This is a genomic window from Leifsonia sp. NPDC058194 (assembly GCF_042883605.1).
Taxonomy (GTDB): domain Bacteria; phylum Actinomycetota; class Actinomycetes; order Actinomycetales; family Microbacteriaceae; genus Leifsonia.
This window is the reverse complement of the sequence record NZ_JBHVVL010000007.1, coordinates 109,831-199,788: the sequence shown is the minus strand read 5'-3', so window position 1 is coordinate 199,788 and position 89,958 is coordinate 109,831. Positions and strand designations below refer to the sequence as shown.

Genomic DNA, 89,958 nt, shown 5'->3' with positions numbered 1-89,958 from the left:
AACCACCCCCACACAAAATAAACCCCCCCCCCGCCCCCCTCTTCCGCTGGGGTGGCGCCCTCCTCCCCCCACACCCCCCCCCCCACTTCGTGAACTTCGACGGGTGATCGCGCTTCGGAGCGCGGCCGCTCAGGAGGGCTGGACGGGGACGGGCTCGGTGTCGGGGATGGGGGAGGCGTCGCGGCCGCGCAGGTCGGGGTGGACGCGGTGGGCCAGCGCGGCGACGATGAACCCGACGAGGGCGAAGAGCGCGGCGGCCCAGAAGGCGCCGTTCGCTCCGAAGCCGTCGATGAGGAAGCCGGCGAGGGCGGAGCCCAGCGCTGCGCCGATGAGCTGGCCGGTGCCGACCCAGCCGTATGCCTCGGCGGTGTCGGAGAACTTCACGCTCGCCGACACGATCGCGAACAGCACCGCGAGGGCGGGCGCGATGCCGACGCCGGCGATGAGCAGGGTGGCGGACAGCGCCCAGGGCGACCACAGCATGAAGCTCGAGAGGGCGACGCCGACGAACACGAGGAGCATGCGGCGCGCGGTCGCCCACGGACCGATCGGGACGTGCCCGAAGGCGAGGCCGCCGACGAGCGAGCCGACCGACCAGATCGCGAGCACGATGCCGGAGAGCGGGGACCCCTCGTCGAACGTGGCCACCACGCCGGCCTCGACCGCGGCGCACGAACCGATGAGCAGGAAGCCGACGACGGTCGCCAGGAGCACCGGCGGCCGGGTGAGCACGACGCCGAACCGGCGCTTGCTGCGCGGGATGCGCACCCGCCCGACCTCGGGCGACGAGATGAACCAGAAGCCGCCGAGCAGCATGATCGCGACGGACATCAGGATGCCCTCGACGGTGCCGATCTGCGTGGAGACGAAGGTGATGGCGACGGGACCGGCGATCCAGATGATCTCCTGGGCGGAGGCGTCGAGGGAGAACAGCGGGGTGAGCTGACGCGAGTTCACCATCTTGGGGTAGATGGTGCGCACCGCAGGCTGGATGGGCGGCATGCTGAGCCCGGCGAAGAACGCGACGGCCATCGTCACGGGGATCGGCATGACGATCAGCCCGATCACGGCGACAGCGGCGGCGCAGAACGCGAGCGTGGTCCACAGCACGACCCGCATGCCGAGGACGCCCATCAGGCGGCTCGTCATCGGTCCGGCGATGGCCTGGCCGATGCTCATGGCGGCGAGGACGAGGCCGGCCGCTCCGTAGGAGTGATGGACGCGCTCGATGTGCAGCAGGAACGCGAGCGAGAGCATGCCGAAGGGGAACCGGGCGGTCAGCTGTGCGGCGATGATGCGCGCGACGCCAGGGGTCTTCAGAAGGCTCGAGTAACTGCTCACAATCCGATCACTCTATCGGGCCGATCGCCCGTTCCACGAGGGTCTGACGGAGGTGTGAGACCCGCATGGGGGGCTGTGGAAATGTGTATAACTCATGCACATCTGTGGACGACACGCCCACTAGATGTGGGGGGATGGAAATGTCGGCACCCCGCTATATAGTGGTCCCACACGGATCGCCGCAGCATACGGAAATCGCCTCGCTGCGGCTCGATCCACGGGGAAACAGCTCCGGACCAGCCCTTCGTGGCGGCCGGTGCACGACCATGCCGTCACTCGGGTTGACGGCAGTGCGAAGAGGGAGAGAACGTGGCAATCACCGTCGTGAAGCGGAACGGCGAGCGCGAGCCGTACGACGCCAACAAGATCAACCTGGCCATCGAGACGGCGGCCCAGGGTCTGGACGACAACATCACGTGGGTCACCCAGATCGCGAGCGAGCTCGAGCTCACTCTCTTCGACGGCATCACCACGCAGCAGCTCGACGAAGCCGTGATCCAGGTCGCCCTGCAGAACGTCAAGGACGACCCGGCGTTCGACACCGTCGCCGCGCGCCTCCTCCTCAAGACCATCTACAAGCGGGTGCTCGGCGACTACGCCGACGACGCGGAGCTCGCCTCCCTGCACACCTCCCACTTCCGTGCCTACGTCGAGCGCGGCGTCTCCGAGACGCTGCTCGACTCCCGCTTCACCCAGCTCTTCGACCTCGACCGCCTCGCCGCAGCGCTCGAGCCGTCGCGCGACGAGCTGCTCAAGTACATCGGCGTCGTCACCCTCAACAACCGCTACGGCATCAAGGCCCGCAACGGCGACTCGCTCGAGGTCCCCCAGTACTTCTGGATGCGCATCGCGATGGGCCTCTCCCTCAACGAGGCCGACCCGACGAGCCACGCCCTCGCCTTCTACGAGAAGATGTCGAAGCTCGAGTACCTCGCGGCCGGCTCGACCCTCGTCAACGCCGGAACGGCCTACCCGCAGCTCTCCAACTGCTTCGTGATGGAGATGCAGGACGACATCGAGCACATCGCGAAGTCGGTGCGCGACGTCATGTGGCTGACCAAGGGCACCGGCGGCATCGGCCTCTCGGTCACGAAGCTGCGCGCCCAGGGCTCGCCCATCCGCTCCAACAACACGACGTCGACCGGCCCGATCCCGTTCATGCACACGATCGACTCGGTGCTGCGGGCGGTCAGCCGCGGCGGCAAGAAGTTCGGCGCCCTGTGCTTCTACATGGAGAACTGGCACATGGACTTCCCGGAGTTCCTGGACCTGCGCCAGAACTCGGGCGACCCCTACCGCCGCACCCGCACCGCCAACACCGCGGTGTGGATCAGCGACGAGTTCATGAAGCGCGTCCAGAACGACCAGGACTGGTACCTCTTCGACCCGCTGGAGGTCAGCGACCTCAACGAGCTCTACGGCAAGGAGTTCTCGGAGCGCTACCAGCACTACATCGACGAGGCCGAGGCCGGCCGCATCACGATGTTCAAGAAGATGAGCGCGCGCGCCCAGTTCAAGGACATCCTCATGAGCCTCCAGACCACCAGCCACCCGTGGCTGACTTGGAAGGACACGATCAACAACCGTGCCCTCAACAACAACACCGGCACGATCCACCTCTCCAACCTCTGCACCGAGATCACGCTGCCGCAGGACCGCGACAACGTCTCCGTCTGCAACCTCGCATCGATCAACCTCTCGCGTCACATCGTCGACGGCAAGATGGACTTCGCCCGCATCGAGGAGAGCGCCCGTCAGGCCGTCCGCCAGCTGGACAACCTCATCGACATCACGGTGTCGAGCGTCGACGAGGCCGACTTCTCGAACCAGCAGAACCGCGCCATCGGACTGGGTGTCATGGGCTTCACCGACATCGTCGAGCGTCTCGGGATCAGCTACGAGAGCGAGGAGGCGTACGCCCTGATCGACGAGATCATGGAGCACGTCTCGTACGCGGCGATCGACGAGAGCGCCGACCTCGCCCAGGAGCGCGGCGCCTACCCGAACTTCGAGGGTTCGCGCTGGTCGAAGGGCCTGGTGCCCTACGACTCGATCGCGCTCACCGAGGCCGACCGCGGCATCCCGATCACGGTGGACCGTACGATCCGTCTCGACTGGGACCGCCTGCGCGAGAAGGTCAAGGGCGGCATGCGCAACGCCACCCTGATGGCGATCGCCCCGACCGCGTCGATCGGCCTCGTCGCCGGCACGACCCCGGGCTTCGACCCGCAGTTCTCGCAGATCTTCAGCCGTTCCACCTCGTCGGGCAAGTTCCTCGAGGTCAACCGCAACCTCGTCGCCGCCCTGCAGGAGCGCGGGCTGTGGGAGGACGTGCGCGAGTCGATCCTGCGTTCGCAGGGCGACATCCAGGGCATCGCGGCCATCCCGGACGAGATCAAGGCGACCTTCAAGACGAGCTTCCAGCTCTCGCCGCACTCGTTCATCGAGGTCGCCGCCCGCGCCCAGAAGTGGATCGACCAGGCCATCAGCCGCAACATGTACCTGGAGACCCGGGACATCGGCGACATGATGGACATCTACTACGCGGCGTGGGAGAAGGGCGTCAAGACGACGTACTACCTGCACATGAAGCCGCGTCACCAGGCCGAGCAGTCGACGGTCAAGGTGAACAAGTCCGAGGAGATCTCGGGCGGCCGCAAGGGCTTCGCGACCGTCGGCGCCGGGGCTCCCGCCGCCACGGCCGAGCCTGCCGCTGCACCGGCTCCCGCCGCACCCGCTCGACGCGGGTTCGGTTTCGGAGGACTCTCGGGGGGTGACAAGTAATGAACACCGCCACCAAGATCGAGGAATACTACGTGCCGGTCGACCCGATGGACGACCTGCAGTGCGAGTCCTGCCAGTAGTCCCGCACTGCGCGACCCGTCGAGTCTGAAGAGGAGAAAGAGAACTATGGGCATCCTGGGTACCGGGATCGAAGAGGGCCTGCTGCTCAAGCCGGTGAAGTACCAGTGGGCGATGGACCTGTACGACCAGGCCGTCGCGAACACCTGGTTCCCGAACGAGATCCAGCTCGGCGAGGACATCGCCGACTTCAAGAAGATGACCGACGAGGAGCGTCACGCGGTCACCTTCCTGATGAGCTACTTCAACCCGAACGAGCTCCTCGTCAACAAGGCGCTCGCGTTCGGCGTCTACCCCTACATCAACGCGGCCGAGGCGCACCTCTACCTCGCCAAGCAGATGTGGGAGGAGGCGAACCACTGCATGTCGTTCGAGTACGTGCTCGAGACGTTCCCGATCGACCGCGAGCAGGCCTACAACTCCCACGTCGACGTGCCGTCGATGGCCCGCAAGGAGGAGTTCGAAGTCCAGTTCATCAAGCGGATGACCGAGCAGACGCTCGACATCACGACGACCGAGGGCAAGCAGGACTTCATCCGCAACCTCGTGGCGTACAACGTGATCCTCGAGGGCATCTGGTTCTACTCGGGCTTCATGGTCGCGCTCTCGTTCCGCCAGCGGAACCTGCTGCGCAATTTCGGCTCGCTGATCGACTGGGTGGTGCGCGACGAGTCGCTGCACCTCAAGTTCGGCATCAACCTCATCCTCACGGTGCTCGAGGAGAACCCGGACCTGCAGACTCCGGAGTTCGCCGACGAGATCCGCCAGATGATCCTCGACGCCGTCGCGATGGAGGAGGAGTACAACCGCGACCTCCTCCCGGGCGGCATCCTGGGCCTGAACGCCAACTACATCAACCAGTACGTCCGCTACCTCGCGGACCGCCGCCTGGAGGAGCTGGGCTTCGAGGCCGAGTACAAGGTCTCCAACCCGGCCAAGTGGATGGCGACGGCCAACGACACCCTCGAGCTGGTCAACTTCTTCGAGTCGACCAACACCTCGTACGAGTCGAACGCGAAGGCGTCCACGGGACACTGACGCGCGCACACGCGACGCAGACGCCGCAGGGGCGGTCCGGACTTCCGGACCGCCCCTGCTGTCGTCGGCGGATGCGAGAATCGAAAGCATGCGTCCCCTCGTCTCCGCCTCTGAGCTCGCCGCAGAACTCGCGGGCTCCACGCCGCCGCGCCTGCTCGACGTCCGCTGGAAGCTGGGAGGTCCTCCCGGCTCCGAGGAGTTCGAGCGGGGGCACATTCCGGGAGCGGTATATGTCGACCTCGACACGGAGCTCGCCGGGCACGGCGCGCCGACCGACGGTCGCCATCCGCTTCCGCGGATCGCCGACTTCCAGGAGGCGGCGCGCCGCTGGGGCCTGGACGACGGCGACGCGGTGGTCGTCTACGACGACGTCTCAGGCACCTCGGCCGCGCGCGCGTGGTGGCTGCTCCGTCACGCCAGTATGCGGAACGTGCGCGTCCTGGATGGCGGACTCGCCGCCTGGCTGGCGGACGGCGGCGCGGTGGAGGCCGGTCCGGTCACCGCCGTGCGCGGCGATGTGACGCTCGCCTTCGGCGCCCTCCCCACCATCGACGCAGAACGCGCCGCCGCCCTCCCGGCTGACGGCGTCCTCCTCGACGCCCGGGCCGGAGAGCGGTTCCGCGGCGAGGTCGAGCCGGTCGATCCCCGCGCCGGTCACATCCCCGGAGCCGTGAGCGCCCCCACCGCCGAGTCGCTCGGGGCCGACGGGCTCCTCCTCCCCGCGGAACGCCTCGCCGAGCGCTTCGCGGCGCTCGGCGCGACGAAAGGCGCGGAGGTGGCGGTGTACTGCGGTTCGGGGGTCACCGCGGCGCACGCCGTCCTCGCGATGGAGGTGGCAGGGCTGCCGACGCCTGCGCTGTACCCGGGATCGTTCTCCGCGTGGTCGAACGATCCGGCCCGGCCGGTGGCGACCGGAGCCTGAACCCGGCGGCCGTTTGACCCGGCGGCCGTTTGACCCGGCAGCCGCTGCAGTGCGCCCCACGCTGTAATACGCGGCAACAGGCGTGCGCCTCTCAGCCCGAACGCCTAGTCTCCCTCCATGACCACGCTCGACATCCGCCCCTCCGACCTCCCCGGCGCGCTGCCGGAGGTCGAGGTGTGCGACTCGGTCGCGGCACTGATCGGCAACACGCCCGTGGTCGAGCTGCACACCCTCACGCGCGGGCTCGGATCGCGCGTGCTGGTCAAGCTCGAGGGCCGGAATCCGGGCGGCTCGTCCAAGGACAGGATCGCGCTCAACATGATCCGCTCGGCGGAGGCCTCCGGAGCGCTCGCGCCCGGGGCGACGATCGTCGAGGCGACGAGCGGCAACACGGGCATCGGACTGGCCCTCATCGGCCGGCTGACCGGCCATCCCGTCGTCATCGTCCACGCCGCCGACATCTCCGATGAGAAGCGCAAGGTGCTCGCCGCGTACGGCGCGCGGCTGGTCGAGGCCGACTGGGAGGCCGAGCCGGACGATCCCGCCAACCCCCGAGCGGTCGCCGATCGGATCGCGGCGGAGACGCCCGGAGCGTGGCGTCCCGCGCAGTTCGCGAACACCGCGAATCCCGACGCCCACTACCGCGGCACCGGTCCGGAGATCTGGCGGCAGACGGGCGGCCAGGTCACCCACTTCGTCGCCGCGATCGGGACGGGCGGCACCGTCAGCGGAACGGGGCGCTTCCTCAAAGACGCGACGGACGGCGCGGTGCGCGTCTACGGCGCGAATCCCGCGGGGTCGACCTACGGAGGCGGGCCGGCAGGCCGCATCCTCGTCGACGGGGTCGGCAGTGCGTGGCCGCGGGGGTTCTGGCCCGAGACGTTCGACCACGCGGTGGTGGACGAGGTCCATACGATCGAAGACGCAGAGGTGTACCGTACGGTGCGCCGGCTGGCGGCCGAGGAGGCGCTCCTGCTCGGACCCTCGTCGGGACTGGCCGTGGCGACGGCCCTGCGTGTCGCCGAGCAGGCCCCGGCCGGTTCGGTGATCGTGGCGATCGCCCCCGACGGCGGCATCAACTATCTGACGAAGGCGTTCGACCCGCTGTGGCTGCAGGCCTCCGGCGTCGACGCCGACTGACGACGCGGACGAAAGAGACACATGGCACTCCTCCACTTCGGCTGGTTCCTCGGCGCAGGCTTCGGCGTGCAGGGCTGGGGCGACCCGACGTACGGCATCGGCTACGACTGGCGGCAGCCGCCGGTCTACCAGGACGCCGCACGCACGTTCGAGGCGAGTGGGCTCGATCTGTTCATCATCGAGGACGGCGTGGCCGTCCCCGACACCTACGGCGGCAGTGCTGAGGTCAACCTCGCCGCTGCCCGCTTCGTGCCCAAGCACGACCCGCTCCCGCTGGTCCCGTACCTGCTCGGTGCGACGAGCAGGCTCGGCATCGTCCCGACGCTGAGCGCGAGCTTCTACGAGCCGTTCACGGCGGCGCGGCTGCTCAGCACCCTCCAGCACTTCGCGGGAGGCCGGCTGGGCTTCAACGTGGTCACCAGCGGCTCCGACCTGGCCGCGCAGAACTACGGGCTCGACAAGCAGGTGGAGCACGATCTGCGCTACGACCGGGCCGACGAGTGGGTGGACGTGGTCCGCAAGCTCTGGCGCAGCTGGGAGCCGGACGCGATCGTCGAGGACGCCGCGAACGGCGTCTACGCCGACTTCCGCAAGGTGCACACGATCGATCACGAGGGGCGGTTCTTCCGCGTGCGCGGCCCGCTGAACACGGCGCCGGCTGCCGAGGAGCCCGTGATGGTGCAGGCCGGTGCATCCGGCCGCGGGCGTGACTTCGCGGGCAAGAACTCGGACGTGGTGCTCGCGCTCGCCTCGACGGCGGAGCGGATGCGGGAGTACCGGGACAGCATCCGGGCGGTCGCGGTCGAGAACGGCCGCGACGCCGACGCGATCAAGGTCCTGTTCGTGGTGCAGCCGATCGTCACGGCGAACGCGGAGGAGACGGCCGCCGTGCGTGCGTCCCGCGCCGAGCTGACCCAGGCCGCCATCGACGAGCAGCTGCAGTCGATCTCGTATCTCACCGGGGTCGACTTCAAGACCTTCGACCTCGACGCGCCGCTGCCGGAGGTCACCACGAACAGCAACCGGGGGACGCTGGACAACTTCGTCCGCTCCGCTCCGGAGGGCTCGACTCTGCGCGAGATCCTGCAGACCCGGGCCAAGAAGGACGGCCTGGCGATCGTGGGCACTGCCGAGGAGATCGCGGACCATCTGGGCGAGCTGGGCGAGGCCGTCGGCGGCGACGGCTTCCTCTTCACCGGCCAGGTGCACCCCGCGAACGTCCATCGCACGCTCGATCCGCTCGTACCGGCCCTGCGCCGCCGCGGTCTGCTGCGCACCGAGCTGGGCGACGGCGGGCTGCGCAGCAACCTCCGGGACTTCTGATGACGAGCGGCGCCCCCGTCCGGTTCGGCACCGACGCTCCCCGGCCGGAGCAGATCGCGGCCGTCGCGGACGGGGCGCCGGTCGAACTGACCACCGGTGCCCGTGAGACGCTCGCCGCCTCCCGGGCCGTGGTCGAGCGGGCGATCGAGTCGGGCGAGGCGGTCTACGGCCTGAACCGCCGACTGGGTGCCGGCCGTGACGACGTCGTGGACCCGGCGGAATTCGCCGCGTTCCAGCGCCGGACGATCGCGAACCACCGCGGCGGCGTGGGCGATCCGCTATCCGAGCGGGAGGCGCGGGCCGTCGTCGCCGCGCGGCTCGCGGGCTTCACGCGTGGGGGAGCGGGTGTGCGCCCGGTGCTCGCCCAGGCGTATGCGGACATCCTGAACGCCGGAGTGGTCCCGTTCATCCCGTCACGCGGATCGGTGGGGGCTGCGGATCTGACGGCGCTGGCGGAGGTCATCGCCGTGGTGACCGGCGACGGCACGGTCCTCGACGGCACGGTCCTCGACGGCACGGTCCTCGACGGCACAGTCCCCGACAGCACAGTCGGCGGTACCGCGGCCCGAGACGCCTTGCAGGCGGCCGGCCTCGAACCGCTGGATCCGGCCCCGCACGAGGCCCTCGCCGCTCTCAGCTCCAACGCGTACAGCATCGGCGTCGGTTCGCTCGCGCTTCGGGAAGCGGAGTCCCTGACCGTCATGGCCGATCACGCCGTCGCGCTGTCGCTGGAGGCGGCGGCGGCCGCCGGGCCTGCGGGAAACCCCAGCCCGTACACGGCCGTGGTGGCCGAGGCGAGAGGCGGCCGCGGTCAGATCGGTTCGGCGACCGCGATCCGGGACGCCCTCGCCGGCAGCGTCCTGTACGACGCCGACCGCGCCGTGACGGTGCAGGATCCGCTCGCGTTCCGCAGCGCTCCTCAGCTGCACGGGGCGCTCCGGGAGGCCGTCGAGCGCGTCCGCGCGGAGGTGGAGCTCGAGCTCGCCGCACGCAGCGAGAACCCCGTCGTCGACATCGCCTCCGGCAGGCTCGTCTCGGGCGGCAACTTCCAGGCGCTCCCGCTCGCCCTCGCGTTCGAAGGTCTGCGGCTCGCGATCGCGCACGTGGCGGCGGCAGCCGAGCGGCGCACCGCCGCCCATTCGCTCGCCCTCGGCCCGGCCAGAGCGGACGGCCGCACCCGCGTGGCCGGTCTGCTGCTGTACTCGGCCGCGTCGGCCGCCGCGGAGCTCAAACAGCTGGCCGTGCCGGCCACGCTGGGCAGCACGACGCTCTCGGGCGTCGAGGACCACGCCTCCCTCGCCCCCCTCGCCCTGCGGCTGGCTCAGCGTTCGCTCGCGCTGGCCGCCGAGGTCTTCGCTGCGGAGGCGCTCCACGCCGTCGAGCTGCTCCACGTCGTCGGGGCGTTCCCCGCGGGGGCGGTCACCGGTCCGCTCGCGCTGCGCCTGGACGAGCTGATCGCCTCCGGTTCGCCGGCCCGCATCCTCGTCAGAGCGGCGGCCGAGGCGATCGGGTCTCAGAGCGCGGCGACATCCTTGCGGAACGCGAGGTAGGAGACCGCCTCCCAGTCGTCGTCGAGATCGAACTGCGGGGCGTAACCGAGGGAGAGGTAGAGGGCGACGGCCTCCGGCTGGCGCGCTCCGGTGGTGAGCACGATGGACCGGACCCCGCGGCGTGCCGCCTCGGCCTCCAGCTCGGCCATCACCCGGCGGGCCAGGCCCTTCCTCCGGTGGGCGGAGTGCGTCCACACGCGCTTCACCTCGACGGTCTCCGGGTCCTCCCGCATGAAGGCGCCGCCGGCGACCGCTCGACCGTCGCCGTCGAGCAGGAGCAGGAAGGTCCCGCCCTGTTCCGCGGTGAAGCGCTCCGCCGGGTACCGGCTGAGCTCCACCGACGAGGGGATGCCGTCGTTCAGGCCGTAGCGCTCGTCGTACTCGCGGGACAGTTCGTCGACGAGTGGGGCGGCGAGCGGGTCGTCCGGGCGGGTGACGAAGACCCGGGCGGTCTGAGCCAGGGACGGCGCCAGCGCGTCGTCGGATCTCGGTTCGGTCACGCCTCGACCCTACGACAGCGTCGCCGCGCGCGCGGTCCGGGGGTCACAGATCGTCATTCGCAACGGATTCCACGCAATGAAACGCGAAATCTGTTCGAAACCTGCACGAAAAGCGCCGTTTCACGCGCGAATTAGTGTGGGGACTGCACGCGAGCCCTGGGGTAAGCTCCCCATACCTCCTGCAACCCCTTGCACACAGGAAGAAGGACCAACACCATCATGCGTATCCGATCCGTGGCCCCGGTGGCCGCATTCGCCGCTGTCGCAGCGCTGGCCCTCACCGGCTGCGTCGACAACTCGACACCCTCCAGCAGTGGCACCTCGACGTCGAGCGCCGCCGCCGTCGATGTCAAGAAGGACGACACCCTCGCCGCCTCGCTGCCCGAGAAGGTCAAGTCGGCCGGCAAGCTCGTCGTCGGCATGGACAACACGTACCCGCCGAACGAGTACAAGGACGACAACGGCCAGCCCGTCGGCTGGGAGGTCGACCTGACCAACGCCATCGCCGCGAAGCTCGGAGTGAAGGTCGAGTTCGCCATCGCGAAGTTCGACAACATCATCCCGTCGGTCACCGGCGGCAAGGACGACTTCGGCATGTCGTCGTTCACCGACACGACCGAGCGCGAGCAGCAGGTCGACTTCGTGAACTACTACTCCGCGGGCATCCTGTGGGCCTCGGCCAAGGGCAAGACCGTCGACCCCGACAACGCCTGCGGTCTCAAGGTCGCCGTGCAGTCCACCACCTACGAGGACACCGACGAGGTCCCCGCCAAGTCCAAGGCGTGCACCGACGCGGGCAAGGCGGCCATCCAGGTCCTCCGCTACGACACCCAGGACGACGCGACCAACGCGGTCATCCTCGGCAAGGCCGACGCCCTCAGCGCCGACTCGCCCGTCACCCTGTACGCGATCTCGAAGACCGACGGCAAGCTCCAGGAGGCCGGTAAGACCTTCGACGTCGCCCCCTACGGCCTCCCGGTCGCCAAGGGCTCGGCTCTGACGCCGGTGCTGCAGAAGACGGTGCAGGCGCTGATCGACGACGGCTCCTACGGCAAGATCCTGGACAAGTGGGGCGTCTCCGACGGCGCCGTCACGACCGCCGAGGTCAACGCCGCTTCGAAGGGCTGACACGCATGTCCCAGGGCAACCCTGGCCGACCGGCGGTGGGGGAGACCCCGCCGCCGGCCGGCGCCCCGGTATCCGAACCGATCAAAGCCGTCAAACTCAGGCACCCGTGGCGGATCGTCTTCGCCGTCGTGCTCATCCTCGTCCTCGTCTGGTTCCTGGTCGATGCCGCGCAGCGCAGCGCGTACGGCTGGGAGTACGTCGGCAAGTACGTCTTCGACAGACGGATCAGCGCGGCCGCGCTGGTCACCCTCCAGCTGACCGTCTACTCGATGGTCATCGGCGTCGTCCTCGGCCTCGTGCTGGCCGTGATGCGGCTCTCCCCGAACCCGGTCGTCAAGTCGATCGCGTGGCTGTACCTGTGGATCTTCCGCGGGACGCCGGTCTACGTCCAGCTCGTGTTCTGGGGACTCTTCTCGCTGATCTACCCGCAGCTCGTGCTCGGGGTGCCGTGGACCGAGTTCCACGTCTCCTTCGACCTCGGGTTCATGCAGAACGCGTTCATCATCGCCATCATCGGTCTGGCCTTGAACGAGGCCGCTTACATGGCGGAGATCGTGCGCGCCGGGCTGCTGTCGGTCGACGGCGGCCAGGAGGAGGCGGCGACCGCGCTCGGCATGTCGTGGTGGCAGACGATGACCCGCATCGTGATCCCCCAGGCCATGCGCGTCATCATCCCGCCGACGGGCAACGAAGTCATCTCGATGCTGAAGACCACGTCGCTGGTGGCGGCCATCCCGCTCACCACCGACCTGTACGGCGTCGCACGCGACATCTCGGCGGTCACGTACACCCCGGTTCCGCTGCTCATTGTGGCGTCGCTGTGGTACCTGCTCTTCACGTCGATCCTGATGGTCGGGCAGTACTTCCTCGAGAAGCGCTTCTCGCGCGGCGTGAACATGCGACGGCCCGAGAACCGGGAGCCCGCTCTCGCCACCGGCGCGCTGCCCGCGGCCGGGGCACCGGACGGCAATGACCTCGGAGGCAAGGGATGACCGACATGAACGTATCCGCATCCACGACGCCGATGGTCCTCGCCGAGGGCGTCTCGAAGAGCTTCGGCTCCAATGAGGTGCTGAAGAGCATCTCGCTGTCCGTCAAGCCCGGCGAGGTGCTCTGCATCATCGGTCCGTCGGGATCCGGCAAGTCCACCTTCCTGCGCTGCATCAACCACCTCGAGCGGGTGGACGCCGGCCGGCTGTCGGTCGACGGCCAGGTCGTCGGGTACCGCCAGCACGGCGACAAGCTCTACGAGCTCAAGCCGAAGGAGGCGTCGAAGCAGCGCCGTGAGATCGGGATGGTGTTCCAGCGATTCAACCTGTTCCCGCACATGACGGCGCTCGAGAACATCATCGAGGCGCCCATCCGGGTGAAGGGGCTGTCGAAGGCGCGAGCCGTCGAGCGGGCCAACGAGCTGCTGCTGCGCGTCGGCCTCGGCGACAAGGGCGACCACTACCCGTCGCAGCTCTCCGGCGGCCAGCAGCAGCGGGTCGCCATCGCGCGTGCGCTCGCGATGGACCCGAAGCTGATGCTGTTCGACGAGCCCACCTCGGCGCTCGACCCCGAGCTCGTCGGCGAGGTGCTCGACGTGATGAAGGGCCTGGCCCAGTCGGGCATGACGATGGTCGTCGTCACGCACGAGATGGGCTTCGCCCGGGAGGTCGCGGACGAGCTGGTCTTCATGGACGGCGGCGTCGTCGTCGAGTCCGGCGACCCGCGCGAGGTGCTCGCGAACCCGCAGCACCAGCGCACGCAGGCGTTCCTCTCGAAGGTGCTCTGACCCTCCGCCATCCGTTCCGGACTTCTGTACGCTCACGCACGGCGTGTCGCGTGCAGAAGTCCGGAGCGGATAGCATCGCGGGATGAGCGATGTGGTGCTGGTCACGGGGGTCGGGCGGGCACGCAGCATCGGCGCCGGGATCGCCGCCGACCTCGCCACCGCCTCCGACGTGGCGTTCTCGTACTGGGACGGCTACGACGCGACGATGCCGTTCGGCAGCGAGCCCGCGTTCCACGACGAGCTGGCGGACCGGCTGCGCGCCTCGGGTGCCCGTGTGCTCCCGGTGGAGGCCGATCTCGCCGACCCGGAGACGCCCGCCGCCCTGATCGCGCGCGTGCGCGATGAGCTGGGCCCGGTGCGGGCGCTGGTGCTGAGCCACGCGCACTCGGTCGACAGCGGCATCCTGGACACCTCGGTGGAGGCGTTCGACGCGCACTTCGCGGTGAACACGCGTGCGAGCTGGCTGCTCATCAAGGCGTTCGCGGAGGCGTACGACGGCCCGCACGGGGCGGGGCGCATCATCGCGCTCACGAGCGACCACACGGCCCACAACCTCCCGTACGGTGCCAGCAAGGGCGCCCTCGACCGCATCGTCCAGGCCGCCGCCGTCGAGCTGGCACCGCGGGGGATCACGGCCAACCTCATCAACCCGGGGCCGATCGACACCGGGTGGATGACGCCCGACCTCGCCGCAGCGCTCGCGGCCGAGACGGCGCTCGGCCGTCTCGGCACCCCGCAGGACACCGCCGCCCTCGTGCGGTTCCTGCTGTCGGACGCCGGTGGCTGGATCAACGGCCAGCTCCTCCACTCCAACGGCGGCTTCCACCTCGGCGTCTGAGCCGCCTGCGCGCCTCCCGCCGCCGGAGGGTCAGCCGGCGAGGACCTTGCGGATGCGCTGCACGGAGACGCTCTCGGCGGTACCGAGCGACTGGGCGAAGAGGGAGACCCGGAACTCCTCCAGCATCCACCGGGCGTGCACGAGGTTCGGCGGGCTGTTCGGCGCGAGCGGGATGCGGCCGCCGGCGTCGGTGTAGAGCGCCACGGCGGTCTCCACCTGGGTCTGCCACGCGCGGTCGCGCCCCGGATTGACCGGGAGCGCCTGGACGCGCTGGCCGATGCCCGCGAGATAGCGCGGCAGGTGACGCAACTGCTCCAGCCCGGTCGCCGAGACGAAGCCCGGGTAGACGAGGCCCGCGAGCTGCGCCTTCGCATCGTTGAGCGAGGCGAGGAACACCAGGGAGGTCGCGCCGCCGATCGCCTTCTCCGCCGCGCGCGCGGCCGTGAGGATGCGGGTCACGAGCGCGACGGTCTCGAACATCGAGTCCATCACGATGCCGGACACGCGATCGCGCACGGCCTCGAACTCCGCCCGCATGAAGACCTGGCCGTCTGGCTTCATCCGGTAGAGCACGGAGTCGATCACCGCGAGCAGGCAGTCGTCGAAGGTCGCCTTGGTGTTCGGGTAGGGGCTCGCCGCGAGCGTGAGCTTCTCGTTCGACGTGAGGTGCTGCTGCACATAGGCGACGGGCGACGGGATGCTCAGCAGCAGCAGGCGGCGCACCCCGCCGGGCATCGCCTTCGCCTGGTCGGCCGGGGTGCTCATCAGCCGGATGGAGACGCTCGACCCGTCGTCGACCAGCGCGGGATAGGCGCGGATCGTGTTCGTCGATCCGCCCGGGCCGGTGTGGGTGCTGTCGAGGTACCGGGGGAGCTCCTCCAGGTCCCAGGTGGTGAGTCCGGTGCGCTCGATCGCGTCCGGCGTGCGGGCCTCGGCGACGCGGGCCACGGAGTCGCGGGCGCGCGAGCGCAGGCGGTCCTGGAGGACGCCGAGGTCCTTGCCGCTCGCCAGGGGTCGGCCGCGCTCGCCGATCACCTGGAAGGTGGGGCGCAGGTGCGCGGGCAGCCGCTCGGTGTCGAAGTCCGTGCCGCTCACGCGGGAGCCGGTCAGCCGGGAGATGGTCGCGGCAAGCGTGTCGGCGAGGGAGGCGGCCGGTCGTTCGCCCTCGTGCGCGCGCATGCCCGCGGTCGCGGAGAGCTCGCCCAGCAGGCGCTTCGCCCAGTCCGCCGCGGGGACGACCTGGCGGCGGATCGTCTTGGGCAGGGACTTGATGAGCGCCGTGACGAGCTCGTGCCGGAGCCCGGGAACCTGCCAGTCGAATCCGTCGGGCACCAGGCCGGCCAGCAGCGGCAGCGGCACCTGCACCGTGACGCCGTCGTCCTCCGCGCCCGGCTCGAACCGGTAGCGCAGCGTCAGACTCTGGTCGCCCTGGCGCCACACCGGTGGGAAGGCCTCCTCGTCGATCTCGGCGGCCTCGTCGTCGAGCAGCGACTCCGGCGTCATCGTGAGCAGGTCGGGCGTCTCGCTCCTGGCCTTCTTCCACCACCCCTCGAAGGTGCGGGTGGAGACGACCTCGGCGGGGATGCGCCGGTCGTAGAACTCGAACACGCTCTCGTCGTCGTTCAGGATGTCGCGGCGTCTGGTGCGCTCCTCGAGCTCGCGCAGCTCGACGCGCAGCTTCCGGTTGGCGCGGTCGAACGCCTGATGGGAGTCCCATTCGCCGTCGACGAGCGCGTGGCGGATGAACAGTTCGCGCGACAGCGGCGCGTCGATGCGGGAGTACTGGATGCGCCGCCGCGGGATGATCGGCACGCCGAACAGCGTCACCTTCTCGTACGCGACGACCGAGCCCTGGCTCTTCTCCCAGTGCGGCTCGCTGTACTGCCGCTTGCACAGGTCGCCCGCGATCGGCTCGGCCCAGGCCGGATCGATGGAGGCGTTCATCCGGGCGAACAGCCGGCTGGTCTCGACCAGTTCGGCGCTCATCAGGGCGTTGGGCTGCTTCTTGGCCAGGGTCGAGCCGGGGAAGATCACGAAGCGGGCCTGGCGGGCGCCGAGGTACTCGGACTGACGGGTGCGCGGGCCGCCCTTGGCTGGGTTCTTGGCGGGGCCGCCCGACTCGCGCTGGTCCTTGAGCCCGATGTGCGAGAGCAGTCCGGCGAGCAGCGAGCGGTGGATGCCGTCCGGGTTCACCGACGCCTCGCCGATCGTCAGTCCGAGGGGTTTGGCCAGCTGGCGCAGCTGCCGGTAGACGTCCTGCCATTCGCGCACGCGCAGGAAGTTGAGGTACTCGGCCTTGCACAGGCGGCGGAACGCGCTCGACGAGAGCTCCTTCTGCTGCTCCTCGAGGTAGTTCCAGAGGTTGAGCAGGGTGAGGAAGTCGCTGGTCGGGTCGGCGAAGCGGGCGTGCTTCTCGTCGGCGCTGCCGCGCTTCTCGACCGGGCGTTCGCGCGGGTCCTGGATGGTGAGGCCGGCGACGATCGCCATCACCTCGCGGGAGGTGCCGTGCCGCTTCGACTCGACGACCATGCGTGCGAAGCGCGGGTCGATCGGCAGGAGGGAGAGCGAGCGTCCCACCTTCGTGAGCGCCGGGTCGCCGCCGCGCGCGGTGGTGATCGCTCCGAGTTCGGCCAGCAGGTCCAGGCCGTCCTTGATGCCGCGCGAGTCGGGCGGGGTGAGGAAGGGGAAGGCGGCGATGTCGCCGAGGCCGAGGGAGATCATCTGCAGGATGACGGCCGCGAGGTTCGTGCGCAGGATCTCCGGCTCGGTGAACTCCGGACGCTTCTCGAAGTCCTCCTGCGAGTAGAGGCGGATGGCGATCCCGTCGCTGGTGCGGCCCGAGCGGCCGGAGCGTTGGTTGGCGCTCGCCTGCGAGACCGCCTCGATCGGGAGGCGCTGCACCTTCGCGCGCGTGCTGTAGCGGCTGATGCGAGCGGTTCCCGCATCCACCACGTACTTGATCCCCGGGACCGTGAGGCTGGTCTCCGCGACGTTGGTGGCGAGCACGACGCGGCGCCGGATGCCGGGCGTCGACGACGGCTGGAAGACGCGGTGCTGCTCGGCGGACGACAGGCGGCCGTAGAGCGGCAGCACCTCGGTGCCGGGCAGGTTGCGGCCGCGGATGGCGTCGGCGGCATCCCGGATCTCGTTCTCTCCCGAGAGGAAGACGAGCACGTCGCCGGAGGACTCTCGGGCGAGCTCGTCGAGCGCATCGTTGATGCCTTGGAGGTAGTCGCGGTCGGCTGCGGGCACCGGGTCCGGATCGTCCTCGTCGTCGAGGGCCTCGGCCACGAGCGGGCGGTAGCGGACCTCGACCGGGAAGGTGCGTCCGGAGACCTCGACGATCGGCGCGGGGGAGCCGTCGGCCGCGGCGAAATGGGCGGCGAAGCTCTCGGGGTCGATGGTGGCCGAGGTGATGATCAGCTTGAGGTCGGGGCGCTTGGGCAGCAGCTCCCGCAGATACCCGAGCAGGAAGTCGATGTTGAGGCTGCGCTCGTGCGCCTCGTCGATGATGATCGTGTCGTACTTGCGCAGCAGCCGGTCGCGGTGGATCTCGTTGAGCAGGATGCCGTCGGTCATCAGCTTGATGCGCGTGTCGGCGGAGACCCGGTCGGTGAACCGCACCTGATAGCCGACGACCTCGCCGACCGACTGGCCCAGCTCCTCCGCGATGCGCTCGGCGATCGTGCGCGCTGCGATCCGTCGGGGCTGGGTGTGGCCGATGGAGGTGCGGCCGAGCTCCAGGCAGATCTTCGGCAGCTGCGTGGTCTTGCCGGAGCCGGTCTCGCCGGCCACGATCACGACCTGGTTGTCCCGGATGGCGCGCGCGATGTCGTCCCGCTTCTGACTGACCGGCAGCTCGGGCGGGAACGTGATGCGGGGGAGGGCGGAGGTCGCAGACATGAGCCCTCCAGTCTATCCGTTCCGGCGATCGCAAACCCGTTGTGCACACAGAGTGCTTTGTGCTACAAAGTTAACCATGAACGAGAACAGCACCGGCGACGCCCGGGAGATGCTCGACCTCATCGATGGTCAGCAGCAGCGCGTCGACCGCGGATTGCGCCTCCCCGTCGTGTGGCTCTACTCCATCTGGGCGTTCGCCTGGCTGGTGGGGTTCCTCGCCCTCTACCTCGCCGTGCTCGGCGTCTTCGACCCCGTCGCCGCCGGCATCGTTTTCGGTGTGCTGATCGTGGCCTCCATCGTCGCCTCCGGAGTGATCGGATCGCGGATCGGCCGCGGCCTGCGCGGGCAGTCCCAGTTCGCGGGAACGGTCTACGGCATCTCGTGGTCGGTGTGCTCGGTGGCGTTCGCGCTGCTCGGCGGCGGCCTCCTGCAGCAAGGGATGCCGGACGACCTCGCGGGCATCTACTACCCGAGCGCCTACGCCCTGATGTGCGGCACGCTGTACCTCGCCGGCGCCGCGCTCTGGCACGACCGCGTGCAGCTCGTCCTCGGGCTCGCGCTGCTGGTCGTCGGCTCCATCGCGCCGTTCCTCGGTCTCGGCCCGAACCTCCTGCTCATGGCCATCGCGGGCGCCGTCGTTTTCGGCTCCGGAGCGGTCATCACGGCCCGCTCGCTGCGACGGTGACGGGCGTGGACGAACTCGATCCGGTCATCCACGCTGCAGCGCGGCTGAAGATCACGGCCACCCTCGCCACGGTCCCCGACGACGGCAGCATGTCCTTCCCGCGGCTCCAGGAGCTGCTCGACCTGACCGCGGGCAACCTCGCCACGCACCTGCGCAAACTGGAGGACGCCGGGTACATCGCGGTCGAGAAGACGCACCGCGGACGCGTGCCCGTGACGTACCTCGCGCTGACCACCACGGGGCGCCGGGCGTTCGAAGACTACACAGCGGCACTTCGCAGCATCCTGGGCGGTTGAATGGGGTAGGTTTCCCTCACCCGGTCCTTGTCAAAGACGATGAAGGAGACCACCCCATGTCCCACGGCTTCGCCACCATGTCCGTCGCGAGCATCCTCGCCGAGACGGCGCACCGCAGCCCCGAGAGCGTCGCGCTCATCTTCAACGGGGCGGAGATCAGCTACGGCGACCTGTGGGAGCAGACCCGGCGCTACGCCGGTGCGCTGCGCGACCGGGGCATCGGCCCGGACGACCGGGTCGCGCTGATGATCCCGAACGTCCCCGACTTCCCGCGCGTCTACTACGGCGCCCTGGCGCTCGGAGCCACGGTCGTGCCGATCCACGCCCTGCTGAAGGCGGAGGAGATCGCCTACGTGCTGCGCGACTCGGGCGCGGCGCTGCTGGTCTGCGCGGCCCCGCTTCTCGGCGAGGGGGCGAAGGGAGCGGCGCTCGCCGGCATCCCGGTGCTGTCGGTGCTGGTGCCGGACGACATGGCCGAGCAGCTGCCCTTCCCGCGGCTCGAGGTGGAGGCCGCAGCGGCCGACCCCGTGACCACCTACGTCCCGCGCGACCCGCTGGACACGGCGACGATCCTGTACACCAGCGGCACTACGGGCAAGCCCAAGGGTGCGGAAGGCTGCCACTTCTCGCTGATCGAGCAGGTGAACGTGCTCCTGGCGGGGACGCTCGACATCGAGCCGAGCGACCGGATCCTCGGCTGCCTGCCGCTCTTCCACACGTTCGGCCAGACCTGCGTGATGAACATGGGCTTCCGCGCGGGCGCGACGGTCGTGCTCGTGCCCAAGTTCGACCCCGCCACGGCGCTGCGGCTGCTCAACGAGCACGGCTGTACGATCATGACCGGCGTGCCGACCATGTACATCGCGCTGCTGGAGGCCGCCAAGACGAACCCCGAGCGGCCGCCGCTGCGCTACGGCATGAGCGGCGGCGCGGCCATCCCCGTCGCCGTCATCGAGCGGATGAAGGAGGTCTACGGCATCGACGTCCACGAAGGCTACGGCCTCACCGAGACCTCGCCCGTCGCCTCCTTCAACCACCGCGGCCGCCCGACCCGGGTCGGGACCGTCGGCACGCCCATCTGGGGCGTGGACGTCGAGATCGCGGACGCCGAGGTCGACGACAGCATCCACCTGCTGCCGCGCGGCGAACTGGGCGAGATCGTCGTCCGCGGGCACAACCTGATGAAGGGGTACCTCAACCTGCCCGAAGCGAACGCGGAGGCCGTGGTCGACGGCTGGTTCCGCACCGGCGACCTCGGCACCAAGAGCGACGACGACTACATCACGATCGTCGACCGCAAGAAGGACATGATCGTCCGCAACGGCTACAACGTGTACCCGCGCGAGGTGGAGGAGGTGCTGTCCACCCATCCCGCGGTCGCGATGGTCGCCGTGTTCGGGGTCGCGCACGACACCCACGGCCAAGAGGTCATGGCGGCGGTCACCCTGATGCCCGGCACCGAGACCACCGGCGACGAACTCGTCGCCTTCGCCCAGGAGCACGTCGCCGCGTACAAGTTCCCGCGCCGCGTGGAGATCCTGGAGGCGCTCCCGCTCGGACCGAGCGGCAAGGTGCTCAAGCGCGAGCTGGTCGCGCGCTACGAGGCCGCCGCGACAGTGTGAGGTATCTGGGCGCCGTGAGGCATCAGGACGCCGTGTCCATCGTCCGCAGCCGCACCGAGGAGTGCAGGTAGAACGCGGCGAGGAGCGCGTAGCAGACGCACGCCACCGTCGGGATGAACGAGTTCTCCGGGCGGCTGGCGAGCGCTCCGACGCACGAGACGAACGCCGCAGCCGCCAGGCCGCCGCCGATCCAGAAACCGGCGGCGGGCCGTGCGGTCGCACGCCACCACGAGCGGGGGTCCTCACGGTTCTCCCCGGCACCGCGGAAGACGCGAACACCGAACCCGACGTAGAGCAGGTTGAGGACGGCCACGATCAGCACGTCGAGCGTCGCATCGACGAGCCGCTGGAACAGGAACACGTTCAACGCGAGCAGCAGGCCGTAGCCGCCGATGATGTAGGCGACCTTGCCGGTGACCGTGGTGATCCTCAACCTCACGGGGAGAGCCTATCCGCCGAGCGTCAGTTGACCTCGTCGGGGTGGGCGCTGACCCGTCCCTCGCGCTCGAGGCCGGTGATCGCGGCGACCTCGGCGGCGGTGAGCTCGAAGTCGAAGACGTCGAAGTTCTCGGCCATCCGCTCGCGGCGGTTCGACTTCGGGAACACGATGTTGCCGGTCTGCAGGTGCCAGCGGATGACGACCTGGGCCGGGGTCTTGCCGTGGGCCTCGGCGGCGCCGGCGACCTCGGGAAGCTCGAACAGCGGGTACTTGCCCTGGCCGAGCGGGCCCCAGGCCTCGATCTCGATGCCGTGCTCGCGCGCGAAGGCCGTCACAGACGGCTGCTGGTGCGCCGGGTGCAGCTCGATCTGGTTCACGGCCGGCACGATGTCCGTGTTCGCGAGCAGCTTCTCCAGGTGCGGCACGAGGAAGTTCGAGACCCCGATCGCCTTCGCGCGACCCGACGCGTAGATGGTCTCGAGGGACTTCCACGCCTCGACGAAGGTGTCCTTCTGCGGGGTCGGCCAGTGGATGAGGTACAGGTCGACGTAGTCGAGGCCGAGCTTGTCGAGCGACTCGTCGAATGCGGCCTGCGCGTCCGTCTGGCGGTCGTTCCAGAGCTTCGTGGTGACGAACAGCTCGTCGCGGGCGATGCCGGAGGCGGCGAGGGCGTCGCCCACACCCTTCTCGTTGCCGTAGATCGCGGCGGTGTCGATGTGGCGGTAGCCGACCTCGAGCGCATCCGTGACGATCCGCGTCGTCTCGGCCGGGTCGACCTTGAAGACGCCGAAGCCCAGCTGCGGGATGGTGGTTCCGTTGTTGAGGGTCAGGGTCGGAGTATTTGCGTTTGCAACCATATCGTCAACGCTACCAGGCACCCCGGGCACGGCACCCGGTCGTAAGGTGTGCCCATGGCGAATCGGCTGCAGGACGCGATCAGCCCCTACCTGCGTGCGCACGCGGACAATCCCGTCGACTGGTGGCCGTGGGGCGCGGACGCGTTCGCCGAGGCCCGGCGGCGCGACGTCCCCGTGCTCCTCTCGATCGGATACGCGACCTGCCACTGGTGTCATGTGATGGCCCGTGAGAGCTTCTCGGACCCCGCGCTCGCCGCCGAGCTCAACGCACGGTTCGTGCCGGTCAAGGTCGACAGGGAGGAGCATCCCGAGGTGGATGCGGCCTATCTCTCGGCCGCGAGCGCCTTCACCGACAACCTCGGCTGGCCGCTCACCGTCTTCGCCACCTCGACCGGCCGCGCGTTCTTCGCGGGCACCTACTTCCCGCCGGAGCCGACCGGCGGCCGCGCCTCCTTCCGGCAGGTGCTCGACGCCGTCGCCGGGGCTTGGGAGCAGCGCCGCGACCAGGTCGAGACCGATGCCGGCCGGGTCGCGGCGGCGCTCGCCGCGGCCTCCGCGGCCGCGACCACGGTGCACGACCTGCCTCAGGACGGCGAACTCGACGCCGCCGTGGGACTGCTGGCCCACGCGGAGGACGAGCTGTTCGGCGGCTTCGGGACGGCGCCGAAGTTCCCGGTGGCGCCGGTGCTCGGCTTCCTGCTCGCCCGGCCGGCGGGGCGGCCGCTCGCCCACCGGACGCTGAGGCGGATGGCGGAGTCGCCGTTGCGCGATCCCGTCGACGGCGGGTTCTTCCGCTACGCGACCCGGCGCGACTGGAGCGAACCGCACTACGAACGCATGCTGTACGACAACGCGCTGCTGCTCGACGCGTACGCGACGGCCTGGCAGCAGACGTCCGAGGGCTGGGCGGAGCGCACCGCCGACGGGATCGCGGCGTTCCTCCTCGGCGTGCTGCGGCGCACCGGGGGCGGTTTCGCGTCGGCGCAGGACTCCGAGAGCGTCATCGACGGCGCGCGCGTCGAGGGCGAGTACTACCGGCGACCGGCAGCGGAGCGCGCGCAGCTGGATGCGCCCGCGGTCGACGCGAAGGTGCTGACCGGATGGAACGGCCTGGCGATCGGTGCGCTCGCCCGTGCGGCCCGCATCCTGAACCGGCCCGCCTGGATCGTCGCGGCGCACGAGGCGGCCGCGCTGCTGCTCGAGCGGCACCGGCGGCCCGACGGCACCCTCCTGCGCGTGTCGCTGGGCGAACGGCTCTCCGAGGCCGAGGCGACACTGGAGGACTACGGCGCCCTGTCGGCCGGACTGCTGGAGCTGTCGCTCGCATCGGGGGATGTCGGGCCGGCGGTCGCCGCCCGCGACCTCGTCGACCTGTGCCTCGCCTCGCCGGGGGCATCGGCCGGCCCCGCGTGCCCGTTCGAGGTTCCGGGTGGCGGCGACCCCGTGCTCGCCGCCACCGGCCTGGCCGTGCGGGTCGACCCGTCCGAGGGCGCCTACCCCTCCGGGCTCTCCGCGATGGCGGGTGCGGCGCACACGCTCTTCCTGCTCACGGGGGAGCGACGGTACGAGCGCGCGGCGCGCGAAGGGATGCGGCTGGTCGCCGGGCAGGCGGTGCACACCCCGACCGGTTTCGGCGCCGCACTGGCGCTGATGTCCCGCCTCGACGCCGACGCCGTGCAGCTGGTGGCGGTGCTCCCGGCGGGGGAGGATGCGGGTGCGCATCCGTCCGGGCCGGCCGATCCGGAGGGACTGCTGCGGGCGGTCCGCAGCCATCCCGCCGCCGTCGTCGCACTCGTCGACGACCCCGGGGCCGCGGCGTTCACCGCCGAGGGGTTCGAGCTCTTCGCGGGCCGCACCTCGCGCGACGGCCTGCCCACCGCGTATCTGTGCCGCGACTTCGTCTGCCGCCTGCCCGCCACGACGCCCGGGGCCCTGGTCGTCTGAGCGCCCCGGACCTGGGCAGCGTTCTCGCGGCGGCGCCCGCTATGCGCGCTCGAGCTTGTCGAGCATGCCCCACACGGCCTCGCTCAGCTCGGGATGCTCCAGCGCGATGCGGCGCAGCACTCCGTACTCGAACCGGGTGAAGATCTCGCGGCCCGCGGCGGGATGGTGCGCGCGCGCCTGCTGCTCGCCCAGGTCGAAGGCCTCGATGGCGCCGGCGCGCAGCGCGATGACCACCTGCTCGTCGACGCTCGGGAGGTCCGGGATGAAGTGCCAGGGATCCTCGCCCGCGCGGCAGCGGTGCTCGATGATCGCGGAGAGCTCATCGCGCGCCTGCTGGCGCAGCACTTCGATGCTCCGGGGTACGTGTTCTGTCACGGGCGACCTCCCTCCGCTGACGGTGGATCCGGCCTCGTCGCCGGAACGGTGGGTTCAGCCTAGACGGCGCTGCCGACGCTCGCGAATCGGGGCGTAACGACGTGTCTACCGCGCGGGTGGGGGCCGGGCCGCTCAGTCCGTGCGGGCGAGGAGGTACGCGTTCAGGTCGGCCGTGAGCTCGGCGTCGACCGGGTAGTCGCGGTCGTCGAGTGCGGTGATCGGGGCGGCCTGCCGCACGCTCGACACCAGCCACAGGGCGTCGGCGTCGCGCAGCTCGTCGGAGGTGATGCGGCGGTACTCGGTCGGATAGCCGCGCTCCTCGAAGAAGGCGAACACGGCCGCCTGAGTGGTGCCGGCGAGGATGCCCTGGTCGGTCTGCGGGGTGCGCACGACGCCGTCGGAGAGCAGGATCACGTTCGAGGTCGGCCCCTCCAGCGCGTAGCCGTCGGAGCTGAGGAAGATGACGTCGTCGGCGCCGCGGCGGGCAGCCTCGCGTCCGGCCGCCCGGTTCGTCGCATACGATAGGGTCTTGGCACCGGCGAGGAGCCAGGGCGAGGTCTCGGCGACATCGTGCCGGTAGCCACGGTCGAGCGTGACGACGCGGATACCCAGGCGCTGGCGGGAGAAGTCCTCGCCCTCGTCCACGAAGATCCAGCCGCTGGGCCGGCCCTCGCCCTCGATGCCGCGCGTGAGGATGAGCTTGGCGAACAGCTCTCCGTCGCCGCCGTTGCGAGAACGGTAGTCGTCGACGCCGGCGAGCACCGCGGCACGCCACACGTCCGCATCCGGCGCGGGGAGGTCCAGGAGCGCCGCCGAGTGCGCGAGCCGCTCCAAGTGCGGTTCGAGCGCCTGCGGGTGGCCGCCGATGACCGCGACCGTCTCGAAGACGCCGTCTCCGCGCGTGATGCCGAGGTCGGTGATGTGCACCTGCGGGGCGCCGAAGTCGGCCAGCGCGAAGCCCGGGTCGCCCGCGGCGCGGGTCGCGGCCGTGTCGGAGACGGTCGGTGCGGTCAGGGTCAGCAGGGTGGCGCGAGTCATGCATCCATTGTCCACCGCCCGGCCCCGCTGCACAGTGCCGCGCTCCCGCGCGTGCGGCGGCGCGGTCCGAACCACACGCCGTGTGCCGCGTCGCGGGACGTTTGCGCCGCGTCGCCGCACCGCGGACGTCCCGGGGCGGCGCAGTCGCTACCGCAGACGTCCCGGGAGGCCGCAGTCCGGGCGCGCCCCGCGCGCCCGGTGCGCGTGAGGCAGTCAGGTCGTCTGGCGGATGCGGAAGCCGTCGTCTCCGTCGGGGGCCGCGTCGCTCACGTCGAGCGCGTGCACCTCGGAGCCGGGAGGGCCCTGCCGCAGCCACGCGAGCATCCGGTCGATCGCGTCGGCATCGCCCTCGACCTCCACCTCGACACTGCCGTCGGCGCGGTTGCGCGCCCAGCCGGCGACGCCCAGGGCCTGCGCCTGCTCGCGTGTCGCCCAGCGGAAGCCCACGCCCTGCACCATCCCGGTCACGATCGCTCGTCTGCGGATCACACGCCCATTCTGCTCCCTGCTTGAATGGTCCGGTGAGCTCACCCGCCGACCGCGCCGCATCCATCGCCGCACTCCGATCCGACCTGACCGGGGCGGGATTCGCCGTCGCGGCTCTGACCGACCTCTGGGGCGAGGAGGCTGCGGAGGCGTTGCATCGCGGTCAGCGCGTGCCCGCCGAACGCGCACTCGGCCGGCTGCAGGAGTCGGCGCTCTCGACGCTCGCGCGCCTGTTCGTGCTCGGTCGCGCCGTGCCCGCCGACGCGGCGCGATCGGCTCTGCCCGCCCTCGGGACCGACGGCGCGGCGGCTCTCGGCCTGCTGCGCCGCGAAGGCGGCGTCGTCGCTCCGGCGGTCGACCTGCGCCCGTACGCGTTCGTCGACGCCCTCGGGCCGGCCGAATGGTGGATCGTGTCGGACCTCGGCGAGCTGGCGCTCGGCCACGCGCTGCCGGAGGACCACGTGCTCGGGGTGGGAGGCGCCTCCATGACGCTCAGCGGGCTCATGCTGCAGCGGCCCGCGCGCTGGGCGCTCGACCTCGGGACGGGGTGCGGCATCCAAGCGCTCCACGCGCGCCGCCACGCCGACCGGGTCGTCGCGACCGACATCTCGCCGCGTGCCCTCAAGCTCGCCGCGCTGAACGCCGAGCTCAACGGGGTGGACGGCATCGAGTTCCGGCTGGGCAGCATGTTCGAGCCCGTCGCCGGGGAGCGGTTCGACCACATCGTGTCCAATCCGCCGTTCGTGATCACCCCGCGCGTCGACGGGGTGCCGGCCTACGAGTACCGCGACGGCGGGATGGTCGGCGACGCGCTCGTCGAGGCGTTCGTCGCCGGATGCGGCGAGCACCTGGAGCCCGGAGGCGTCGCCCAGCTGCTGGGCAACTGGGAGTACCACGGCTACGCCGACGCCCTCGACCGGGTGCGCGGCTGGATCGACGGTTCGGCGACGCCGCTCGACGCCTGGGTGATCGAGCGCGACACCGAGGACGCCCCCGGCTACGCGGAGACCTGGATCCGCGACGGCGGGACCCGTCCGGGCACCCCGGCGTTCGACGAGCTGCTCGGCGCGTGGCTCGACGACTTCGAGGCGCGCGGCGTGCGGCAGGTCGGCTTCGGCTACCTGCTGCTGCGCCGGGCCGAGGGCGTTCCGACGCTGCGGCGGTTCGAGCGCATCCACGGCTCGCTCGGGGCGATCGAGGCCGGGCTGGGCGTCGCTCTCGATGCGGCGCTCGCTGCTCACGACCTGCAGACCGCGCTCGACGACGACACCCTCGGGACCCTCCGCCTCTCCGTCGCCGGCGACGTCACGGAGGAGCGCCACCTCTGGCCGGGGTCGGATGCTCCGACCGCGATCCTACTGCGCCAGGGCGGCGGGTTCGGCCGCACCGTCTCCGCCGACACCGGCCTCGCCGCCCTCGTCGGCGCGAGCGACGGGGAACTCAGCGTCGCCGCGATCGTCGGTGCGCTCGCCCAGCTGCTGGAGGTCGACGAGGACGCCCTGCGCGCCGACCTGCTCCCGGCGGTGCGCGGGATGCTGGTCGACGGGCTCCTCAGCGTGCCGCCGCAGGACTGAGGCTCAGCCCGCCGCTTTCTCCAACAGGGCGGCGATGATCTTCTCGTCGGCCGGTGTCAGCTCGACGACGGCGAACGCCGTCGCCCACATGGTGCCCTCGTCCAGCTGCGCCGGATCGTTGAAGCCGATGGTCGAGTAGCGTGCCTTGAACTTCGTGGCGGGCTGGAAGAAGACGATGTTCCTGCCGCCCTTGGCGTAGGCCGGCATCCCGTACCAGGTCTTCGGTACGAGCGAGGGCGCGTACTCGGCGACGAGATCGTGGAAGCGGCGGGCGATGACCTGCTCTTCCGGCGTCATCTCGGCGATCTTCGCCTGGACCTCGGCCGCATCGGCGGCGGCCTGCTCCTCTTTCGAGAGCTTCTTCGACGCGCGCTTGGCCTTGATCTCCTGGGCGCGCTCCTTCATGGCGGCGCGCTCCTCGGCGGTGAAGCCGTCGTCGTCGGACTGTGCGGGGCTCATGGCGTTCCTCCTGTGGTCTCTGGTGAGCCCAGCCTCCCGCATCCGAGCGCGCGCCGCTTCTCGGATCCTGCTCACCACCTCCACATCGTGACGGGTCAGGCGCCGAAGGCGGCGCGACGGAAGCCGCGGGCGCGGTGCTCGTCGGGCAGGTACGGCCCGTTGCCGAAGATCTTCTCGCGCAGAGTGCCCTCGCGATACTCGGACTGCATGATCCCGCGGCGCTGGAGTTCGGGCGTCACGTGGTCGACGAAGTCCTCGAACGAGCCCGGGGAGACGACGTACTGCACGTTCATCCCGTCGACTCCGGCGTCCTGCCAGGCCTCGACGTGGTCCGCGATCTGCTCGGGAGTGCCGACGACGCGCAGGTTGCCGAACCAGCGGACGAGCTCGCCGATCGTGTAGTCCGGTCGCGGGGACATCCCGATGAGCTTGCCGACGATGCCCTCCTGGCCCTCAGGCCGTTTCGCGATCTCGCTGATCGGCTCCTTCGGGTCGAGCTGTCCGAAGTCGTAGCCGAGGAACACGCTCTGCTTGGCGAGGTTGGCGTCGATGCTCTGGAAGTCGGTGATCTCTTCGTGGAGCCGCTTCGCCTCCTCCTCGGTGCTGCCGACGACGAAGCCCAGGATGCCGAACAGCTTGACATCCTGCGCCCGCCGCCCATGGCGCACGGCGGCGGCGCGCACGTCGGCGACGACGGGTGCGGCCTCCGCCGGGCTGAGCGCGTTGATGAACAGCCCTTCGGCGTTGCGGCCCGCGAAGTCGCGGCCGCGCGGCGAGACCCCGGCCTGGATCAGGAACGGGGTGCGCTGGGGGGACGGCTCGGTGAGGTGCGGGCCGACCACGTCGTAGAACGGGCCGACGTGGTTGATCTCGTGCACCTTCGCCGGGTCGGAGTACTGCTTGCGCACGAGGTCGCGCACGACGGCGTCATCCTCCCAGCTGGCCTCCCACAGCTTGTAGACCACGTCGACGAAGTCGTCGGCGCGGGCATAGCGGTCCTCGTGCTCGGGCAGGCCGGCGAGGCCGAGGTTGCGGCCGGCGCCGGGCAGGAACGTCGTGACGATGTTCCACGCGATGCGGCCGCGCGTCAGGTGGTCGAGCGTCGACATCTTGCGGGCGAACGCGTACGGCGGCTCCTGCAGGATGTTCTGGGTGAGCACGAAGCCGAGGTTCTCGGTCGCGTAGGCCAGCGCCGGGATGAGCTCGCCGGGGTCGTTGATCGGGAACTGCATGCCGCTGTAGACGGCGCGCTCCCGCGAGTTCTCGAAGGCCTCGTACGGCGCGAGCACGTCGGCGAAGAACAGGGTGTCGAAGCGGCCCCGCTCCAGCAGACGGGCGATGTCGGCCCAGTAGTCGACCGAGTTGTAGTCGAGCTGCTTGCTGCCCGGCCACGCCCACATCCCCTGGTCGTGGTGCGAGACGGAGAAGATGTTGAAGGCGTTGAAGATCATCCGCTGACGGTCGGTCATGGTCAGGCCACCTGCTCGTTCTCCGCGGGGGTCTCGACGACGCCCAGCACCTCTTTGCCGATCTCGCCGGCGAGCACCTCGGTCGAGTACGCCATGAGCTGGCCGGCCTGGGCGTTGCGCAGGTGGCGCTGGATGGGCGACTGCTTCAGGTAGCCGGAGGCGCCGCCGACGCGCACGCCGAGTTGTGCGACCTCCACCGCGATCTTGTTCGCCAGGTACTTCGAGCGCGACAGGTTCGGGAAGAACTCGGGCCGCCCCGCGTCCGCCTCGGCGAGCGTGCGCTGGAAGAAGGCGTGCACCGCCTCGAGCCGCGACTGCGCGTCGGCCACCTCGTGCTGGATCCACTGCTGGTGCGAGAGCGGCTTGCCGAGGATGGACCGGTTCTTGGCGTGATCGACGAGCGCGGCGAGGGCCGCGTCGGCGATGCCGAGCGAGATCGCGGGGAGGCCGGCCGGCACCGCGGCGAAGTCGCCCGGCCCGGGCGCGCGGCCGCGGTGCTCCTCGCTCAGGAGGGTGTCGCTGAACGACAGGAGCTGGCTCCGGGTCGCGCGCAGCCCGAGCGTGTCCCAGATCGGGATGATCGAGACGGTCTCGTCGGGGATCACGGCGAAGAAGGTGGGGGCGTCGTCGACGAGCGCGTTGACGAGCAGGTAGTCGGCGATCTCGCTGCCGGAGACGAACCGCTTGGCGCCGTCGAGCAGCCAGCCGCCCTCGGTCGGCCGAGCCGCCTGCTGGGGGTTGAGGAAGCGGTTGCCGCTGGTCGGCTCCGAGAGCGCGTTGGCGAAGCGCTTGCCGGCGAGGAACTCGTCGGCGAAGAAGGAGCCCTTCTTCTCGCGGGTGAGCTCGGCGAGTCCGACCCCCGCGCCGGTGTGCATCGTCACGATGGTGGCGATCGACGGGTCGGCGGCGGCGAGCACGCGCACGACTTCGCCGAAGGCCTGATAGCTGAGACCGTCGCCGCCGAGATGCTCCGGGAGCGTCGCGCGGCTGAGGCCCGCCGCGTGCAGCGCGGTGAGGCTGCCGACCGCGATCTCCGCGCGCTCGTCGTGCCCGGCGGCCTCGGTCTCGAAGCCGGCGGCGAGCGCGCCGACCCTCTCGAGCAGGGCGCGCTCGGCGTCGGGGATGTCGTGCAGGCTGGTCGGGGCGGTCATCGGGCTCCTTCGGGCTCGGGGGCGGTTTCGGGGGTCGGCGGTGCGGGGACAGCGGGGGCCGCGGGGGCGGAGTCCCGGTGGACGACGCGGCTCCGCCGCCAGACGCGGCGGGAGACCACGCAGAGCACGACGAGGGTCGCCAGGTACGGGAGCGCCTGGAACAGCTCGACCGGCAGACCCAGACTCTGGGTCTGCGCGAGCAGCGCGAGCGAGTTGAAGAACGAGAAGAGCAGCGCGCCGGCGATCAGGCCGAACGGGGTGCGACGGCCGATGATCACGACGGCGAGGGCGACGAAGCCGGCGCCTCCGGTCATGCCGGGGGAGAACGTCCCGATGCTCGCCAGGGGGACGGTGGCTCCGGCGAGTCCGGCGAAGCCTCCCGCGATCACGGCGGCGCCGAGGCGGAACCGCACCGGCGAGATGCCGCGGGTGCGGGCCACCCCTTCGTCGTCGCCGACCGCGCGCAGCCGCAGCCCGAAGCGGGTGTGGTCGAGCACGAGCCAGGCGAGGACGACGAGCACGATGGAGAGGTAGAAGAAGACGCCGGCCTGCGCGAGGCCGGGGCCGATCACCGGGACGGCCTCGAGCAGGGGGAGGTGCAGCGGAGGCTGCGTCTGCACGGTCTGGTTCGTCGCGCCCGCCGGGTTGACCGCCTGGTAGAGGAAGACGCTGAGCCCGGCGCCGAGCAGCCCGATCGCGATGCCGACGATGACGATGTCGGCTTTGGCGATCGCGGAGGCGACGCCCATCAGTGCACCGAGGAGGAGCCCGGAGAGGATGCCGGCGAGCACACCGGTCCAGACGCCGCCGAGGTGCGATCCGAGCACACCGAAGACCGCGCCGACGAGCATCATGCCCTCGATGCCGACGTTGAACCCGCCGGTGCGCTCGAGGAAGATCTCGCCGAGTCCGGCGATGACGATGGGCGCGCAGAGGGCCAGGGCGCCGGCGAGGACGACGGTCCAGAAGTCGATCGGGCTCATGCCGCGACCTCCGTCTTCGCCGCGATCGTGTCGGCCTTCTCCCGGCGGCTGAGCTGGAGGGCCGCCAGGGCGAGGGCGGCGGTCAGCAGCAGGATGCCCTGGGTGACGGTGCCGATGGCGGTGGGGGTCGTGCCGGTGGCGATCTGGACGCCTGCGGCTCCGGTGCCCAGGGCGGCGTAGACGATGGCGGCGATCGCGATGCCGATCGGGTTGCCCCGCCCGAGCACGGCGACGGCGAGGCCCGCGAAGCCGATCCCTCCCGAGACGGACGGCTCGAGGCGCTGGGTCACTCCGGCGACCTGCATCCAGCCGGCGAGGCCCGCGGCGGCGCCCGACACGAGGAGCGCGGTGAGCACGGCGGACCGCGGTGTCAGACCGAGCCGCGCGGCCAGCACGGGCCGCGACCCGTAGACCTCGAGCACGAACGCGTTCCGCGTGCGCGACCACCACCACGCGCCGACCAGGATCAGCGCGACGATGACGATGCCGACGTGGATGCGGCCGGAGACCGGGAGCTGCGGCAGCTGCGAGGGCAGCGGGAGGGGCGGCGACTGCGGGCTCGCATTGGTCTCCGGATCGCGCAGCGCGGTCCGCAGCAGATACGTCAGCAGCGAGACGGCGAGGTAGTTGGCGAGCAGGGTGAACAGGATCTCGTTGACGTTCCAGCGGATCTTGGCGACGGCGGCCGGGAGCGCCCAGAGCATGCCGCCCACGACGCCCGCCACGGCGCCGAGCGGCAGGGCGACGGCGGGGCTGGCGTCCGGGCCGAGCAGCAGGGCGACCACCGTGGAGAGGATCGCGCCGACGATCAGCTGCCCCTCCGCGCCGACCGTGACGACGCCCGCGCGCAGCGCCACGGAGACACCGATCGCGACCAGCGCGAGCGGGGTGGCGTTGGAGAGGGTCTGGGTGAGGTTGTAGCCGTCGCCGAATGCGCCGGTGAACCACCCGCCGAGGGCGGCTCCGAGGTCGCCGCCGGTGGCGACGACGAGCACGAGTACGACGGCGAAGCCGGCCACGACGTAGAGCGCGGCGATCAGCTGCCCGCGGCGGCGGAGCAGCCAGGCGGCGAGGCCGGTCATGCGCCGGCCTCCGCGCCGAGACCGGCCATGCCGCGCCCGATGCGGGCGCTGTCGAAGTCGGCGGCGTCGAGGCTGTCCACGATGCGTCCCTTCGAGAGGATGAGGATGCGGTCCGCGAGGTCGCGGATCTCGTCGGTGTCGGCACTGACCAGCAGCACCGCGGTGCCGGCTGCTGCTGCAGCCCGCACTTCGCCGCGGATCACGGCGCTGGCGTGCAGGTCGAGTCCCTGGGTGGGCCCGTGCAGGACGGCGACGGCGGGTGCGCCGTCCAGCTCCCGGCCGACCAGGAGCTTCTGCTGGTTGCCGCCCGAGAGGGCGCGTGCCGGGAGGTCGGGGTCGCGCGGTCGCACGTCGTGCCGTTCGAGCAGGGCGGAGGTGAACGCGCGCACGGCACGTGCGTCGATGCGGCCGCGGCGCAGGAAGCGCCCGTGGAGGCCGAGCGTGCGCAGCACGGCGGAGCGCGTCAGCGGCGCATCGGGGAGGAGGGCGTCGATGCGGACCTCTGGCACGTACGCGAGACCGGCCTGCGCGGCCCGGTCGGGGCGGCCGGCGACCGGCGCCCCGTCGACCTCCACCGTGCCCGAGCGCAGCCGGAGGATGCCGGCGGCCGCCTCCGCGAGGGCGGTCTGCCCGTTGCCGGCCACCCCCAGCACGCCGACGACTTCGCCGCCGCGCACGCTCAGGCTGATGCGGTCGATCCCCGTCCCCGGCGTGCCGGTCGACGCATCCCGCAGCTGAAGGCGGGCCTCGCCGGCGATGCTGTGCTCGCGGCGGGGCACGGGAGGGACGCTCCCGACCATCGCCCGCACGAGGTCTTCGTCCGAGACGTCGTCGACGGGGGAGGAGAGGGTGACGTGGCCGTGCGACAGCACGGTCACGGTGTCGGCGACGAGACGCACCTCGTCGAGCCGGTGGGTGATCAGCAGCACAGCGTAGCCCGCGGACGCGAGCGAGCGCACGCGGTCGAAGAGGGCGGCGGTCTCGAACGGGCCGAGCGCCGAAGTCGGCTCGTCGAGGAGCAGGATGCGCGCGCCCTGGGCCAGTGCGATGGCGAGTTCCCCGAGCTGGCGCTGCGCGAGGCCGAGCTCGCGCACGCGCACGTCGGGCTCGATGGCGAGCCCCGCCGAGCCCGCGGCCTCCCGCAGCAGCCGGGCGGCGCGACCGCGCCGGGCGAGTCGTTCCGGCTGCCCGAGGATGAGGTTCTCCGCGAGGGTGAGCTCGGGGATCAGGCTGAGCTGCTGCGGCACGAGACCGATCCCGTGGCGGATCGACGAGGCGCGCCCGGAGAAGACCACGGCCTCGCCGTCCACCGTCACCGTGCCCGCGGTCGGCTGCTCCAGACCGGCGAGGATCTTGAGGGCCGTGGACTTGCCCGCGCCGTTCTCGCCGACGAGGGCGTGGATGCTGCCGGGCTGCACGGTCAGGTCGACGGCATGCAGCACCTGGGCGCCTCCGTACGACTTGGAGGCGCCCAGGAGGGCGAGGGAGGTGGTCATCGCGTGGCTGCGGTCTGCCTGGTCGTCAGCCGATGGCCGGGATGGTGACCTCGCCGCTGGCGAGCTTCTTGGCGAGCTCGTCCACCTGCGCGGCGATGTCGGTGGGCAGGTCGGGTGCCGCGTCGACGGCGTTGATGTCGGCGAAGATCAGGCCCTTGTTGGCGATGGTGGAGGTGTAGCTGTGCTTTCCGAAGTCGCCCTTCTTCAGGTGGCCCACGATCTCCTCGAGGGTCGGGGTGAAGTCGAGCTTCACCAGGCCGACGTTGACGGACTTCGCGTCGGACGACGACGTGCTGGAGGCGCCGAGGGTCGCGATGCCGCCCGCCTTCGCCGCGGAGAGGACGCCCGAGGTGTAGCCCTCGGCGCCGGTGACGATCAGCTTGGCGCCCGCCGCGATCTGGGCCTTGGCGGCCTGGTTCGCGAGCGTCGGGTCCTCCCAGCTGCCGGTGAAGATCGGCTTGAGCTCGGTGGCGGCCGGGTTGGCGGCCTTCAGGCCGACCGAGAGCGCCTTGTACGAGGTCTCGTTGAACGGAGCGAGCTGGCCGTCGACGACGCCGATGGGGGAGAGGCCGGTCTTGCCCGCGACCCAGCCGGTCAGGTAGCCCTGCTGGTCGCTGGCGTAGGTCCAGGTCTCGACGTTGGCCGTGGCCTTGTCCAGGATGTCGGCGGAGCCGGTGGCGACGAAGTGCGCCTTCGGCAGCTCCTTCGCGACGGTGAACACCGAGTTGCTGAAGTCGAGGCCCCAGCCGATGATCAGGTCGTAGCCCTGCGACGCGTACTGGCGGAAGGCGGCCTCGGCGTCGGACGAGCTGGTCACGGACTCGCGGATCTGGGCGGTGATCTCGCCCTTCTTCTCGAGGGCGTGGGCCGCGTCGGCGGCGTACTGGTTGAAGCCGCCGTCGTTGGCCAGTCCGCCGAGCACGACGGCGACCTTGGGCTTGTCCGCGGCGGCGGAGGTGGAGTCGGCGGTGGCGCCGGAGGAGCAGGCGGCGAGCACGGCGACGACGGGCACGGCGAGGAGCGGGGCGAGCAGGGAGCGCAGCTTCATGGCGGGTGGGCCTTTCGGGGGTGGCGGAACGGCGAAGTCGCGGACGGGGTGCGGTGCAACTTGTCGATAAGTGTGCACGGGCGCCCGTCGGCAGCGCGACGTCGGCCGTAACGAAACGCCACAGTCGCCGGATCAGCGGGTCAGAGCGCGTCCCACGGCGGGCGCACGGAGCGCACGAAGGAGTAGCGGACGACCTCGGGGAGGTGGTGCTCGAAGGCGTAGAAGAGCCGTCGTCCGCTGACCGAGACGCCGATGAGCTCGAACGTGAGCACCGGCGTCCCCTCGGGCCGGCCGAGCCGTTCGGCATCGGCTCCCGCGAGGGCGGCCGCCCCCGGCGTCGCGACCTCCCACACCAGGGATTCGCCCCACGCCTGGGCGACCGCGGTGAACACGGACTCGTCCAGGTCGCGCTCCGTGTCGTCCGGGAGCAGCAGGTACCCGGACGCGAGCATGGCGGGTTCGCCGTCGGCGCGCCACCGCTTGACGCTGCGCAGCGCGGGATGCCCGGCCTCCACGTCGAGGAGGGCGGCGATGTGCTCCGGCAGCGCGACGACCGCGGACTCCAGCACCTCGACGCCCGCCTGGTAGCCCATCCGGGACAGCAGCACGGTGTGCTCGAACTGATCCTCCAGCCGGACGCTCATCCGCAGCCCGACGTGGTCGACGGTCGTCGCCGCGCCCTGCCGGCGGCGCAGGATGCCCTGGCGCTCGAGCTCGGCGAGCGCGTTGCGCAGCTGCTGCCGGGTGCAGCCGAGTCGCGCCGTCAACTCCAGTTCGCCCGGCAGCGGGGCGTTCGCCGCGGCGGCCTCGCGCACCTCGCGCAACAGCTCGTTGTGCAGGCGCCTGTCGTCCGCTCGGTCGGTCACAGTCACCGAACCTAGCGGGCGTCGAGAGCGGCGGCCAGCTCGTCCGTCATCCGGCGCTTCGTGTCGTCGTCGGCGAACGAGGCCGCGATCGACGCCACCGCGAAGCCGGCCAGGTCGTCGCGATCGAGCCCGAACGCCTCGGCGCAGACGGCCCAGTCGGTCTCGAGCGTCGTCCCGAGCAGTCCGGGGTCGTCCGTGTTGACGGTCACGATCACACCCGCGTCCCGCAGGGTGAGGAGCGGGTGCTGCGCCCAGTCGTCGTAGATCCCGAGCACGATGTTCGAGCGCGGGCACACCCCGACCGGGATCTGCTCGTCGGCCAGTCGCTGCACGAGCGCCGGGTCCTCCGCCGAACGGATCCCGTGGTCGATGCGCTCGGCGTGCAGGAGGTCGAGGGCGTCCCGCACTCCTTCGGGCCCGCTGGACTCGCCGGCGTGGACGGTGCGGTGCAGCCCGGCGTCCCGGGCGCGCGCGAACGCGTCCGCGAACCGGGCGGAGACACGGCCCGAGTCGCGCTCGTCGCCGTCGATCGACAGCGCCACCACATGCCGTGGGCGGGCGGTCGCCAGCCACTCCGCGGCCTCGCGGCCCTCGCCGGCGGTCTGCTGGCGGAGCAGCGAGTAGGCGAGCCGGACGGGTGCCAGGCCGTCCTGCTCCGCCTCGTCGATCCCGGCCGCGAGTGCGTCGAAGAGAGCCGGGATGCGTCCCTCCCATGCGCTCCAGTGCGTCGGGTTGATGATCGCGTCCGTGTAGCCGATGCCCGACGCGGTCTGCCGCGCGGCGAAGGTGTAGGCGTGCCGCGCCGCCTGCTCCGCGGTTCGCACGAGCCCGCACTCCCAGTCGAGGAAGCGCAGGAACGCCCCGAGATCGCCGGCGCCGCCGGAGTCGTGGTGGGTCGTGAGGTCGAAGAGGGTGGCCGCCGGTCCTGGCAGAGGCTCGCCCGCCGCCTTCGCGAGATCGAGCAGGTCGACCAGCCCGAAGTGGCCTTCGAGGTGCACGTGCACCTCGGCCTTGGGCAGGGCGCGGATCCAGGACTCGTCGATGCGCGCGGCGCGAGCCGTCCGCTCGATCTCGGGTAGGACGGAGGTCATCGGCGCGGGGCGTCCTTTCGCGGGGCGGAGCGTGCCGACTCTAACCGTCGCGCCGGCTTGTTGACAAGTCGGCGCACGAGGCTGCTGCTATCGCCCGCCCTCGCGCTTGCGGTGCCGCTGCGCCACCGCCTTCTCGCCGTAGGGGTAGACCTCTGCGCGTGGCGCGCTCGCGTCGTCCAGGGCGCGGCGCAGGTCGTCCGGGAGCACGACGTCGGCGGCGCCGAGGGTGTCGTCGAGCTGCTCGACCGTCCGTGCGCCGAGGATGACCGACGTGACGGCAGGGCGGTCCGCCAGCCAGCGGAGCGCGACCTGCGACGGGCTGGCGCCGACCTCGGATGCGACGCTCGCGACCGCGTCCACGACCTCCCACGTGCGCGGGTCGGCGTTGCGCGCATCCCACGCCTCCATCCCACGCGTGGGGTTCTCGGCCAGCCGGGTGGCGCCCGTCGGCGACTGGTCGCGCCGGTACTTGCCGCTGAGCCAGCCGCCGGCGAGCGGCGACCAGGGGAGCAGGCCCAGGCCGGCGTCGAGCGCGGCGGGCACGATCTCGTGCTCGATGCCGCGGACCAGGAGGTTGTACTGCGGCTGCAGGGTGACCGGCGGCGCCCAGCCGTGCTCGGCCGCGAGCCGCGCGGCCTTCGTCAGCTGCCAGCCGAGGTAGTTCGAGAACCCGTAGTACGAGATCTTCCCGGCCGACACGGCGTCGTCGAGGAAGCGCAGGGTCTCCTCCACCGGGGTCAGCCCGTCCCACGCGTGCAGTTGGTAGAGGTCGATGTGCTCGACGCCGAGGCGGCGCAGGGAGTCGTCCAGGGCGCGGCGCAGGTGGGTGCGGGAGAGGCCGAGGTCGTTCGGGCCGGCACCCATGGGGAAGCGGCCCTTGGTGGCGAGCACGATCCCGTCGCGGCGGCCGCCCTGTGCGAGCCAGCGTCCGATGATCGACTCCGAGACTCCCGAGCTGTAGACGTCGGCCGTGTCGACGAACGTGCCGCCGCCGTCGAGGTAGCGCTCCAGGATGGCGTACGACGTCGGTTCGTCGGCCTCCGCGCCGAACGTCATCGTGCCGAGGGCCAGTTCCGAGACCATGGTCCCGCTGTTTCCGAGGTTGCGAAGTTCCATACCCGCGAAGCTAGCCCCGAGCGGTCCCGTCGCCTACCGTTCGGAGGGATGAAGCTGCTCCTGATCTCCGACACCCACGTCCCGAAGCGGGCCAGGGCACTGCCCGGGCAGGTCCTCGCCGCCGTCGAGGAGGCCGACGTCGTCGTGCACGCCGGCGACTGGGTCGACACGGCCACACTGGACCTGCTCGAGGACCGCTCCCGGCGGCTCGTCGGCGTCTGGGGCAACAACGACGGGCCCGGGCTGCGCGCGCGACTGCCCGAGGTCGCGCGGGTGGAACTCGGCGGGCTGCGGTTCGCAGTCGTGCACGAGACCGGGCCAGCGGCGGGGCGGGAGGCTCGGGCCGACCGGGACTTCCCTGACGCGGACGTGCTGGTCTTCGGGCACTCCCACATCCCGTGGGACACGGAGTCGCCGGGCGGGCTGCGCCTCCTGAACCCGGGCTCGCCCACGGACCGCCGGCGGCAGCCGGAGTGCACCTACCTCACGGCGACGGTGGCGGAGGGCGCCATGCTGGATGTCCGACTCGTCCCCGTCACACGGGCTTCGGCACGACCGTGAGCACGCGCTCGATGTACTCGAAGAACGAGACCATGAAGCTGCGGAGGAAGGCCTCGGTGCCCTCGTTCGTCACGGTGCCGTCCTCCTCGATCAGCCCGGGCTTCAGCTGCAGGTAGGCCTCCGGCGCGTTCATCTGCGGCGCCTGCAGGAAGCTGAGGACGCTGCGCAGCTGCTGCTGCGCGACGGCCGTCCCGATCGCACCGGTCGAGGCCCCGATGACGGCGGTCGCCTTGCGCGCGATGACGTTCTCGCCGTGCGGCCTGCTCGCCCAGTCGATCGCGTTCTTGAGCGCCCCGGGAATGGAGCGGTTGTACTCCGGGGTCACGAAGAGCAGGGCCTCCTGCGCGGCGATGGCGGCCTTGAACTCCAGGGCGGAGGCGGGGAAGTCGCCGTCGAGGTCGCGATTGTAGAGCGGGAGGCCGCCGATCGGGATCTCGGTGAACTCCAGCTCGGTCGGGGCGAGGCGGATGAGGGCGCGCGCGAGGCGGCGGTTGATCGACTGCGTGGAGAGGCTGCCCACGAAGTAGCCGACCCGGTAGGGCGGTTGCAGCACGTTGATCGTTGCCATGCCGCCAGACTGCACCCGGTCCCCGCCGAGCGGAAGCCCGGAATAGGGCATCTGCCCGATGCTCGCCCGATGCCTTAGCGAGCAGTCTGAGGTGGTCGGAAAGAACGAGAGGGATGGATCGATGCAACTGCTCGAAGAGTATGTGACCGCACGGGTCAACGCCGCGGAGGACGCACGACGCCTGGCCGAGCGCGAGCTGCTGCGGCAGGTGCGCGAGCGCGGGGTCGTCGTGCGGTGGCGCGAGGCCGCCGAGGCCCGCCGGGTCGTGCACCGCTCGCGTCGCGCTAGTCGTGTGAGCGATGCGGACGCCGTCGTCGCCGAGCCCGACGCGGGGGCGCGGCCGGACGCCGGGACCACCCCGGAGGCGCCCGCACGCGAGCTCGCGCGCACCGGCCGGTGAGCCGCATTCCGCCCTCCGCAGAACGTCCGGGAGGCGGGCTGCCGATGTCGGTGGCGCGTGCCAGCATGGAGGCATGCGATCACCGGCGTCGAGCCCCACGATGATCGGGCGGGAGTCCGATCTGGCGGCGCTGCGCGACGAGCTCGAAGCGGTCGCCGCCGGCGGAACGCGTGCCGTCGTCATCGGCGGCGAGGCGGGCATCGGCAAGACCCGGCTGATCACCGAGTTCCTCGACCACGCGTCCGGGTCCGCCACCGTCCTGCTCGGGCGCTGCGTCGACCTCGGCAGCGATGGAGCCCCCTATGCGCCCTTCGCGGCGGCTCTGCGCCGCCTGATCGAGGTGGTCGGCGTCGACGCCGTGCTGGCGGCGGCCGGCCCGGGGGCGGGCGGTCTCTCCGCTCTCCTGCCCGAACTCGCGGACGAGACCTCCGTGCCGGTGCGTGCCGGTGCCGAGCGGCTCTACGAGCTCGTCACCGTGCTGCTCGAGAACCTCTCGGCCGAGCGCCCGCTGGTGCTGGCGGTCGACGACATCCACTGGGCCGACACCTCCACCCTCGAACTGTTGCGGTTCGTGGTGCGCATGAGCGAGCGCGGGCGGGTGCTGGTGCTTCTCGGCTACCGGAGCGACGAGGTGTCGCGCGGACACCCGCTCCGGGCCTATCTGGCCGAGCTCGAGCGGACCAGGCGGGTCACCCGCTGGGAGCTCGGGCGTCTCACCCGTGCACAGGTCGCGGCCCAGCTCGAGCTGCTGCTCGGCTGCGTGCCCGACGCCGCGACGGTCGACCAGGTCAACCGCTTCAGCGAGGGCGTGCCGTTCTTCGTCGAGGAGCTCGCCGGCATCGACGGCCTCGCCACCGGCGACGACCTGCCCGAGACGCTGCGCGAACTGCTGCTCGCCCGCTACGAACGGCTGAGCGAGCCGGCGCAACGCCTGCTGCGCATCGTGTCGGCCGGTGGGGTGTGCGTCGAGCACGACCTGCTCACCGCCGTCTTCGACGGCACGCCCGAACAGCTCGACGCCGCCGCGCGCGAGGCGGTCGTCGCCAATGTGCTGGCCGCCGACACCACCGAGTACTCGTTCCGCAACGCCCTGGTGCGCGAGGCGGTCCACGCCGACCTCCTGCCGGGCGAGCGCACCCGGTTCCACACCCGCTACGCCGAGGCGCTGGAGGCCGAGCCCCAGCGCTCCGCCATCCAGCTCTCGACCCACTGGATGGCCGCGCACGACCTGCGCCGCGCCTTCACGTCCTCCGTCGAGGCCATGGACGAGGCCCGCCGGTCCTACGCGTACGCGACGGCGGCCGCGATGGGCGACCGTGCACTCGAACTCTGGGAGCGGGTGCCCGACGCCGAGGCGCTGAGCGGCCTCAGCCGGGTGGATCTGCAGGCGCGAACGGCGTCGGCGCTCCGCAACGCCGGCGACAGCGAACGGGCGCTCGCGCTGGTCGCGGTCGCACTGGATGATCCCGCCGGCCTCGAACCGGCACGGCATGCACGCCTGCTGCGCGACAAGGCGCAGTACCTCACGAACCTCAACCGGCCCGGCGGCATCGAGCTGCTGCGGGAGGCGCTGGCGATCGTGCCTCCGGGCTCGGTCGCGCCCGACGACGCCCTGCGTCCGCAGCTGCTGGCCGAGCTCGCGGCCCGGCTGATGCTGTCCGCCCGGTTCGGCGAGGCCGTCGAGACGACCACCCAGGCCATCGAGGAGATCGGGGACGCCCGCGATCCGCGGCTCTCGATCGCGCACAACATCCGAGGCTGCGCGCTCATCGCGTCGGGCGAGATCGAGCGCGGTCTCGACGAGCTGGAGCGGGCCCGTGTCGTCGCCGACGGGGACACCGCGGCGCTGCTGCGGCACGCGGTCAACACGTCCGACGCCCTCAACGGGCTCGGCCGCTACGCCGACGCGGTGGAGCTGGCGGAGGCCGGAGCCGCCCGCGCTCGCGAGCGCGGAGTGGAGCGGACGTCGGGAGTGATCCTCTCGTCCAACACGATCGAGCCCCTCCTCGCGCTCGGCCGGCTCGACCGGGCGGAGGCCCTGCTCGACCCCGCGCTCGCGTTGGACCCGCCCCCCAGCTTCCGCGCCCACCTGCAGCATCTGAAACTCTGGCTGACGCTCTGGCGTGGCGACGTGGAGGGCGCCGACGCGCTCCTGCGCCGGTGGCGGTCGGGGCTACGGCTGCAGGGAGACCTCGAGGCCCAGTCCTTCCTCGGCGTCGCACGCATCGAGGCCGAAGTCGCGCTCGCCCGCGGCGACGCCCGGTGCGCGTGGGACGAGGCGCGCGTCGTCATCGATGACGACCACCGCTCCATCCCGGCCAAGGACCTCCCGGTCATCGCTGCGGCGGCGCGCGCGCTGGCCGACCGCGCGCTGGCCGACCGTGCCCTGGCCGACCGTGCACCATCGGGCGAGCCGCTCGACCTCTGTGCCGAGGCGGCCGGCGTCGAAGCGGCGCTGGCCCGGCTGGCCGACTGGCCCACTGCGCCGGTGTGGGGTGCTCTGACCACCGCGGAGCTCGCGACGGTGCACGCAGCGGCCGCGCCGACCGAGACCTCCGACGCCTGGGCGGTCGCCGTCGACGCGTGGAGCAGTGCCGTGTCGGCCACGAGCTCGCCGCTCGCGCCCGCGCACCTGCACCCGTACGCCCTCGCCAGAGCGGCGCGGGTGGCGATCGCCGCGGGGGATCGCGCGACAGCCGACCGGCTCGCCGCTGAAGCCGTCGCCATCGCCGAGGCGCTCGGCTACGGACTCATCGCGTCCGCGGCAGCAGCGCTCACCGCGCCGCGCGGCGTCCGGGCGGCGGTGGGAGCGTCGGGCCCCGGCGCCCCGCTGACGGAGCGTGAAGAGCAGGTGCTCGCGCTGATCGAGCAGGGCCTCAGCAACAAGCAGATCGGCGAGCGGCTCTTCATCAGCGCCAAGACGGCGAGCGTCCACGTGTCGAGCATCCTGCGCAAGGTGGGAGCGTCGTCCCGGACCGAGGCCGTCTATCGGGCGGGCCAGTCCGTCCGGTAGCGCAGCGCGTCGGTCGGCTCAGCGGGCCTTGGGCGCCGTCGAGCGCCGGGCGACCAGCTCGGGCTGGAACACGGTCTGCCGGGGGATCAGTTCGGCGTCCGCCGTCTCCTCCAACAGGATGCGGAGCGCCGTGCGCCCGATCATCGAGCGCGGCTGCCGCATCGACGAGAGGGGCACGGCCGCAGCGCCGGCGAAAGCGATGTCGTCGAACCCGATGATCGCGATGTCGTCCGGGACCACCACGCGACCGTCGGCGACGATCGCCTGCAGCAGCCCGAGCGCGATCAGGTCGTTGGCGGCGAAGAGCGCATCCGGCAGTTCGTGGCGCGGGCGGCTCAGGATGCGCGCCCCCGCCTCCGCACCCTGCTCGACGGTCATCGCCGAGGTCGCCACGACCTCCAGCTCGACCGGGGTGACGGCGTTCTCGGCCGCGACCCGTGCTCCGGCGAGCCGATCCTGCACCTGCCGGATCTCGAACGGTCCGCCCACGAAGGCGAGCCGCCGCCGACCAGTGTCGATCAGGTGCTCGACCGCCATCCGGCCCCCGGCGACGCTGTCGACCGAGACCGAGCTGAACCGGCTGCTGCCGCCGAAGCGGTCGACGAGCACGGCACGGATGCCGCGCTGGCGCAGGTGCTCGAGCCGCGGCTGGATATCGCCGAACGGGGCGATGAGCACGCCGCGCACCTGCTGCTCCTCGAACAGGTCGAGGTAGAGGCGCTCACGGTCGACGTCTTCGTCGGTGTTGCCGTAGAGGATGGCGATGCTGTGCTTCGACGCCTCGTCCTCCGCACCGCGGACCACATCGTTGAAGAACGGGTTCTGCCCGTCGAGCACGACGAATCCGACGATGGTGCTGACGCCTTTGCGGAGGCGCCTGGCCGCGTCGTTCGGCACGTAGCCGAGCGCCTGGATCGAGCGGGTGACGCGCACCACGAGCTCCGCCGAGACCTCGTCGGGGCGGTTGAGGACGTTCGAGACGGTGCCGACGGAGACGCCCGCATGCTGCGCGACATCCCGGATACTGGCCGGTTGCATCGTTGCTCCTCGTCCGGTTCTCGTGTTCACGGGCCTCGCTTGACCGAGGCGCCCTCCCCAAATATAGTGTAGCTGAATCGTCCATGAATCGATTCATGAACCCGTTCACCTCAATGAGGAGGCAGCAGTGTCCAGCAGCAACCCCACGACAGTGGCACCGCCGGTGCTGGAACTGTCGCGGGTGGTGAAGTCGTTCGGAGCCGTGATCGCGCTGCGGTCGGGCAGCATCCGCGTCGAGTCCGGCTCGATCCACGCGCTCGTCGGTGAGAACGGGGCGGGCAAATCCACCCTCGTCAAGATCGTCGCCGGCCTGTACCGCCGCGACGCGGGGGAGTTCCGCCTCCGCGGGGAGGACGTCGACTTCTCCTCGACCGCCCAGGCCAAGCAGGCCGGGGTGGCGGTCATCTACCAGGAGCCCACCCTCTTCCCCGACCTGTCCGTCACCGAGAACGTGTTCATGGGCCGCCAGCCCACGGGCCGGTTCGGTCGCATCGACCGCCGCCGGATGCGCAACGAGGTCGCCTCGCTCTTCCAGCGCCTCGGCGTGCGCATCGACCCCGATCGGCTGGCCGAGGGGCTCTCGATCGCCGACCAGCAGATCATCGAGATCGCCAAGGCCGTGTCGCTCGACGCCCGGCTGCTCATCATGGACGAGCCGACCGCCGCGCTCTCCGGCGTCGAGGTCGAACGGCTGTTCGCCGTCGCCCGGAGCCTGCGCGACGAGGGTCGCGGCATCGTCTTCATCTCCCACCGCTTCGACGAGGTCTTCTCGCTCTGCGACACCATCACCGTCATGCGGGACGGCTCGTATGTGTCGTCGGACCCGACGACCGAGGTGACGGAGGACGAGATCGTGCGCCGGATGGTCGGACGCGACGTCACCGAGCTGTTCCCGAAGCAGGAGACCACCATCGGCGAGCCGCTGCTGGAGGTCGAGGGACTCACCTCCGCCGGGGTCTTCGCCGACGTCGACCTCACGGTCCGCTCCGGCGAGATCGTCGCCCTCGCCGGCCTGGTCGGCGCCGGGCGCAGCGAGATCGCCCGCGCGGTCTTCGGCGTCGACGGCTACGACAGCGGGACGGTGCGCCTCGCCGGACGCCCGATCCCGAAGCGCCGCCCGACGGCGGCGATGGCGGCCGGCCTCGCGCTCGTCCCCGAGGACCGCCGCAAGCAAGGCCTGGTCCTGGAGGAGTCGGTCGCGCGCAACTCCACGCTCGCCATCCGCACCCGGCTGTCGAAGCTCGGGCTCATCCGCAACTCCGCGGAGAACGCGTCCGCCCGTGTCTGGGCCAGCCGGCTCCAGCTCAAGACCAACGCGCTCGACACCCTGGTGGGCACGCTCTCCGGAGGCAACCAGCAGAAGGTCGTGCTCGGCAAATGGCTCTCGACCGAGCCGCGCGTGCTGATCATCGACGAGCCCACCCGCGGCATCGACGTCGGCACCAAGGCCGAGGTGCACCGGCTGCTCTCCGAGCTGGCCGGGCGCGGGATGGGCATCCTGATGATCTCGTCCGAGCTGCCCGAGGTGCTCGGCATGGCGGACCGCGTGCTCGTGGTGCGGGAGGGCCGGATCACGGCCGATCTCGACCGGGCGACCGCCGACGCCGAGAACGTCATGTTCGCCGCAACGCACGCGTCCGAGGAGGCCGCACGATGACCGCCCCGACCATCACGCCCGCTCCCGCCGGGCCCGGTGCGGCGAGCCGCGCCTTCCGCACCTTCACGCGTGCCCGTGAGACCGGCATCCTGGCCGCGCTCGTCATCGTGATCGCGGTGACCACCGCGATCAACCCGGGCTTCCTGTTCAGCCCGGACGGCTGGCGCGACCTGCTCCTGACCCCGGCGATCCTCGCGCTCGTCGCGATCGGACAGGCGATCGTGATCATCACCCGCAATGTGGACCTGTCGGTCGGATCCGTGGTGGGCCTCACCGCGTATCTCACGGGGCAGCTGTTCGTGGGCATCCCGGGCATCCCGATCGTCCTGGTGTTCGTGATCGGCGCCCTCGCCGGCGGACTGCTCGGCCTGGTGAACGGGGCGCTCGTCGCCTACGGCAAGGTCCCCGCCCTGGTGATCACGCTCGGCACGCTCTACGCATACCGCGGGATCAACGTGCTCTGGGCGGGAAGCAACCGCATCAACGCCTCCGACGTCCCCTCCGCCTTCCTGAACCTCGGCACGGGATCGTTCCTCAGCATCCCGTATCTGACGATCCTCGCCCTGGTGGTGCTGCTCGTCGCCGGCTGGTACCTGCGCAACCGGAGGGGTGGCCGCGAGCTCTACGCCATCGGGTCCGACCCCGCGGCCGCCGAGCTCTACGGCCTCAAGGTCACGCGCCGGGTGCTCACGGCGTTCATCCTCTCGGGCGCACTCGCCGGCCTCGCCGGTGTGCTGTTCGTCGCCCGCTACGGCACCGTCAGCTCGCAGACCGGCACCGGCCTGGAGCTGCAGGCGGTCGGGGCGGCCGTCATCGGCGGCGTCGCCATCTTCGGCGGCAGCGGTTCGGTGTACGGGGCGGCGCTGGGCGCGATGCTCCTCCTCACCATCAACCGGGCGCTGCCGATCCTCGGCATCCAGGACTTCTGGCAGCAGGCGGTGGTCGGCGTGCTCATCATCGGCGCCATCGTCCTCGACCGCGTCCTCGCCCTGCGGCTCTCGCGCCGCCTCGTCGCCGACAGGGAGGTCGCCGCATGACCGGCATCGACACCGCCGCCACGACCGCGGCGCCCCGCACCTATCCGGACTACAGCCGGCCGCTCTGGCAGCGCTGGGTGCTCACCCGGGAGACCGCCGTCATCGGCGCACTCGTCGTCGTCGCCGTGGTGGCGTCCGTCGTGGTGCCCAACTTCGGCACCACGGTGACGCTGGGGTTCCTGCTGCTGGACGTGACGCCCATCCTCATGATCGCCCTGCCGATGACGTTCGTGATCGTCTCGGGCGAGATCGACCTGTCGGTCGCGAGCACCCTGGGTCTGAGCAGCGTGCTGCTCGGCGTGCTGACGAAGGCCGGCTGGCCGATCGAGGCGGCGATGGTCGCCTGCCTCGTGATCGGGCTGCTGGCGGGGGCGGTCAACGGCTTCCTCGTCACCGTGGTGGGGCTGCCCTCCCTCGCCGTCACGATCGGAACGCTCGCCTTGTTCCGCGGCATCGCGGTCGGCCTGCTCGGCACCACCGCCATCACCGACTTCCCGTTCTTCTGGCAGAACCTCGTCCAGATGAGGTTCGGGAACTCCGGGATACCGGTGGTCATGGTGCTGGTGGTCGTCCTCATCATCGTGTTCGCGATCGTGCTGCACGCGACCCCCTACGGACGCGGGCTGTTCGCGCTCGGTCTCAGCAAGGAGACCGCCGCGTTCTCGGGGGTGAACGTCGCCCGCACCAAGTTCATCGCGTTCATGCTCACCGGGCTGATCTCGGCACTGGCGGGCATCTACTGGACGCTGCGCTACGGCAGCGCCCGCGGCGACAACGCGACCGGCCTCGAGCTCTCGGTGATCGCCGCCGTGCTCCTCGGCGGGGTGTCCATCTTCGGAGGCAAAGGCGCGCTGCACGGCGTCGTCGCCGGTGTGCTCCTCATCGGCGTGCTGCAGAGCGCGCTCCGCCTCGCCAACGTCAGCTCCGACGCGATCAACATCATCACCGGCGTCCTGCTGATCGTCTCGGTGCTCTCGCCGCGCCTGCTCGCCTGGTTCAAAGCCTCCCGCGCCACCCGGCGCAGAACGCTCACCTGATCCCTCCCGCACCACTGCAACCACCATCGAAAGGAACAATGATGTTGCCCTCCACCACGCGCCGCGCTTCGCGCCGGCTCCTGACCGTCGGCGCCGGGGTCGTCGCGGTCGCCCTCGCGCTGACCGCCTGCTCCTCCGGCTCCGGGTCGGGTTCGACCTCCGGCGGCGACAAGAACTACAAGATCACCTTCCTGCCCAAGAACCTCGGCAACCCGTACTTCGACACCTCCGACAAGGGCGGCGAGACCGCGATCAAGTCGTTCGGCGGCACCTACAACCAGGTCGGGCCCTCGACCGCTACCGCCGACGCCCAGGTCAGCTACATCAACACGCTGACCCAGCAGCAGGTCGGCGCGATCGTGCTCTCGGCCAATGACCCGACGGCGCTGGGCAGCGCGCTCACCCAGGCGAAGTCGGCCGGCGTGAAGATCGTCACCTTCGACTCCGACACTGACGCGAAGTACCGCGACGTGTTCGTCAACCAGGCGACCGCCGAGGGCATCGCGAAGGTGCAGGTCGACATCATCACGAAGGAGATCGGGGACAGCGGCGAGGTCGCCATCCTCTCGGCCGCCGCGAACGCGACGAACCAGAACGCCTGGATCGACCTGATGAAGAAGGACCTCGCGGCGGACCACCCGAACGTGAAGCTCGTCGACACCGTGTACGGCAACGACGACGACCAGACCTCGTTCGACAAGACCGCCGCGCTGCTGCAGACGCACCCGAACCTGAAGGGCATCATCTCGCCCACCACGGTCGGCGTCGCGGCGGCCGCCCGCTACCTCTCGACCTCGGACGCCAAGGGCAAGGTCAAGCTGACCGGCCTCGGCACGCCGAACCAGATGCGGGAGTTCGTCAAGGACGGCACGGTCGACGAGTTCGCGCTCTGGAACCCGGAGGACCTCGGCTACCTCGCGGCCTTCACCGCCAAGGCGCTGATCGACGGCACGATCACCGGCAAGAAGGGCGACTCCTTCGAGGCGGGCAAGCTCGGCAAGTTCACCGTCGGCGACAACAACACCGTGCTCCTCGGTGACCCGTACGTGTTCAACAAGGACAACATCGACAAGTTCAACTTCTGATCCACCCGTCGCCCTCGGGCGGCGCTTCGGGACGGGTCGGCGCCGCGTGCGCCGGCCCGTTCTAGCGTTCGGCCGCAGTCGCGCAGAAGATGCAGAGCTCGGCGGTCGGCCGCGCCCGCAACCGGTCCAGGCCGATCGGCCGGACGCAGTGCGCGCAGACGCCATAGGTGCCGAGACGGAGCCGTTCGCCGGCCGCCTCGACCGCCGCGAGGTCGGCCGCCGTATCCGAGCGGAGGGCCTGCAGCCGGCTCCACTCCGAGCTGAGCGTCGGACCCTCGGGGTCGTGCTCGTCGTCGGCGGTCGACTCCGACCGCGAGGCGAGCAGCGACCCGAGGGTCTCCGCGATGTGCTCGCCCTCGGCGATGTCGCCGTGCCGGCGCCGGTCGAGCGCCGCGGCGAGCTCGTCGAGCTCGTCTTCGCTGAGCCCGCTCACGCCGTAGAGATCGATCGTGCCTGTGTCCGTCCTGGTGTGCATCGACGCACTCCTTTCCCCCCGTGAGAGGGTAACCCCGGTCGCGCCCGTAGGCTCGTAACCGTGCCTTCCTACCGTGTCATCGTGTCCGTCGGCGCCCTGCGCGCCGGCGTGCTGCCGCAGGCGGTCGAACCCGCCGCCGTCGCCGCCGCCGCCGAACTCACCGTCGTCGAGGCGTCGAGCGTCGACGTGGTCGCCCGCGAAGCGAGGCTGACCGTGCGCTTCGTCGCCGATTCCGTGCCGGAGGCGCTCCGCATCGCCCAGCGCACCCTGTCGGGCGTGCAGGCGGTGGCCGCGACGACGGGCTGGCGGCTCACCGAGCGGGTGGGCGGGCGGTGGTTCCGCCGGGCGTGACGCGTGCGTCGACCCGGGTCCTGCCCGTCCGGCTCCGGTGTCCGGCTCAGGCCGCCGCGGGGAGGGTCTGCTCGATCAGCGAGACGATCGCCGGGTCGTCGGGCTCGGTCGTCGGGCGGAAGCGGTGCACGGCACCGTCGGGCGTCACGACGAACTTCTCGAAGTTCCACTTGACCTTGCCGGCCTTGCCCGCATCGTCGGGGTGGGTGGTCAGCTCCGCATAGAGCGGGTGCGCCGAACGGCCGTTCACGCGCACCTTCTCCATCATCGGGAACGTCACTCCCCACGTGGTCGAGCAGTACTCCTTGATGGCGTCGGTGGAGCTCAGCTCCTGGAGGAACTGGTTGCTCGGGAACCCGATCACGGTGAACCCGCGGTCGCCGTAGGTCTCCTGCAGCTTCTCGAGCTTCTCGTACTGCGGCGCGAGTCCGCAGCGGGAGGCCACGTTGACGATCAGGATGACCTTGCCGGAGTAGTCGGCCAGCGACGCCGGAGCGCCGTCGATGGTGCTGAAGGGGATGTCCATGAGGCTCATGATGCGAGCGTAAGACAGTGCAGGCGGCCTCGGGGCGCGAGGGCGCGGTCCACAGGGAAGACTCAGCGGGGGCTCATCCGCCGTCGTGCGGATGCCGATGGGTCTGCACTGCCTCGTAGGTGAGCCGGAGCGAGGGGAGGGAGTCGGGGTCCAACCGTTGCACGATGCGCACGAAGAGGAAGTCGACGACGGCGAGCTGCGCGATCCGGCTCGACATGGCTCCCGGCCGGTAGCGGGTCTCGCTCGCGCTCGTCACGAGCACGTGATCGGCGTGCTGGGCGATCGGCGACGCGGGGAAGTTGGTGACTGCGACCGTGGTCGCACCTGCGCGACCCGCCGTGCGGAGGCTGTCCACGGCCTCCCGCGTCAGCCCCGAGTGCGAGAACCCGATCGAGACGGAGCGCTCGGAGAGCAGCGCGGCGCCGGTGAGGGCGAGGTGGATGTCGCTGGTGTTGAACGCGATGACACCGATCCGATGCAGCTTCTGCTGCAGGTCGATGGCGGCGAGGCTGCTGGAGGCGGCGCCGTAGATCTCGACACGGTCGGCGGCGACCACCGCGGCGGCGACCGCATCCAGAGTCGGCACGTCGATGCTCGACGCCGTCGACTCGATGGCGCGCGCCTCGTGGTAGGCGATCTTGGCGAGGACGTCGCGGCCGTCGTCGTCGGGGGAGATCTCGGCGTCGGCGACGCCGAACCGGTCGAGTGACACCTCCTCGCGCCCGCGGGTCGAGGCGAGGTCGAGCCGCAGGGCGCCGTAGCCGGCGTACCCCACGGCCTGGCAGAACCGGACGACCGTGGCGACAGACACCGCGCAGCGCTCGGCGAGACCCGTGATCGGGAGGTCGACGACCGCGACCGGTTCGGCCAGGATCAGCCGGCCGACCCGCTGCTCCGACGGCCGCAGCCCCGGCAGGGCCTGCGTGATCCGGGCGACGGCGTCCACGTTCATCGCATCCTCTCCGCCGGCTCGGGAGGAGTCGCGGCATGTAAACGATATTCCTTTGAATTGAATCGGCGGTAAATTTACGTCATGGTGTTTCCTGTCGGTTCGAGCGGACCGGCAGGGCGACGAAGGAGGCGGCCGTGCGCCGAGGGATCGACGGGGTGACCGGAGCGTGAGCGTGCTCGCGATCGACATCGGCGGGACCGGCTCGCGCGCGGCGCTCACGGGGGTGGAACCGGCGACCGGTCCCGGCGTCAGCGTCGGCCCCGACGGGATCCGCGTCGCGCCCCTCCTTGACGACCTGCTCGCCGGGCTGCCGACGGATGGTGTCGCCGCCGTCACTACGGTCTCGGTCGGAATGAGCGGACTGCTCGGCCTGACCCCGCCCGCCGCCGTGCTCGCCGAGCTGCGCCGACGTTGGCCGCGCGCGCGCATCCTGCTCGCCTCTGACGCCGTGACGGCCGCCGCGGCCGCCCTCGGCCTCGACGGCGGCGCCGTGCTCGCGGTCGGGACGGGCGTGGTCGGGCTCGCGACGGACTTCCACGATGTCTGGCGCCGGGCGGACGGCTGGGGTCACCTCCTCGGCGATGAGGGGGGCGGCGCGTGGCTCGGCCTCGCCGGCTTACGCGCTGCGGTGCGCCAGCACGACGGCCGCCCCGGTGGATCGCCCGTGCTGCTGGCGGCCGCCGAACGCCTGCTCGGGCCGGCCGAGAGCCTCCCGTCGCGTCTGTACACCCGGGATGACCGCGCGGGTGTCCTCGCCTCCTTCGCTCCCGCGGTGGCCGACGCCGCCCGGGAGGGGGATGCGGTCGCGCTCAGGATCTGGCACGACGCCGCCGAGGCGCTCGCCGCGACGGCCGGGGCGCTGCTCGCCGCGCCCGTCCCGCGCAGGCTCGCCGTGATCGGCGGCGTGACCGGTGTCGGTGCGCTGCTGCTCGACCCGCTGCGCGAACGTCTCGCTCAGATGGCTCCGGGCGTCGAACTGCTGACTCCGGCGGTGCGCCCGCTCGACGGCGCGCTCCTGCTCGCCGATGCGGACGGCCTGCCCGACGGCGGTCACCCGCCCTATCTCACCATCGACACCGCAGGAGCCCGCCCGTGACCGCCTCCACCGCGCCCGGCTCCACCGTGCCCGTCTCCACCAAAGCCATCGACCGCCACGCGGCCGCGCACGATGCGTCGCACTACCTGCTCGTCCCCGCGGAGGTCGCCCGCCCGGGCACGGCCCAGGAGGTCGCCGACCTCCTGGTCTCCGCCCGCGATCGCGGTCTGCCGGTGACCTTCCGCTCGGGTGGCACCAGCCTGTCCGGCCAGGGCGTGACGGCCGGCGTCCTCGCCGACACGCGCCACGCGTTCCGCACGGCCGACGTGCTCGACGGCGGCGCACGCGTGCGGGTGCAGCCCGGTATGACCGTCCGCCAGGTGAACGGCCGCCTCGCCCGGCACGGGCGCAAGCTCGGGCCCGACCCGGCGAGCGAGATCGCCTGCACGATCGGCGGGGTCGTGGCGAACAACTCGAGCGGCATGGCCTGCGGCATCGAGCAGAACACCTACCGCACCCTGGAGTCACTCGTCGTGGTGCTGCCGAGCGGGACGGTGCTCGACACCTCCCTCGCCGACGCCGATGAGCGCCTGCGCGCCGCCGAGCCGGAGCTGCACGCCGGGCTGCTCGCACTGCGCGATCGCGTGCGCGCCGACCCGGAGTCGGTGGCGACGATCGAGCGCTTCTTCGCCATGAAGAACACCATGGGCTACGGGATCAACGCCTTCCTCGACTTCGACATCGCGGTGGACATCCTGACCCACCTCATCATCGGCAGCGAGGGCACCCTCGGCTTCGTGGCCGAGGCGGTGTTCCGCACCGTCACCCTCCAGCCGGCCGCGACGACCGCACTCGCCGTCTTCGCGACGCTGCGGGAGGCGACGGCGGCGCTCCCGGCGATCGTCGCCACCGGCGCCGCGACCGTGGAGCTCATGGACTCCACCTCGCTGCGGCTGGCGGCCGGCGCCGACGACGCGCCCGCCGAGCTGCGCGAGCTGGAGATCGACGACCACGCCGCATTCCTGATCGAGTTCCACGGCCCCGACGCGCGGGCCGCCGAGGGTGCTCGCGCCGACGCGGCGCCGGTCTTCGACGCCCTGCCGCTCAGCCTCCCGCTGCGCTTCACGACCGACCCGGGCGAGCGCGCCGCGCTCTGGCACATCCGCAAGGGGCTCTACACGACGGTCGCCGAGGCCCGGGCGCCCGGCACGACGGCCCTCCTGGAGGATGTCGTGGTGCCCGTGCCGACCCTCCTCGACGCCTGCGCCGGCCTGCGCGACCTGTTCGCCGCGCACGGCTACGAGGACAGCGTGATCTTCGGCCACGCGAAAGACGGCAACATCCACTTCATGCTCAGCGAGCGGCTGGGCGAGCAGACCGGGGTCGACCGGTACCGGGCGTTCACCGACGACATGGTCGAGCTGATCCTGGGGCTCGGCGGCTCGCTCAAGGCCGAGCACGGAACGGGCCGCATCATGGCGCCGTTCGTCCGCCGCCAGTACGGCGACGAGCTGTACGCGGTGATGCGGGAGGTCAAGCGCCTCTTCGACCCGCACGGCATCCTCAACCCCGGAGTGCTGCTCAGCGACGACCCCGACTCGTATCTGCGCGACCTCAAGACGGCACCGGCCGTCGAGGAGGAGGTCGACCGCTGCGTCGAATGCGGCTACTGCGAGCCGGCGTGCCCCTCGCGCGACCTCACCCTCACCCCGCGCCAGCGCATCGTGCTGCGGCGGGAGCTGCGCGCGGCCGAGCTCGCCGGCGACGATGCGCTCGCCGCGGAGCTCCGCAACGACTACGACTACGCGGGCGTGCAGACCTGCGCGGTTGACGGGATGTGCCAGACGGCGTGCCCGGTCAACATCAACACCGGCGACCTGGTGCGACGCCTGCGCGGGGAGTCCGCGTCGCGCGTCGCCTCCGGCACCTGGGACGCGGCGGCCGCGGCCTGGGGGCCGGTCAGTCGCGCCGGCGGCGTGGCGCTCACCATCGCAGAGGCACTGCCCGTGCCGCTGGTGCGTGCGGCGACCGACGTCGGCCGGGCGATCCTCGGTGCGGACACCGTGCCGCGGTACGAGGCCGGTCTCCCGCGCGGCGGCAAGCGCCGTTCGCCGCGGGCGTCCGCCGAACCGCAGGCGGTGTTCTTCGCCGCCTGCATCGGCACCATGTTCGGCGCCGAGGGCGACGGGATGGGCTCGACGTCCGCCTTCCTCGCCCTGTGCGAGCGTGCCGGTGTCGAGGTGACCGTGCCGGACGGCATCTCCTCGATGTGCTGCGGCACCCCCTGGAAGTCGAAGGGGTTCCACGACGGTCACGAGCGCATGTCCGAGCGCGTGCTGCCCGCGCTGCTCGCGGCCTCCCGCGGCGGCGAGCTGCCCGTCGTCTGCGACGCGGCATCCTGTACCGAGGGCCTGGAGGCGCTGCGCGACGCGGCCGTGAAGGCCGGCGGCGACTACGACCGGCTTCGGTTCGTGGACTCCGTGGACTTCGCTGCGACGACCCTCCTGCCGGGCCTCGACGTGGTGGACGAGCTGCCGTCGCTGGTGCTGCACCCCACCTGCTCGACCCAGCGTCTGGGCGTCGACGGCGCACTGCGGCGCGTCGCCGAGGCCGTCGCCGCCGACGTGACGGTGCCGATCGACGCGGGGTGCTGCGCGTTCGCGGGCGATCGCGGGCTGCTGCATCCCGAGCTGACGGCCTCCGCGACCGAGCGCGAGGCGGCCGAGGTCGGCGTGCTCGCGGCGGAGGCGGCGGCAGCCGGGACCGTGACCGCCTACGCGTCGGCCAACCGTACCTGCGAGCTCGGGATGTCGCGGGCGACCGGGCAGCGCTACCGGCACATCCTGGAGCTGGTGGAGGAGGCTACGCGACCGACGCCAGCGGTGCCTGCGGGTCGGTCGTCCACTCGCTGAGCGACGCGTCGTAGACCGCGACATCCGTGCGGCCGAGCACGGCCAGGGCGAGCGCGTCGGCGGCGGCTGCGATGCCGCTGCGGCAGTATGCGACGATCGGATCCTGTGCGGCCAGAGCGTCCGCGAACAGCTCGCGGAGCTCGCGCGCGGGTAGGAACGTGTTGGTCTCGCGCGAGATCAGCCGGGCGGCGGGCACGCTGAGGCTGCCCGGGATGTGCGCGGCGGCGAAATCCCGTGCCGGCACCCCGCAGAGCAGCGTCGCCGGGCGGTCGCCCGAGACGATCTCGGCGACGGCGGCCTTGTCGGCCCAGAGCTCCGGCCGTTCCACGGCGGAGAACCCGCGCCCGGAGCGCGGCTCGACGTGACCGCGGGAGACGGGCCGCCCTTCGGCGCGCCACGCGGTGGCGCCGCCGTCGAGCACGGCCACGCGGTCATGGCCGAAGGCGCGGAACAGCCACCACAGGCGTGCGGCCCACTGGCCGGCGGCCGAGTCGTAGATCACGACTGTCGTCCCGGCGTCCACACCGACCGCATCGGCGGCCGCGGCGAAGTCGTGGGCGGACGGCCGCGTGAACGGGTACGCGCCCGTCGGGTCGCTGAATCCGCCGAGCAGCTCGCCGAACACCGCGCCCGGGATGTGACCGTCGACCAGGTACTGGTCGAGGCCGCTCACGAACGTCGGCCGGCCGCCGGGTCCTGCGGACGGCACGACCGTCGCATCCAGCACGACGAGGCCTTCGGAGCCGAGGTGGTCGCAGAGCCATTGCGTCGAGACCAGCGGGCCGGCCAGGGCCGCGCCGATCGCGGTCGAACGGGAGTCGTCGGGTGCCGGTGTCGTGCTCACAGCACCACGGTAGGCGGGGCCGCCGACGCTCGGGAGCCCCGCCGCAACGCGGCGTAACCCCACGCCCGACCCGCGCACCCCGGGCCGCGAGTCAGCACGGGCGGGCGGGGCGGGGCGGGGCGGAGTGGCGTGTCAGCACTCGATGACGTTCACGGCGAGGCCGCCCTCGCTGGTCTCCTTGTACTTGGTCGACATGTCGATGCCGGTCTGCCGCATGGTCTCGATCACGGTGTCGAGGGAGACCAGATGGGAGCCGTCGCCGTGCAGGGCGAGGCGCGCGGCCGAGACGGCGGTGGAGGAGGCGATCGCGTTGCGCTCGATGCACGGGATCTGCACCAGACCGCCGACCGGGTCGCAGGTGAGGCCCAGGTGGTGCTCCATCGCGATCTCCGCGGCGTTCTCCACCTGGCGCGGTGTGCCTCCGAGTACCGCGCAGAGGGCGCCCGCCGCCATGGCGCAGGCCGAACCGACCTCGGCCTGGCAGCCTCCCTCGGCGCCCGAGATGGAGGCGTTCGCCTTGAAGAGCGAGCCGATCGCGGTCGCGGTCAGCAGGTAGCGGCGGATGCCGTCGGCCGTGGCTCCCGGCACGAAACGCAGGTAGTAGTGGGCCACGGCCGGGACGATGCCGGCGGCGCCGTTCGTCGGGGCGGTGACGACGCGTCCGCCGGACGCGTTCTCCTCGTTGACGGCGAGGGCGAACGCGTGCAGCCATTCGAGGGCGGTGGCACGACCCGGGTCGTCCTGCACGCGTTCGAGGTGCTCGCGCATGGCAGCGGCCCGGCGGGGCACCTGGAGACCGCCCGGGAGGGTGCCGGTGCCCGCGAGCCCGTTGGCGACGCACTCCGCCATCGCCTCCCAGATGAGGTCGAGTCGCTCGCTCGTGCGCTCCGAGCCGTGCAGTGCCGCCTCGTTGCGGCGGGCCACCTCGCAGATCGGGATGTCGAGCCGCTCGCAGATGGCCAGCAGCTCCTCCGCCGTGTCGTACGGGAGGGGATGGGAGGCGCGCGCGGCCAGGTCGGCCTCCTCGCCGTCGCGACGGATGAAGCCGCCCCCGATGGAGTAGTAGGTCTCCTCGCGCAGGGGGAGGGGTTCGCGGGCGCCTGCGGCCCCGCGGCCCCACGCGCGCAGCGTCAGGGCGTTCGGGTGACCGGGGAGCCGGGTCCGTGGCTCGAAGGCGATGTCGTCGCGCGTGAACGGGATCTCACGTGTGCCCGCCAGCGCGAGCCGACCGTCGTCGCCGAGGCCGCTCCAGGCGCCGCGGACGTCGTCGGGGCGGCAGGTCTCGGGTTCGAGGCCCCGGAGGCCCGCGACGACGGCATCGGGGGTCCCGTGTCCGATCCCGGTGGAGCCGAGCGATCCGTACAGCGTGCAGGTGACCTGATCGACGTGCTCGAGGAGGCCGTCGGCGGCCAGCCGCATCGCGAACGCGCGCGCGGCCCGGAGGGGTCCGACGGTGTGCGAACTCGAAGGGCCGATGCCGATCGAGAACAGGTCGAAGGCCGAGACGTACGCAGTCACATCGTCAGTCTACGTCGCTCCGCGCGCACGGAATCCGCGTATGGCGACGAAGGTGCGCGGGATCCCTGCGTTTCAGGCGGGCGGCACGGGGACTTTCCCGGAACCGCCGACGCCACCGTCCACCCGTGCTTTCACCCGCTTTCATCGCGCGGCCCGCGCTGTAAGCGCCGCGTAAGCGCGGTGCAAGCGGGTCGCGCCACCATCGAGACATCACCCGATCCGAAAGGAAGGACCACCATGACTCGCAGCTCCGAATGGGCCGTCGAGGCCCACGGGCTCGTCAAGGTCTTCGGCGAGAACCGCGCGGTCGACGGCGTCGACCTGAACGTCCGCGCCGGCACCGTCTATGGCGTGCTGGGGCCGAACGGCGCCGGCAAGACCACCACCATCTCCATGCTCGCCACCCTGCTGAAGCCGGATGCCGGCGAGGCCACCATCTTCGGCCACGACATCCGCAAGGAGCAGCAGATCGTCCGCCAGCTCCTCGGCGTCACGGCGCAGTTCGCCTCCGTCGACGAGACGCTGTCGGCCAACGAGAACCTCATGATCTTCGCGCGGCTCCTCGGACTGAGCGGCCGGGAGGCGAAAGCCAAGACCGCCGAGCTCCTCGCCGAGTTCGGGCTCACCGACGCGGCCAACCGCCCGCTCAAGAAGTTCTCCGGCGGAATGCGCCGGCGGCTCGACCTGGCCGCCAGCCTCATCGCGCAGCCGCCGCTGATCTTCCTCGACGAGCCGACCACCGGTCTCGACCCGCGGACCCGCTCGCAGATGTGGGACACGATCCGGCGTCTGGTGTCGACCGGCTCCACCGTGCTCCTCACCACGCAGTACCTCGACGAGGCCGACCAGCTGGCCGACCGCATCGCGGTCATCGACCGCGGCCGCGTGGTCGCGGAAGGCACCAGCGACGAGCTGAAGGCCTCGGTCGGCGATTCGTCGCTGCAGCTGCGCCTCGCCGACGCGGCGGACGTCGAGGACGCGCGTCGCGCCATCGCGACGGTGCTCGGCGTCGACGCGGTCGTCTCCCCGGAGGGGGCGCGCCTGACCGCTCCGATGCGCGACGCGGACGCGGTGACCGACCTGTTCGTCACCTTCCGCGAAGCGGGCATCCACCTGGCGGAGATGTCCGTCCAGAAGCCGACCCTCGACGAGGTGTTCCTTACCCTCACCGGGCACGGCGTCGAAGCGGAGAACACGGACGACGAGTCCGACCCGGCCGAGAAGGCCGCTGTCACAGAAGGAGTCCGTGCATGAGCGCCATCGCCACCATCACCCCGCCGTCCGAGCGGAACCTGAAGAACCACGTCAGCGTCCGCCAGACCCTGGCCAACACGCTGACCATGGCCCGCCGCGGGCTGCTGAAGATCAAGCGGACGCCGGAGCAGCTCTTCGATGTGACGCTGCAGCCGATCATCTTCACGATCATGTTCGCGCTGCTGTTCGGCGGGGCGCTCGCGGGAGGGGTCAGCGCATACCTGCCGTACCTCATCCCGGGCATCCTCGCCCAGACCGTGATCACGACCTCCGTCGTCACCGGCGTCCAGTTGCGCGAAGACATGGACAAGGGTGTGTTCGACCGCTTCAAGTCGATGCCGATCGCACGGATCGCGCCCCTCTCGGGCGCACTGCTCGCGGACACCCTGCGCTACGCGATCGCCACCACGATCACGTTCGTCACGGGCTTCGTCATGGGCTGGCGCCCCGCCGCCGGGATCGGCTTCGTCGTGCTCGCCGGTCTGCTCGTCATCGTCTGCGCCTGGGCGATCAGCTGGATCTTCGCCTTCTTCGGTGTGATCGCGCGCACCGCGGGCTCCGTGCAGGGGATCTCGTTCCTCGTGCTCTTCCCGCTCACGTTCTTCTCGAACGCGTTCGTGCAGGCGAGCACCCTCCCGGACTGGCTGCAGACCTTCGTGAACATCAACCCGGTGTCGCACCTGGTCACGGCCGTCCGCGATCTGGCCAACAACGGCACCTTCCCGGCCGACGGCTGGTGGGCGCTCCTGGGCGCCGCGGTGATCGTGGCGGTCTTCGCCCCGCTCACCGTCCGGGCCTACATGCGCAAGGCGTAAGCCCCGCGCTCGCAGACAGCGGCCGTCGTACCCTGCGGAGGGGTGCGGCGGCCGCTTCGCGTGCGGGGGAGGCTCAGCGGGCCGGCTTCACCGATCGCAGCAGGTCCAGGCCGCGGGCCGATGCCTCGTCGAGGGTCAGGCCCGCGGCCGCCTCCACCGCCTCCGCCAGTCGTTCGGCGCCCCAGGATGCGGCGATCGGCGCCAGGATGCGCGTCCGATGCATGCTGGCGAGGTCTTGGCGCGAGTTCAGCCGGGTCGCGATCCCGACCAGGGCGAGCCCGGTCTCCACCCACCGGTCGCCGCGGCCGCCGGCCGTGTGCTCGTCGAGCATCCAGGCGGCGTAGCCCAGCAGGCCGCTTCCCAGCACCGGCTTGTCGACGTACCAGGTGCTCAGCCGGGTGAGGACGAGCACACGCACGCGGAGGCGGCGGGCGAGCTCGTCGGTGGCCTCCCAGGTCACCGTCCCGGGCGCGAGCTCCTCGGGTCCGGCCGCGTGCGCCCGCAGCTGGACGACGGTCTCGGCCGCCCCGAGCATCGTCAGCCACGGGTTGGTGAGGGTCTCCCGCTGCGCCGTCCCGTCGTCGACGAACACACCGACGGCCTCGGCGTAGTGCCGCAGACCGCCCGCCAGGTCGCCTTCGGCCAGCGAGATCTCCGCCAGCCCGCCGTAGCCGATGCCGTAGTAGTCCACGTAGTCGAAGCCCGTGCGGTCGACCTCCACGCTCAGGTAGGTGTCGAGGAGTTCGCGACCGCGTGCGGTGTCGCCCACCGTGATGGAGTTGATCGCGATGAGCCAGTCGAGCTGGCGCAGATCGCCCGCGGCCTGCAGCGGCGCGAGTCCGTCGTGCGCGCGCTGAGCCCAGCGGAGCGCCTCCACCGGATCGGCCAGCTGGCTGTGCAGCTGGGCCAGAGCCTGAGCAGCCGAGGCGGTCGACCAGGCGTCCTCGACGACCTGCCCGAGCGTGTAGGCGCGGTGCGCCTCCGCGAGACCCGCCTGGAGCTCGCCGGCGTTCTCGTGCAGCTGCGCCAGCAGGAGGTTGCCCATCACGGCGACATCGGGCTCGCTCGACGCGGCGTACTCGGCGAGCATCCGCATGCCCGGCTCGACCTTGCCCGCCACCGTGATGAGGTTCGACATGGCGTTCAGGCGCGGATCGGCGAACGCCCGCACCCGGCGGAGCCGTTTGAGACGCGAGATCGCCCGGACCGCCGTCCGCAGATCGACGTAGAGGAAGGTGCCGCCGATGATCGTGAAGCAGACCGCCGCATCCTCCCGCTCGCCGTCGAGCGGTTCCCAGTCCGACAGCGAGGCCAGCACGGTCGGCCCGAAGCCGAGCACCTCCGAGTGCGCGCTGCGCAGCGACCAGTAGTACGAGAGGAGGGCGAAGACGGCGGCCACCGTGGCGGGGCGACGGCCGTCGAGCGCCGAGCGCAGCACGCCGACGAGGTTGTCCTGCTCCGCGGTCACGCGTGCGAAGGTCTGCACCAGCTCGCGGCCGTGCATCGTCTCCATCGTCCGGTGGGCGAACGCGACCGCCCACGCGTCCATGCCGTCCCGCACCTCGTCGGACTCGCCCGCCTCGGTCAGCTCACGGTCGCCGAACTCGCGCACCGTCTCGAGCATGCGGTACCGCAGGAGGCCCGTGGTGGCGTCCTCCGACACGGTGACGAGGGACTGCGCGACCAGCGCGTCGAGGTCGTCGAGCACCGAGTCCGCGCCCGTGCCGGCGACGGCCTCGGCGGCCTCCGCGCTGAAACCGTCGGGGAAAGCCGAGAGCCGCCGCAGGAGCGCCTGCTCCGAGGCGGCGAGCAGGTTCCAGCTCCAGTCGATGACGGCGAAGAGGGTGCGATGCCGTTCCGGCGCGGTGCGCTCGCCGCCGGTCAGGAGCGCGAAGCGGTTGCTCAGCCGGCGCTCGATCTCCTCGACCGACAGTGAGCGCGTCCGCGCGGCGGCGAGCTCGATCGCGAGGGGGAGGCCGTCGAGGCGATCGCAGAGCCGGGCGACGGTGTCCAGCGGCAGCACGACGCCGGGCCGCGCCGCCCGCGCCCGCTCGACGAAGAGCTCGACGGCCGGGCCGTCGTCCGCGCTCGGCAGCGAGTCGAGCGGGTAGACGCGCTCGGCGCCGATCGCGAGCGGGGACCGGCTCGTGGCCAGCACGCGGACAGTGGTGGTCGCCTCGAGGATGTCGGCGACGTAGGCGGCGGCGGCGTCCACGATGTGCTCGCAGTTGTCGACGATCAGCAGGGTCTCGCGCTCGGCGAGCAGCCCGAGGATGCGGGAGTGGAGGTCGACGAGCGCGCCCGGGTCGCCGGACCGCGTGCTGCGGGCCTCCCGGATCCCGAGGGTGGACGCGAAGGCCAGCTCGATGTCCTCCGCGGTGCGTACGCTCGCCAGTTCCACGAAGACGACCGCGGGGGTGTGGATGGCGCGCCGGCCCACCTCCTGGGCCAGTCGCGTCTTGCCGAGGCCTCCCGCACCGAGGATCGTCGTCAGCCGGGAGGTGGCGATCAGATCCTCGAGGGCCTGCAGGTCGTACTCGCGGCCGAGGAGGGCGTTCGGGGCGCTCCGCAGCCCGATGCGGAGCTGCTTGGAGGAGCTCGGTTCCGGGGTGTCCTCCTCGGCGAGCAGCCGGGCGTTGAAGGCGACCAGCTCGGGGCCGGGGCGCGTGCCGAGCCGGTCGAGCATGGCCTCCTTGAGCTCGGCGAACGCGAGGAGCGCGTCGCTGCGTCGTCCGGCGGCGGCGAGGGCGGACATCCGCTCGAGCTGCAGGGACTCGTCCAGCGGGTGGGACAGGAGCAGCGGGGCGAGGTCGTCCAGAGCGCCGTCCGCGTCGCCTGCCGCTCGGCGCGCCCGGGCCCGGACCAGCAGGAGCTCGGCGCGCAGGGAGGCGGCCGTGCGTGCCAGGTCGTCGGCTAGAGGGGCGTCGCCGAGTTCGGCGCCGGGCTCGCCGCGCCATAGCCCGAGCGCCTGCGTCGCCTCCCGGGCCGCTGCGTCGGCGTCCCCGGCGGTGAGGAGTTCTCGAGCGGTGGCTGCCCGCCGGCGGGCGAGGCCGAGATCGGTTTGTTCGGCTGCGACGGCCAGGGCGTAGCCGCCCGGGGTCGACTCCACCAGGCCGTCCGCACTTGACGTCCGCAGGCGCGACACGAGGGTCTGCAGTGCCGCGCGCTCCTGTCGCGGAGGGGCGTCGTCCCAGAGATCGGCGACGAGAGCCGGGACCGACAGCGGGCCCCGAGCGAGCGTCAGCGCGACGATGAGCCGCTTGCCGCGCGCGCCGGCCGGTTCGGTGAGCGCGCCGGTGCGGTCCTCCACCAGCACGGGGCCGAGGACGGCGACGCGAGGGGATGAGGGCGCGGACTCCACTCGCCGAGTTTAGCCAGCGCGGAGGGCACGGCGGGTGCGCACGCGCGTAGGCTCGGCGTCATGGCGTTCGACTGGTCCCAGTTCTACGAGCAGCAGGGCGGCCGCACGGTGCGCCCGACGTTCGCGAGCGCGCTCGCCGCCTGGCCGGGGGAGCCGGGCGACGCGATCGATCTGGGCTGTGGGGACGGCGTCGAGACGCGCCACCTCGCGAAACGCGGCTGGAACGTGCTCGCGATCGATTCCGATCCCGGGGTCGAGGAGCGTGCGATCGCGGGGCTCGCCCCGGTGGAGGCCGCGCGGCTGGTGGTGCGCTCGGCGCCTTTCGAGTCGCTGGGCGATCTGCCTGCGGCCGACTTCGTGTACGCCGGCTTCGCCCTGCCGTTCTGCGAGGCGGACCGGTTCCCCTACGTGTGGGCCGACATCCGGGACTCTCTGCGCCCCGGCGCCCTGTTCGCCGGGGAGTTCTTCGGCCCCCACGACGACTGGTTCGGCCGGCCGGCGATGAACTTCCACGATCGTGCCGGGGTGACCGGCATGCTGGCGGGGATGGACGTGCTGCAGCTCGTGGAGGACGACCGCCGCGGGATGTCGTTCGAGGGTCCCAAGCACTGGCACGTCTTCCACGTCATCGCCCGCGCCTGACCCGCCGAGGCGGCGAATAGTCCGCCGTCTCGCGTCGAAACGGCGGACTATTCGCCGCCTCGACGGCCGAGCGCGCTCAGCGAAGGGTCTTGCGCGCGGTGATCTGGCCGGTGTCGAAGCCGAGCAGGTGCAGGCCGCCGTGGAAGCGGGCGTGCTCGATCTTGATGCAGCGGTCCATGACGACGGTGAGCCCCTTCGACTCGCCGTACTCGGCCGCCTCCTGGTTCCAGATGCCCAGCTGCACCCAGACGGTCGGCGCGCCGACCGCGATGGCCTCGTCGATCACGGCCGGGATGTCGCTCGGCTTGCGGAAGACGTCCACGATGTCCGGCACCTCGGGCAGCGATGCCAGGTCGGGATACGCGGGCTGGCCGAGGATGGTGTCGGCGTTGGGGTTCACGAAGTACACGCGGAAGTCGCTCGACTGCTGCAGGTACGTGCCGACGAAGTAGCTCGAACGCGCCGGGTTGGGGGAGGCGCCGACGATCGCGACGGACTTCGCCGCGCGCAGGATGGAGAGGCGCTTCTTGGCGTCGGGGCCGATCCACGTGCGCTGCGACTTGAGCAGCTTGGCGAGCGGGGAGTCGGCGGGGAGGGCGCAGCTCAGTCCGTTGACGAGCTGGACCTCGGTGGTGTCGGTCACGGCGCTCACGCCTCCTTCACGGCCTCGGTGAGGGCCTGGTCGAGATCGTAGATGATGTCGTCGGCGTCTTCGATGCCCACGCTGATACGCACGACGCCGGGCAGCACGCCCGCGTCGACGAGCTGCTGCTCCGTGAGCTGCGCGTGCGTGGTGGAGGCCGGGTGGATCACCAGGGTCTTGGCGTCGCCGATGTTGGCGAGGTGGCTCGCCAGGTTCACCGATTCGATGAGCTTCTGCCCGACCGGGCGTCCGCCCTTCACCACGAAGCTGAAGACGCTGCCGGCACCGGCGGGCAGGTACTTGAGCGCGCGGTCGTGGTGCGGGTGGTTCGGCAGGCCGGCCCAGTACACGTGCTCGATGCGCGGGTCGGCCTCGAGCCATTCCGCGACCTTCCGTGCGTTGTCCACGTGCGCCTGGATGCGGTACGGGAGGGTCTCCACGCCCTGCGCGAGCAAGAAAGCGGAGTGCGGTGCGAGCGAGGGGCCGATGTCGCGCAGCTGCTCCGCGCGCAGCCGGGTGAGGAAGGCGTATTCGCCGAAGTTGCCCGACCACTGCAGGCCGCCGTACGAGGGGACCGGCTCGCCGAAGAGCGGGAAGCGCTCCGAGTGCCAGTCGAACCGGCCGCTCTCGACGACGACGCCGCCGAGGGTGGTGCCGTGGCCGCCGAGGAACTTGGTGGCCGAGTGGATGACGATGTCGGCACCCCACTCGATCGGCCGGTTGAGGTAGGGGGTCGCGATCGTGGAGTCGATGGCGAGGGGCACGCCGGCGGCGTGAGCGACGTCGGCGAGGCCCTCGATGTCGGCGATCTCGCCGGAGGGGTTGGCGACCGTCTCGGCGAAGACGACCTTCGTCCTGTCGGTGATCGCCGCGGCGTAGTCGGCGGGGTCGGAGCTCTGGATGAAGGTGGTCTCGACCCCGAACCGGCGCAGGGTGACGTCGAGCTGCGTGATCGAACCGCCGTAGAGGTTCGCCGAGGCGACGATGTGGTCGCCTGCACCCGCGAGCGACGCGAAGGTGATGTACTGCGCGCTCAGTCCGGAGGCCGTTGCGACGGCGCCGAGGCCGCCCTCGAGGCTGGCGATGCGTTCCTCGAACGACGCGACGGTCGGGTTGGCCAGGCGGGAGTAGATGTTCCCGTACTTCTGGAGCGCGAAGCGCGCGGCGGCGTCGGCCGTGTCGTCGAAGACGAACGCGCTGGTCTGGTAGATGGGAAGCGCACGGGCTCCCGTCACGGGGTCGGGGATGTTGCCCGCGTGGATCGCACGCGTGCGGAAACCGTATTCGCGATCTGCCATGCGCTCACGCTACCGGACCGGTCGCATGCGCCCGGAGGCAGTCCGTAACAGACGTAACAGAGCGAAACGGAGGCTTGCCTCCCCGTTGTGGTACACTCGTGCTAGATCGCTCTTCCGGCGATCCCGGACGACGGTTCAGTACCCGGAGCGCGACAAGACTGGCCAGGGAGTCCGTCGTCATGTCGTGGATCGTCCTCATCCTCTCCGGTGTCCTCGAGGCCGTCTGGGCCACCGCCCTCGGCAAGACCGAGGGATTCACCCGCCTCTGGCCGACGGTGATCTTCGGTGTCGGCCTCATCGCCTCGATGGGCGGCCTCGCCTTCGCCATGCGCGAGATCTCGACCGGCACCGCCTACGCCGTCTGGGTGGGGATCGGCGCCGCCCTGACCGTGCTCTACGCCTCCCTCTTCGGCGGAGAGGGCTTCTCGCTGGTGAAGGTGCTGCTCATCCTCGGACTGGTCGGCTGCGTCGTCGGGCTGAAGCTCGTCGACCACTGAGCGCGGCCGCCGCCGTCACAGTGATCCGAGCAGGCGCTCGCCGTCGGGGACTCCCAGCCCGGTGCACGGGTCCCAGCCCGCGGTCGCGGAGTACGCACCGTTGTCGCCGTGGGTGATGTCGCGGAAGCCCGCTGCCACGTGACCGGCCCGCACCGAGTCGTACAGTGCGGGCTGGGCCAGCCCGATGGGTCGGCCCGTCTTCTGCACGATCCGCGCCACTAGCGCGGCCCAGAGCGGGGCGACCGCGCTGGTGCCGCCGATGACGGTGTCCTTCCCGTCGACCCGCACCCGGTAGCCGGTCTGCGGGTCCGCGACGGCCGATACGTCAGGGACCCCGCGGCCGCCCGGTCCGTTCGCGCCGCCCCCGGCGTCCGTGCCCCCCGCGCCTGACGGCACCCCGGCCCCGTCCTGCCAGGTGGGGAGGGGGAAGAAGGCGCTGACGCCGCCTCCGGTCGCGCCGCCTCCGGTGCCGTTGTTCCAGACGGTCTCGCTGGTCACCGCTCCGGTGGTCGCGTTCGCCTCCAGCCTGGTGCCGCCGCAGGCGAGTGCGTGCGGGGAGGATGCGGGGAAGTCGACGTGCGCCGCCCCGTCGCCCACGCGGTCGCTGCTACCGTCGTCGCCGGCGGCGACGGTCGTGGTCGCGCCGAGCACGGCTGCGTCTTGCAGCGCTTGGTCGAACGCCGTGCGCGCCTGCGCGGTCCACTGGTCCTCGGCCTGCCCCCAGCTGATGCTGATCGCGGCGGGGACCGGGTCGGCATGGGCGGCCGTCGTCACCGCGTCGAGGAACCCGGCGTCGGTGTTGGGGGCGAAGTACACGACGAGGGAGGCGCCGGGTGCCAGTGCCCCCGCGACCTCGATGTCGAGCATCACTTCGCCGTCGGCTCCGTTCGGATCCGACCCGGGCTGGTTGGCACCGCCGTCCACGCCCACCGCGGTCACCGACGGCGTCGCCAGCCCGAGACCCGCGAAGTAGGTGTCCAGGTCGTTCTGCTCGTAGCCTCCGCCGAGCTCGATGATCGCGATGGTCTGGCCGGTGCCGTCCGTCCCCTCGGGGAACGCGTACACCGCTCCGAGTTGCGGCGGCGTGTAGCTGACCGATACCGCTGCCGGGCGCGCGATGCGGAACTGCGCTCGCGCCTGCGGCCGGTCGTCCAGGCCGAGGACCGCCGTGACCACCCCGTCGAGGCGGCGCGGGATGCTCAGCGAGCCCGAGCGCTGCCGGTACGGGGTTTCGGCCCCGTCGCCGGAATCGGCGGGCGCGGAGCGTGCGAGGTCCGTCCCGAAGACGCGGGCGACGATGCGTGCCGGACCGCTCACCCGCACCGTCCGGCGGGCGGCGTCCGCCTCGTCGACCGAGAGACCGAGCGCGCTCAGGGTCGTGCCGACGAGTTCGACATCGGCCGGGTCGGCACCGTAGCGCTGCGCGAGCTCGTCGCGGCTCAGCCGTGCGGCGAAGGCGCTCTCCGGCAGTTCCGCGCGGCGGCGCAGCACAAGGGTCGCGGACACCACCGCGTCCGGGTCCAGGGCGCCGTGGGCACGGTATCCCGAGCGTTCCGGGCGCTCGCTGCCGGGCAGCGTGACGAGGTCGAGATGGTCGAGCCGGTCATCGCCGGGCAGCTCCGCGTCGGTCATAACCACGGTCTACACCCGCCCGCCGACAGCGCCCACCCCGCGGGCACGAGTCGCTCGCTACACCCAGCTGGGCAGCCACATGTGCATCTGCCAGAACCAGAACGGGATCTGCTCCCCGGTCCAGATCGGCCAGAAGTATGCGGTGAGCACGGCCGCCGCCCCGAGGAAGACCGCGACCCAGGCGATCCCGCGCCGTCGTCGGGGCCGGGGATCCGTGCGTCTCCCCAGCACCACCGTGATCGTCGCCGCGAGACCGAGGATGAGGTACGGCTCGAAGGCGATCGAGTAGAACTGGAAGATCGTGCGGTTGATGTAGAGCAGCCACGGCAGGTAGCCGGCGGCGACGCCCGTCAGGATGAGGCCGATCTGCCATTCCCGGTATCGCACGAGCCGGTAGATCAGGTAGAACAGGGCCGCTGCGGCCGCCCACCAGATCAGCGGGTTGCCGAGCGAGGTGATCGCCGCCGAGCAGCTGGAGACGTCGCAGCCGCCCTGCCCCTGGGTGGTGCCGACGTAGTACATGCTCGTCGGGCGGATCATGAACAGCCACGTCAGCGGGTTGGACTGGTACGGGTGCGGCACGTGCAGGTTGATGCTGTAGTTGTACATCTCCGTCTGGTAGTGCCAGAGGTTCTGCAGCCACAGCGGCACCCAGCTCAGCGCGCCGGTCCATTGCATGTGCGTCGACTCGGCCCAGTGCCGGTAGTAGCCGCCGTCGGTCACGATCCAGCCCGTCCACGTCGCGATGTAGACCACGAACGCGACCGGCACCATGAGCACGAACGTCGCCGGACCCTGCTTGAGTGCCGCGCCGCTCAGGTAGAACGCCAGACCGGCGCGGCGGCGGGCGACCGCATCCACCACCACGGTGTAGACGGCGAAGAACGCGAGGAAGTAGAACCCGCTCCATTTGACGCCCGCGCACAGCCCGCACAGGATGCCGGCGGCGATCAGCCAGGGCCGCCACCAGAGCACCGGTCCCCAGGCGGGGTCGCGCCCGGCGGAGCGCTCCGCGGAGACCGCCGCCGCCAGCCGGTTCGCGTGCCATCGGCGGTCGAGCAGGATGCAGCCGAAGGCGAGGAGGCCGAAGAACATCACCGAGTTGTCGAGCAGCGCCACTCGGCTCATCACGATCGCGTGGCCGTCGATCGCCATCAGGAAGCCGGCGGTGGCCGCGATGATGGTGGAGGTGAACAGCGCCCGGGCGATCAGGAACACCACCAGGACGGCCAGGACGCCCACGATCGCCGTCGCCACGCGCCAGCCGAACGCGTTGCCCGCCCCGGTCGCGAGCATCCCGAGCGCGATGATCCATTTGCCGAGCGGGGGATGGGCGACGAACGACGGCGACGACGTGAAGACATCCGTGTCCCCGGCGTTGAACTGCTCGTCCGCCTTGGCCGGCCAGCTGCCCTCGTAGCCCAGGTGCGAGAGCGTCCACGCGTCCTTGACGTAGAAGGTCTCGTCGAAGACGAGCGCGTGCGGGGAGCCCAGGTCCCACAGCCGCAGCACGGCCGCGAGCAGAGTGACGCCGATGGGGGCGCCCCAGTACCAGACGCGCAATCGCGTCGGAGTGCGCAGCACGCGCGCCCACCAGTCGTCGAGGCGGCTGCCGATCGGTCCGGGCGCGGCGTGCGCGGGGACGGGATCGGTCACGGGTAGCGAGCTCACCAGGCAATCGTACGGGGACCGGCCGCGCCTGGCGCCCTGCGCCCCGCCTGTCAGACTGGGGGCATGATCATCCTGGCCGCGACCCCCATCGGCAACCTCGGCGACGCCACCGCCCGTCTGGTCGAGGTGCTCGGCGCGGCGCCGGTCGTCGCCGCCGAGGACACCCGCGTCGCCCAGCGTCTGCTCGCCGGCCTCGGGATCGCCAACCGGCCGCGCCTGATCGCCCTCCACGACCACAACGAGCGCGACAAGGCGGCCGAGCTCGTGGAACTGGCCAGGGAGCAGGACGTCGTCGTGCTGTCGGACGCCGGGATGCCGACGGTCAGCGATCCCGGCTTCCACCTCGTCGAGGCGGCGGCCACGGCGGGGGTGACGGTGACCGCGCTGCCGGGGCCGTCGGCGGTGCTGACCGCGCTCGCCGTCTCCGGCCTGCCGACCGACCGCTTCACCTTCGAGGGCTTCCTCCCGCGCAAGCCGGGGGAGCGCTCGTCCGCGTTGCGCGCCCTCGCGACCGAGCCCCGCACGATGGTCTTCTTCGAGTCGCCCAACCGGCTCGCCGCCTCCCTCGCCGCGATGGCGGAGGTGCTGGGGGACGAGCGTCGTGTCGTGGTGTGCCGTGAGCTCACCAAGCTGTTCGAGGAGGTGCGCCGCGGGACTGCCGCCGAACTCGCCGCGTGGGCCGCCGACGGCGTGCGCGGTGAGATCGCCGTCGTCGTCGCCGGCGCGCCTGCTCGCGAAGCCGATCCTGAGACCGCGCTGGAGCAGGTGCTCGCCCTGGTCGCCTCGGGTACGCGCCTCAAGGATGCCGCCGCCGAAGTGGCGGAGGCGACCGGTCTCGGCCGCCGCGACCTCTACCAGGCGGCGCTGGAGCACAAGGGCCGGGCACCCCGCTAGCGCCGGACGGCCGTGTGGCTATGCTGGCCCGGTGACCGACTTCTTCTCAGCCGATGCGGATGCCGATCTCGCCGTTGCGCGGATCGAGGAGCAGATCGCGGAGGCCCAGGAGCGCGCGAGACGCGCCGGCGAGGTCCGGCAGCAGATCGAGGCACTGCGCGGTTCGGCGACGTCGCCGCGACGCGAGCTGACCGTCACCGTGGACGCGGGCGGGCGTCTCCTCGCGGTCGACCTCACGGACGCCGCATACCGGCTCGCCGCGCGCGATCTCGGGCGGCTCATCGTGGAGACCGCGAACGCCGCGCAGCGCCAGGCCGGCGCTCAGGCGGTGGCCGCCGCGAGCGAGGCCTTCGGAGAGGAGTCCGGCATCGTCGCCCACCTGCGCGACGAGGTCGAGAGGGCGCGCCCCGCAGCCTCCGACGGCGCGGGCGGCCCGGGCGACGGCACGCAGATCCACTACTGACGACGACGGACCGGGGGAAACAGGGTGGGGAAGAAGATCGCTGTGGATGCGGAGCTCATCCACGCGCACGCGGTCCGCGTCGATCAGGTGGCGGCCGATATCGGCGTCGCCCGGCAGGCGGCGGCATCCACGAACATGGGCGGCGGCGCGTTCGGCGTGATCTGCTCCTTCCTCGTGGCCCCGGCGACCCTCGCGGCGACGATGGCCGCATCCGCGATCTCCGCCGCCGAGGGCATGGTGACGCGCAGCGCGCGGGAGGTCCGCGGTGTGGCGGCCGACGCCGCGGCGGTCGAGGACGACATCGTGCAGGCGGTGCGCGCGCTCGAGAAGGGTCTGGGGTGAGCCGCCGGTGAACGCGAACCCCCTCGTCGCGGCCCCGGTCGACACCGCGACGCCCTTCAGCGGCGCCGGGCTGCTCGATTCGGGCACCCAACTGGCCTCGGCGATCGAATCCGGCGACTGGGTCGAGGGCGGCATGGCCGCGTTCTCGGCCGCGGCCGACACCATCGCGACCGTCTCCGACCCGCTCGGCTCCCTCATCGCCGCCGGACTCGGCTGGCTCATCGACCACTTCGAGCCGCTCAAAGGCTGGTTCAACGACCTCACGGGCGACGCGGGCGAAGTGCAGGCCTTCGCGCAGACCTGGACCAACATCCAGAAACAGCTCCAGTCGTCGGGCGACGAGCTCACGCGCATCCTGGGCGACGTCGACGAGCTCGCCGGCGAGGCGATGGACGCCTACCGCCGATTCCAGCAGGACTCCGCCCAGCACCTCCACGGCGCGGCCACGTGGGCGGGTGCGATGGCGACAGGCCTCGGCATCGCCTCCACCATCGTCCAGGTCGTCCACGACATCGTCCGCGACGTCCTCTCCCAACTCGTCGGCTCCGCGATCTCCTGGGCCTCCGAAGCCGTGCTCTCCCTCGGCCTCGCCACCCCGTGGATCGTCGAGCAGGTCTCCACCCGCGTCGCCTCCTGGACCGCCAAGGTCGGCTCCAAGATGACCGCCCTGGTCCGCTCCGTCAAGGCGCTCTCGAAGCTCCTCGACGAGCTGCGCGGGCTGCTGCGCGAGGCGGACGAGCTGTTCGGGTCGGTGCTGAAGGGTGGGAAGGAGGCCGCGAAGAAGGCCGCGCACAACACCAAGGAGGGCGTGGCCGGCCTTCCCGGTGTCCGCCGGCTCGACCCTCGCCGTAACAAGCTCATCGACGACATGCAGCAATGGGCGGATGATGCGGGGATACCCGGGTACAAGCCGTTCGGAGACCTGAGTGGCACCACCTTCATCGACAAGCACCTTCGGCAATTCGGCGATGAGGGATTTCCGGACTGGCGATGGCCACTCGAGGACGGCTTCGCGGGTCCCCGCGAACCGCACGGCCTCAGCGTCGGGGATCGAATCGATCGGATCGCACCGCCCAAGGTCGATGGGAAGTTCGCGGCCCCTGAAGGAACGGGCTTCTCCGAGCGGGCGGTTCCACCGGACCGGCTGAGCCCGGCATTCGTGACGACCACGTACGAAGTGCGCAAGCCGCTGCCGGACGACGTCGTCAAAGGACTGACGGCAGAGGCGTTCGAGCAGTCTGGCCAGGGAACTCAAATATTCTTCCCTCGAAAGGTGTCATGGTACATATTACACGGTTACCTAAAGAAGGTGGGATGATGGACTACGCCGAGCTACGCAACCGACTCCTTTCGTTGCCGGACGCGAGCCCGCAATGGCTCAGTTATGTGCTCGCGTACCCCGCTGATGGTCGGCCGATACCGGTGGGCTACTGCCTCATCCGGCAAGCCGACAAGACGTTCCTGGTGTACCAGGGGGATGATCGAGGAAGCGTGTCTCCGGCAGTCGGGGAGGACGGGAAAGTATTGGTCTTTCCCACGGAATCGGATGCGTGCGAGTGGATCTGGGAGACCGTTCTCTGGATGCAAGAGAACGGTCTGTAGTGGAGTTGCCGGCTGACGTGCGGGTTCGGTACAAGGGCGGATGAACGATGCTGAACTCGAAGACCGCGCGTCAGGCTCAGATCGACGGCGAAGGACATCCGGCGGTGATGGATGGGTCTTGCTTTCGAATGGAGGGAACTGTTCCAGTGACCGAGATCGCGGCCTCCAGGGTAGTAGCAGGAAAAACCGTGAGTTGAGGTGATCCGATGAGTTGGAAAGACTTCGACCTCGAACTCAAGGTCGTGGGAGGGCCCCGCCGTTACGAGTGGCGTTCGGCGGAGCCGGTGCTGGCCGCGCCCGTTCTCCGGGACGGTCACCTCATGGGTTATCTGGTGACGGCGCTCGACCCCGCTCAGAACGTGCTCGCTCTGACACTGTCCTACGAGCACGGGGACTACGTGAACGGCGGTTCTCGACACTGGACCGGCCTCATCAACAGCGGTGCGGAGAAGGGTGTGCCCGCGGCCGAACTCTTCCAGACGCTTCTCGGGGGCGAAGGGCCGGACATGGCCGGGACCGTTTCGCCGACGACGGAGCGGTTCGAGAGCACGGACGCTGTATTCGCCAGACTGAATCCAGACGTCGCCCGTCGCCGCGCTCAGGAGTCGTCTCGCTCTGAAGGCGCCGAGCGGAGCGTCGCCGTCCCCGCGCCCACGCGCGAGCAGATCGACGCCGTCCTCCGGGGCCAGGCGCGTCCGACTCCCGAGATCCAGGCGCGCATCGCCGCCCTCGATGGGGCGACGCACGTGCGCACCGCTCCCGAGGACGTCCTCGTCGCACTCGCCTACGACCCCGCGACTCTGCCCGCCGAGGCCGCTGTCGGGGCGGTGGTGCACGAGCCCACCTATCTGACCTCGACCTTCCTGACAGGCCAGACGCGGATCGACGCGCCCACCACGCTGATCCTCCGCGTCACGAAGGGCACCCCTGCCCTCTACACACCGCCGGGGCCGGGTGAATCCGGTGCCGGCGTCCTTCTGCTCGGCCGTGGGATCGACTGGCAGATCACCTCTCTCGCGCCCGGCGAGATCCAGGGCACCGTCCTCCGGGCTGAGCCCCGGTCATAGGCGGGGGACGGGGTAGCGGTCGTGAAGTACAAGGAACTCGTCGACAGGGTCGCGGCCATGCCGGGGATGGATCGAGCGTCGGTGCCGTACCTGATCACGCGATCACGGTGGGGCGATCCCAGTCCATCCGCTTTCGGGCTGGTGGCACGTCGCCGCGGCACGTACACGGCGACGTACGGAGACAACCGAGAGAAGACGACGCCCGTTACGGATGCGGAGGGCCGCGAGCTCTGGTTCCCGGACGAGGACTCCGCCTGCGAGTGGGCTTGGGAGCAGATCCAGCAGGCGCGCGCACCCCGTCCACCGGTAGACCCGGACCAGCGGGCCCGTGACGTGGCAGCCGGAGACGAGATCCGCCGACGATGGGCCGAGTTCGAGGCGAACCTCGATGACGCCGTCGTCGCGTTCACCGGTTTCGGGCGGGTGATGTTTCCGACGGCGGATCAAAAGGAGGTTCTCGTCCTGAGCAACACCGTGGGCACCGCCCTCCTGAACGCGGTGAACGAGGCGATCAGGGTGTCCGACACGATCACCTTCGACGAGGTCGCCCCCTTCGACACGGAGCTGCGGGAGCGTCTCTCCCAGCGCCTCCGCGTCCTCCTCCCGTACCTCGGACCCACCGCCGTGGAGGCGCTCGGCTGGCGCTGGGGCTTCCTCAATCTCCGCTGATGGATCGTCGACTGAGCGCGGCGATCGTCGCCTACATCCGTGACGAGGGCTCGGCCCTCCCCGGCCGCCATCCCGAGCGCGTCCCGGACCCGGATCTGCTCGCCCGGGTCGAAGCCGTCATCCATCGACTCGACGCGATCCGGCCCGACGAGACGGCCCGCGACCTGCTGACCTGGGCGGACAGACAGGCCGCCGCCGTCGCCGCGGAGTCGGGCGATCTCGCACCGGAGGCCGTCCGCGCGTTGCGCGACCTCGTGAGCTGGGAATGGCGCTGAACTGGACCTAGGCCCAGGGCCGCTGGGGGAGCAGCCGGATGTCGACCTCCGGATAGGGCGTGAAGCCCGCGTCCTCCGTCACGAGGGGAACCCCGACCGACTGGGAGTGGGCCGCGATCATGGCGTCTTTCAGCCGCCCGACGGTGCGCGGATCGGAGCGGAACGCGACGAGCCCCTGGATGAGTTCCCCCCCCGGCAGATCGTCGACGAGCGGTATGCGTCGATCTCGTCGATGACCTCGTCGGGGAGTCCGCTGATCAGGATGCTCGTGTCGAGCATGCCCAGCACGGTCATCGCGGGTCGGGAACAGCGTCGGTGTCGCGCGAGACGCTCAGTCGTCGCCGCTCTTCGGCCACAGCCTCCCGATCGACCAGCCGGGAGAGCAGTCGCAGCTGTGCCTTGGTCGTCTCGAGGGTCGGCTCGGTTTCGCGCGCAGCGTCGTCGACGACCGGGAGGAACGCGGCGCTGACGCGGCCGTGCGTCGTGACGGCGGCGCCCGTCGCGAGGTAGTGGGCGGGGTTGGCCTTGAAGGTGCTGATCGGGACGTGCGGGAGGCCGTCCACGTCGGCAGCGGTGAGCGTCATTTCTGCTCTGTTCCATCCGGTTCGGAGCTATTTTGGCGCTTTCGGCTCCGAACCAGCTCGGGGTTCGTCTTCCCGGCTGCGACACACAACGAGCCACACCCTCCCGCGCCCGTAGGATGGTCAGCATGTCCGACGGCTCTTCGTTCTACATCACCACGCCGATCTTCTACGTGAACGATGTCCCGCACATCGGGCACGCCTACACGGAGGTCGCCGCAGATGTCCTCGCGCGCTGGCACCGCCAGGCGGGAGACGACACCTGGCTGCTGACGGGCACGGACGAGCACGGCCAGAAGATCCTGCGCACCGCGACCGCGAACGGCACCACCCCGAAGGAGTGGGCGGACCGCCTGGTGACCAACGAGTGGCTGCCGCTGCTGAAGACGATCGACATCGCGAACGACGACTTCATCCGCACCACGGACGAACGCCACGAGACCAACGTGCAGAAGTTCCTGCAGAAGCTGTACGACGACGGCTTCATCTATGCGGGCGAGTACGAAGCCCTGTACTGCGTCGGTTGCGAGGAGTTCAAGCCGCAGAGCGAGATCGTCGACGGCACGGGCGAGTACGAGGGTCAGAAGGTCTGCGCCATCCACTCGAAGCCGCTCGAGCTGCTGCAGGAGAAGAACTACTTCTTCCGGATGAGCCAGTTCGCCGACAAGCTGCTGGCGCTCTACGAGGAGCGTCCCGAGTTCGTCCAGCCGGAGTCGGCCCGCAACGAGGTCGTGTCGTTCGTGCGCCAGGGCCTCAGCGACCTGTCGATCTCGCGGTCGAGCTTCGACTGGGGCATCAAGGTGCCGTGGGACGAGTCGCACGTCGTCTACGTCTGGTTCGACGCGCTCCTCAACTACGCGACCGCCGTCGGCTACGGCCAGGACCCGGCGAACTTCGACCGTCGCTGGCCGGCCACCCACATCGTCGGCAAGGACATCCTGCGCTTCCACGCGGTGATCTGGCCCGCCATGCTGATGGCCGCGGGCGTCGACGTACCCCACCGCGTGTACGGCCACGGCTGGCTGCTCGTCGGCGGCGAGAAGATGTCGAAGTCGAAGCTCACGGGCATCGCGCCGACCCAGATCACCGACACCTTCGGTTCCGACGCGTTCCGCTACTACTTCATGCGCGCCATCAACTTCGGCCAGGACGGGTCGTTCAGCTGGGAGGACCTGGCCGCGCGCTACCAGGCGGAACTCGCCAACGGGTTCGGCAACCTGGCATCCCGCGTCATCGCGATGGTCACCCGCTACTTCGAGGGCGTGGTCCCGGCCGCCGGCGAGTACGCGGAAGCCGATCTGCGCGTCCAGCGCACCGTCGCCGAGGCGACGGCGAACGCGGACGCCGCCATCGAGCGACTGGCGATCCACGACGCGCTCACCGCGGTGTGGACGGTCGTCGACGAGCTGAACGGCTACATCACCCTCCAAGAGCCGTGGAGCCTCGCCAAGGACGACGCCCAGCGCGAGCGTCTCGGCACGGTGCTCTACACGGCGGCCGAGGGCCTGCGCGCCCTCGCCGTGCTCCTCTCGCCGGTCGTCCCGCAGGCGACGGCGAAGCTGTGGGAGGCACTCGGTGCGGAGGGCGGGCTCGGCACGGTGACCGAGCAGCCCCTGCGCCGCGCGGGCGAGTGGGGCCAGCTCCCGCCCGGCACCACGGTGAACGGGCTGGAGGCGCTGTTCCCCCGGATCGACGCGGACGCGGTGCCGGGCGCATGACCGATCCGGCGTTCATCCGGCAGAGGCACGTCACCGACGGCCGCGACCTGGCCTATCCGCCGCTGCCGGAGGCGCTCGTCGTCCCCGTCTACGACAACCACACGCACCTCGAGATCGCCGACGGCGACGATCCACTCGACTACCGCGAGCAGCTCGACCGGGCGTCGAGCGTCGGCGTGCGCGGGGTCGTGCAGGTCGGCAACGATGTGGAGACCTCGCGCTGGTCGGCCGAGATGGCGGCGGTGGAGCCGCGGATGCTCGCGGCGGTCGCCCTGCACCCGAACGACGCCCCCGACTACGCCGAGCGCGGCGAGCTCGACGACGCCCTCGCGACGATCGACGAGCTGGCCGGCCGTCCGCGCGTCCGCGCCGTCGGCGAGACCGGCCTCGACTTCTTCCGCACCGAGGACGGGCCGCGCCGGCAGGCCCAGTACCGGTCGTTCGAAGCCCACATCGAGATCGCCAAGCGGCACGGGATCGCGCTGCAGATCCACGATCGCGACGCGCACGCGGAGGTCGTCGCCACGCTGAAGCGCGTCGGCGCCCCCGAGCGCACCGTCTTCCACTGCTTCTCGGGCGACGTCGAGCTCGCGCGCATCTGCGCGGAGAACGGCTGGTACATGTCCTTCGCCGGGACGGTGACCTTCAAGAACGCCCCCGCCCTGCGGGAGGCCCTGCGGTCCGCACCTCGCGACCTCATCATGGTCGAGACGGACGCGCCGTTCCTCACGCCGGCGCCGTACCGCGGCCGGCCGAACGCGCCGTACCTCATCCCGTTGACCCTGCGGTCGATGGCGGAGACCATCGACACCGACGCCTCCACCCTCGCCGCGCAGATCAACTCGAACACCGAACTGGTCTACGGGCGCTGGGACAGCGAGCCGGTCGCCGCACCGCCGACCACGCCGATCGGGCGCATCGCGTGAGCGACGTGCGCCTGCTCGGGCCCGCCGAGATCCGCGACCTCGCGGAGCTGCTCGACGTCACCCCGACGAAGAAGCTCGGCCAGAACTTCGTCATCGACGGCAACACGGTGCGGCGCATCGTGCGGGTGGGCGAGGTCGAGCCCGGCGACGTCGTCGTCGAGGTCGGGCCGGGACTCGGCTCCCTCACCCTGGGGCTCCTCGAAGCGGGGGCGCACGTCGTCGCCGTGGAGATCGACGGCCGGCTGGCCGAGCAGCTCCCGATCACCGTCGCGCAGATGGCACCGGAGGCCGCGGACCGTCTGACGGTCGTCCACCGCGACGCCCTGGCCGTCACCGAGCTGCCTGCGCGGCCCGACCGGCTCGTGGCGAACCTCCCCTACAACGTCTCGGTGCCCGTGCTGCTCCATCTGCTGGAGCACTTCCCGTCCCTGAAGTCGGGGGTGGTCATGGTGCAGGCCGAGGTCGGTCACCGCATCGCGGCACAGCCGGGATCGAAGGTCTACGGGACCCCGAGCGTGAAAGCCGCCTGGTACGGCACGTGGCGCACGGCCGGCAACGTCAGCCGCCAGATCTTCTGGCCGGTGCCGAACGTCGACTCCGTGCTGGTGGCCTTCGAGCGCCACGCGACGCCGCCCGGCGACGAGGAGCTGCGCAAGCGCACGTTCGAGCTGGTCGACGCCGCGTTCCAGCAGCGCCGCAAGACGCTGCGGCAGTCGCTCGCGCGGGTGTACGGCGACCCTACGGCCGCCGCCGACGCCCTGGAGGCCGCGGGCCTCGCGCCGTCGCTGCGGGGCGAGCAGCTCTCGTTCGACGACTTCGCGCGATTGGGCGTTGCACGCGTCTGACGTGCCGGTCCATCCGGTGCGCGAGGAGGCCGTCGCGCCCCTGTAGGTTGGATGCATGGTCGAGCGCGAACGCGGATGGGGCGGGGACGCCGTGCACGTGCGGGCACCCGGCAAGATCAACGTCTTCATGCGCGTCGGGGCGGTCATGGACGACGGCTACCACGACGTCGCGACCGCCTATCAGGCCGTGTCCCTCTACGAGGATGTGCGCGCCTATCCCGCCGACGACTTCTCCGTGAGCTTCGGCGGCCCGATCGACACCAGCGGACTGCCCACCGACGGCTCGAACCTGGCGATCAAGGCGGCCAAGCTCCTGGCCAAACGCACGGGCTACAGCGGCGGGGTGCGGCTCCGCATCGACAAGCGGGTGCCCATCGCCGGTGGGATGGGCGGCGGATCGGCCGACGCCGCCGCGACCCTGCTGGCCTGCGACACGCTTTGGGGCACCGATGTCGGGCGCGACGAGCTGCTCGTGCTGGCCGCCCGCCTCGGGGCCGACGTGCCGTTCGCCCTCGTCGGCGGAACGGCCATCGGAACCGGTCGCGGCGATCGGCTGAGCCCGGCGCTCGCGACGGGCACCTTCCACTGGGTCCTGGCCCTGCCCGAGTCGGAGCTCAGCACGCCGGAGGTGTACCGCGAACTCGACCGGCACCGTGAGCGGCACGCTCGCGACATCGCCCCGGCCCAGCTCACCCCGAGTGTCGACGCCCAGGTGCTGCAGGCCCTGCGTGCGGGGGACCCGATCATGCTCGCCGAGGCTCTCGCCAACGACCTGCAGGCTCCGGCCATCCATCTCGCGCCGCCGATCGCCGACGTGCTCGAGCTCGGTGAGCTCAACGGCGCGCTTGCGGGGATGGTGTCGGGCTCCGGTCCCACGGTGGCGTTCCTCGCCGCCGACCTCGACTCCGCGCTCGATCTGCAGATCGCGCTGAGTGCCGCGCGGATCACCGCGGTGCGGGCCACCGGCCCCGTCCACGGAGCGCGCATCCTGGGCGACTGAGGCTCGGATCGAAGACCCGAGGATGCCCGGTGGAGCGCATGTCGGGTTGAGACGATTCGTCGGTGGGAAGCGTATCCACGTGCCCGGGCCGGGCATCCCAGGTCATCTCACCGTAGCGACGCGCCGGCCGCCGACCTAGCGGGGAGAGGGAAACCGTCAACTGTTGACGGGTCAGCTCCGCACGCCGCCCGCGCGGGCCGGTCGTCGGCGCGCGATGCCGAGCGCGCGCAGGTCGCGCCGGGAGCGGAGGCCCAGCTTCGCCAGGATGTTACGCACGTGGAAGTTCACGGTCGTGACCGAGACGTAGAGGCGCTCGGCGATCTCTTTGTTGGTCATGCCGGCCGCCAGGGCGTGCGCGACCTGCCGCTCCCGCGTCGTCAGCGATGCGAGCGGGTCGGCAGCCTCCGTCGCCGGTGCGGGCGTCTGCAGCGCGTCGAGCAGCTGCGCGCAGCGGGCGAGGTAGCCGGCGGCGCCCAGGCGCCGGAAGGTGGACGCGGCGTCGCTCAGCAGGCGCGTCGCCCGCTCGGCGTCGGTCCGGGCGGCGATCAGCAGGCGGGCGGCATCGAGGGAGGCGACGGCACGGGGGAAGGGGAAGGACGCGCAGGCCGGGTCGTCGACGCTCTCGATGTAGGCGGCGACCGCTTCGTCCGTGCGGTCTTCGGCCTCCAGGACGCGTCCTTCGAGCCACCGCAGGGATCCGTAATAGGGGCGCCAGAGTCCGGGTTCCGTGCACCGCTGGTAGGCGAAGCGGGCCTCATCGGCCCGGCCGAGCGTGGCGAGGGCATCGATCCGGTAGGTGAGCCAGCCCAGTGTGGAGGCTCGCGTCGCGGCCTCCTCGGCATCGTGCGTGGCCGTGAGCTGGTCGTCGGGACGACCCGTCGCCCGGGCCAGTTCGGCGCGGGCGATGAACGGCAGGTCGCCGTCGTACGAGCCGATGATGCGGGGGTCGGCCTGTGCCGCCGCCCGCAGTCGCTCCTCCACGGCTTCGGTCTCGCCGCGACCGGCGCGGACCAGGGCCGAGGTCCAGAGCGCGATCGGCCAGCACGACAGGTCTGTCTCGTCGAGGGCCAGGGCGACGGCGGTGTCGGCCAGCGTGACCGACTCCTCCCATTCGCCGACGAGGAAGAGGATGTGCGCGAAGATCGTGCGGGCGAAGCCTGCGGTCCAGCTCGACGGGAAGCGGCGGACGAGGTCGTTGGCGGCGCTGAGGTCGGCGCGCGCGCGCTCGATGTCGCCTCCCAGCACGGACACGCGGGAGCGGGAGACGAGGGCGTCCACGGCCGCGGGGGACTCGTGCCGGGCGAGCAGGTCGTCGAGTTCCAGCGCCAGCGGGCCGTACAGGTCGGGGCGGCGGGCGTGGGCGGCGGAGTTGAGGGCCCAGCCGAGGAGGCGCACGAGGTGCTCCTCGGGGTGCGCCATCCAGCGCAGCGCCGGGTCCGAGACCTCCTCGGGCGTCGGGCAGTCCGCGATCAGCTCGCGTGCACGGTCGAGATGGTCGAGGACGGAGGCGAAGTCTCCCATCGCCATGTAGACCTTCGGGAGGGCCTCCGCCACGTGGGTGCGGATGGCGCGCTCGTCCGGCGTGGTGGCCGGGGCCGCCTCCAACGCCAGCCCGAGGGCGAGGGCGCCGGGGGCATCCCGCGACAGGGTGCGCAGTTCGAGCAGCACGGCGTCGCGGACGGGCGAGGGTGCGATGGCTTCGATCGCATCCCGCAGGTCGAGCACGCGCTCGTGCATGCGGAAGCGCATCGCCAGCAGGCCGATCTCGATGAGCGCGCGGTCGCGCTCCGCGCCGGTGGCGAGGTGGACCGCCGAGCGGGCGTAGCTGAGGGCCTGCTCGGCGCGACCGAGTTCGGCGGCGTCGAGCGCGGCGGTGAGCAGCTCGTCGACGAGGGTCGGGTCGGTGCGGTCGGCGGCCTCCACCCGATGCCGCAGGGCACGGTGCCCGGTCAGGACCTCGGCGGCGATGCGGTGGACTGCGACCCTGCGGTCGAGGCTGAGGTCGGACGCGAGCGCGTCGGCGAGGATGGCGTGGGCGGGCTCCACCCAGACCACGCCGTCGCGGGGAGCGGCGAGCACCAGCCCTCGGGCGACGGCCCCGTGGATGTCGGCGGCCAGGCCGAGCCGGTCGGCGATCGTGCCGACCACGGGCATCGGAAGCGGATCGCGCAGCACCGCGACGATCTCGGCCGCGGTGCGCACCGCCGGGTCCGCGCCCTCGAGCGCTGAGGAGATGGCGCTGGACAGAGGGGTGATCGCGGCGACCGGGAGGTCCCAGCCGGCCGGATGCAGTGCTTGGGCGAAGGTGTCCCGGAGCTGTCCGAGCAGCACGCTCAGCAGGAGCGGCGAGCCCTGGGTCGCCTCGGTCAGGCGGGTGGCCGTGCGCCGTGAGATCGCGTGGCCGAGCAGGTGCTGCGCGAGGTCCTGCGTATCGGGGACGGTCAGCGGCGTCAGCTCGACGCGCGCGTGGTTGATGGTGGCGGCTGCGACGTCGTCGAAGAGAGCCACGACGCTGTTCGGCTGCGGACGGGTGGCGGCGGCGAACAGGAAGCTCTGGTCGGTGAGCCGGCGGACGACGAACCGGAGGGCGCGCGCAGAGGGCTCGTCGACCCACTGGGAGTCGTCGACGATGAGGCACACCGGGCCCGACACTCCGTCGATGGCATCGAGCAGGAGGCGGCCGACGGTCAGCGGGTCGTCCCCGGGTGCGGGAGGCCGGATGCGTGCTCCGCTGATGGCGTTGAGCCCGCGCACCAGCGTCTCCACAGTGGCGTACGCGAGGTCGGACTCGAACGAGTCGGCGTGCACGCGTAGCACGGTCCAGCCGTCGAGCCGTTCCGCGATGTCGGTGAGCAGCGTGGTCTTGCCGAGGCCCGCCTCGCCCGTGACCAGCACGGCACCACCGCGGTCGATGGCCCGGTGGGCGACGAGGAGCACGGTCTCGCGGGCGCGATCGCGGCCGAAGAGCGGCCTGTCGGCCGCCGGCTGATCGTCGCTGCTCACTGCGGCCCCCATCTCCGGCCGGCTGCCGCGGGCGGGTCGGGGCGGGTCAGCCGATCTGTACGATCTTCGCACACCGGGAGGGGCGCTCTGCAGCACCCGTCCAGGGGATGGTTCAGGCGCGGGAGGTGGCCGCTCGGGCGATGTCGGCCACGTCGTCCAGCGTCAGGAGCGCCGACATCGGCACGGGACCACGTGACGGGGAGGCGGCGGCGGCGAGGGCTGCCCGCGCCGCGAGCAGGCCGGTCGCCCGCGACTGGCCTGCGCCGCGAGCCGAGCGCGTCTCGCCGGTCCGCCGGTCGATCGCCGCGAGGCTCCACCCGTCTCCGCCGAGGTGGGGGGCGCGGCTGATCAGGCCCCGCAACGGAGGGAAGCGTCCGACCAGGCCGAGTGCGGCTGTGGCGAGCGGGCTGGTGAGAGCGAGGTAGCTGCGCACGGCGAAGTCGCCGGGGCGGCCGACGAGCACATGGTCCGGGAAGTCCGCGCGCAGGTACGCCCGCTCGCCGTGCGGGCCCGCGAGCCGTCGGCGTTCACGCAGGTTCCGCACCACAGTGGTCTCGGGAGGCGAGTGGAGGTCGCGGCCGGCCAGACCCGCGGTCCATTCGACCGCGGCCGGACCGTGCTGCTCGCCCGACCCGAGCACCACGGCCAGGTCGATCTGGTCGCCGGCCCGCGGCTCCAGGTCGGCGATGAGGAGGGTGCTCAGTCCCGGCACGAGGCCGGCGCCGAGCACGATCGTGGCTGCGGGCCGACCGGTCGTGGAGGGGGTGTCGCGTGCCGTGTCTGCGAGGGCGTCCAGGTACGAGCCGGTGGCAGAGATGTCCACGAGCGGGGTGGCTCCGACCAGGGTGGCGAGCGCGGGATCCTCCACGCCGGACGCGTTGACGACCACGTCGTGGTCGGCGGCGGCGGCGGCCAGCGCGTCGGCGCCGCCCGGCGCGGCGAGGTCCAGCTGCAGGCCGCCGGGCGTCATGCGCCTCCCGGCCGGAGTGACGCGGTGGCCCTGTCGGCGGAGGTCGTCGGCGATGACGCGGCCGACCGCTCCGCGGGCGCCGAGGATGAGGGCGTTGATGAGCATGTGAATCTCCAAATGGTCGTTTGGACTTCACCGTAGGCGACGGGATCGGCAAATGCAAACGCTCGTTTGGAGTCGGCTAGACTGACCGCATGGCATGGGACACCGAGGCGACCAGACGCAAGCTGCTCGACGCGGGTGCGCGCCAATTCGCCGCACACGGGTTCGCCGGCGGCCACCTCGACGCGATCGGGCGCGACGCCGGCGTCAACAAGGAGCGCGTCTACCGCTACTTCGGCGACAAGCAGGGCTTCTTCGCCGCCGTGCTCGCCGATCGTCTGGACGGCGTGCTCGACACGGCCCCGCCGGACGGCTCCGGGCCGGAGGCGATCGGCGCGTACGCAGGCTCCCTCTTCGATCGTCTGGCCGACGCTCCCGACCTCGCGCGCCTCCTCGCCTGGGAGAGCCTGGAGCTTCCTGCGGCGGCATCGTCCGAGCATCGCGAGCAGACCTGCGCGACGATGTCGGCGGCGATCCGCGCGGCGCTCCCGGGTGCCTCGCTCGCGGACGCCGAGCAGCTCCTGCTCTCGGCGATCGCGCTGGTCACGGCGTGGTGGACGTTGTCGGCCCTGTCGGGCGTCGTGCTCACCACCGCGCAGCAGCACAGCGAGCGCCGCGAGGTCATCGTGCGCCAGGTGACGCAGCTCGCCGCCGCGCTGTGACGAGACCTTCGCGCTAGCCCAGCGCCTCCGTCAGCTCGAACCAGCGGGTCTCGAGCTCTTCGACTTCGCGCTCCTGAGCGCTGATCGACTCCATCTTCGTGCCGAGGCCGACGTAGTCCGACTGATCGTGCTCGGCCAGCGCAGCGCGCGCCGTGTCGATCTGCTGCTGGAGCTTGCCGAGGCGGCGTTCGAGGGCCGCGACCTCTTTCTGCGCCGCGCGCAGGTCGGCTCCGCCCAGTGCGGGGGCGGACGCCGCGCCTGCTCCGGAGGCGGTGCCCGGCCCGGCGTGCTGCTCTTCCAGCTTGCGCAGACGGAGGTACTCGTCCACTCCGCCCGGGAGGTGGCGCAGATGGCCGCCCAGGATGGCGAACTGCTGGTCCGTGACCCGCTCGAGGAAGTACCGGTCGTGCGAGACGACGATGAGGGTGCCCGCCCAGGAGTCGAGGAGGTCCTCCATCGCGGCGAGCATGTCCGTGTCGAGGTCGTTCGTCGGCTCGTCGAGGATGAGCACGTTCGGCTGGTCGAGCAGGATGAGCAGCAGCTGCAGCCGGCGCTTCTGGCCTCCCGAGAGATCCTTCACCGGCGTCGAGAGCTGAGCGGACGAGAAGCCGAGGCGCTCGAGGAGCTGAGCCGGGGTGAGCGCCTGCGCCTTGGAGCCGCTGCCGATCGTGTACTCGGTGCGCAGGCTGCTGATGACGACCCGCACCGGATCGTCCAGGTGCTGCTCGAGTTCGTCCAGGCGCTGGGTGAGGGTCGCCACGCGCACGGTCTTTCCGCGCTTGACCCGGCCGCTCGACGGTTCCAGGGTTCCGGAGACCAGGTCGAGCAGGGTGGACTTGCCGGCTCCGTTGACGCCGAGGATGCCGGTGCGCTCGCCCGGGGCGATGCGCCACTCGATGTCGCGCAGCACCGGCTTCTCGCCGTACGAGACGGAGACGTCGAGCAGGTCGACGACGTCCTTGCCGAGACGCGCCACCGCGAGCGACTGCAGGGCGACGCGGTCGCGGATCTCGGGCACGTCCGAGATGAGCGCGTTCGCGGCGTCGATGCGGAACTTGGGCTTGGCGGTGCGGGCCGGAGCACCGCGGCGCAGCCAGGCGAGCTCCTTGCGGGCGAGGTTCTGGCGACGCTGCTCGATCGAGGCGGCCTGACGGTCGCGCTCGACGCGCTGCAGGATGTACGCCGCGTAGCCGCCCTCGAAGGCGTCGACGACGCGGTCGTGCACCTCCCACGTGATCGTGCACACCTCGTCGAGGAACCAGCGGTCGTGCGTCACGACCAGCAGCCCGCCGGAGCTCGCCGGCCACCGGCGCTTCAGGTGCTCGGCGAGCCAGGTGATGGCCTCGACGTCGAGGTGGTTGGTCGGCTCGTCGAGGGCGAGGATGTCGTGGTCGCCCGAGAGGAGTTGCGCGAGCGCGACGCGACGGCGCTGGCCTCCGGAGAGGGTGCCGAGGCGGGCCTCCCAGTCGAGGTCGCCGAGCAGCCCGGCGATGACGTCGCGCACGCGGGCGTCGCCCGCCCACTCGTGCTCGGCGGCGTCGCCGACGACCGCGTGCCCGACGGTGTCGTCGTCGTCGAGGGTGTCCGCCTGATCGAGCACACCGATCCGGACGCCGCTGCGCACGGTCACCCGGCCGGAGTCGGGGGAGCGGAGCCCCGCGAGCATCCCGAGCAGGCTCGACTTGCCGTCGCCGTTGCGGCCGACGATGCCGATGCGGTCGCCCTCGTTCACGCCGAGCGAGACGGAGTCGAAGACCACGCGGGTCGGATACTCGAGATGCAGGGCCTCGGCCCCGAGAAGATGTGCCATGTCCTCTAAGGGTACCGAGAGAGGGAGGTCATGCCGTCCGCTCGAAGAGTTCGGTCGTGACGTTGTAGTACGCGTCGGTGAGCCCGACGCTCCGCATCCCGATGCGTTCGCACACCCGCTGCGATGCCGTGTTCTCGGGCGCGGTGACCGCGAGCACGCGGGTGAGGCCGGTGCCGAAGGCCGCGAGCAGCAGCGCAGCGGCCGCCTCGGTCGCGTAACCGCGGCCCCAGCGATCGGGATGGAAATGCCACCCGATCTCGGTGTCGCCGCTGGGCCGCAGGGGTTCCGACGGACCGGAGGCGGGGAGCGGCTGCAGCATGACCGTGCCCACCGCGTCGCCCGTGCCGGCGAGTGCGACGACCCGATAGGCCCGGTGCGCGTCCTCCCGCCGCCGCAGCCGGCGCACGAGCATCTCGGCCTCGGCCGGCTCGGACAGCACGCGCGGCGGACGGCCCAGGAACCGCTGCACCTCCCAGCGCGAATACAGGTCGAACGCGAACGGCGCGTCGTCCGGCTGCCAGCGTCGGAGGACCAGACGGTCGGTCGACAGATCCGGGATGCGCATCGGATCATCGTAGACGCGCGCACTAGACTCCCTCCGCATGGGCACCCACACCGTCGTGAACCAGCCTCCGCCGCGCGTCGACCTCGACGAGTTCGCCGTGAACCTCCCCTTGCGGGAGGCCGTCGAACGCCATGACGCCGGGTGGGCTGCCGACGCGCTGGGCGAGGTCGGCCGGCTGGTCGGCACGGCCGCCTTCCAGGCCGACGCCGAGCGGGCGAACGTGCGCGAGCCGCAGCTGCGCGGGTTCGACCGGTGGGGCACCCGGATCGACGAGGTCGAGTACGACGAGAGCTACCACCGCATCCTCCGCTCCGCCGTCGCCGCCGGTGCGCACACGTCCGCCTGGGCGGAGCCGAGACCGGGCGCCACCGTCGCCCGCGCCGCGACCTTCATGCTGTTCGCGCAAGTGGAGCCCGGCCACGCCTGCCCGGTCTCCATGTCGCACGCCGCGGTCCCGGCGCTGGCCGCGAATGACGCGTTGGCCGCGGAATGGGTGCCGCGCCTCCTGAGCCGCGACTACGACGGGCGTCTCGCCGCAGGCAAGCCGTCCGCTCTGTTCGGGATGGCGATGACGGAGAAGCAGGGCGGATCCGACGTCCGCGCCAACACCACCCGGGCGCTCGCCGACGGCGACGGCCGCTGGTTGCTCACCGGACACAAGTGGTTCTGCTCCGCGCCGATGTCCGACGCCTTCCTCGTGCTCGCGCAGACCGCGGGCGGACTCAGCTGCTTCGTCGTCCCGCGGGTGCTGGAGGACGGCGCCCGCAACGTCTTCCTCATCCAGCGGCTCAAGGACAAGCTCGGCAACCGGTCGAACGCGTCGAGCGAGGTCGAATTCGACGGGACCGTCGGGTACCTGCTGGGCGAGGAGGGGCGGGGAGTGCGGACCATCCTCGAGATGGTCAACCGCACCCGGCTGGACTGCATCCTCGGCAGCGCGGCCGGGATGCGGCAGGCCGTCGCCGAGGCGTCGTGGCATGCGCGCCACCGTGCGGCGTTCGGGGCGCGGCTCGTCGACCAGCCGGCGATGGGCGCCGTGCTCGCCGACCTCTCCCTCGAATCGGAGGCGGCGACCGCCGTCGCGCTCCGGCTCGCCCGCGCCCACGACGCCGACGCGCCGGAGTCCGACGTCGCCTTCCGCCGGCTCGCCACCGCCGTCACCAAGTACTGGGTGTGCAAGCGCGGCCCCGGTCACGCGTACGAGGCACTCGAGTGCCTCGGCGGCAACGGCTACACCGAGGCCTTCCCGCTGGCCCGGCGTTACCGCGAGCAGCCCGTGATGGCGATCTGGGAGGGCTCCGGCAACGTCATCGCGCTGGACGTGCTGCGCGCGCTGGGCCGGGAGCCGTCGAGCCGCGACGCGTTCGATGCCGAACTCTCGGCGGCCCGCGGCGCGTACGAGGTCTTCGACGCCCACCACGACCGCATCCGCGCCTCCCTCGCGGAGGCGGACGAGTCGTCGGCGCGCCCGCTTGTCGCCGCATTGGCCGTCGCACTGCAGGCGTCTCTGCTCATCCGGCACGCTCCCGCCCCGGTCGCGGACGCCTTCGTGGCCGCGCGCCTCGGCCCCGATCGCGGTGCCCTCTACGGCGAGCTTCCGCCCGGGGTGGACACGGCCGCCCTCGTCGCGCGCGCCTGACCGCGCCTGGCTGACCCGGAGGCGGTCAGCCGCGCTCGGCGAGCACGGGAGCGGCGCCTATCGCGCGGTAGAACTCGCCGACGGCCTTGCGGTTGTACGCGGTGTAGTCGAATCGGCTGTCCGGGACCGCGCCCGCCAGATAGGCGCGCAGGCCTTCGGCGACGCCCTCGTCCGTCTGCGGCACGACCAGGCCGCTGCCGACGGGCAGCGCGTTCTTGGCCGACGCGAACTCGACCGTCACGATGGGCAGGCCCAGGACGAGCGCTTCGAGGATGACCATGGGCTGGCCCTCGTAGTCGCTCGACAGCACGAAGCAGTCGGCCTTCGCCATGATCGCGTGCGGGTTGCGCTGCATCCCGGTCAGGAACGCCGCCCCGCGGAGCCCGAGTTCGTCGATCAGAGCTTCGAGCTCACCCGCGAGGGGGCCGTCGCCGACGATCACTAGCCGGGTCTTCGGGTTCTCGGCGTGCACACCGGCGAAGGCGCGCACGAGTCTGCCCTGGTTCTTCTCGGGGGAGAGCCGGCCGACGTTCACGAAGGTCGTCACGTCGTCGTCGGCGAGGAGGGCCTCCGCCCAGTCCGGGACGCTGCCCGTCTCCTCGTCGAAGGTGATCTCGTGGAGGTCGGCCTGCGCGTATTCGAGGATGTGCTCGGCGTCGACGGTGTTGAGCGCGGAGAGGAACTTCTTCGGGTCGGCGTACTCGGCCAGGGCGTCGCGGTTGATGTCCGAGAGGGTCGGCGACACCGACACCAGGTGGTCGTACTGGCCGTAGAGAGTGAAGATCTGCGTGAGGCTGTGCAGCATCTTCTTCTCGCCGTTGACCTCGCGGTGCGCGTCCGACGCCAGATCGTTGTGCAGCCAGATGGCCCGCTGGGCGTCGGGGGAGTGCAGGAGGAGTGCGGCCCAGAACGGGCCGTACCCCGAGAAGTCGACCACATGGTCGAACCGGCTGTCGCCGAAGCAGCGGTACCACTCGTCGTCCCACAGCTGGTTCTGGGCCGGGATCTCGGCGTGCTCCGAGATGCGTCCGCGCCGGAAGTGCAGGTGGCGTGCGAGGTGCAGCAGCTTCGCGCCGTTCATCCCGCCGACGCGGGGGAACTGCCGCACCGCCGGGTTGATCTGCTTCTGCTTGGCGATGGCCGCCCCCGACCGGCTCTGGGAGAACAGCGCCGAGACGTCGTAGATGTCGTGGTCGATGTTGTTCAGGAGGTTGAGGGCCGAGGTCGTGATGCCGTTCGGGCGCATCCCGCCGAGGTACAGCAGGATCTTCTGGCGGCCGTCCTGATCCAGTCCGGTGTGCAGACGGTAGCCGTCGCGCGCGCCGCGGAAGACGATGTCGACGACGCGCTCCGAGACCCGTCCGTCGTCGTACGGCGTGAAGCGGGCCTGCATGGCCGCATAACGGTCGCGGGCCTCCTCGGGCACGCGATCGTCGTCGGCGGCGATGCGGGCGATCTCCTCGCCGACCTCGCGCGCCGATTCGAAGACGGGGCCCGGCCACTCGTCGGGCTCGAAGTAGAGGCCGCGCGTTCCGGCGTAGTCGGCGAGGTCGGGGGTGAAGAAGACGATCGGGCGTCCGGTCTGCAGGAAGTC

At 71.3% G+C, this 89,958-nt stretch carries 80 protein-coding genes and 1 riboswitch (1 of these 81 only partly in view); of the genes, 43 read left to right on the top strand and 37 right to left on the bottom strand.

The features are described 5' to 3' along the window. Positions 1 to 129: 129 nt before the first annotated feature. Positions 130 to 1,341, bottom strand: a complete 1,212-nt coding sequence (locus ACFVU2_RS20970; protein ID WP_387878609.1) for an MFS transporter — start codon at positions 1,339 to 1,341, stop codon at positions 130 to 132. Between the two features lie 309 nt (positions 1,342 to 1,650). Here ACFVU2_RS20970 and ACFVU2_RS20965 point away from each other — a divergent pair, with 309 nt between their 5' ends. The 6 genes from ACFVU2_RS20965 to ACFVU2_RS20940 all read left to right on the top strand — a co-directional run bounded on the left by ACFVU2_RS20965 (position 1,651) and on the right by ACFVU2_RS20940 (position 10,176). Beyond that, positions 1,651 to 4,125: a ribonucleoside-diphosphate reductase subunit alpha gene (locus ACFVU2_RS20965; protein ID WP_387878606.1), complete on the top strand. Its 2,475-nt coding sequence runs from the start codon at positions 1,651 to 1,653 to the stop codon at positions 4,123 to 4,125. 126 nt (positions 4,126 to 4,251) lie between these two features. Next, positions 4,252 to 5,241 carry a ribonucleotide-diphosphate reductase subunit beta gene (locus tag ACFVU2_RS20960; RefSeq protein ID WP_387878603.1) on the top strand — a complete coding sequence of 330 codons (990 nt, stop codon included), beginning with the start codon at positions 4,252 to 4,254 and terminating at the stop codon, positions 5,239 to 5,241. An 88-nt stretch (positions 5,242 to 5,329) separates the two neighbouring features. Beyond that, positions 5,330 to 6,163, top strand: coding sequence for a sulfurtransferase (locus ACFVU2_RS20955; protein WP_387878602.1), 834 nt, complete (start codon positions 5,330 to 5,332; stop codon positions 6,161 to 6,163). Between the two features lie 117 nt (positions 6,164 to 6,280). Further along, positions 6,281 to 7,303 carry a PLP-dependent cysteine synthase family protein gene (locus tag ACFVU2_RS20950; RefSeq protein ID WP_387878600.1) on the top strand — a complete coding sequence of 341 codons (1,023 nt, stop codon included), beginning with the start codon at positions 6,281 to 6,283 and terminating at the stop codon, positions 7,301 to 7,303. Between the two features lie 21 nt (positions 7,304 to 7,324). Further along, positions 7,325 to 8,626 (top strand): NtaA/DmoA family FMN-dependent monooxygenase, encoded by a 1,302-nt coding sequence (locus ACFVU2_RS20945; protein WP_387878598.1) that lies wholly within the window; start codon positions 7,325 to 7,327, stop codon positions 8,624 to 8,626. Then, a complete protein-coding gene (locus tag ACFVU2_RS20940; protein WP_387878595.1) occupies positions 8,626 to 10,176 on the top strand; it encodes an aromatic amino acid lyase in 1,551 nt (516 codons plus the stop codon). Before ACFVU2_RS20945 ends, ACFVU2_RS20940 begins: the two co-directional genes overlap by 1 nt. Here the strand turns inward: ACFVU2_RS20940 and ACFVU2_RS20935 are convergent. Next, on the bottom strand, positions 10,140 to 10,676 hold the full coding sequence (locus ACFVU2_RS20935; protein WP_387878592.1) for a GNAT family N-acetyltransferase: 537 nt from the start codon (positions 10,674 to 10,676) through the stop codon (positions 10,140 to 10,142). The two genes, ACFVU2_RS20940 and ACFVU2_RS20935, sit on opposite strands and share 37 nt — an antisense overlap. A gap of 219 nt (positions 10,677 to 10,895) precedes the next feature. Here ACFVU2_RS20935 and ACFVU2_RS20930 point away from each other — a divergent pair, with 219 nt between their 5' ends. The 4 genes from ACFVU2_RS20930 to ACFVU2_RS20915 all read left to right on the top strand — a co-directional run bounded on the left by ACFVU2_RS20930 (position 10,896) and on the right by ACFVU2_RS20915 (position 14,419). Continuing rightward, the gene (locus ACFVU2_RS20930) at positions 10,896 to 11,804 is read left to right on the top strand and encodes an ABC transporter substrate-binding protein (RefSeq protein WP_387878590.1); all 909 of its coding nucleotides are present in this window, start codon (positions 10,896 to 10,898) and stop codon (positions 11,802 to 11,804) included. 5 nt (positions 11,805 to 11,809) lie between these two features. Beyond that, positions 11,810 to 12,796 (top strand): amino acid ABC transporter permease, encoded by a 987-nt coding sequence (locus tag ACFVU2_RS20925; protein ID WP_387878588.1) that lies wholly within the window; start codon positions 11,810 to 11,812, stop codon positions 12,794 to 12,796. A gap of 5 nt (positions 12,797 to 12,801) precedes the next feature. Further along, positions 12,802 to 13,581 carry an amino acid ABC transporter ATP-binding protein gene (locus ACFVU2_RS20920; protein ID WP_387878585.1) on the top strand — a complete coding sequence of 260 codons (780 nt, stop codon included), beginning with the start codon at positions 12,802 to 12,804 and terminating at the stop codon, positions 13,579 to 13,581. An 82-nt stretch (positions 13,582 to 13,663) separates the two neighbouring features. Next, positions 13,664 to 14,419: an SDR family oxidoreductase gene (locus ACFVU2_RS20915; protein ID WP_387878583.1), complete on the top strand. Its 756-nt coding sequence runs from the start codon at positions 13,664 to 13,666 to the stop codon at positions 14,417 to 14,419. Positions 14,420 to 14,449: 30 nt separating this feature from the next. Here the strand turns inward: ACFVU2_RS20915 and hrpA are convergent, their stop codons facing one another. Beyond that, positions 14,450 to 18,322: an ATP-dependent RNA helicase HrpA gene (gene hrpA / locus ACFVU2_RS20910; RefSeq protein WP_387878581.1), complete on the bottom strand. Its 3,873-nt coding sequence runs from the start codon at positions 18,320 to 18,322 to the stop codon at positions 14,450 to 14,452. 76 nt (positions 18,323 to 18,398) lie between these two features. Here hrpA and ACFVU2_RS20905 point away from each other — a divergent pair, with 76 nt between their 5' ends. The 3 genes from ACFVU2_RS20905 to ACFVU2_RS20895 are packed head-to-tail and all read left to right on the top strand — an operon-like array spanning position 18,399 to position 20,925. Beyond that, positions 18,399 to 19,007 (top strand): hypothetical protein, encoded by a 609-nt coding sequence (locus ACFVU2_RS20905; RefSeq protein ID WP_025158552.1) that lies wholly within the window; start codon positions 18,399 to 18,401, stop codon positions 19,005 to 19,007. Positions 19,008 to 19,012: 5 nt separating this feature from the next. Continuing rightward, positions 19,013 to 19,303, top strand: coding sequence for a transcriptional regulator (locus ACFVU2_RS20900; protein ID WP_387878579.1), 291 nt, complete (start codon positions 19,013 to 19,015; stop codon positions 19,301 to 19,303). Between the two features lie 56 nt (positions 19,304 to 19,359). Beyond that, positions 19,360 to 20,925: a long-chain fatty acid--CoA ligase gene (locus ACFVU2_RS20895; protein WP_387878576.1), complete on the top strand. Its 1,566-nt coding sequence runs from the start codon at positions 19,360 to 19,362 to the stop codon at positions 20,923 to 20,925. A gap of 22 nt (positions 20,926 to 20,947) precedes the next feature. Here ACFVU2_RS20895 and ACFVU2_RS20890 read toward each other — a convergent pair whose 3' ends face one another. Continuing rightward, entirely contained in the window at positions 20,948 to 21,364 is a 417-nt protein-coding gene (locus ACFVU2_RS20890; protein WP_387878573.1) for a hypothetical protein, read from the bottom strand. A gap of 23 nt (positions 21,365 to 21,387) precedes the next feature. Next, positions 21,388 to 22,221, bottom strand: coding sequence for an aldo/keto reductase (locus tag ACFVU2_RS20885; protein ID WP_387878571.1), 834 nt, complete (start codon positions 22,219 to 22,221; stop codon positions 21,388 to 21,390). 54 nt (positions 22,222 to 22,275) lie between these two features. Between ACFVU2_RS20885 and ACFVU2_RS20880 the strand changes: the two genes are divergently transcribed. Further along, the gene (locus ACFVU2_RS20880) at positions 22,276 to 24,165 is read left to right on the top strand and encodes a thioredoxin domain-containing protein (protein WP_387878568.1); all 1,890 of its coding nucleotides are present in this window, start codon (positions 22,276 to 22,278) and stop codon (positions 24,163 to 24,165) included. Positions 24,166 to 24,204: 39 nt separating this feature from the next. Here ACFVU2_RS20880 and ACFVU2_RS20875 read toward each other — a convergent pair whose 3' ends face one another. From ACFVU2_RS20875 to ACFVU2_RS20865, 3 genes are all read right to left on the bottom strand, one after another. Beyond that, positions 24,205 to 24,540: a hypothetical protein gene (locus tag ACFVU2_RS20875; protein WP_387878566.1), complete on the bottom strand. Its 336-nt coding sequence runs from the start codon at positions 24,538 to 24,540 to the stop codon at positions 24,205 to 24,207. A gap of 132 nt (positions 24,541 to 24,672) precedes the next feature. Further along, complete coding sequence (locus ACFVU2_RS20870; protein WP_387878563.1) at positions 24,673 to 25,578, bottom strand: aminodeoxychorismate lyase; 906 nt, start codon at positions 25,576 to 25,578, stop codon at positions 24,673 to 24,675. Positions 25,579 to 25,791: 213 nt separating this feature from the next. Beyond that, entirely contained in the window at positions 25,792 to 26,067 is a 276-nt protein-coding gene (locus ACFVU2_RS20865; RefSeq protein WP_387878560.1) for an acylphosphatase, read from the bottom strand. A 32-nt stretch (positions 26,068 to 26,099) separates the two neighbouring features. Between ACFVU2_RS20865 and ACFVU2_RS20860 the strand changes: the two genes are divergently transcribed. Beyond that, complete coding sequence (locus ACFVU2_RS20860) at positions 26,100 to 27,638, top strand: methyltransferase (RefSeq protein ID WP_387878557.1); 1,539 nt, start codon at positions 26,100 to 26,102, stop codon at positions 27,636 to 27,638. Positions 27,639 to 27,641: 3 nt separating this feature from the next. Here the strand turns inward: ACFVU2_RS20860 and ACFVU2_RS20855 are convergent, their stop codons facing one another. The 10 genes from ACFVU2_RS20855 to ACFVU2_RS20810 all read right to left on the bottom strand — a co-directional run bounded on the left by ACFVU2_RS20855 (position 27,642) and on the right by ACFVU2_RS20810 (position 38,399). Beyond that, positions 27,642 to 28,097, bottom strand: a complete 456-nt coding sequence (locus ACFVU2_RS20855; protein WP_387878555.1) for an iron chaperone — start codon at positions 28,095 to 28,097, stop codon at positions 27,642 to 27,644. A gap of 95 nt (positions 28,098 to 28,192) precedes the next feature. Beyond that, positions 28,193 to 29,566, bottom strand: coding sequence for an NtaA/DmoA family FMN-dependent monooxygenase (locus ACFVU2_RS20850; protein WP_387878552.1), 1,374 nt, complete (start codon positions 29,564 to 29,566; stop codon positions 28,193 to 28,195). A 2-nt stretch (positions 29,567 to 29,568) separates the two neighbouring features. After that, complete coding sequence (locus ACFVU2_RS20845; RefSeq protein ID WP_387878549.1) at positions 29,569 to 30,717, bottom strand: acyl-CoA dehydrogenase family protein; 1,149 nt, start codon at positions 30,715 to 30,717, stop codon at positions 29,569 to 29,571. Beyond that, entirely contained in the window at positions 30,714 to 31,700 is a 987-nt protein-coding gene (locus ACFVU2_RS20840; RefSeq protein WP_387878546.1) for an ABC transporter permease, read from the bottom strand. The genes ACFVU2_RS20845 and ACFVU2_RS20840 overlap by 4 nt, the downstream gene beginning before the upstream one ends. Continuing rightward, positions 31,697 to 32,782, bottom strand: a complete 1,086-nt coding sequence (locus ACFVU2_RS20835) for an ABC transporter permease (protein WP_387878543.1) — start codon at positions 32,780 to 32,782, stop codon at positions 31,697 to 31,699. Before ACFVU2_RS20835 ends, ACFVU2_RS20840 begins: the two co-directional genes overlap by 4 nt. Further along, positions 32,779 to 34,278 (bottom strand): ATP-binding cassette domain-containing protein, encoded by a 1,500-nt coding sequence (locus tag ACFVU2_RS20830; protein WP_387878539.1) that lies wholly within the window; start codon positions 34,276 to 34,278, stop codon positions 32,779 to 32,781. Before ACFVU2_RS20830 ends, ACFVU2_RS20835 begins: the two co-directional genes overlap by 4 nt. Before the next feature lie 25 nt (positions 34,279 to 34,303). Next, the gene (locus tag ACFVU2_RS20825) at positions 34,304 to 35,326 is read right to left on the bottom strand and encodes a BMP family ABC transporter substrate-binding protein (protein ID WP_387878536.1); all 1,023 of its coding nucleotides are present in this window, start codon (positions 35,324 to 35,326) and stop codon (positions 34,304 to 34,306) included. Positions 35,327 to 35,466: 140 nt separating this feature from the next. After that, positions 35,467 to 36,192: a GntR family transcriptional regulator gene (locus ACFVU2_RS20820; protein WP_387878533.1), complete on the bottom strand. Its 726-nt coding sequence runs from the start codon at positions 36,190 to 36,192 to the stop codon at positions 35,467 to 35,469. A gap of 11 nt (positions 36,193 to 36,203) precedes the next feature. Continuing rightward, positions 36,204 to 37,283 carry an adenosine deaminase gene (gene add / locus ACFVU2_RS20815; RefSeq protein WP_387878531.1) on the bottom strand — a complete coding sequence of 360 codons (1,080 nt, stop codon included), beginning with the start codon at positions 37,281 to 37,283 and terminating at the stop codon, positions 36,204 to 36,206. A gap of 87 nt (positions 37,284 to 37,370) precedes the next feature. Further along, the gene (locus ACFVU2_RS20810) at positions 37,371 to 38,399 is read right to left on the bottom strand and encodes an aldo/keto reductase (protein WP_387878528.1); all 1,029 of its coding nucleotides are present in this window, start codon (positions 38,397 to 38,399) and stop codon (positions 37,371 to 37,373) included. 48 nt (positions 38,400 to 38,447) lie between these two features. On the opposite strand from ACFVU2_RS20810, the gene ACFVU2_RS20805 reads away from it, so the two are divergent. Further along, entirely contained in the window at positions 38,448 to 38,960 is a 513-nt protein-coding gene (locus tag ACFVU2_RS20805) for a metallophosphoesterase family protein (RefSeq protein ID WP_387878525.1), read from the top strand. Here the strand turns inward: ACFVU2_RS20805 and ACFVU2_RS20800 are convergent. Further along, positions 38,935 to 39,528, bottom strand: coding sequence for an NADPH-dependent FMN reductase (locus ACFVU2_RS20800; RefSeq protein ID WP_387878523.1), 594 nt, complete (start codon positions 39,526 to 39,528; stop codon positions 38,935 to 38,937). The two genes, ACFVU2_RS20805 and ACFVU2_RS20800, sit on opposite strands and share 26 nt — an antisense overlap. 121 nt (positions 39,529 to 39,649) lie before the next feature. Between ACFVU2_RS20800 and ACFVU2_RS20795 the strand changes: the two genes are divergently transcribed. Further along, entirely contained in the window at positions 39,650 to 39,928 is a 279-nt protein-coding gene (locus ACFVU2_RS20795; RefSeq protein WP_387878520.1) for a hypothetical protein, read from the top strand. A gap of 73 nt (positions 39,929 to 40,001) precedes the next feature. Next, the gene (locus ACFVU2_RS20790; RefSeq protein WP_387878517.1) at positions 40,002 to 42,941 is read left to right on the top strand and encodes an AAA family ATPase; all 2,940 of its coding nucleotides are present in this window, start codon (positions 40,002 to 40,004) and stop codon (positions 42,939 to 42,941) included. Positions 42,942 to 42,959: 18 nt separating this feature from the next. Here the strand turns inward: ACFVU2_RS20790 and ACFVU2_RS20785 are convergent, their stop codons facing one another. Next, positions 42,960 to 43,979 carry a LacI family DNA-binding transcriptional regulator gene (locus tag ACFVU2_RS20785; protein WP_387878515.1) on the bottom strand — a complete coding sequence of 340 codons (1,020 nt, stop codon included), beginning with the start codon at positions 43,977 to 43,979 and terminating at the stop codon, positions 42,960 to 42,962. 127 nt (positions 43,980 to 44,106) lie between these two features. Between ACFVU2_RS20785 and ACFVU2_RS20780 the strand changes: the two genes are divergently transcribed. The 4 genes from ACFVU2_RS20780 to rhaS are packed head-to-tail and all read left to right on the top strand — an operon-like array spanning position 44,107 to position 48,795. Further along, positions 44,107 to 45,636 (top strand): sugar ABC transporter ATP-binding protein, encoded by a 1,530-nt coding sequence (locus tag ACFVU2_RS20780; protein WP_387878512.1) that lies wholly within the window; start codon positions 44,107 to 44,109, stop codon positions 45,634 to 45,636. Then, the gene (locus tag ACFVU2_RS20775; protein ID WP_387878510.1) at positions 45,633 to 46,673 is read left to right on the top strand and encodes an ABC transporter permease; all 1,041 of its coding nucleotides are present in this window, start codon (positions 45,633 to 45,635) and stop codon (positions 46,671 to 46,673) included. Before ACFVU2_RS20780 ends, ACFVU2_RS20775 begins: the two co-directional genes overlap by 4 nt. Beyond that, complete coding sequence (locus tag ACFVU2_RS20770; protein WP_387878507.1) at positions 46,670 to 47,710, top strand: ABC transporter permease; 1,041 nt, start codon at positions 46,670 to 46,672, stop codon at positions 47,708 to 47,710. Before ACFVU2_RS20775 ends, ACFVU2_RS20770 begins: the two co-directional genes overlap by 4 nt. A gap of 38 nt (positions 47,711 to 47,748) precedes the next feature. Then, the gene (gene rhaS, locus ACFVU2_RS20765) at positions 47,749 to 48,795 is read left to right on the top strand and encodes a rhamnose ABC transporter substrate-binding protein (protein ID WP_387878504.1); all 1,047 of its coding nucleotides are present in this window, start codon (positions 47,749 to 47,751) and stop codon (positions 48,793 to 48,795) included. 61 nt (positions 48,796 to 48,856) lie between these two features. Here the strand turns inward: rhaS and ACFVU2_RS20760 are convergent, their stop codons facing one another. Then, entirely contained in the window at positions 48,857 to 49,270 is a 414-nt protein-coding gene (locus ACFVU2_RS20760; protein ID WP_387878501.1) for a TraR/DksA family transcriptional regulator, read from the bottom strand. 60 nt (positions 49,271 to 49,330) lie between these two features. On the opposite strand from ACFVU2_RS20760, the gene ACFVU2_RS20755 reads away from it, so the two are divergent. Continuing rightward, positions 49,331 to 49,621 (top strand): hypothetical protein, encoded by a 291-nt coding sequence (locus ACFVU2_RS20755; RefSeq protein WP_387878498.1) that lies wholly within the window; start codon positions 49,331 to 49,333, stop codon positions 49,619 to 49,621. A 46-nt stretch (positions 49,622 to 49,667) separates the two neighbouring features. Here the strand turns inward: ACFVU2_RS20755 and ACFVU2_RS20750 are convergent, their stop codons facing one another. Both ACFVU2_RS20750 and ACFVU2_RS20745 read right to left on the bottom strand, forming a co-directional pair. After that, positions 49,668 to 50,156: a glutathione peroxidase gene (locus ACFVU2_RS20750; RefSeq protein WP_387878495.1), complete on the bottom strand. Its 489-nt coding sequence runs from the start codon at positions 50,154 to 50,156 to the stop codon at positions 49,668 to 49,670. 73 nt (positions 50,157 to 50,229) lie between these two features. Continuing rightward, entirely contained in the window at positions 50,230 to 51,108 is an 879-nt protein-coding gene (locus ACFVU2_RS20745) for a MurR/RpiR family transcriptional regulator (RefSeq protein ID WP_387878492.1), read from the bottom strand. A 166-nt stretch (positions 51,109 to 51,274) separates the two neighbouring features. Here ACFVU2_RS20745 and ACFVU2_RS20740 point away from each other — a divergent pair, with 166 nt between their 5' ends. Together ACFVU2_RS20740 and ACFVU2_RS20735 are read left to right on the top strand one after the other, a co-directional pair. Next, positions 51,275 to 52,204, top strand: a complete 930-nt coding sequence (locus tag ACFVU2_RS20740; protein WP_387878489.1) for a BadF/BadG/BcrA/BcrD ATPase family protein — start codon at positions 51,275 to 51,277, stop codon at positions 52,202 to 52,204. Continuing rightward, a complete protein-coding gene (locus ACFVU2_RS20735; RefSeq protein WP_387878487.1) occupies positions 52,201 to 55,056 on the top strand; it encodes an FAD-binding and (Fe-S)-binding domain-containing protein in 2,856 nt (951 codons plus the stop codon). Before ACFVU2_RS20740 ends, ACFVU2_RS20735 begins: the two co-directional genes overlap by 4 nt. Here ACFVU2_RS20735 and ACFVU2_RS20730 read toward each other — a convergent pair. Continuing rightward, positions 55,007 to 55,900 carry a sulfurtransferase gene (locus tag ACFVU2_RS20730; protein ID WP_387878484.1) on the bottom strand — a complete coding sequence of 298 codons (894 nt, stop codon included), beginning with the start codon at positions 55,898 to 55,900 and terminating at the stop codon, positions 55,007 to 55,009. The two genes, ACFVU2_RS20735 and ACFVU2_RS20730, sit on opposite strands and share 50 nt — an antisense overlap. A 132-nt stretch (positions 55,901 to 56,032) precedes the next feature. Continuing rightward, complete coding sequence (locus tag ACFVU2_RS20725) at positions 56,033 to 57,418, bottom strand: L-serine ammonia-lyase (RefSeq protein WP_387878482.1); 1,386 nt, start codon at positions 57,416 to 57,418, stop codon at positions 56,033 to 56,035. Positions 57,419 to 57,655: 237 nt separating this feature from the next. On the opposite strand from ACFVU2_RS20725, the gene ACFVU2_RS20720 reads away from it, so the two are divergent. Next, positions 57,656 to 58,672 carry an ATP-binding cassette domain-containing protein gene (locus ACFVU2_RS20720; RefSeq protein WP_387878479.1) on the top strand — a complete coding sequence of 339 codons (1,017 nt, stop codon included), beginning with the start codon at positions 57,656 to 57,658 and terminating at the stop codon, positions 58,670 to 58,672. After that, positions 58,669 to 59,487 carry an ABC transporter permease gene (locus ACFVU2_RS20715; RefSeq protein ID WP_387878476.1) on the top strand — a complete coding sequence of 273 codons (819 nt, stop codon included), beginning with the start codon at positions 58,669 to 58,671 and terminating at the stop codon, positions 59,485 to 59,487. Before ACFVU2_RS20720 ends, ACFVU2_RS20715 begins: the two co-directional genes overlap by 4 nt. A 73-nt stretch (positions 59,488 to 59,560) precedes the next feature. Here ACFVU2_RS20715 and ACFVU2_RS20710 read toward each other — a convergent pair whose 3' ends face one another. Next, positions 59,561 to 62,848, bottom strand: a complete 3,288-nt coding sequence (locus tag ACFVU2_RS20710) for an ATP-binding protein (RefSeq protein WP_387878473.1) — start codon at positions 62,846 to 62,848, stop codon at positions 59,561 to 59,563. Between the two features lie 60 nt (positions 62,849 to 62,908). Between ACFVU2_RS20710 and ACFVU2_RS20705 the strand changes: the two genes are divergently transcribed. Then, on the top strand, positions 62,909 to 63,490 hold the full coding sequence (locus ACFVU2_RS20705; RefSeq protein WP_387878472.1) for a class I SAM-dependent methyltransferase: 582 nt from the start codon (positions 62,909 to 62,911) through the stop codon (positions 63,488 to 63,490). A gap of 76 nt (positions 63,491 to 63,566) precedes the next feature. Here ACFVU2_RS20705 and ACFVU2_RS20700 read toward each other — a convergent pair whose 3' ends face one another. After that, a complete protein-coding gene (locus tag ACFVU2_RS20700) occupies positions 63,567 to 64,097 on the bottom strand; it encodes a CoA-binding protein (protein ID WP_387878622.1) in 531 nt (176 codons plus the stop codon). A 41-nt stretch (positions 64,098 to 64,138) separates the two neighbouring features. Then, positions 64,139 to 65,431, bottom strand: coding sequence for an O-acetylhomoserine aminocarboxypropyltransferase/cysteine synthase family protein (locus ACFVU2_RS20695; protein ID WP_387878470.1), 1,293 nt, complete (start codon positions 65,429 to 65,431; stop codon positions 64,139 to 64,141). A gap of 101 nt (positions 65,432 to 65,532) precedes the next feature. Beyond that, positions 65,533 to 65,598: riboswitch (guanidine-III (ykkC-III) riboswitch) on the top strand. A gap of 12 nt (positions 65,599 to 65,610) precedes the next feature. Here ACFVU2_RS20695 and ACFVU2_RS20690 point away from each other — a divergent pair. Further along, a complete protein-coding gene (locus ACFVU2_RS20690) occupies positions 65,611 to 65,928 on the top strand; it encodes a DMT family transporter (RefSeq protein ID WP_387878467.1) in 318 nt (105 codons plus the stop codon). Positions 65,929 to 65,943: 15 nt separating this feature from the next. Here ACFVU2_RS20690 and ACFVU2_RS20685 read toward each other — a convergent pair whose 3' ends face one another. Both ACFVU2_RS20685 and ACFVU2_RS20680 read right to left on the bottom strand, forming a co-directional pair. Then, positions 65,944 to 67,560: a protease pro-enzyme activation domain-containing protein gene (locus ACFVU2_RS20685; RefSeq protein ID WP_387878465.1), complete on the bottom strand. Its 1,617-nt coding sequence runs from the start codon at positions 67,558 to 67,560 to the stop codon at positions 65,944 to 65,946. Between the two features lie 57 nt (positions 67,561 to 67,617). Beyond that, positions 67,618 to 69,231 (bottom strand): dolichyl-phosphate-mannose--protein mannosyltransferase, encoded by a 1,614-nt coding sequence (locus ACFVU2_RS20680; protein ID WP_387878463.1) that lies wholly within the window; start codon positions 69,229 to 69,231, stop codon positions 67,618 to 67,620. Positions 69,232 to 69,294: 63 nt separating this feature from the next. Here ACFVU2_RS20680 and rsmI point away from each other — a divergent pair, with 63 nt between their 5' ends. The 8 genes from rsmI (at position 69,295) to ACFVU2_RS20640 (ending at position 74,543) form a co-directional block, all read left to right on the top strand. Then, positions 69,295 to 70,125 carry a 16S rRNA (cytidine(1402)-2'-O)-methyltransferase gene (gene rsmI / locus ACFVU2_RS20675; RefSeq protein ID WP_387878461.1) on the top strand — a complete coding sequence of 277 codons (831 nt, stop codon included), beginning with the start codon at positions 69,295 to 69,297 and terminating at the stop codon, positions 70,123 to 70,125. Positions 70,126 to 70,156: 31 nt separating this feature from the next. Beyond that, positions 70,157 to 70,588, top strand: a complete 432-nt coding sequence (locus ACFVU2_RS20670; protein WP_387878460.1) for a YbaB/EbfC family nucleoid-associated protein — start codon at positions 70,157 to 70,159, stop codon at positions 70,586 to 70,588. Positions 70,589 to 70,612: 24 nt separating this feature from the next. After that, positions 70,613 to 70,930 carry a hypothetical protein gene (locus ACFVU2_RS20665; protein ID WP_387878458.1) on the top strand — a complete coding sequence of 106 codons (318 nt, stop codon included), beginning with the start codon at positions 70,613 to 70,615 and terminating at the stop codon, positions 70,928 to 70,930. A 7-nt stretch (positions 70,931 to 70,937) separates the two neighbouring features. Then, positions 70,938 to 72,248: a glycohydrolase toxin TNT-related protein gene (locus tag ACFVU2_RS20660; protein ID WP_387878456.1), complete on the top strand. Its 1,311-nt coding sequence runs from the start codon at positions 70,938 to 70,940 to the stop codon at positions 72,246 to 72,248. Beyond that, complete coding sequence (locus ACFVU2_RS20655) at positions 72,245 to 72,532, top strand: hypothetical protein (protein ID WP_387878454.1); 288 nt, start codon at positions 72,245 to 72,247, stop codon at positions 72,530 to 72,532. The genes ACFVU2_RS20660 and ACFVU2_RS20655 overlap by 4 nt, the downstream gene beginning before the upstream one ends. A 206-nt stretch (positions 72,533 to 72,738) precedes the next feature. Then, complete coding sequence (locus ACFVU2_RS20650) at positions 72,739 to 73,599, top strand: hypothetical protein (RefSeq protein WP_387878453.1); 861 nt, start codon at positions 72,739 to 72,741, stop codon at positions 73,597 to 73,599. A 141-nt stretch (positions 73,600 to 73,740) separates the two neighbouring features. Continuing rightward, positions 73,741 to 74,268: a hypothetical protein gene (locus tag ACFVU2_RS20645; protein ID WP_387878451.1), complete on the top strand. Its 528-nt coding sequence runs from the start codon at positions 73,741 to 73,743 to the stop codon at positions 74,266 to 74,268. After that, positions 74,268 to 74,543 carry a hypothetical protein gene (locus tag ACFVU2_RS20640; RefSeq protein ID WP_387878449.1) on the top strand — a complete coding sequence of 92 codons (276 nt, stop codon included), beginning with the start codon at positions 74,268 to 74,270 and terminating at the stop codon, positions 74,541 to 74,543. Before ACFVU2_RS20645 ends, ACFVU2_RS20640 begins: the two co-directional genes overlap by 1 nt. A 129-nt stretch (positions 74,544 to 74,672) precedes the next feature. On the opposite strand, the gene ACFVU2_RS20635 is transcribed toward ACFVU2_RS20640, so the two are convergent. Further along, positions 74,673 to 74,837, bottom strand: coding sequence for a hypothetical protein (locus tag ACFVU2_RS20635; RefSeq protein WP_387878447.1), 165 nt, complete (start codon positions 74,835 to 74,837; stop codon positions 74,673 to 74,675). Continuing rightward, positions 74,834 to 75,127, bottom strand: a complete 294-nt coding sequence (locus tag ACFVU2_RS20630; protein WP_387878445.1) for a hypothetical protein — start codon at positions 75,125 to 75,127, stop codon at positions 74,834 to 74,836. Before ACFVU2_RS20630 ends, ACFVU2_RS20635 begins: the two co-directional genes overlap by 4 nt. Positions 75,128 to 75,252: 125 nt before the next feature. On the opposite strand from ACFVU2_RS20630, the gene metG reads away from it, so the two are divergent. The 4 genes from metG to ACFVU2_RS20610 are packed head-to-tail and all read left to right on the top strand — an operon-like array spanning position 75,253 to position 79,613. Further along, complete coding sequence (metG, locus tag ACFVU2_RS20625) at positions 75,253 to 76,842, top strand: methionine--tRNA ligase (protein WP_387878443.1); 1,590 nt, start codon at positions 75,253 to 75,255, stop codon at positions 76,840 to 76,842. Next, complete coding sequence (locus tag ACFVU2_RS20620) at positions 76,839 to 77,768, top strand: TatD family hydrolase (protein WP_387878441.1); 930 nt, start codon at positions 76,839 to 76,841, stop codon at positions 77,766 to 77,768. The genes metG and ACFVU2_RS20620 overlap by 4 nt, the downstream gene beginning before the upstream one ends. Further along, on the top strand, positions 77,765 to 78,613 hold the full coding sequence (rsmA, locus tag ACFVU2_RS20615; protein ID WP_387878439.1) for a 16S rRNA (adenine(1518)-N(6)/adenine(1519)-N(6))-dimethyltransferase RsmA: 849 nt from the start codon (positions 77,765 to 77,767) through the stop codon (positions 78,611 to 78,613). The genes ACFVU2_RS20620 and rsmA overlap by 4 nt, the downstream gene beginning before the upstream one ends. Before the next feature lie 55 nt (positions 78,614 to 78,668). Continuing rightward, entirely contained in the window at positions 78,669 to 79,613 is a 945-nt protein-coding gene (locus ACFVU2_RS20610; protein ID WP_387878437.1) for a 4-(cytidine 5'-diphospho)-2-C-methyl-D-erythritol kinase, read from the top strand. Positions 79,614 to 79,784: 171 nt separating this feature from the next. Here the strand turns inward: ACFVU2_RS20610 and ACFVU2_RS20605 are convergent, their stop codons facing one another. Both ACFVU2_RS20605 and ACFVU2_RS20600 read right to left on the bottom strand, forming a co-directional pair. Next, complete coding sequence (locus ACFVU2_RS20605; RefSeq protein WP_387878435.1) at positions 79,785 to 82,616, bottom strand: LuxR C-terminal-related transcriptional regulator; 2,832 nt, start codon at positions 82,614 to 82,616, stop codon at positions 79,785 to 79,787. 112 nt (positions 82,617 to 82,728) lie between these two features. Next, on the bottom strand, positions 82,729 to 83,691 hold the full coding sequence (locus tag ACFVU2_RS20600) for a hypothetical protein (protein WP_387878434.1): 963 nt from the start codon (positions 83,689 to 83,691) through the stop codon (positions 82,729 to 82,731). Positions 83,692 to 83,780: 89 nt separating this feature from the next. On the opposite strand from ACFVU2_RS20600, the gene ACFVU2_RS20595 reads away from it, so the two are divergent. Beyond that, positions 83,781 to 84,350 carry a TetR/AcrR family transcriptional regulator gene (locus ACFVU2_RS20595; RefSeq protein ID WP_387878432.1) on the top strand — a complete coding sequence of 190 codons (570 nt, stop codon included), beginning with the start codon at positions 83,781 to 83,783 and terminating at the stop codon, positions 84,348 to 84,350. A gap of 13 nt (positions 84,351 to 84,363) precedes the next feature. Here ACFVU2_RS20595 and ACFVU2_RS20590 read toward each other — a convergent pair whose 3' ends face one another. Then, a complete protein-coding gene (locus ACFVU2_RS20590; RefSeq protein ID WP_387878430.1) occupies positions 84,364 to 86,160 on the bottom strand; it encodes an ABC-F family ATP-binding cassette domain-containing protein in 1,797 nt (598 codons plus the stop codon). A 28-nt stretch (positions 86,161 to 86,188) separates the two neighbouring features. Beyond that, a complete protein-coding gene (locus ACFVU2_RS20585) occupies positions 86,189 to 86,725 on the bottom strand; it encodes a GNAT family N-acetyltransferase (protein ID WP_387878429.1) in 537 nt (178 codons plus the stop codon). Positions 86,726 to 86,762: 37 nt separating this feature from the next. Here ACFVU2_RS20585 and ACFVU2_RS20580 point away from each other — a divergent pair, with 37 nt between their 5' ends. Next, positions 86,763 to 88,364: an acyl-CoA dehydrogenase family protein gene (locus ACFVU2_RS20580; protein WP_387878427.1), complete on the top strand. Its 1,602-nt coding sequence runs from the start codon at positions 86,763 to 86,765 to the stop codon at positions 88,362 to 88,364. A 25-nt stretch (positions 88,365 to 88,389) separates the two neighbouring features. Here ACFVU2_RS20580 and ACFVU2_RS20575 read toward each other — a convergent pair whose 3' ends face one another. Continuing rightward, positions 88,390 to 89,958, bottom strand: partial view of a CDP-glycerol glycerophosphotransferase family protein gene (locus ACFVU2_RS20575; protein ID WP_387878425.1) — the 3' portion only. Its footprint extends 945 nt past the window's final position; the window shows 1,569 of its 2,514 coding nt (coding positions 946–2,514); the start codon falls outside the window, past its right edge; it ends in the stop codon at positions 88,390 to 88,392.

What these genes read in the sequence shown, in the direction of transcription:
- ACFVU2_RS20620 (WP_387878441.1), top strand. Translation starts at nt 76,839, where the DNA reads ATGACCGATCCGGCGTTCATCCGGCAGAGGCACGTCACCGACGGCCGC.
- ACFVU2_RS20760 (WP_387878501.1), bottom strand. Translation starts at nt 49,270, where the DNA reads ATGCACACCAGGACGGACACAGGCACGATCGATCTCTACGGCGTGAGC.
- ACFVU2_RS20770 (WP_387878507.1), top strand. Translation starts at nt 46,670, where the DNA reads ATGACCGGCATCGACACCGCCGCCACGACCGCGGCGCCCCGCACCTAT.
- ACFVU2_RS20650 (WP_387878453.1), top strand. Translation starts at nt 72,739, where the DNA reads ATGAGTTGGAAAGACTTCGACCTCGAACTCAAGGTCGTGGGAGGGCCC.
- ACFVU2_RS20695 (WP_387878470.1), bottom strand. Translation starts at nt 65,431, where the DNA reads ATGGCAGATCGCGAATACGGTTTCCGCACGCGTGCGATCCACGCGGGC.
- ACFVU2_RS20785 (WP_387878515.1), bottom strand. Translation starts at nt 43,979, where the DNA reads ATGCAACCGGCCAGTATCCGGGATGTCGCGCAGCATGCGGGCGTCTCC.
- rhaS (WP_387878504.1), top strand. Translation starts at nt 47,749, where the DNA reads ATGATGTTGCCCTCCACCACGCGCCGCGCTTCGCGCCGGCTCCTGACC.
- ACFVU2_RS20640 (WP_387878449.1), top strand. Translation starts at nt 74,268, where the DNA reads ATGGATCGTCGACTGAGCGCGGCGATCGTCGCCTACATCCGTGACGAG.
- ACFVU2_RS20630 (WP_387878445.1), bottom strand. Translation starts at nt 75,127, where the DNA reads ATGACGCTCACCGCTGCCGACGTGGACGGCCTCCCGCACGTCCCGATC.
- ACFVU2_RS20925 (WP_387878588.1), top strand. Translation starts at nt 11,810, where the DNA reads ATGTCCCAGGGCAACCCTGGCCGACCGGCGGTGGGGGAGACCCCGCCG.
- hrpA (WP_387878581.1), bottom strand. Translation starts at nt 18,322, where the DNA reads ATGTCTGCGACCTCCGCCCTCCCCCGCATCACGTTCCCGCCCGAGCTG.
- ACFVU2_RS20955 (WP_387878602.1), top strand. Translation starts at nt 5,330, where the DNA reads ATGCGTCCCCTCGTCTCCGCCTCTGAGCTCGCCGCAGAACTCGCGGGC.
- ACFVU2_RS20600 (WP_387878434.1), bottom strand. Translation starts at nt 83,691, where the DNA reads ATGCTCATCAACGCCCTCATCCTCGGCGCCCGCGGAGCGGTCGGCCGC.
- ACFVU2_RS20855 (WP_387878555.1), bottom strand. Translation starts at nt 28,097, where the DNA reads ATGAGCCCCGCACAGTCCGACGACGACGGCTTCACCGCCGAGGAGCGC.
- ACFVU2_RS20745 (WP_387878492.1), bottom strand. Translation starts at nt 51,108, where the DNA reads ATGAACGTGGACGCCGTCGCCCGGATCACGCAGGCCCTGCCGGGGCTG.
- ACFVU2_RS20945 (WP_387878598.1), top strand. Translation starts at nt 7,325, where the DNA reads ATGGCACTCCTCCACTTCGGCTGGTTCCTCGGCGCAGGCTTCGGCGTG.
- rsmI (WP_387878461.1), top strand. Translation starts at nt 69,295, where the DNA reads ATGATCATCCTGGCCGCGACCCCCATCGGCAACCTCGGCGACGCCACC.
- ACFVU2_RS20915 (WP_387878583.1), top strand. Translation starts at nt 13,664, where the DNA reads ATGAGCGATGTGGTGCTGGTCACGGGGGTCGGGCGGGCACGCAGCATC.
- ACFVU2_RS20750 (WP_387878495.1), bottom strand. Translation starts at nt 50,156, where the DNA reads ATGAGCCTCATGGACATCCCCTTCAGCACCATCGACGGCGCTCCGGCG.
- ACFVU2_RS20885 (WP_387878571.1), bottom strand. Translation starts at nt 22,221, where the DNA reads ATGGTTGCAAACGCAAATACTCCGACCCTGACCCTCAACAACGGAACC.
- ACFVU2_RS20825 (WP_387878536.1), bottom strand. Translation starts at nt 35,326, where the DNA reads ATGAAGCTGCGCTCCCTGCTCGCCCCGCTCCTCGCCGTGCCCGTCGTC.
- ACFVU2_RS20840 (WP_387878546.1), bottom strand. Translation starts at nt 31,700, where the DNA reads ATGAGCCCGATCGACTTCTGGACCGTCGTCCTCGCCGGCGCCCTGGCC.
- ACFVU2_RS20895 (WP_387878576.1), top strand. Translation starts at nt 19,360, where the DNA reads ATGTCCCACGGCTTCGCCACCATGTCCGTCGCGAGCATCCTCGCCGAG.
- ACFVU2_RS20685 (WP_387878465.1), bottom strand. Translation starts at nt 67,560, where the DNA reads ATGACCGACGCGGAGCTGCCCGGCGATGACCGGCTCGACCATCTCGAC.
- ACFVU2_RS20705 (WP_387878472.1), top strand. Translation starts at nt 62,909, where the DNA reads ATGGCGTTCGACTGGTCCCAGTTCTACGAGCAGCAGGGCGGCCGCACG.
- ACFVU2_RS20960 (WP_387878603.1), top strand. Translation starts at nt 4,252, where the DNA reads ATGGGCATCCTGGGTACCGGGATCGAAGAGGGCCTGCTGCTCAAGCCG.
- ACFVU2_RS20930 (WP_387878590.1), top strand. Translation starts at nt 10,896, where the DNA reads ATGCGTATCCGATCCGTGGCCCCGGTGGCCGCATTCGCCGCTGTCGCA.
- ACFVU2_RS20845 (WP_387878549.1), bottom strand. Translation starts at nt 30,717, where the DNA reads ATGACCGCCCCGACCAGCCTGCACGACATCCCCGACGCCGAGCGCGCC.
- ACFVU2_RS20775 (WP_387878510.1), top strand. Translation starts at nt 45,633, where the DNA reads ATGACCGCCCCGACCATCACGCCCGCTCCCGCCGGGCCCGGTGCGGCG.
- ACFVU2_RS20655 (WP_387878454.1), top strand. Translation starts at nt 72,245, where the DNA reads ATGATGGACTACGCCGAGCTACGCAACCGACTCCTTTCGTTGCCGGAC.
- ACFVU2_RS20585 (WP_387878429.1), bottom strand. Translation starts at nt 86,725, where the DNA reads ATGCGCATCCCGGATCTGTCGACCGACCGTCTGGTCCTCCGACGCTGG.
- ACFVU2_RS20790 (WP_387878517.1), top strand. Translation starts at nt 40,002, where the DNA reads ATGCGATCACCGGCGTCGAGCCCCACGATGATCGGGCGGGAGTCCGAT.
- ACFVU2_RS20950 (WP_387878600.1), top strand. Translation starts at nt 6,281, where the DNA reads ATGACCACGCTCGACATCCGCCCCTCCGACCTCCCCGGCGCGCTGCCG.
- ACFVU2_RS20870 (WP_387878563.1), bottom strand. Translation starts at nt 25,578, where the DNA reads ATGACTCGCGCCACCCTGCTGACCCTGACCGCACCGACCGTCTCCGAC.
- ACFVU2_RS20835 (WP_387878543.1), bottom strand. Translation starts at nt 32,782, where the DNA reads ATGACCGGCCTCGCCGCCTGGCTGCTCCGCCGCCGCGGGCAGCTGATC.
- ACFVU2_RS20720 (WP_387878479.1), top strand. Translation starts at nt 57,656, where the DNA reads ATGACTCGCAGCTCCGAATGGGCCGTCGAGGCCCACGGGCTCGTCAAG.
- ACFVU2_RS20580 (WP_387878427.1), top strand. Translation starts at nt 86,763, where the DNA reads ATGGGCACCCACACCGTCGTGAACCAGCCTCCGCCGCGCGTCGACCTC.
- metG (WP_387878443.1), top strand. Translation starts at nt 75,253, where the DNA reads ATGTCCGACGGCTCTTCGTTCTACATCACCACGCCGATCTTCTACGTG.
- ACFVU2_RS20805 (WP_387878525.1), top strand. Translation starts at nt 38,448, where the DNA reads ATGAAGCTGCTCCTGATCTCCGACACCCACGTCCCGAAGCGGGCCAGG.
- add (WP_387878531.1), bottom strand. Translation starts at nt 37,283, where the DNA reads ATGACCTCCGTCCTACCCGAGATCGAGCGGACGGCTCGCGCCGCGCGC.
- ACFVU2_RS20635 (WP_387878447.1), bottom strand. Translation starts at nt 74,837, where the DNA reads ATGACCGTGCTGGGCATGCTCGACACGAGCATCCTGATCAGCGGACTC.
- ACFVU2_RS20940 (WP_387878595.1), top strand. Translation starts at nt 8,626, where the DNA reads ATGACGAGCGGCGCCCCCGTCCGGTTCGGCACCGACGCTCCCCGGCCG.
- ACFVU2_RS20920 (WP_387878585.1), top strand. Translation starts at nt 12,802, where the DNA reads ATGAACGTATCCGCATCCACGACGCCGATGGTCCTCGCCGAGGGCGTC.
- ACFVU2_RS20880 (WP_387878568.1), top strand. Translation starts at nt 22,276, where the DNA reads ATGGCGAATCGGCTGCAGGACGCGATCAGCCCCTACCTGCGTGCGCAC.
- ACFVU2_RS20610 (WP_387878437.1), top strand. Translation starts at nt 78,669, where the DNA reads ATGGTCGAGCGCGAACGCGGATGGGGCGGGGACGCCGTGCACGTGCGG.
- ACFVU2_RS20690 (WP_387878467.1), top strand. Translation starts at nt 65,611, where the DNA reads ATGTCGTGGATCGTCCTCATCCTCTCCGGTGTCCTCGAGGCCGTCTGG.
- ACFVU2_RS20595 (WP_387878432.1), top strand. Translation starts at nt 83,781, where the DNA reads ATGGCATGGGACACCGAGGCGACCAGACGCAAGCTGCTCGACGCGGGT.
- ACFVU2_RS20905 (WP_025158552.1), top strand. Translation starts at nt 18,399, where the DNA reads ATGAACGAGAACAGCACCGGCGACGCCCGGGAGATGCTCGACCTCATC.
- ACFVU2_RS20830 (WP_387878539.1), bottom strand. Translation starts at nt 34,278, where the DNA reads ATGACCACCTCCCTCGCCCTCCTGGGCGCCTCCAAGTCGTACGGAGGC.
- ACFVU2_RS20715 (WP_387878476.1), top strand. Translation starts at nt 58,669, where the DNA reads ATGAGCGCCATCGCCACCATCACCCCGCCGTCCGAGCGGAACCTGAAG.
- ACFVU2_RS20800 (WP_387878523.1), bottom strand. Translation starts at nt 39,528, where the DNA reads ATGGCAACGATCAACGTGCTGCAACCGCCCTACCGGGTCGGCTACTTC.
- ACFVU2_RS20850 (WP_387878552.1), bottom strand. Translation starts at nt 29,566, where the DNA reads ATGACCGACCGTCAGCGGATGATCTTCAACGCCTTCAACATCTTCTCC.
- ACFVU2_RS20590 (WP_387878430.1), bottom strand. Translation starts at nt 86,160, where the DNA reads ATGGCACATCTTCTCGGGGCCGAGGCCCTGCATCTCGAGTATCCGACC.
- ACFVU2_RS20795 (WP_387878520.1), top strand. Translation starts at nt 39,650, where the DNA reads ATGCAACTGCTCGAAGAGTATGTGACCGCACGGGTCAACGCCGCGGAG.
- ACFVU2_RS20810 (WP_387878528.1), bottom strand. Translation starts at nt 38,399, where the DNA reads ATGGAACTTCGCAACCTCGGAAACAGCGGGACCATGGTCTCGGAACTG.